The sequence below is a fragment of the Sporanaerobium hydrogeniformans genome, assembly GCF_002735925.1.
Lineage (GTDB): Bacteria > Bacillota > Clostridia > Lachnospirales > Cellulosilyticaceae > Sporanaerobium > Sporanaerobium hydrogeniformans.
Genome location: NZ_PEDL01000001.1, coordinates 346,030 through 461,372, shown reverse-complemented (window position 1 = coordinate 461,372; position 115,343 = coordinate 346,030). Strand labels below are relative to the sequence as shown.

The 115,343-nt window shown below is 35.4% G+C and carries 96 protein-coding genes and 1 pseudogene (2 of these 97 only partly in view); 13 read left to right on the top strand and 84 right to left on the bottom strand.

The window, feature by feature from the left end; all coding sequences use genetic code 11:
• The 6 genes from ung to CS063_RS02170 form a co-directional block, all read right to left on the bottom strand.
• A protein-coding gene (gene ung, locus CS063_RS02195; RefSeq protein WP_099448077.1) for a uracil-DNA glycosylase crosses the window boundary here: on the bottom strand, nt 1-584 show its 5' portion. Its footprint begins 91 nt before the window's first position; 584 of the gene's 675 nt are visible here — the first part of the coding sequence; its start codon is at nt 582-584; its stop codon lies off the left edge, out of view.
• Nucleotides 585-847: 263 nt separating this feature from the next.
• Nucleotides 848-1,777 (bottom strand): cysteine synthase A, encoded by a 930-nt coding sequence (gene cysK, locus CS063_RS02190; protein ID WP_099448076.1) that lies wholly within the window; start codon nt 1,775-1,777, stop codon nt 848-850.
• Between the two features lie 40 nt (nt 1,778-1,817).
• Nucleotides 1,818-2,273 carry an RrF2 family transcriptional regulator gene (locus CS063_RS02185; RefSeq protein ID WP_099448075.1) on the bottom strand — a complete coding sequence of 152 codons (456 nt, stop codon included), beginning with the start codon at nt 2,271-2,273 and terminating at the stop codon, nt 1,818-1,820.
• A 145-nt stretch (nt 2,274-2,418) separates the two neighbouring features.
• Entirely contained in the window at nt 2,419-3,264 is an 846-nt protein-coding gene (locus tag CS063_RS02180; RefSeq protein WP_099448074.1) for a YitT family protein, read from the bottom strand.
• Nucleotides 3,265-3,269: 5 nt separating this feature from the next.
• Nucleotides 3,270-3,527, bottom strand: a complete 258-nt coding sequence (locus CS063_RS02175; RefSeq protein ID WP_099448073.1) for a GIY-YIG nuclease family protein — start codon at nt 3,525-3,527, stop codon at nt 3,270-3,272.
• 102 nt (nt 3,528-3,629) lie between these two features.
• Complete coding sequence (locus tag CS063_RS02170; RefSeq protein WP_099448072.1) at nt 3,630-5,033, bottom strand: DUF4340 domain-containing protein; 1,404 nt, start codon at nt 5,031-5,033, stop codon at nt 3,630-3,632.
• A 179-nt stretch (nt 5,034-5,212) separates the two neighbouring features.
• Here CS063_RS02170 and CS063_RS02165 point away from each other — a divergent pair, with 179 nt between their 5' ends.
• Complete coding sequence (locus CS063_RS02165) at nt 5,213-6,343, top strand: AI-2E family transporter (RefSeq protein WP_099448071.1); 1,131 nt, start codon at nt 5,213-5,215, stop codon at nt 6,341-6,343.
• A 40-nt stretch (nt 6,344-6,383) separates the two neighbouring features.
• Here CS063_RS02165 and CS063_RS02160 read toward each other — a convergent pair whose 3' ends face one another.
• Nucleotides 6,384-8,126 (bottom strand): methyl-accepting chemotaxis protein, encoded by a 1,743-nt coding sequence (locus CS063_RS02160; protein ID WP_180270646.1) that lies wholly within the window; start codon nt 8,124-8,126, stop codon nt 6,384-6,386.
• 247 nt (nt 8,127-8,373) lie between these two features.
• Nucleotides 8,374-8,919, bottom strand: a complete 546-nt coding sequence (locus CS063_RS02155) for an NADH peroxidase (protein WP_099448069.1) — start codon at nt 8,917-8,919, stop codon at nt 8,374-8,376.
• A gap of 206 nt (nt 8,920-9,125) precedes the next feature.
• Here CS063_RS02155 and CS063_RS02150 point away from each other — a divergent pair, with 206 nt between their 5' ends.
• The gene (locus CS063_RS02150) at nt 9,126-10,145 is read left to right on the top strand and encodes an HD-GYP domain-containing protein (protein ID WP_099448068.1); all 1,020 of its coding nucleotides are present in this window, start codon (nt 9,126-9,128) and stop codon (nt 10,143-10,145) included.
• A gap of 71 nt (nt 10,146-10,216) precedes the next feature.
• On the opposite strand, the gene cobS is transcribed toward CS063_RS02150, so the two are convergent.
• From cobS to CS063_RS02135, 3 genes are all read right to left on the bottom strand, one after another.
• Nucleotides 10,217-10,993, bottom strand: a complete 777-nt coding sequence (gene cobS, locus CS063_RS02145) for an adenosylcobinamide-GDP ribazoletransferase (RefSeq protein WP_099448067.1) — start codon at nt 10,991-10,993, stop codon at nt 10,217-10,219.
• Nucleotides 10,994-11,057: 64 nt separating this feature from the next.
• Nucleotides 11,058-11,975: a LysR substrate-binding domain-containing protein gene (locus CS063_RS02140; protein WP_180270645.1), complete on the bottom strand. Its 918-nt coding sequence runs from the start codon at nt 11,973-11,975 to the stop codon at nt 11,058-11,060.
• A 209-nt stretch (nt 11,976-12,184) separates the two neighbouring features.
• Nucleotides 12,185-13,879, bottom strand: coding sequence for a glycoside hydrolase family 13 protein (locus CS063_RS02135; protein ID WP_099448065.1), 1,695 nt, complete (start codon nt 13,877-13,879; stop codon nt 12,185-12,187).
• Between the two features lie 173 nt (nt 13,880-14,052).
• On the opposite strand from CS063_RS02135, the gene CS063_RS02130 reads away from it, so the two are divergent.
• Nucleotides 14,053-14,979, top strand: coding sequence for an AraC family transcriptional regulator (locus CS063_RS02130; RefSeq protein ID WP_180270644.1), 927 nt, complete (start codon nt 14,053-14,055; stop codon nt 14,977-14,979).
• Between the two features lie 11 nt (nt 14,980-14,990).
• Here CS063_RS02130 and CS063_RS02125 read toward each other — a convergent pair whose 3' ends face one another.
• The 10 genes from CS063_RS02125 to CS063_RS02080 form a co-directional block, all read right to left on the bottom strand.
• Nucleotides 14,991-15,767, bottom strand: coding sequence for a carbon-nitrogen hydrolase family protein (locus tag CS063_RS02125; protein ID WP_099448063.1), 777 nt, complete (start codon nt 15,765-15,767; stop codon nt 14,991-14,993).
• A gap of 99 nt (nt 15,768-15,866) precedes the next feature.
• On the bottom strand, nt 15,867-16,517 hold the full coding sequence (locus CS063_RS02120; protein WP_099448062.1) for a deoxynucleoside kinase: 651 nt from the start codon (nt 16,515-16,517) through the stop codon (nt 15,867-15,869).
• A gap of 54 nt (nt 16,518-16,571) precedes the next feature.
• Nucleotides 16,572-17,549 (bottom strand): hypothetical protein, encoded by a 978-nt coding sequence (locus CS063_RS02115; RefSeq protein ID WP_099448061.1) that lies wholly within the window; start codon nt 17,547-17,549, stop codon nt 16,572-16,574.
• Between the two features lie 74 nt (nt 17,550-17,623).
• Entirely contained in the window at nt 17,624-18,151 is a 528-nt protein-coding gene (locus CS063_RS02110; RefSeq protein WP_099448060.1) for a GNAT family N-acetyltransferase, read from the bottom strand.
• 86 nt (nt 18,152-18,237) lie between these two features.
• Nucleotides 18,238-19,152 carry a DUF445 domain-containing protein gene (locus CS063_RS02105; RefSeq protein WP_180270643.1) on the bottom strand — a complete coding sequence of 305 codons (915 nt, stop codon included), beginning with the start codon at nt 19,150-19,152 and terminating at the stop codon, nt 18,238-18,240.
• 103 nt (nt 19,153-19,255) lie between these two features.
• On the bottom strand, nt 19,256-21,388 hold the full coding sequence (locus CS063_RS02100) for an N-acetylmuramoyl-L-alanine amidase family protein (RefSeq protein ID WP_099448058.1): 2,133 nt from the start codon (nt 21,386-21,388) through the stop codon (nt 19,256-19,258).
• 341 nt (nt 21,389-21,729) lie between these two features.
• Nucleotides 21,730-22,707 carry an aldo/keto reductase gene (locus CS063_RS02095; RefSeq protein WP_099448057.1) on the bottom strand — a complete coding sequence of 326 codons (978 nt, stop codon included), beginning with the start codon at nt 22,705-22,707 and terminating at the stop codon, nt 21,730-21,732.
• Nucleotides 22,708-22,770: 63 nt separating this feature from the next.
• Nucleotides 22,771-23,964 carry a bifunctional phosphopantothenoylcysteine decarboxylase/phosphopantothenate--cysteine ligase CoaBC gene (gene coaBC / locus CS063_RS02090; RefSeq protein ID WP_099448056.1) on the bottom strand — a complete coding sequence of 398 codons (1,194 nt, stop codon included), beginning with the start codon at nt 23,962-23,964 and terminating at the stop codon, nt 22,771-22,773.
• Nucleotides 23,965-23,995: 31 nt separating this feature from the next.
• On the bottom strand, nt 23,996-24,661 hold the full coding sequence (locus CS063_RS02085) for an ECF transporter S component (RefSeq protein ID WP_099448055.1): 666 nt from the start codon (nt 24,659-24,661) through the stop codon (nt 23,996-23,998).
• A gap of 256 nt (nt 24,662-24,917) precedes the next feature.
• A complete protein-coding gene (locus CS063_RS02080; protein WP_099448054.1) occupies nt 24,918-26,540 on the bottom strand; it encodes a family 10 glycosylhydrolase in 1,623 nt (540 codons plus the stop codon).
• 411 nt (nt 26,541-26,951) lie between these two features.
• On the opposite strand from CS063_RS02080, the gene CS063_RS02075 reads away from it, so the two are divergent.
• Complete coding sequence (locus tag CS063_RS02075; RefSeq protein WP_099448053.1) at nt 26,952-28,661, top strand: hypothetical protein; 1,710 nt, start codon at nt 26,952-26,954, stop codon at nt 28,659-28,661.
• A gap of 119 nt (nt 28,662-28,780) precedes the next feature.
• Here CS063_RS02075 and purD read toward each other — a convergent pair whose 3' ends face one another.
• From purD to CS063_RS17555, 11 genes are all read right to left on the bottom strand, one after another.
• Nucleotides 28,781-30,619 (bottom strand): phosphoribosylamine--glycine ligase, encoded by a 1,839-nt coding sequence (gene purD, locus CS063_RS02070; protein WP_099448052.1) that lies wholly within the window; start codon nt 30,617-30,619, stop codon nt 28,781-28,783.
• Entirely contained in the window at nt 30,607-31,635 is a 1,029-nt protein-coding gene (gene purM, locus CS063_RS02065; RefSeq protein ID WP_334293209.1) for a phosphoribosylformylglycinamidine cyclo-ligase, read from the bottom strand. The genes purD and purM overlap by 13 nt, the downstream gene beginning before the upstream one ends.
• A gap of 93 nt (nt 31,636-31,728) precedes the next feature.
• A complete protein-coding gene (gene purF, locus CS063_RS02060) occupies nt 31,729-33,120 on the bottom strand; it encodes an amidophosphoribosyltransferase (RefSeq protein ID WP_099448050.1) in 1,392 nt (463 codons plus the stop codon).
• Between the two features lie 12 nt (nt 33,121-33,132).
• The gene (gene purC, locus CS063_RS02055) at nt 33,133-33,837 is read right to left on the bottom strand and encodes a phosphoribosylaminoimidazolesuccinocarboxamide synthase (protein ID WP_099448049.1); all 705 of its coding nucleotides are present in this window, start codon (nt 33,835-33,837) and stop codon (nt 33,133-33,135) included.
• A gap of 33 nt (nt 33,838-33,870) precedes the next feature.
• Entirely contained in the window at nt 33,871-34,359 is a 489-nt protein-coding gene (purE, locus tag CS063_RS02050) for a 5-(carboxyamino)imidazole ribonucleotide mutase (RefSeq protein ID WP_099448048.1), read from the bottom strand.
• A 29-nt stretch (nt 34,360-34,388) separates the two neighbouring features.
• Nucleotides 34,389-38,111: a phosphoribosylformylglycinamidine synthase gene (locus CS063_RS02045; protein ID WP_099448047.1), complete on the bottom strand. Its 3,723-nt coding sequence runs from the start codon at nt 38,109-38,111 to the stop codon at nt 34,389-34,391.
• A gap of 316 nt (nt 38,112-38,427) precedes the next feature.
• Entirely contained in the window at nt 38,428-39,144 is a 717-nt protein-coding gene (sigF, locus tag CS063_RS02040) for an RNA polymerase sporulation sigma factor SigF (protein WP_099448046.1), read from the bottom strand.
• Nucleotides 39,145-39,175: 31 nt separating this feature from the next.
• On the bottom strand, nt 39,176-39,604 hold the full coding sequence (gene spoIIAB, locus CS063_RS02035) for an anti-sigma F factor (protein WP_099448045.1): 429 nt from the start codon (nt 39,602-39,604) through the stop codon (nt 39,176-39,178).
• 23 nt (nt 39,605-39,627) lie between these two features.
• A complete protein-coding gene (locus tag CS063_RS02030) occupies nt 39,628-39,966 on the bottom strand; it encodes an STAS domain-containing protein (RefSeq protein ID WP_308415404.1) in 339 nt (112 codons plus the stop codon).
• A gap of 121 nt (nt 39,967-40,087) precedes the next feature.
• A complete protein-coding gene (locus CS063_RS02025; protein WP_099448044.1) occupies nt 40,088-41,467 on the bottom strand; it encodes a tetratricopeptide repeat protein in 1,380 nt (459 codons plus the stop codon).
• A 77-nt stretch (nt 41,468-41,544) separates the two neighbouring features.
• Nucleotides 41,545-41,703 carry a hypothetical protein gene (locus CS063_RS17555; protein ID WP_180270642.1) on the bottom strand — a complete coding sequence of 53 codons (159 nt, stop codon included), beginning with the start codon at nt 41,701-41,703 and terminating at the stop codon, nt 41,545-41,547.
• 182 nt (nt 41,704-41,885) lie between these two features.
• Between CS063_RS17555 and CS063_RS02020 the strand changes: the two genes are divergently transcribed.
• A complete protein-coding gene (locus CS063_RS02020; RefSeq protein WP_099448199.1) occupies nt 41,886-42,251 on the top strand; it encodes an ArsR/SmtB family transcription factor in 366 nt (121 codons plus the stop codon).
• 75 nt (nt 42,252-42,326) lie between these two features.
• Nucleotides 42,327-43,523, top strand: a complete 1,197-nt coding sequence (locus CS063_RS02015; RefSeq protein WP_099448043.1) for an aminotransferase-like domain-containing protein — start codon at nt 42,327-42,329, stop codon at nt 43,521-43,523.
• A gap of 120 nt (nt 43,524-43,643) precedes the next feature.
• Here CS063_RS02015 and CS063_RS02010 read toward each other — a convergent pair whose 3' ends face one another.
• The 3 genes from CS063_RS02010 to fliB form a co-directional block, all read right to left on the bottom strand.
• Nucleotides 43,644-44,282, bottom strand: a complete 639-nt coding sequence (locus CS063_RS02010; protein WP_099448042.1) for an epoxyqueuosine reductase QueH — start codon at nt 44,280-44,282, stop codon at nt 43,644-43,646.
• A gap of 17 nt (nt 44,283-44,299) precedes the next feature.
• A complete protein-coding gene (locus tag CS063_RS02005) occupies nt 44,300-45,289 on the bottom strand; it encodes a tetratricopeptide repeat protein (RefSeq protein ID WP_099448041.1) in 990 nt (329 codons plus the stop codon).
• A gap of 121 nt (nt 45,290-45,410) precedes the next feature.
• Entirely contained in the window at nt 45,411-46,571 is a 1,161-nt protein-coding gene (fliB, locus tag CS063_RS02000; RefSeq protein ID WP_099448040.1) for a flagellin lysine-N-methylase, read from the bottom strand.
• A gap of 281 nt (nt 46,572-46,852) precedes the next feature.
• Between fliB and fba the strand changes: the two genes are divergently transcribed.
• Both fba and CS063_RS01990 read left to right on the top strand, forming a co-directional pair.
• Nucleotides 46,853-47,716 (top strand): class II fructose-1,6-bisphosphate aldolase, encoded by an 864-nt coding sequence (fba, locus tag CS063_RS01995; protein WP_099448039.1) that lies wholly within the window; start codon nt 46,853-46,855, stop codon nt 47,714-47,716.
• 167 nt (nt 47,717-47,883) lie between these two features.
• A complete protein-coding gene (locus CS063_RS01990; protein WP_099448038.1) occupies nt 47,884-48,048 on the top strand; it encodes an alpha/beta-type small acid-soluble spore protein in 165 nt (54 codons plus the stop codon).
• 68 nt (nt 48,049-48,116) lie between these two features.
• Here CS063_RS01990 and CS063_RS01985 read toward each other — a convergent pair whose 3' ends face one another.
• From CS063_RS01985 to CS063_RS01965, 5 genes are all read right to left on the bottom strand, one after another.
• Nucleotides 48,117-49,769: a peptide ABC transporter substrate-binding protein gene (locus CS063_RS01985; RefSeq protein WP_099448037.1), complete on the bottom strand. Its 1,653-nt coding sequence runs from the start codon at nt 49,767-49,769 to the stop codon at nt 48,117-48,119.
• Between the two features lie 75 nt (nt 49,770-49,844).
• Nucleotides 49,845-50,834 (bottom strand): ABC transporter ATP-binding protein, encoded by a 990-nt coding sequence (locus CS063_RS01980; protein WP_099448036.1) that lies wholly within the window; start codon nt 50,832-50,834, stop codon nt 49,845-49,847.
• Nucleotides 50,834-51,850 carry an ABC transporter ATP-binding protein gene (locus CS063_RS01975; protein WP_099448035.1) on the bottom strand — a complete coding sequence of 339 codons (1,017 nt, stop codon included), beginning with the start codon at nt 51,848-51,850 and terminating at the stop codon, nt 50,834-50,836. The genes CS063_RS01980 and CS063_RS01975 overlap by 1 nt, the downstream gene beginning before the upstream one ends.
• A gap of 19 nt (nt 51,851-51,869) precedes the next feature.
• Nucleotides 51,870-53,069 carry an ABC transporter permease gene (locus tag CS063_RS01970; protein WP_099448034.1) on the bottom strand — a complete coding sequence of 400 codons (1,200 nt, stop codon included), beginning with the start codon at nt 53,067-53,069 and terminating at the stop codon, nt 51,870-51,872.
• 11 nt (nt 53,070-53,080) lie between these two features.
• Nucleotides 53,081-54,001 (bottom strand): ABC transporter permease, encoded by a 921-nt coding sequence (locus CS063_RS01965; RefSeq protein ID WP_099448033.1) that lies wholly within the window; start codon nt 53,999-54,001, stop codon nt 53,081-53,083.
• A gap of 644 nt (nt 54,002-54,645) precedes the next feature.
• Here CS063_RS01965 and CS063_RS01960 point away from each other — a divergent pair.
• Nucleotides 54,646-55,185 (top strand): 50S ribosomal protein L25, encoded by a 540-nt coding sequence (locus CS063_RS01960; protein ID WP_099448032.1) that lies wholly within the window; start codon nt 54,646-54,648, stop codon nt 55,183-55,185.
• Nucleotides 55,186-55,276: 91 nt separating this feature from the next.
• Nucleotides 55,277-56,059: a hypothetical protein gene (locus tag CS063_RS01955; protein WP_099448031.1), complete on the top strand. Its 783-nt coding sequence runs from the start codon at nt 55,277-55,279 to the stop codon at nt 56,057-56,059.
• Between the two features lie 101 nt (nt 56,060-56,160).
• Here CS063_RS01955 and CS063_RS01950 read toward each other — a convergent pair whose 3' ends face one another.
• From CS063_RS01950 to CS063_RS01920, 7 genes are all read right to left on the bottom strand, one after another.
• On the bottom strand, nt 56,161-57,117 hold the full coding sequence (locus tag CS063_RS01950; RefSeq protein ID WP_099448030.1) for a D-2-hydroxyacid dehydrogenase: 957 nt from the start codon (nt 57,115-57,117) through the stop codon (nt 56,161-56,163).
• 39 nt (nt 57,118-57,156) lie between these two features.
• Nucleotides 57,157-58,344: an iron-containing alcohol dehydrogenase gene (locus tag CS063_RS01945; protein WP_099448198.1), complete on the bottom strand. Its 1,188-nt coding sequence runs from the start codon at nt 58,342-58,344 to the stop codon at nt 57,157-57,159.
• Nucleotides 58,345-58,619: 275 nt separating this feature from the next.
• Nucleotides 58,620-61,028: a glycosyl hydrolase family 95 catalytic domain-containing protein gene (locus CS063_RS01940; protein WP_099448029.1), complete on the bottom strand. Its 2,409-nt coding sequence runs from the start codon at nt 61,026-61,028 to the stop codon at nt 58,620-58,622.
• Entirely contained in the window at nt 61,015-62,841 is a 1,827-nt protein-coding gene (locus CS063_RS01935; RefSeq protein ID WP_099448028.1) for a sensor histidine kinase, read from the bottom strand. Before CS063_RS01935 ends, CS063_RS01940 begins: the two co-directional genes overlap by 14 nt.
• 30 nt (nt 62,842-62,871) lie before the next feature.
• Complete coding sequence (locus CS063_RS01930) at nt 62,872-63,693, bottom strand: carbohydrate ABC transporter permease (protein WP_099448027.1); 822 nt, start codon at nt 63,691-63,693, stop codon at nt 62,872-62,874.
• Nucleotides 63,693-64,571 (bottom strand): carbohydrate ABC transporter permease, encoded by an 879-nt coding sequence (locus tag CS063_RS01925; protein ID WP_099448026.1) that lies wholly within the window; start codon nt 64,569-64,571, stop codon nt 63,693-63,695. Before CS063_RS01925 ends, CS063_RS01930 begins: the two co-directional genes overlap by 1 nt.
• 26 nt (nt 64,572-64,597) lie before the next feature.
• The gene (locus tag CS063_RS01920; RefSeq protein WP_180270641.1) at nt 64,598-65,971 is read right to left on the bottom strand and encodes an ABC transporter substrate-binding protein; all 1,374 of its coding nucleotides are present in this window, start codon (nt 65,969-65,971) and stop codon (nt 64,598-64,600) included.
• A 205-nt stretch (nt 65,972-66,176) separates the two neighbouring features.
• On the opposite strand from CS063_RS01920, the gene CS063_RS01915 reads away from it, so the two are divergent.
• Nucleotides 66,177-67,700: a response regulator transcription factor gene (locus CS063_RS01915; RefSeq protein ID WP_099448024.1), complete on the top strand. Its 1,524-nt coding sequence runs from the start codon at nt 66,177-66,179 to the stop codon at nt 67,698-67,700.
• Nucleotides 67,701-67,831: 131 nt separating this feature from the next.
• Nucleotides 67,832-67,990: a DUF1540 domain-containing protein gene (locus CS063_RS01910; RefSeq protein WP_099448023.1), complete on the top strand. Its 159-nt coding sequence runs from the start codon at nt 67,832-67,834 to the stop codon at nt 67,988-67,990.
• Between the two features lie 60 nt (nt 67,991-68,050).
• Here CS063_RS01910 and CS063_RS01905 read toward each other — a convergent pair whose 3' ends face one another.
• The 35 genes and pseudogenes from CS063_RS01905 to CS063_RS01735 form a co-directional block, all read right to left on the bottom strand.
• Nucleotides 68,051-69,700 carry a M23 family metallopeptidase gene (locus CS063_RS01905; RefSeq protein ID WP_099448022.1) on the bottom strand — a complete coding sequence of 550 codons (1,650 nt, stop codon included), beginning with the start codon at nt 69,698-69,700 and terminating at the stop codon, nt 68,051-68,053.
• 264 nt (nt 69,701-69,964) lie between these two features.
• Nucleotides 69,965-70,885 carry a TerB family tellurite resistance protein gene (locus CS063_RS01900; protein ID WP_099448021.1) on the bottom strand — a complete coding sequence of 307 codons (921 nt, stop codon included), beginning with the start codon at nt 70,883-70,885 and terminating at the stop codon, nt 69,965-69,967.
• Between the two features lie 109 nt (nt 70,886-70,994).
• On the bottom strand, nt 70,995-71,246 hold the full coding sequence (locus tag CS063_RS01895) for a (2Fe-2S) ferredoxin domain-containing protein (protein ID WP_099448020.1): 252 nt from the start codon (nt 71,244-71,246) through the stop codon (nt 70,995-70,997).
• The gene (locus CS063_RS01890) at nt 71,243-72,940 is read right to left on the bottom strand and encodes a [FeFe] hydrogenase, group A (RefSeq protein WP_099448019.1); all 1,698 of its coding nucleotides are present in this window, start codon (nt 72,938-72,940) and stop codon (nt 71,243-71,245) included. Before CS063_RS01890 ends, CS063_RS01895 begins: the two co-directional genes overlap by 4 nt.
• A gap of 3 nt (nt 72,941-72,943) precedes the next feature.
• Complete coding sequence (gene nuoF / locus CS063_RS01885; protein ID WP_099448018.1) at nt 72,944-74,818, bottom strand: NADH-quinone oxidoreductase subunit NuoF; 1,875 nt, start codon at nt 74,816-74,818, stop codon at nt 72,944-72,946.
• The gene (locus CS063_RS01880) at nt 74,799-75,296 is read right to left on the bottom strand and encodes a complex I 24 kDa subunit family protein (RefSeq protein WP_099448017.1); all 498 of its coding nucleotides are present in this window, start codon (nt 75,294-75,296) and stop codon (nt 74,799-74,801) included. Before CS063_RS01880 ends, nuoF begins: the two co-directional genes overlap by 20 nt.
• Before the next feature lie 313 nt (nt 75,297-75,609).
• On the bottom strand, nt 75,610-75,861 hold the full coding sequence (locus tag CS063_RS01875) for a hypothetical protein (RefSeq protein ID WP_143452426.1): 252 nt from the start codon (nt 75,859-75,861) through the stop codon (nt 75,610-75,612).
• A gap of 78 nt (nt 75,862-75,939) precedes the next feature.
• The gene (locus CS063_RS01870) at nt 75,940-76,131 is read right to left on the bottom strand and encodes a hypothetical protein (protein ID WP_099448015.1); all 192 of its coding nucleotides are present in this window, start codon (nt 76,129-76,131) and stop codon (nt 75,940-75,942) included.
• A gap of 31 nt (nt 76,132-76,162) precedes the next feature.
• On the bottom strand, nt 76,163-76,801 hold the full coding sequence (locus tag CS063_RS01865; protein ID WP_099448014.1) for a nitroreductase family protein: 639 nt from the start codon (nt 76,799-76,801) through the stop codon (nt 76,163-76,165).
• 53 nt (nt 76,802-76,854) lie between these two features.
• A complete protein-coding gene (locus CS063_RS01860) occupies nt 76,855-77,445 on the bottom strand; it encodes an NUDIX hydrolase (RefSeq protein WP_099448013.1) in 591 nt (196 codons plus the stop codon).
• A 283-nt stretch (nt 77,446-77,728) separates the two neighbouring features.
• Nucleotides 77,729-78,472 carry a glycerophosphodiester phosphodiesterase gene (locus CS063_RS01855; protein ID WP_099448012.1) on the bottom strand — a complete coding sequence of 248 codons (744 nt, stop codon included), beginning with the start codon at nt 78,470-78,472 and terminating at the stop codon, nt 77,729-77,731.
• Nucleotides 78,473-78,617: 145 nt separating this feature from the next.
• The gene (nspC, locus tag CS063_RS01850) at nt 78,618-79,751 is read right to left on the bottom strand and encodes a carboxynorspermidine decarboxylase (protein ID WP_099448011.1); all 1,134 of its coding nucleotides are present in this window, start codon (nt 79,749-79,751) and stop codon (nt 78,618-78,620) included.
• Between the two features lie 10 nt (nt 79,752-79,761).
• Nucleotides 79,762-80,961: a saccharopine dehydrogenase family protein gene (locus CS063_RS01845; protein ID WP_099448010.1), complete on the bottom strand. Its 1,200-nt coding sequence runs from the start codon at nt 80,959-80,961 to the stop codon at nt 79,762-79,764.
• A gap of 15 nt (nt 80,962-80,976) precedes the next feature.
• Entirely contained in the window at nt 80,977-81,822 is an 846-nt protein-coding gene (speE, locus tag CS063_RS01840) for a polyamine aminopropyltransferase (RefSeq protein ID WP_099448009.1), read from the bottom strand.
• 18 nt (nt 81,823-81,840) lie between these two features.
• Nucleotides 81,841-83,315, bottom strand: a pseudogene (locus CS063_RS01835) (aminotransferase class I/II-fold pyridoxal phosphate-dependent enzyme).
• A gap of 516 nt (nt 83,316-83,831) precedes the next feature.
• Nucleotides 83,832-84,071 (bottom strand): YgjV family protein, encoded by a 240-nt coding sequence (locus tag CS063_RS01830; RefSeq protein ID WP_099448008.1) that lies wholly within the window; start codon nt 84,069-84,071, stop codon nt 83,832-83,834.
• Between the two features lie 120 nt (nt 84,072-84,191).
• Entirely contained in the window at nt 84,192-85,637 is a 1,446-nt protein-coding gene (locus tag CS063_RS01825) for a polysaccharide deacetylase family protein (RefSeq protein WP_308415410.1), read from the bottom strand.
• An 85-nt stretch (nt 85,638-85,722) separates the two neighbouring features.
• Nucleotides 85,723-86,721 (bottom strand): glycosyl hydrolase family 18 protein, encoded by a 999-nt coding sequence (locus tag CS063_RS01820; protein ID WP_099448006.1) that lies wholly within the window; start codon nt 86,719-86,721, stop codon nt 85,723-85,725.
• Between the two features lie 61 nt (nt 86,722-86,782).
• On the bottom strand, nt 86,783-87,745 hold the full coding sequence (locus CS063_RS01815; RefSeq protein ID WP_099448005.1) for a polysaccharide deacetylase family protein: 963 nt from the start codon (nt 87,743-87,745) through the stop codon (nt 86,783-86,785).
• A complete protein-coding gene (locus tag CS063_RS01810) occupies nt 87,717-89,549 on the bottom strand; it encodes a glycosyltransferase (protein WP_099448004.1) in 1,833 nt (610 codons plus the stop codon). The genes CS063_RS01815 and CS063_RS01810 overlap by 29 nt, the downstream gene beginning before the upstream one ends.
• A gap of 190 nt (nt 89,550-89,739) precedes the next feature.
• Nucleotides 89,740-90,738, bottom strand: coding sequence for a GIY-YIG nuclease family protein (locus CS063_RS01805; RefSeq protein WP_099448003.1), 999 nt, complete (start codon nt 90,736-90,738; stop codon nt 89,740-89,742).
• A gap of 80 nt (nt 90,739-90,818) precedes the next feature.
• Nucleotides 90,819-91,811: a diaminopimelate dehydrogenase gene (locus tag CS063_RS01800; RefSeq protein WP_099448002.1), complete on the bottom strand. Its 993-nt coding sequence runs from the start codon at nt 91,809-91,811 to the stop codon at nt 90,819-90,821.
• A gap of 175 nt (nt 91,812-91,986) precedes the next feature.
• Nucleotides 91,987-93,270: an MFS transporter gene (locus CS063_RS01795; protein ID WP_099448001.1), complete on the bottom strand. Its 1,284-nt coding sequence runs from the start codon at nt 93,268-93,270 to the stop codon at nt 91,987-91,989.
• Nucleotides 93,267-94,460: an alkaline phosphatase family protein gene (locus CS063_RS01790; protein ID WP_180270640.1), complete on the bottom strand. Its 1,194-nt coding sequence runs from the start codon at nt 94,458-94,460 to the stop codon at nt 93,267-93,269. Before CS063_RS01790 ends, CS063_RS01795 begins: the two co-directional genes overlap by 4 nt.
• A 102-nt stretch (nt 94,461-94,562) precedes the next feature.
• Nucleotides 94,563-95,426: a PHP domain-containing protein gene (locus CS063_RS01785; RefSeq protein WP_099447999.1), complete on the bottom strand. Its 864-nt coding sequence runs from the start codon at nt 95,424-95,426 to the stop codon at nt 94,563-94,565.
• A 103-nt stretch (nt 95,427-95,529) separates the two neighbouring features.
• The gene (locus tag CS063_RS01780) at nt 95,530-96,633 is read right to left on the bottom strand and encodes a hypothetical protein (protein ID WP_099447998.1); all 1,104 of its coding nucleotides are present in this window, start codon (nt 96,631-96,633) and stop codon (nt 95,530-95,532) included.
• A 122-nt stretch (nt 96,634-96,755) separates the two neighbouring features.
• Nucleotides 96,756-97,991 carry a cation:proton antiporter gene (locus tag CS063_RS01775; protein ID WP_099448197.1) on the bottom strand — a complete coding sequence of 412 codons (1,236 nt, stop codon included), beginning with the start codon at nt 97,989-97,991 and terminating at the stop codon, nt 96,756-96,758.
• A 97-nt stretch (nt 97,992-98,088) separates the two neighbouring features.
• Complete coding sequence (locus CS063_RS01770; RefSeq protein WP_099447997.1) at nt 98,089-102,303, bottom strand: acyl-CoA dehydratase activase-related protein; 4,215 nt, start codon at nt 102,301-102,303, stop codon at nt 98,089-98,091.
• 94 nt (nt 102,304-102,397) lie between these two features.
• Complete coding sequence (locus CS063_RS01765) at nt 102,398-103,741, bottom strand: MATE family efflux transporter (protein WP_099447996.1); 1,344 nt, start codon at nt 103,739-103,741, stop codon at nt 102,398-102,400.
• Between the two features lie 75 nt (nt 103,742-103,816).
• Nucleotides 103,817-104,482 (bottom strand): DUF6320 domain-containing protein, encoded by a 666-nt coding sequence (locus CS063_RS01760; protein ID WP_099447995.1) that lies wholly within the window; start codon nt 104,480-104,482, stop codon nt 103,817-103,819.
• A gap of 26 nt (nt 104,483-104,508) precedes the next feature.
• Complete coding sequence (locus tag CS063_RS01755; protein WP_099447994.1) at nt 104,509-105,774, bottom strand: hypothetical protein; 1,266 nt, start codon at nt 105,772-105,774, stop codon at nt 104,509-104,511.
• Nucleotides 105,761-106,702: an alpha/beta hydrolase gene (locus CS063_RS01750; protein ID WP_099447993.1), complete on the bottom strand. Its 942-nt coding sequence runs from the start codon at nt 106,700-106,702 to the stop codon at nt 105,761-105,763. Before CS063_RS01750 ends, CS063_RS01755 begins: the two co-directional genes overlap by 14 nt.
• A 298-nt stretch (nt 106,703-107,000) precedes the next feature.
• Entirely contained in the window at nt 107,001-108,179 is a 1,179-nt protein-coding gene (locus CS063_RS01745; protein ID WP_099447992.1) for a copper amine oxidase N-terminal domain-containing protein, read from the bottom strand.
• 138 nt (nt 108,180-108,317) lie between these two features.
• Nucleotides 108,318-110,249 (bottom strand): bile acid Fe-S flavoenzyme BaiCD, encoded by a 1,932-nt coding sequence (baiCD, locus tag CS063_RS01740; protein ID WP_099447991.1) that lies wholly within the window; start codon nt 110,247-110,249, stop codon nt 108,318-108,320.
• Between the two features lie 81 nt (nt 110,250-110,330).
• Complete coding sequence (locus CS063_RS01735; RefSeq protein ID WP_099447990.1) at nt 110,331-111,551, bottom strand: helix-turn-helix domain-containing protein; 1,221 nt, start codon at nt 111,549-111,551, stop codon at nt 110,331-110,333.
• A 624-nt stretch (nt 111,552-112,175) separates the two neighbouring features.
• Here CS063_RS01735 and CS063_RS01730 point away from each other — a divergent pair.
• Nucleotides 112,176-112,679 carry a hypothetical protein gene (locus tag CS063_RS01730; protein WP_099447989.1) on the top strand — a complete coding sequence of 168 codons (504 nt, stop codon included), beginning with the start codon at nt 112,176-112,178 and terminating at the stop codon, nt 112,677-112,679.
• A gap of 435 nt (nt 112,680-113,114) precedes the next feature.
• Here CS063_RS01730 and CS063_RS01725 read toward each other — a convergent pair whose 3' ends face one another.
• Nucleotides 113,115-113,651 carry a flavodoxin family protein gene (locus tag CS063_RS01725; RefSeq protein WP_099447988.1) on the bottom strand — a complete coding sequence of 179 codons (537 nt, stop codon included), beginning with the start codon at nt 113,649-113,651 and terminating at the stop codon, nt 113,115-113,117.
• A 282-nt stretch (nt 113,652-113,933) separates the two neighbouring features.
• A protein-coding gene (locus CS063_RS01720; protein ID WP_099447987.1) for a stalk domain-containing protein crosses the window boundary here: on the bottom strand, nt 113,934-115,343 show its 3' portion. It continues 240 nt past the right edge of the window; the window shows 1,410 of its 1,650 coding nt (coding positions 241-1,650); its start codon lies off the right edge, out of view — the gene reads right to left on this strand; the stop codon is at nt 113,934-113,936.

The following is a 115,343-nucleotide window of genomic DNA, read 5'->3' as shown; positions in this document are numbered from 1 at the left end:
CCATTGTGAGCAGATAAAGGACTTGGGTGTGCTGCGGTTAATACAACATGTCGTGGATGGGTAATTAAAGCTTTCTTAGCTTTAGCAGGCGCTCCCCATAAAAGGAAAATAACAGGTTCTTCTCGCTCATTAAGAAGACTTATCACACGGTCAGTAAAAACTTCCCATCCTTTTCCTTTATGCGATTGAGGTTTACCTGCTCGTACCGTGAGTACTGTATTAAGTAAGAGAATACCTTGTTCTGCCCATTTTTGCAAATACCCATTATTAGGAATTTTACATCCTAGGGTCTCATGAAGCTCTTTATAAATATTTTTAAGGGAGGGAGGAACCGCGACGCCTGGTTGAACAGAAAAGGCCATACCATGTGCCTGATTAGGTCCATGATAAGGATCTTGCCCTAAAATAACTACTTTTACTTTTTCATAACTTGTAGTTTTTAAAGCATTAAAGATAGCATGCATAGGTGGATAAATAGTTTGATTTTTGTATTCCTCTTTTAAAAATTCTCGCAAGGCTTGGTAGTAAGGTTTTTCAAACTCACCTTTTAATATTTCATCCCATGTATTACAAAATTGTACCATCTTTTCATTCCTTCCTTTGCTAGTAGACATTCACGTTTTAAGTCTTTTTACCTATTTTACCACACTTTAGCCCCTTCATTCCTTCATTTTAAAATTTATGCTAGAAATCCTACTTCCTAAAATATCCTATTTCTTGTAAACCACGTCAATATGCAAAAAAAGTACAGCTAAATACCCCTCTTTCATTTATTTGTCTTAAATATTTAAGACAAACTCAGCTAAAATCTAAGAGTATTTACTGTACTTGTTTTACTTTTCTCTATTTATTGAAAAAGTGGAGTAGACAAATATCTTTCACCTGTATCTGGTAGTAAAACAACTATTTTCTTTCCTTTGTTTTCAGGACGCTTTGCTAGCTCCGTTGCTGCAGCTAATGCAGCTCCTGAAGAAATTCCTACTAGAACACCTTCTGTTTTAGCTAAAAGACGTGTGGTTTCAAACGCTTCTTCATTTTTTATAGGTATGATTTCATCTAAAATTTGCGTATTGAGTACCTTAGGTACAAAGCCTGCACCAATACCTTGAATCTTATGGGGGCCTGGCTTTTCACCAGAAAGTACTGCTGAATCTTTTGGTTCTACTGCTACAATCTTTATATCCGGCTTTTTACTTTTAAGCACTTCTCCCACACCAGTAATGGTACCACCTGTTCCTACACCAGCAACAAAAAGGTCTACTTCACCTTCTGTATCCTCCCAAATTTCCAAAGCAGTGGTTTCGCGGTGTGCAAGAGGGTTTGCTGCATTTTCAAACTGTTGTGGAATATAGGTATTAGGGATTTCATTTGCTAATTCTTCTGCTTTAGCTATAGCTCCTTTCATTCCCTTTGCCCCTTCTGTTAGTACGAGCTGTGCCCCTAAAGCCTTTAGTACGTTACGCCTTTCACTACTCATTGTATCTGGCATGGTTAAAATAAGTTTATAGCCTTTTGCTGCTGCGATATAGGCTAAAGCAATACCTGTATTCCCACTGGTTGGTTCAATAATGGTGGTATCCTTATTAATAAGACCTTGTTCTTCAGCCTTTTGAATCATATAAAAACCAATACGGTCCTTTGCACTGCTTCCTGGATTGAAGCTCTCTAGCTTAACAATGAGTTCAGCCTCTAATCCTTGTTCTTTACTATAATTAGAGATTCTTAGTAAAGGAGTGTGCCCGATTAATTCTGTTATATTATTTACGATTCTTGTCATTTTATTTGCCTCCTTAATTTTAACTTTACATTTTAGTTATTTAAATATAATACATCAAACTCTCATTCATCGTCAGTAATTCATAGTCTTTCATCAAGTCTTCTAAAGTCATATGATCAATGACATTACAAACACTTTCTGTCACCTTATCCCACACATTTTGCTGGATACATTGTTGCATATTTCTTTGGATAGGTGTAGCTGCATCTAAAAAATTTTCTTCTTCTACAATAGCCATCTCCCCTTCAATAGCTCTTAGGATATCACCTATTGTAATAGCACAAGGAGCCTTAGCTAATATATACCCTCCTTGAGCACCTTTTACACTTTTGACAACCCCTGTCTTTTTAAGAAGGGAAAAAACCTGTTCTAAATAATGAATAGATAACTCTTGTCTTTTGGCGATATGCTGTAAAGCTACTTGCTCACCTCCCGAATGAATTGCTAAATCAACTAGTGCTCTTAAACCATATCTCGCTTTTGTAGAAATTTTCATAGCTCCCTCCATCACCTAGTAAGTTGATATGTTTTATGGTATATCTTTTTTGTAATAAAGTCAATATTTTTTTGAAAATAAAAAACCAGTAAACTAAAAAATATTTCTTCTACTGGTTTAAAAGCTATTTTTATAAATTTTTAGTTTAAAATCCTTCCCCTACTACTTCATGTAGATTCTGAACTGTTACAAATGCTAAAGGATCTACTGCAATAACGTATTTCCTTAAATCAATAAATTCCTTACGATCTATAACCGTTGTGATCACTGCCTTTTGTTCTTGACTATACGCCCCTTCAGCTCGATAAATAGTGGCACCTCGGTTTAAGGTGTGTAAAATATAGTGATTAATATCTTCTGAAGCTTTTTCCGTTGAAGGAATAATCATTACATACTTTTGAATGGTAAATCCCGAAATAATATAGTCAATTAAAGTGCTCGTTACAATAACACCTAATGCAGCATAAAGACCCTTTTCAAATCCAAAGATACCTACTGCACAAATAACTACTGCTAAATCTGCTATAATCAAAGCTGCTCCTATGTTTAGATGCGTATAAGTAGAGATTATCTTAGCAATGATATCTGTGCCTCCTGATGAGGCTCCTAAATTAAATACCAACGCCTGCCCTATAGCAATAAATAATGCTCCAAACAAAAGAACAATGAGTGTATCCCTACTTAAAGGCTGTATATTAGGTAAAAAAGTTTCTAAAAGCGTCATACATAGTGATACCTCTATACTACACATAATGCTTTTAAACCCAAAACTTTTTCCTAATACCAAGAAACCAATCGTGAACATCACTATGTCCAAAAACAGTAAGATAAGCCCTATAGGGACAGCTGGTAACAAAGCCTTAACAACAATGGCTAATCCACTTACACCACCTGCTGCTAAATCCGTAGGCAACCAAAAGAAATAAAGTCCTGTTGATATAAATAGTGCTCCTAACAAAATTCCCATATATTCTATACCCTGCTTTTTCATTGTCTTCACCCTTTACTTGTCTTTTGTACCCTAATCAGTTTTTCTTTTTGTAGTTTTGTCAATTGTTTAATGGCATATTCTCTTTTCAAAGCTTGTCCTTTACTTTCAAAATGCTCTTCATATACAAGCTCCACAGGCAAGCGCCCTTTTGTGTATTTTGCACCTTTTTGGGCATTGTGCATTGCTACTCGCTTTTCTATATTGGTTGTATAGCCTGTATAATATGTACCATCTTTACATTTTACTATATAAACTATGTACATCCCTAGTATCTTCCTTTTTAAAACATTTTATCATACTTCTTTATGAAATTTCTTTAATAGAAAATAAAAAGAGTAGATAGGCTCTACCCTTTTCGTAATGTACTACTCTTTTTTCATCCATTCACCCAGTGTGCCAAAAAGCTCCATCACAGGCTGTTTACTGGCTGCAAACTCTACAATTCCATCTACGCGTAGGATATAAAAATTAATATCATAAGGTACTAACTCTATGCACTTAGAAGTACCATCTTTATAATCAAACTGTACAGTAACTTCTGCCTTACGATTTTCTTTTTGCTCAATTTGAGGATTTTTTAGAAGCATTTCAATACGAATACTTTTCCCAATAAAGCTTAAAACCTTTTCTAATTCCTCCTGAGTCAGAGGATGCTCTTGTAATTTACCTGTATACTCACTTTTTTTCTCCTCTAGATTTTCAGAGGTTGTAGTTTGTGGACTTTCCTGCTCTCGTACTTCTAAAATAAAGCTTTCTTCAGGATTTTTTAATATAACCTTCTCAAGTCCCTCTAATTGTGGCATATAAACCTCTTTACGAATCATAACAATAGGCTTTAAATTCATAAAAGGACGCATTTTATCTTCTAACATCGTATATACATAAGGCTCTTCACTGTAGGTGAAATAAATGGATCCATCTTTTGTTTTTCCAAATTGGATAGACCAATCACTATTTAGCGTAATCTTTAAAGTAGGCTCTAATAAATCCTTTTCTCTATACTCTGCTATGGCTCCTACAAACCCATCCTTTTGAAGCCCTTCTAATTGGTTAAATAAACTCTCTATAAGTTCTGTGCTTACTGCGTGAGAATCTACAAAAAAATCTTTGATTTGCCATTCTTCATACCCTACTACACCTTTGATAGAACCTTTTTGGAGTACAATAGGCTTTTCGTCCTTTTCTTCAATTACCATTTCATTTATATCTTCTCTTTTAGGAAGCTGAAGCTTTTTATCCATTAAATCTGCTCTTTTTAAGTAAAGAGCTTCTATCTGCTCATAGTGAACTACGTAAAGGGCTTGATGGGTTTCATTCCAAACATAATTCCCTTCTCTGTTAGGTGTCTGACCACCTATAATAAGGGTTTGAGCTTCATTTTCTGTGTTATATAAGGTAAGCATAGGTGCATTTTCTCTAATCCCATACTTTTCTAAATCTTGTACATGATGGATGATTTGCTCACTTGTAGCAACTTGCAGCTGAGTAATTAAAGCTTGTACAGCTTCTTGGTTATAGTTTAATGTAGGATAGGTTTCCTCTACCCATTTACCTTCATCCTTCCCAAGAACAATGCTCTCTTCCTCTTTTATTTCAAGTCGCTCAATGGCACCTGATAAGGTGCAAATCGCACCAAAACTCTCTTCAATGATTTCTCCTTCTTCTAGCTTTGGTTGTTCCTCCTTATTCATAAGAGGTAGTGCCAATAGAAGTAGTGCTATAAGCACCATGCCACCCACTGCTGCTAATATCCCAGTTTTCTTCTGCATAGAAGACCTCCTCTATTTCAAAAATCTCTTCTCTATTTTATAGTACCTCTATTAGTATATAGTATTTTTAAAAAAAGTAAACACTGGAGTCTATTCCTCCTTGAACACATTGTCAACTCTTTCTACTTTGTGTATAATGTCTTTTAACAGTTTAAATTTTTAGTAAAGGTTGTGTTTCGATGAATCATTCCTCACCAAAATTCAAACAGCAATTGCTACTTGTTACTTATATCGTTTTATTAGCTTATGTTCTTCTTAACTTGCGAGACGTTTTAAACTTTGCCAGTTACCTATTGGGTATTATCAGTCCGCTTTTAGTAGGTATCGCTATTGCTTTTGTCCTTAACATTCCTATGACGTTTGTAGAGAACAAAGCTTTGTGTTTTTTAGATAAGACTAAAAAAGGTTTTCGTCTTAAAAGATCACTTGCGATTACAATCACTCTTATTTTGGTTTTTGCTCTTTTTATTGGATTTATCTTTTTTGTAGTCCCTCAATTGGTACAAAGTGTCTCTTCTTTAGCCAATACTATTCCTAGTTACTTAAAAGCCTTTGAAGGATTTATTAACCACTATGTCTCTTCCTCTGATCTCCTTGCTCAAATGACCAATGAGCTTTTGGTTGCTTGGAAAGACCTTTTAAAAATTGGCACTCAAATTCTTGGTTCGTCTCTCTCTGGCTTACTCAATGTTACTCTTGGGATCACAAGTAGTATAGTTGATTTTGCACTTGCAATTGTTCTAGCTGTTTATATGCTCTCCAGCAAGGAAAAACTTCTTTTTCATATTAAAAAATTTATTATTGCCTTTTTAGATACAAAATGGGCTAATCGTTTTTTAGAAGTAGGTCAACTAGCTAATATCACCTTCCACCATTTTATCGCAGGTCAATTCACTGAAGCACTTATTATTAGCGTGCTTTGCTTTATAGGGATGACACTTCTTTCTATGCCTTACGCTCTTCTTATCAGTGTCATCATAGGGGTAACAAGCCTGATCCCTATCTTTGGTGCCTTTATTGGCACATTGCCAGGAGCCTTTATTATTTTCATTATCGACCCTTGGGAAGCACTTTGGTTTATTGTGTTTATTATCGTTCTTCAACAATTTGAAGGTAATATCATCTACCCCAGGATAGTGGGAACCTCCATCGGCTTATCTGCTATTTGGGTTATGGTAGCCATGCTCGTAGGTGGTAGTCTCTTTGGTATTTTAGGGATGCTACTAGGTATTCCACTTTGTAGCATCTTTTATCAGCTTTTAAGTCGTAGTGTTAACGCACGGCTTATACGTAAACATTTCAATGCTTAATAAAATCCCCTTTCCTACTCAGTAAGAAAGGGGATTTTATTTAAATTTTAAACTGTTGAATAAGTTGATAAAGAGCTGCTGCATTGCCTGCTAAACTTTTACTTGTTCCATAAATCTCATGAATTCCAGCCGTTTGCTCTTCAATACAAGCAGAACTTTCTTCTGTTGCAGCTGCATTCTCCTCTGCTACTGCTGAAAGAGACTGAATATTATCTCCTACTTCTGCTTTTTTAATTACCATACGTTCTCCTGAAATATTTAAGTAGTCAACAACTTTTTTAAAGCGGTTAATTGCTTCTATAATTTCTAAGTATTTTTCTTCTGTCATCCTTGCCTGTACATCTTCTTCATCCAAAAAGCCTGTTACTTTCTCTGTTGCCTTTACTGCTAAAAGAGCATCTGATTGTAGTGTCTTAACTAAAGCATCAATCACTTGTGTAGACTCTGCACATTGCTCTGCTAAATGACGAATTTCTCCTGCTACTACTGCAAAACCTCGCCCATGTTCACCTGCTCTTGCTGCTTCGATAGAGGCATTTAAAGCTAATAAGTTAGTCTGCTCTGCAATAGAAGCTATCACATTACTTGCCTCACTAATTTGATCTGAGCTTTTATGCGTTTTGAGCATATTTTCATAAGCTACTTCCGTACTACTATGGCTTACTTTAATCTTATCTAAAAGTTTTTTAATAACCTGTAGACCTGTTTGCGTTAAACCATGTACCTCCTCTGAAACCTTGTTGAGTTCACCCATATTTTTTTGATTTTCTCCAATTAGTGTTTCTAACTCACTTAGCTCATTTAAACACTGAGAAGTGTTGTGTGCTTGACTAGTAGCTCCTTCAGCAATTTCCTGTATCGTTTTAGCCATCTCTTCACTGGCCGTAGCAGATTCAGAAGCTGTGGCTGTTAATTCTTCAGACGCCTGTGTGACTTGAGATGAAATAGAAGTAATATCTTGAATAATTTGTATCAAACTTTCCTGAATGGTCTGGATGGCCCGCGTAAGCATTCCTACCTCATCTCTACGTTTACAATAACTTGTAGGTAGCTTTTGACACAAATCATATTTTGCCAAAAATTGTGCATGTTCTACAACCTTTAAGATAGGTTTGCGAATAGAACGCTCTATAAGTAAGTTTACTAAAACACCCAACACTATAACGCACACTAAAAAACCACTTGTACTCTTTATACGTAAATTCCTTGACTCCTGCATTACTAAATCAGATTGCTTTTTAGAAACACCTACAAATAAAGCACCAATCGTCTGCCCACTGCTATCCTTTAATGGTCTATAGGCTGTTACATAAGGTACTCCTAAAATAGCTGCTTCTCCTATGTAGTTTTCATCCTTTTGAAGAACACTATATACAGAGCCTGTTTGATCAAGCTTTGTTCCCTCTATACGTTTCCCTGTATTTTCATCTTGAATACTTGTGAGAAAACGTGTATATTCCTCACCCTCCTTGATAAAGAGCGTGCCTACTATATCTAAATCCTGTGAAAGTTTATCAATCATTTCATACTGCCCAGCAATACTTTTTCCTGCCTCATCTACTAAAGCATTACCCTCCTTAGAAATTTGGCCAAAATAATGCGCAAGATAAACTTCTAGAGCCTCTATATCTGCTTTTAGTTTTGCCTCTAAAATCGTTTTTTGCAACATGCTACTTCCAAGTTCTGCCCCATAATAATTAATGCCACTTACTCCTAAGATAGGGAGTAAACTAGTTAGTATAAAAAGAAGTGTAAGTTTTGTTTTAAGTTTTAAGTTTCTCATAGTCTTCATCTGTCCCCTTTTTTAAAATTTACTCATTTTCTGTACCCTCTAGTACACGTAGCTTCTCCTCTTTTCCTCCTTCCATTTGTTCTTACTTTCTCTTTTCTTTATACTTTTCCTCTTTTCACTATATCACTAAAAAATGTAAATAAAAACTAAAAATAACCATTTTTCTTATTATTTATTTTTTTGATAAAAAAAGCCATAGACAATAAAATTGTCTATAGCTTTCTGTTATTTACATTGTTTATGCATTGAAATATCTCTTAAGAAGTCCTTCAAAAGCTTTTCCATGTCTTGCTTCATCTTTTGCCATTTCATGTACAGTGTCATGAATAGCATCTAAACCTAATTTTTTTGCAAGTGTTGCTAACTCTTTTTTACCAGCTGTTGCACCATTTTCAGCTGCTACTCTTAATTCTAAGTTTTTCTTTGTTGAATCTGTTACTACTTCACCCAGTAATTCCGCAAATTTAGCAGCATGCTCTGCTTCTTCATAAGCAGCTTTTTCCCAGTAAAGACCGATTTCTGGATAACCTTCTCTGTGAGCTACACGTGCCATTGCAAGGTACATACCTACTTCTGTACATTCACCTTCAAAGTTTGCTCTAAGACCTTTAATCACTTCTTCATCTACCCCTTTTGCAACACCTACTACATGCTCATCAGCCCATACTAAGCCTTCACCTTGCTCTTTAAATTTTTCTCCACCTACTTTACAAATTGGACATTGTTCTGGAGCAGCATCACCTTCGTGAATATAACCACATACTGTACATACATATTTTTTCATTGTTAAATCCTCCTTCAATTCATCTTATATAATTTTTATTATTTGTTAATAATAATTATTTGTTATGAGTTAATTATAGCATAAATAAATCTCCTGTCAATAACTTTTATACTTTTTAATTGAAAATGTTTTATCATTTATCCTTTTTATCCGATATATATTATAAGAAAGAGTCTTTTTACTCTTATTAAAAGGAGGGAACGTCTATGCAAAAAATAATCATTCCTCTATCCAAATGTATTCCTGGTATGATTACTGCGCAACCTATCGTAGATTTACAAACAGGCACAACCATTTTAGCTCAAAACGTGGAACTTACCGCTGAACATATTAAAGATTTATCTCATTTTATTCATAGTGACATTTGGGTTTACCTGGATTCTTTTTCGCAAGTTTGGAACTTATCACCCGAAACTATTGAAAAATACAAGACTTATAGCAACGCCTTAAATAAAGTCATTAAAAGTGCTAATCAAGATAACAGCATTGATTTTGAAACCTTTGAAAAGCTCTGTGAACATCTCTCTATTGATTTTAAGGATAACCATAACCTACTAGGCTGCACACATCTTATTAAAGCACTCAGCTATGATACATATACTCATTCTCTTAATGTAGCACTTCTTTGTATGCTCATTAGCAAATGGCTACGGGTAGATAAAACTACGCTTAATCATACCATTAAAGCGGCTCTTCTTCACGATATAGGCAGTATCAATCTGTCCTTCGATAGTATGAAAGTGCTTAAAGGCCTTACCCCAGAAGAACAGGCTGAATATGAAAAGCACCCTATTTACAGCTATAATATTGTTAGCAAAATGCAGGATATTGAACCTGTTATCGCTAAAGCTATTTTAGCTCATCATGAGCACTGTGACGGCTCAGGTTTTCCTATTCATATTAGAGAAGCCTATCTAAGTACAGTAACACGTATCTTAAGTATTGCAGATACTTACGAAATTCTTATGAAGCAACATCATATCTTTGATACCTTAAAAATACTTCTTGAAGATTATATTACTAAATTAGATCCAGATAAACTTCTTACCTTCTGTAACTATATTGCTACTTATTATATCGGTGTATTTGTTACACTAAGTAATGGTCAAATTGGTCAGGTTGTGTTTATCAACCCCAAATGTATTTATCGTCCTATTATAAAAATAAATGACAAGTTTATTAATCTTTATGAAGATGCTTCTTTAAACATCCTTTCTATTGAATAAGTCAGTTTATTTCTAACTAAACAGGTTCTGCTTCTTTGAGTGAAAATAAAGAAGCAGAACCTGTTTAGTTTTTACACCCATTGACTCACCTGAATACCTATATAAATAAAGACTAAATACATGAGTTCTCCCATTTCACAAATGGCTCCTAATATATCTCCTGTTAAGCCATCTATTTTACGATACACACTATAAATGGCTCCTTTCAATCCCAAAAACAAGAAAAACATTACGCCCACTTGAATACCATAAAATTTTAATGGCAATTTCCAAATACTTAAAATCCCCCCACATACCAACAAAGTATAGGTGGTAGCTCCTACTAACATAAAAAGACTTGCCTTACCTATAAATAAATTTCCCATCCCTTTTTCACGAGGTGATTGCGTTTTATAACAGGCATTTACTAATAACCATCTCCCCATAATTGGCATTATCCAAAGACGCCATAAAGCACCTTGAACAATTGCTTCATAAATAAATCCTAGTTTAAAAAGTAATACAAAAAAAATGGCTAAAAGGGCATTAGTACCTAAACGTGAATCTTTCATGATCTCAAGAATGCGGGCCTTGTCACGATAACTATAAAGTCCATCAAAAGTGTCACCTACTCCATCTAGATGTAATCCCCCCGTTAGAAGTACCATACTCAAAAGTATAATGAGACTGCTAATGAAAGCAGGAAAAATCCTAATACTCACAAAGGCTATACCTCCGTAGCAAAGCCCTAATACTCCACCCACTAAAGGAAAATACAAAATACCTTTATGAAATTCCTCATCTACTTCACCTTTAAAAGGTAACGGAAGTCTCGTTAAAAATTGCAAAATACATATAAACCGTCTCATATCTATCTCCCTTTCTTCTGTAGTTCCCTGTTATAGACTATGCTTTTCTTAAATCCAGTTTCTTTTATATATGTTCTTTTTCATTTTCCTCAGTTTTCATATTTTTACGTACCATCTTCATAAACTCTTTGGCTGCAGGTGAGAGATATTTATTTTTATTATGAATTAAGTTATAAGGATAATACCAGCTTCTTCCTTTTATCTGTACTTCTTTAATGACACCAATACTTAATTCTAATGCAATAGCTGCATGAGGGATCAGTGAAAGCCCTAAATTAGCAATAACTGCCTGTTTAATAGCTTCAATATTTCCTAACGTCATCTCAATCTTTTTTGCTGAAAGTCCAAATTCTTCGATAAAGGTCTTAGCTACTTTATTAAGTTGTGAATTGTTTTCATGAAGGATAAATTTAATATATTGCAGTTCCTCAAGAGAAATATAACGATTGCGTGCATATAGATTAAGTGGTGAAATAGCAATAATCAATTCATCCTCCATTAATTTTTCCACTTCTACCGTAGCTGGATAGGTTACTCCTCCCCCATTTACTGCAAAGTCTACTATTCCTTCTTCCACACGTCTTGCCATTTCATCGGTACTTGCAATTTGTAAATTAATATCAACATAAGGATACTTTTTTTTAAACTCACCAATAATATGCGGCAAAATATAAGCACCTGGCGTGTTGCTTCCCCCTACTGTAATGCTGCCCCCAATATAATCCTTTTTGTTCACTAAGACATTTTCTGCCTCTCCTAAAATAGCAAATACTTTTTGTGTATAGCCATAAAGAAGCTTACCATTTTCATTTAAAATAATTTTGTTTCCTGCTTTATCAAAAAGTTTAAGCTCTAATTCTTCCTCTAGCTTTTTAATCTGAATAGAGAGGGCAGGTTGACTAATATGTAAAACCTCTGAAGCACGTGTAAAACTTTCATGCATAGCAACTGTGTTAAAAATTTTTAAGTAATGTAAATCCATTTGCATACTCCTTCTATTCTTTCATTTCCTCCCACTTATAAATTTCATATATAGTGAGATTAACTTCTATATATTTGAATTATACAACATTCTAAAATATAATTAAATAGAATAAATCATTACTTATCTATAGCATCACTTCCCTTATTATCTATTTGATTCTATTTTAAAAGCTGAGTACAATCCCTAGTACTCAGGCTTTTGAAATGTTATGAAATTTTATAAACACGTGCTTCATAGGGCTTTAATGCTATTGTATTTAAATCTGGCATTTGTTCTACTGGATAATTAGCAATGATCAACTGAGGCGAAGAAACCACTTCTATCTCTTCAGGCTTTTGGAACAGCGCTTCCTCCCCTGAGAAGTTCAATAATACTAACCATGTTTCACTCTCTAAGGTTTTAGTATAGGCATAAATTTGCTCATGTTCTGGAAGGATTAAATGATACTGTCCATAGGCCATTATAAGGTGTTTTTTACGTAAAGCTAATAATTGCTTGTAGTAATTTAAAATAGAGTTTGAGTCTTTAGATGCTTCCTCTACATTAATCGTTGTATAATTGGGATTTACTTCAAGCCAAGGTACACCTGTTGTAAAACCTGCATTTAGGGAAGCGTTCCATTGCATCGGGGTACGTGCATTGTCTCTGCCATTCACATGAACACCTGAAAGAAGCTCTTCTTCTGTAAGACTTTTTGTGCGTTTTATTTCTTCCCACTTATTAAGAATTTCTAAATCCTTATAGTGGCTAAGGTCTTCAAAATAGACATTTGTCATCCCTATTTCTTCTCCTTGATAAATATAAGGTGTTCCTTCTAAGGTATGCAAATAGGTGGCTAGCATTTTGGCTGATTCCTTACGATAGACCGTATCATTTCCAAACTTAGATACCTGGCGAGGTTGATCATGATTATTCAGGTAAAGGCTATTCCAGCCCTTGCCATGAAGTGCCGTTTGCCACTTATCCATAATACGTTTAAGCTCTGTAAGCTTCCATGGGATAGGTGTCCATTTCCCCTCTCGTCCTTGACCAATATTCACATGCTCAAACTGGAAAACCATATTTAATTCCTTACGATTTTCTCCAGTAAAGAGGATACCCTCTTCTACTGTCACATCACAAGTTTCCCCCACTGTCATCACATCATATTTACTTAGTACCTCACGATTCATTTCTTTAATATAGTCATGAACTTTGGGCCCTGTTACAAAATAGTTTCCTCCCCATGCATAACCATCTGGCCCTTCCTCTTCTTTTGGAGCACTAGGAAGCCCCTCCACCTTTGAAATCAAATTAATAACGTCCATTCGGAATCCATCAATCCCTTTTTCAAACCACCAATGCATCATCCTATAAATTTCTTCTCTTAGCTTTTTATTTTCCCAATTTAAATCAGGCTGTTTTTTAGAAAAGAGATGTAAATAATAGTCACCCGTTGTTTCATCTAGTTGCCAACTACTCCCACTAAAAAATGAGCGCCAGTTATTAGGTTCTTTTCCTTCTTCACTAGGTCCCCTCCAAATATAATAATCACGATAGGGGGAAGCCTTGCTCTTTTTAGACTCTACAAACCAAGGATGTTCATCCGAAGAATGATTGACAACAAGATCCATAACCAGTTTGATTCCTACTTCATGAAGCTTTTCTAAAAGCTCTTCAAAATCACTCATTGTACCAAATTCCTTAAGGATCTCCTGATAGTGACTAATATCATATCCATTATCGTCATTGGGAGAAGCATAGATAGGATTAAGCCAAATAATATCAATGCCTAATTCTTTTAAATAAGGAACCTTCTCGATAATTCCTCTTAAATCACCTATACCATCACCGTTGGTGTCGTAAAAACTCCTAGGGTAGATTTGATACACAACGCCTTCTTTCCACCATTTTCTCTCCATGCCCTTCTCCTTTTCTTCTATTTGGTATATAATCTACTTTATTAATATCTTTAGCTCAGCTCTTTCTCATAAGAGAGAGTTGTATCTTATTAATTATATTGTATCTAAGTCTTTTTACTACTAAAATGTACAATTTCTATTTTATTGGTAAAATTTCTACCTTTGGAGGTTTTATGTCATTCTATACGCTTTCACCACAATCTTTTATACACGTACGCTATATGGGACATGTCACCTATAGCAATCCTTGGATTCACTTCACTCGCACAGCAGATGAATTTATTTTTTATTTTATCCAATCTGGCTCTCTTTATTTAAAAGAAGGTGATTTACAGTATACTTTAAAAGAAGGCGATAGCTTTTTATTAAATCCCTCTATAGAACATACTGGAACAAAAGCAAGTCCCTGTGATTACTACTTTGTTCATTTTCGTTCTACTGGACTTACATCTCTTTCTACCTCAGCTCTTAACATCCTCCCACTTCTTAAAAAGCAAAGAGAAGAAGCTATTAAAAGCAGTCTCTATTTATCTAGTATTTATGAAAGCTGGGAGGTTTCCCCCGTTTATTTTCCTAAGCAATGGCACCCAAGCACCTCAGATGCTTTCTTTTCTCTCCTGGAACAAAGTAATTTTATGTTCTATCAACAACATGAAAACTATCGTCATCGCGTATCCCTTCTTTTTCAGCAATTCCTTCTTGCCCTTGGAAAAGACTTTGCTGACCACTTGCTCCAGCAAGAGCAAATAAAAGCACATAAGGGATTAGCCAGAGCTCAGGAGCTAAAAGATTATTTAGATACTCATTATACCCAAAAACTAACAAGTAAAAGTCTTGCAAATCACTTTGATGCTAATTACAATTACTTAAATCGTTTATTTAAGTCTTTTACAGGAATGACCATTATGAATTATTTAAATAAACTACGTATTCATCATGCGAAAGCACTTATGGCTTCCTCTACTCATCTACACTTTGCAGATATTGGTTATTTAGTAGGCATTGATGATCCCTATTATTTCAGTAAACTTTTTAAGAAATATACAGGTCTTACCGCCACAGCCTATATTCTCTCTATTGCTCCTAAGGAATACAAATAATATTTCTTTTTTCATTTCATAGCAAGGGAAGTCGTCACTACAAGTTCAATGTTATTAGTATTTAACTCTATATCAAGAATAAATACAGTAGGTTCTAATGATTTAAAGGCATATTGTACCTGCCCTAATCGAATGACTAAACTTTCTCCATAGCTTATGTTTTTCTTACTGCCTTGTAAGTTGCCACCACATACAATAAATGGTAAGCGAGTTTCTGCTGAACGCAAACACCACTCCTTTGCCATACCTTCTACACCAGGACTTACTACCCCTAATATAAGCTGAGCTCCCATCTCACGAAGTAGTATGGGGAGCTTAGCAAGGTATACATCTTCTCCCACCATAAGTCCTAGTTGGTTTTCTGTCCATGTAAAGGTTGCTAACTCATTTCCTGAAAGAATACTAAGATTTTCTTCTTTTTGGGTTGTATACATTTTACGGTAAGTGCCTTCTAAGTGTCCTTGGGAATTAATACAAGCTACTGCATTATAGAGGTTTCCTGTAGGTTCCTCTCTTTCTAATATCCCTACAATAAAATACATATTGTATTTATATGCTACTTCACCTAAATCACATAAATAACGACTGGGATACACAGGTACCTTTTCTCTTTCTCTATAGCAATCAAAAAGTTGCCCATATTCTATCATTTCAGGTGTAAGGGCAATTTGTGCCTCGTGTCCTGCCGCTACAGCTAAGGCTCGACGTAGTTGCTGACGATTATAACTACTATTCCCTATCTTAGGCATCATATGTAAAAGGGCTAGGCGCACTACCTGTTTTTTCATCTCTATTCCCTCTTTTCCTTTTAAAAACCTTCTTGTTTCATTTTATGCACCCATACAAAAAGCCATGCACCTAAACAGGTACATGGCTTTTTTGAAAAGCTATTGCCGAATTTTTTCAAGTTTTTGTTCAACAAGTGCAATGACTTCTTTAGCATCTTCTTGTGAACTCACAATATCATAGCAATCCATATCAATAATCAAAACTTCACTGGCATGATAATGCTTCATGACCCACTCATCATAACCTAACCATAATCTTTTATAGTAATCGACTAGGCTATTATCTAACTCATAGCTACGTCCTCTTGCCATAATACGGTCTAAGACGGTTTCAAAAGAGCCCTTTAGATAAAGCATCATATCGGGTGCTTTTTTAGGCAACTCCTTTAGCTCCTCCATCATATTATCAAGAAGTTCACCATAAATGCGAAATTCTAAATCAGAAATACGACCTAACTCGTTATTAACCTTTGCAAAATACCAATCTTCGTAGATACTTCTATCTAAGATATTATTATCGTCATAAAGTGCTCGCTTAATACTTCTAAAGCGAGAGTTTAAAAAATGAAGTTGCAACAAAAACGGATAACGATATTTTTGGATTTCTTCATCAGTGGCAGTATAAAAAAGAGGTAATATTGGATTATTATCTACATTCTCATAAAAAACCTCTGTGTTAAAATGTTTTCCTAAAAGTGCTGCCATACTTGATTTACCTAATCCAATCATCCCTCCGACAACTAGCAACATCCTTCACCTATCCTTTCGCCCTATCCCCTTCGATTCAGTATGTATTTCATCTTCTTATTGGTTCCATTCTTCTACTATGCCAATATTGCCTGTTGTCTGATAGACTAAAGAACGTTTAAAAGCTTTTGCTGTTTTATCATAAACACATTCATAAAGCTTAATACCTGCTCCCTCTGTACGATTGATAAGAACTCCAAAGGTTTCTTTTGTATAATCCTCATAAGCCGTATATTTAAGGGTTCCTAACTGTATATAGCCTGGCCCAAATAATGGATAGAACTCTTCTCCTATTTGAGCTACTAAAAGCCAATTTTGTCCATCATCAAGCATATAATTACCTTGTTGGTCTTGCTGTGCCTCACTATAGAGTAAAAGCTTTTCCTCTACTTTACCGTCCTTATCCATGTCATACATTGCCTCATTGATAAGATTTAATCCTTTAAAAAGCCCTGAATCTTTTGTCGCCTCAATAAGTTCACCTTCTTTTTCCTTTGAGTCAACTGCTTTTAAATATTCTAAGCTAGGCTCTCCTTCTTTTAAATGGGAGCTTATTATATAATCTGAGGTTTTTTCATTATAGCTTACTCGAATAAGTAATCTAGGAATACCCTCCGGACGATTCGTTTCTATTAACAAACCATATCCTTCAGGTGTTGCTTTTACTACATAAACAGGTTCTTTCATTACTAATGACTCATTTTCATATTCTAAACCCAAGATTTCTACCTTAGAGTCCTTATATTTAGGAACAAGTAATAATGTTTCATCGTTTATTTCATCTTTATAATACTCTAACTGACTAACATTTTTTAAAGTTTCCGTATCGGGATTATTAACTATAACGCCTAACTCTAAGCTTTGGGTATCTATACGTCTAAAAGCTTCATTATCCGGTAGACGAATTTCCTCTACTAAGCTAGGGGAAGGTGTCTGTATGTCTACAGGATTATTAATAGTAGGTTGGTTTTTGGGTTCACACCCCACTAAACTCAACCCTAAAAGCAATGCTATAAACGCCTGTCTTTTTTTCATCCTAATGAACCTCCTTTTATTTCCTATATTTTCCTTTTATTTTAATACATTAAGCTTTTTTATGCAATTCTTAATTACTTTTCACAATAGGCTCCTGCTGATGTTATAAGTAAATGATTAAAATAGTCATATTCACCTTGTGAAAGACAATTTTGATAACTCATTATCTTAAGCATATGTTTTCCTAAATCCTTACGGTAAGGTAAATTAAGATGGTTATAAGGATTCATTTGAAAGCCTAAACGCTCATAAAAACGAAGACGTTTAATAGCTATTTCATCTTCTGGTGGCTCAATCTCTAATACAATATCTTGTTCTTTTTGACAAAAATCTCTGATAACTTGGGAACCGTATCCTCTTCCTCTACAAGCCTTCTCAAAAGCTAAGTGTTCTAAATACGTGCAGTCTTTCCACTTCCAGTAAAAGAGAATGCCTACTAATTGTTCACCATCTAGAACAACTAAAGGTTTAAAAGCTTCATCTGCCATAGCACTTTGGTGATCTTCTTTCCTTCTCCTTTCAATACGAGGAAAGCTTTCTTCATAAATTCGCCAAGCAGCCTCTCCATAATCTCCATTCATATGTTCATACTTTAATATCATTTTTATCCACCTTCTTTTTTGCTATAAAAGGAGCGTCTTAAGCCCCTTTTATTTAGATAGAGAAGCTAAGACGCCTTTGTTATTGACTATACAATATTCATGACAAGCCCCATGATAGCTCCCAATAGAGCACCTAACCAAACAATGGCCTTTAACTCCTTTTCCATCACCTCTAAAATAATACGTTCTAATTCTAAAGTATCAAAAGCATTGATACGTTCTTCCACAATCTCTTCAATATTTAATGTGTACAAAGCTTTGGAAAGATGCTTCTTTATAAGTTGACTATAAACAGTAATAACTCCTAATTCTAAACTTTGTTGATACTCTTGTAAATAAAGAGCTATCTCCTTTATAGGTTTATTAAGAAACTTACTGATTTCTTGATGCACCATACTTTGAATAACTGGCCTTCCTTCATCTTGTACTAACTTATTAATAACTGGCTCGATTTTATGTGCTACACCTTCTAGCATACTGTCACTAACAAACATAGAAAGAGGTCCTAATAAAGACTGGCCTAAACCATTTCTAAGCTCTTCTAAAAGCTTTTTGGTAGCTAAATTACCTAAGTTAAGTTCCACTACTCTTTCGTAAATACTCTTGCTTAACTTTTCTTCTAAACTTACCCCTACTTGTTCAAGATTCTCATCTCCTATAAGCTGCTCACCTAAATCACCTAAAAGTTTTTCACTCTCTATTCCTTTATTTATCCCTTCACTCACCTTCATTTTAAGTTGGACATATATTTCCTCTTTTAGTAAGTGTTGACTAAGCACTTCTTCATTGATAAGTTCTCTTGCTACAACACGTCCTATACTTTTAGCAATACGTCCTTTTTCTCTTGGGATAACACCTGGGGTAAAAGGTAGTCTTAACCCTCCTATATAAAGTGGTTTAAGAGGTCTAAACAACATTTTTATAGCAATCCCATTTGTAATATAACCAATGATACTCCCTACTAATGGTCCTACTAAAAAGTCCCAATTCACGCCATTCATCTCCATTCTCCGCACTTTTCTCTTTTTCTACTTTTAACTACTAAATCTTATTTATTATAGCATTTTTAAAAAAATCTTAAAAGGGTCTACCTCTACCCTCATCCTAAAGTTTATTAAACATTTCTACAATGGCTTCATAAACAGCCCCTGCATAATTCGTGATAAAAGAGGTCGTATTAATGCGGCTCGCGTCTTCACTATTAGATAAGAAGCCCCCTTCAATGAGTATAGCAGGCATATTGCTGGTACGTAATACATAAAGGTCTGGGCGCTCTTTAATCCCCCTATTGGTCATATTACAGGCTGCTACAATTTTATTTTGTACCAATTGGGCAAACTGCTTGCCGCGTGTATCATTGGCATTAGGATAATAAAGCACTTCTGTCCCTTTAATTTTAGCAGTTGCTGAATTATTGTGGATACTCACAAAAAGATGTGCTCCTATGTCATTGGCTAGCTCCGTACGGTATTGCAACGTAGGGTATTCATCTGTTTCACGAGTCATATAAACCTTGATAGTAGGGTCAGCCTCTAACAGCTTATAAACAGCCAAAGTCTGATTGAGGTTAACCGTCTTTTCTTGTAATCCATTGCCTGAAGCTCCATTATCTTTTCCACCATGTCCTGCGTCTAATACAACAATCTGATTATACTTTTCATTCGGCTTTAAAAGTTCAATTTCTAAGGTATTTTCTGTTTCATGAATAGTTGTTGTATAAACACTCGCTGTGGAGATAGTTAGTTTAGTCGTCCCATTGGTTTCAATTTGTATAGCGCTTACTTTACCATCTCCTATGTTCATTTTTCCATAGCCAATGTGGTCGCTATAATCTTGACCTAAATCTACAATGAGCTTTTTCTCACGATATAAGTCATTGACACGGGTTAAATTTGTAATAGCAGAATAGTTTTTATCAATAATGAGTTTTGGCCTTGTCCCACTTACATATCGGATGTTCTGATAAGTTGGCTTAGTAAGATAAACAGTTGTTCCTGTTTCATCACTTGTAAGCGTATAAAGTACTTCTTTATTCGTATAAAGTACCCCCTGGATAGCTGTATCATTTTGTAAAACAGTCATACGTGTGATATGTTCACCTGGCAAGTCACTCCAATGAATCCCTTGTTCTAACTGAACATTATCAACATTAAAAATAAGAGTATTCTCTGATTGCCCTTTAATCACTTGAAGCTGAGAAGGATAAATGCCTTTTAAGTAAATACTATCTCCTTTATTACTGTCATAACCTGCTGTAATTTGTTCAATCGTTTGAGGCTTTAATTTAATTTTTATGCCTTTGCGATCTTCAGTCAATGAGCTTTCCACTTGAGCTCCTGATTGAAGGTCTAAGACAACACGCGTAGTATCTGCCGTAAACTGACTAGTACGTATTGCGGCAATATAAGGATTACTGGCCGGTACAGTACTGCTACTTAGCTTATTGGTACTATTAACAATATCAACAATCACCTTACCTTGTAAAACTTGTACATTTGCATGTGAGAAAGGTGTTTCTCCATAAATATAAAATACTACATTATTGCCTTCCTTAGTGAGGGAAGTACTTGTTACATTGGCCTTGGCATAACTTCCTGCTACAATCGTACTTGTATGTAAGGGTTTCGTACCATAATAAGTATTAGGCACCTGTGGCAAAGGTGTAGGGGGCAAGGTAGGCGTTGGCTCTGGACTGGGTTCGGGTGTCGGAGTTGGCACCGGGTCTGGGCTGGGTTCAGGTGTTGGAATAGGTGCTGGCTCTACTACTGGTTCATCAATATAAACCGAACGGCTTGCTTGCACCCAGCTTACTTCAAAGCCCATTGCCTCACTAATGAAGCGTACAGGTACCATTAGCTTATCGTTAATAATTTTAGCTGGTACATCCATTTCTAAAGGCTGGTCATTAACTGTTGCAACTTTTTGGTTTACTTCTAGTGCAAGTACATCTTCTTCGTACATAATCCATACTTTTTGAGCCTTACCATCCCATTCTACTTGTGCACCCATAGGTTCAAATACTTCACGCACAGGTACAAGCACTCTCTCTTCTATTTGAACAGGTGGCATAAGTGTTGTTTTTACCTCATTTTTATTTACATAAAGCTTTATAGGATCTAATTGATAGGTATGGGTCTTCCCATCATAAACTAACTGTAATGGTTTTGCATAAGTGGTCAGTGCACTGCTTATCAATAAGCTTACACTAAGAGCCACTAAGTGCCACTTTTTCTTCATCTTTCTTCCTCCTTGGTGTATGTCTTTTCCGTCTTAAAAAGCACTGGTGTCTATTCTTCTCCTATGATACCTAATAAATGGAGTATTATTCCACAATGTAACAAAAATTTAATAAAAATTAATATCAGATTAACATATTTTGTCTTCTAATCTTTCCATTCTACCTATTAGACGCCTTTTTTCTTGTGATGTTCCCTTATTTCTCAAATAAGGTTCTATTTCTCTTTCTTTGAAGATTAGCAAACTAAAAAGGATGACTCTAACACCTACATGTTTTAGTCATCCCTTTTTATTAGGCTATTTCATTCTAGTAATTACCTTTATAGAGGCTTAGAAAATAGTTACTTAAACGAAGCCTGTGCACGCATCCAATCACACTCTTCTTGAGTTAGAAGGATGTCTGCTCCACCTATATTGTCTTCTAATTGTTCTACTTTACGTGCACCACATAAAACATTCATAGATTGCCCTTGCGCTGTAATCCAAGCAATAGCTAAATGTGTTGGTGTACAGTTGTACTTTTCACAAAGTCCTCTCCAAGAAGCCACCATATCTACTGCTTGGGATAAATACTCTGGCTCATACCATTTCTTACCAAAACGTGCACTTCCTTCTTCTGGTACATAATCCTTCTGAATTTTACCTGTTAAAATACCTTGTTCAAGTGGCGAATATGCTTGGAAAGTAATTCCATAACTCTCAGCACATGGTAGGATTTCTGCTTCAATGCGGCGGTCTAATATACTGTACTTTTCTTGAATTATATCAAGCTGCCCACATGCTGTATAGGCTTTGATATGCTCTGGGGAAACGTTGGAAGCACCAATAGCTAAAATCTTTCCTTCTTGTTTTAATTCATTTAAAGCCTCCATTGTTTCTTCGACAGGTGTAAAAAAAGGCTCAACAGATTGCCAATGTGTAAAGAAAATATCTATATAATCTGTTCCAAGACGTCTTAAGCTATCTTCTAACCCTTGCTTTACAGCACGCTTAGAAAGATTTTTGTAGGTGTTATAGCCATCACGTGAGAAATAAAAACTTCCTTCATTATCATTCCACCAAATACCACATTTGGTAGAAATGTGTACCTTGTGGCGTCTATCCTTAATAGCTTTCCCTACTATTTCTTCACTATGACCAAAACCATAAACAGGAGCTGTATCAATCAAGTTAATTCCCTTATCCATAGCTCCATGAATAGTACGAATGGATTCTTGATCATCATTTTGTCCCCACCAGGAACCGCCACCAATTGCCCAAGTACCTAAAGCTATTTGGGATGCTTCAATACCAGACCTTCCTATTTGCATGTATTTCATACTGTCTCCTCCTATATGTTTTTATCCGTTTCGTAACCACCTATATCCTTTTTAGGGTACCTATTATTTTAAAAAAGTAACCACTTTATCTAAGATATGCTGTGCTAAAGCCGTTTTACTCATTTTTTCTAAGTGTTCTACCTCTCCTAAGCGATCAATAATTGTAGCAATATTGGTATCTCCTCCAAAGCCAGCCCCTTCCGTAATTAGGCTATTTGCTACAATGAAATCAAGATTTTTATTTTTTATTTTTTGCTTTGCATATTCTTCTATATTTTGTGTCTCTGCTGCAAAACCAACTAATATACGTCCTCCTTTATTTTGTCCTAATGCTTTTAAGATATCTGGATTACGTACAAGCGTAAGGGTTAGATCATCTCCTGTTTTCTTGATCTTATGCGTATTTAAAGTTGCAGGACGATAATCTGCTACTGCTGCTGCTTTAATCACTATATCACTCGTTTCAAAAGCTTCCAAAACAGCTTCATACATCTCCTTTGCACTTTGAATAGCAATACGTTTTACACCTATTGGACACGCTAGTTGGGTAGGCCCTGAAATAAGGGTAACCTTTGCCCCTCTTCTTGCTGCTACTTCAGCAATAGCATAACCCATTTTACCAGAAGAATGATTGGTTAAATAACGCATAGGATCTAAAGCTTCTACTGTGGGGCCTGCTGTTACTAAAATATGCTTGCCTACCAAATCTTGCTTTTGTTTCTGATTCATGAAAGCTTCTACATAAGCCACAATCACCTCAGGAGCGGGTAATTTCCCTTTTCCTGTGTCACCGCAAGCGAGATACCCTGTTGCTGGTTCAATAAATAAGTAGCCTCTTTTTTGTAGAGCTGCTATATTGTCCTGTACAATAGGATTCTCAAACATATTTGTATTCATAGCTGGTGAAAAAACCACAGGAGCTTTTGTTGCCATAATAGTCGTTGACAGCATATCATCTGCTATGCCGTGAGCAACTTTCCCTATAATATTTGCAGTGGCTGGTACCACTAAAAACAAATCAGCTTTTTTAGCTAATGCAATATGTTCAACATCCCAGCTCTTAGGATTTTCAAAGGTGTCTACTACCACATAGTTCTGAGAAATGGACTGAAATGTAAGTGGTCTTACAAATTCGCAGGCATTTTTAGTCATAATAACAATGACATTAAACCCCTTCTTCCTTAATCCACTAACAACATCAAGAGCTTTGTAGGCAGCTATACCACCTGTTATACCTACTACTATTGTCTTTTTCATTTGTCTCTCCTTTATCTCTCTTCATTCCACTTTAATTTCTCTGTATAGCTGCAATCTCTAATTTAGTTACTGCAATAAGAGGCTTTGCTACCAAAAGTGTTAAAAGAGCAGCTACAATAGCCTCCACTACTCCGTTAGTACCAATAATTCCTATAATGACGCCTAATAAAGTCTCATAGGGAATAGAGCGTGCCATGGCATAACTTTGACCGAAAAACAGATAAATCCCTCCCATTACCAATAAGGTATTGGTTAAGGAACCTAGTAAACCTGCTAAAATAAAGCTCATCATTTTATTATTATCCCATTTATTGGTACACTTATAAGTCCATTTAAAAACATAATAGGCTACGATACCAATTAAAATTCGAGGTAACAAGGCAATCGCTATACTCCAAAAATTACCTTGAAATTCTCCTAAGCTGTAAAAAGGTGAAAAAACAAAGGATGTCACTGTGGGATTAAAAGTATTGTTCAGTAAAGAGGTCAAACCAAAGACTCCCCCTAGCAAAGCGCCTACTATCGGGCCAAATAAAATAGCTCCAATGATGACTGGAATGTGAATAGTTGTTGCTCGAATAACACCTACCGGTATGTACCCTAGTGGCGTCACCGACAAAACCAGTTCCACCGCTATTAAGAGGGCGATGTAAACCATTTTTTTTGTACGACCTACTTGCTCATTCAATTTATTCATTTTTTTCCTCCTCGCTATCGCTCCGTTTTGGATGCAATGCAAATTTTTATTCTTTAAAATTATAAACTATACTTTAAAATTTTGCACTACCTTTTTTAATAGAATGCTATTCCTTTTTATAGTGTTTCCTAGCCTTTATTACTTCATGCTTTTTATTTTAAATAATCTATCTTTCAAAAATAAAAAAAGAACCCTCATTACCCTATAAGGGCCTTTGAAGGTTCTTTACAACTGTAATCGTTTTACTTACTTCTTATTAATAATTAATATAACTGCTACTTACATACCCTACAACACCAGTGGCTAACTGGATCTTACACCACTCCTTACCTGCTTCTAAAAGAATTACTTGTGTTCCTTTTTGAAGTTTGGTTAAAGAAGCAAATTGTGTACTTGCTCCCTTTCGTACATTTAAATGATTGCCTGTAATAGTAGCTATCTTTTGAGACACAGACGTGTCTATGCTCTGCTGACTATTGGAAGCTTCTAGCTTAATATATGTACTACTTGCAAAACCTGTGCTCCCATCGGGAAGCTTAACTTCATACCACCCATTATTTGTTTTTAAAATTACTACCTTTGTTCCTTTTGGCACTTTAGCCATTAAAGCATAGTGTGTACCTGGCCCCTTACGAATGTTAAGAGAGTTTGCAGTAACCACTCCTGTTTTGACTGCTGTACTGGTAGAAATATTACCTGAAGAACTTTCTACGCCTAGATTATTTAAAGGTTTTAATGCATGGTATGTAGCTACTTTATCTTTTACACCTTTGCGATTACCTAATAAATCTCTCACACTAAAATAGAAGCTCCCTTTTACTTCGTTGTACTTTTCATTCACTTGAAGCTGTTTGTCTATCTCTGTTGCCACTTCATCTTTATAAACACCTTGTCCGATGTAAAGTTTTACTTGGGTTCCCTTTACTTCATTACTCCACCATTTCACTAGCGTTTCATAATCGGCCAGCTTATGGCCTGTCTCCCAATAAATTTGAGGTACAATATAATCAATCCAGCCTTCTTTTATCCAAGTGCGAGAATCTGCACAAACAGAATAATAGGATTCATTTCCTCCTGTATTAGAACCTGTACTATCTGATTTTTGATTCTTCCAAATACCAATAGGACTGATTCCAAAGAGGATTTTTTTTCCTGTTGTGTAATTGATTTCTTTAATAGCAGTACTTACTCGAGATACCATATCATTAATATGGGCACGCCTTTGATTGGCCTCTTGCCCGTCTCTGCCCTCTCCCTCCGGAAGTGGATAACCCGATGGATAAAAATAATCATCAAAATGAATGGCATCTACTGCATAGTTAAGAGCTAATTCACTAACGCTATCCACAACATGCTGCTTTACTTCTGGTAAGGCTGGATTGTAGTAAAGAGCATTTTTATAAGTAAGCGTCCAGTTGGGGTGAAGTCTTGCAGGATGACTACTACTTAAAGTATTCACATCCGTACCTGTTGTTGTCACACGATAAGGATTCATCCATGCATGAAATTCCATTCCTCTTTTATGTGTTTCTTCAATCATAAAGGCTAAAGGATCATAACCTGGATACTTACCCTGTTCTCCTGTTAAAACATCTGACCAAGGGTTGATTGCCGACTCGTAAAGAGCATCCGCTTTAGGCCGAACCTGTACTACTACCGTATTCATTCCTAGTGCCTTTAAGGCATCGAGTTTATCAGTATATTCTTTTTTTTGTGCCGCTATATTGTTTTGACTGGCTTTAGCTGGATAATCTAAATTATTGACTGTAGAAATCCAAACTGCTCGCCTATCCTGAGTGGTGCTTTGTGCCCAGGTTGGTATGACAAAGCTTCCTAAGCTAACACTGGCTGCCACTAGCCATCCAATAAATTTTTTCACTTATTCTCCTCCTTCTCGCTATCCTTATTTGTTACCTTAAAAAGACTTATCTTGTTTGATTATATAAACACTTTATCATTAATGTAAATATCTGTCATTGTTTTGTTATCTTATTGAAACCTTCCACACATATTTTATCTTACTTTCAAATATTAATTTTTTCCAACAAAAAGAGTTATAAAACGTGTTTAAATTTCTCGTTTTATAACTCTTTTTATAATAAGGACTAATAGGATCATTTAGTTTATATATGTAGTCACTGTAATTAAAGCACTACATCTTTTCATAATCTATTTTTCTATTTTAATTGTATCATAAATGCCATGTATTGTATGAAAATCTCCATTTTTTCTAGTCAAAAGATACGCTATAGTTAATGCAAATACTTATTTAAAGGAAAGGAGATCCTCTATGGCACCCATCCAATCTGCTGCTTTTCTTACTCAATTTAACATCGAAGCCATCAAAGATTTTACTTTATTTGAACAACAACTTCAGAACCTCTTAACCCTGATGCCCCTTCATCATGTCTACGTAGAAAGTCATCGTAGCGGTATCTTTATCTCTGAAAAAATACTTATTCAACTAAGAAAACTCTTTGAAAAATATAACCTACATGTATCGGGGGCTATTACTTTCACCTGTGGCAGCACAAGCGACACCTTATTTGATACTTTTTGCTATGCTCATCCTGATACCGAAAAAAAAATTAGACAGATTGTTCATTTTACTGCTTCTTTATTTGATGAAATTATCCTAGATGATTTCTTTTTTACCCATTGTAAATGCCCTGCTTGCATTAAAGAAAAAGGAAATCAAACTTGGGAAACCTATCGTCTCGAAAAAATGAAGTTTGTTGCAACACAATGGGTTCTAGGAGAGGCTAAAAAGACCAATCCTAAAGTGAAGGTTATTATTAAATATCCCAATTGGTACGAAGCTTATCAAACCAATGGCTATAATCTTGAAGTCGCCTCTGCTTTTGATGGTATTTACACCGGTACAGAAACCCGTGATCCCCACTATACTCAGCAAAATCTCCAACGTTATAACAGCTATTTTCTCATGGATTACCTTAACGGACTTGCTCCTCATCAAAATGCCGGAGCATGGTTTGATCTTTTAGATTGCACTTATAATCTGAATAGTGCTGTGGAGCAGGCTCGCCTTTCCTTATTTGGCAAAGCCAAGGAAATAACTCTTTATAATCTAGGGGATCTTTTAGATGGGGATCTCTCTATTTTTACACCTCTTTTAGGTCATACGTATAGGCAATTTAATCACTTTATAAATTATTTAGGAAATCCTATAGGTATTGCCACTTATAAACCTTTACACTCATATGGCGAAAATTATTTAGAAGGCTATTTAGGCATGTTAGGGCTTCCACTCAAAGCTTATGCTTCTTATCCTCTTAACGAACCTACTCTGTTTTTAACTGCACATGCTGCTCATGACCCCTTACTCCTTGATGCCATAATAAAAAGTCTTTATCAGGGTCATACTGTTATTCTCACCCGTAGTCTTGCCCATGCTTTGCAAGGTAAAGGGTTAGAAGAACTCATTACCTTAGACTTTCCAACAGAGAAAAGCTTTTTACAAGAATTCGGTTATGAATGGGAAGTTTGTGCTTTTAAACATTACACACAAAGTAGTAAGCCCATTTTATTTACTCAATTAAACTTTGCAACCAATGATGCTATGAATAGTATAAGTGGTTTTACAGAAGCCGGAAGTATCCCACTTCTTATCTCTTCTCACTACGCTAAAGGACAACTCTATATTCTTAACCTACCAGATACCTTTGGAGATCTCTATCAGCTTCCTGCTCCACTTATCAATAAACTTCGTCAGCTTTTTATGGCTCATCTGCCACTGCAAATAAATGGTCCAACACCTTTTAGTCTCTTCCTCTACGACAATGACTATTTAGCCATACACTCCTTTGCAGACTATACAACTTTCTACACCCTTCTCTTACCCAAGGGCTACAGTGAACTTCTGGATATGGAAAGTGGTAAAGTCATTTTGGGTACTCCTACTGGTCAAGGAACTTCTTTTGAGCTTTCCTTACTTTCTCATTGTTATAAAGTCTTAAAAGCTGTAAAAAGTAATTACTAAATAAAAAGCGTGGGTACCTACTCCCACGTTGACAGCTTTCTAAGCTTACTCGTCCTGCTTATTTAATGTTTTAATACTTAATAAAGGGGCGATATGGAATCGCCCCCTACATTAAATTTTTATTTCGCTATATCTGTACGGTATTGTATACCATCAAAGCTAATTTTCTTTACTTCTTCATAAATAGCCACTCTTGCCTCTTCTAGCGAATCTGCAAGCCTTGTAATGGCAAGTACACGACCGCCATCTGTTTGGATGGTATCTTCTACCTTTTTAGTTCCTGCATGAAATAAATAAGTAGATTCTTCTAAGTTTTCAAGCCCATGAATGACGTCACCTTTATGAGAGGTTTCTGGATAACCTTTGCTAGCAAGTACTAAAGTTACACTTTGTTTTTTATCCCACTTCATTTCTACTTGATCAAGTCTACCTGCAATACAGGCTTCCATAATCTCTATAAGATCTGTTTGAAGTCTTGGTAGTACACTTTGCGTTTCAGGATCCCCAAAGCGTACATTAAACTCAAGCACTTTAGGTTGTCCTGCTTCAATCATAAGTCCAATGAATAGAACGCCTTTAAAGTCTAGCTTTTCAGCTTGGAAGCCAGCAATAATAGGAGTTAGGATTTGCTCATCAATAGCTTTTTTAACACTCTCTGTGATGATTGGATTGGGTGAGAAACCACCCATCCCCCCTGTATTTAATCCTTTGTCATAATCTAAAGCACGTTTGTAATCACGCGCTGTTTCCATCGGTACAATGGTTTTGCCATCTACAAAGCAAAGAAGAGAAGCTTCGCTACCTGTTAGAAACTCTTCTAGTACGATGGTTTCGCCTGCACCTTCAAATTTTCCGCTAAAAATCTCCCGAATACCTGTTTCCGCCTCTTCATAGCTTTCACAGATAAGAACCCCTTTACCTGCTGCTAAACCATCTGCTTTTACGACAACAGGTAATTTAAAATTTTTCATCTCTGCAATACATTCTTCTACCTCATAACGTTCAAAGCTAGCATAGCGTGCAGTAGGAATATTATGACGCATAAGAAACTCTTTTGTAAAACGTTTACTCCCTTCAAATTGGGAACATTCTTTATTGGGCCCAAACACTTTAAGGCCTAATTGATTAAAGTGGTCTACCACACCCATAACAAGTGGTACCTCTGGTCCTACAATGGTTAGATCAATACCCTCTTTTTTGGCAAAAGCACCTAATTCTTCTATGTTCTCTACACCAATAGGTACGTTACTAAAATCTCCTGCCGTGCCACCATTACCCGGTGCAACAAAAAGGGTTGCTTCTGGATGAAAGCGCTTCACTGTATGAGCAATAGCTGATTCTCTTCCACCGTTTCCGATAACAAGTACTTTCATAGATGCCTCTCTTTCTTCTAAAAGCCCGATAGCTTCTACTAAAATTTTATGTTCAATTTGATTTAAAATACGTTTTTGAAGATTTTCTGGTGTATCATTTTCCTCTATCTTAAGCTTTTTTTGAAGTAAAATAGAGCCTGTATCAATACCACCATCTACAAAATGGACAGTTGCACCACTTTCTATTTCCTTTGCTGTAAGAACAGCTTCATGCACATGAATCCCATAAAAGCCTTTTCCACCAAACTTAGGTAGTAGCGAAGGGTGAATGTTGATAATACGCCCTTTATACGCATCGATTAACGTATTATTTAAAATCTTAAGATAGCCTGCTAAAACTACAAGATCTACCTTATGTTTCTGCAGAAGGGCTAGGACTTTTTCGTCATAGCCTTCTTCTTTCGGATTCACAAAGTAATCTGGAATATGATGCTTTCTAGCACGTTCTAAGCCATAAGCTTCTTGTTTATTGGAGATAACGCAAACAATCTTTGAATGAAGGGTGCCATTTTGAGTGGCATCTATGATGCTTTGCAAATTACTTCCACTGCCCGATACTAAAACACCACATCTTAGTCCTCGCATAAAATAACTCCTTTGGAACCTTCTACGATTTCACCAATAATGCCTGCTTTTTCATCTACTGCAGTTAAAGCTGCAAGTACAGCTTCACTGTCTTCTTTTGCCACAACCAGCATCATGCCGATTCCCATGTTAAAGGTATTATAGAGCTCCCCACTATCTAAGTTTGAAGTTTTTTCTAAAAAGTCATAAATAGGAGGTTTTTCAATGCTCTTAATGTTGATTTTGGCATCTACACCCTCTGGTAAGATACGTGGTACATTTTCAATAAAACCACCACCTGTAATATGAGCAATTCCTTTAATGTTTGCCACTTCTTTCGCTGTTTTAACTGCTTTTACATAAAGCTTGGTAGGTTTCAAAAGAGCTTCACCATAAGTTTCACCAAGCTCTGGCCTATATTCCTTTAGATCAACTCCTGCAGTTTCTACTAATTTACGAACAAGAGAGTAACCATTACTATGTACGCCCGTAGAAGGAAGTCCAATGATGACGTCTCCTATCTTAATCGTACTTCCATCAATCATTTTTGCTCTATCCACAATACCTACCGCAAAACCAGCTACATCGTATTCACCATCTGGATAAAAGCCTGGCATCTCTGCTGTTTCACCACCAACAAGGGCACAAAAACTTTCCTTGCAGCCATCTGCAATACCTTTTACAATACTTGCAATATGCTCTGGTGCAATACGTCCTGTTGCAATATAGTCTAAGAAGAAAAGGGGTTCTGCTCCCCCACAGATAATGTCATTGACACACATAGCAACCGCATCAATCCCTATGGTATCATGTTTATTTAAGTCAAAAGCCAATTTGAGTTTTGTTCCTACACCATCTGTTCCTGATACTAAAACAGGCTCTTCCATTCCTTTAAAGGCTGCTAAAGAAAAAGCACCTCCAAAGCTTCCGATATCCATAAGTACCCCTTTAGTAAAAGTGGATTTAACGTGCTCTTTCATCTGCGCAACTGCTTCATACCCACGATGTACATCTACACCAGCATCTTTATAGGTGATTTTATTCGACATAATTTCCTCCTCTTATTCATAAAGAATTGCCATAGAGCTTTCATACCCTACAGCAATCTTCTTATTTAAAATGAATGATTTTTAGCATGGTACATTACTAATGGGAACTTCCATTGGGTATTTACCATTAAAGCACGCCTTACAATATTGGCTTTTGTAACCACAAGCTTCTCTTAATTCTTCTTCTCCCAAATAAGTAAGCGAATCTGCTCCTAAGTATTCACAAATCTCACCTACTGTTTTTTGTGCACCAATCAAAAACTCACGATAAGGTGTATCAATACCAAAATGGCAAGAGTATTGTACAGGTGGTGAAGTAATGCAAACATGAATTTCCTTCGCTCCAGCCTTACGAATTTGTTCCACAATGCGTTTACAAGTTGTTCCCCTTACGATGGAATCATCAATCATAATGACACGTTTTCCCTCTAAGTTTTGTTTAAGAGGAGAAAGCTTAATCTTTACAGCATTTTCCCTCATTTCTTGGGTTGGTTGAATAAAAGTACGACCGATATAGCGGTTTTTAACCAAACCTTCACCATAGGGAATACCTGATTCTTTTGCATAACCTATGGCAGATGGAATCCCTGAATCCGGAACAGGCATCACCATATCCGCTTCAATACGATGTTGTTTTGCAAGAAGGCGCCCTGCATTCACTCTAAAGTCATACACACTGTCTCCATCTAGAATACTATCTGGGCGTGCAAAATAAATGAGTTCAAATACACAAAGATGTTTCTGACACATGCTTGTAGGTTCAATACTTCTTAATCCCTTTTCATCAATGACAACAATTTCACCTGGCTCTACATCTCTTATAAATACAGCATCTAATACATCTAGGGCGCAGCTTTCTGATGCAAGTATATAACCATCTTTCATTTTCCCGATGCATAGAGGCCGTAAACCATGAGGGTCTCTAATCCCCATTAAGCTATTACCTGTTGTCAGTACAAGAGCATAGGCTCCTTTTACAAGGCTCATCGTATTTTTAATCCCTATCTCAATACCTTTATTACTAGAACGTGCAATAAGATTTAAAATAGATTCTGTATCTGTTGTACTATGAAAAATAACCCCGCTATCCTCAAGGATTTCACGAATATTTTCTGCATTAACAAGGTTACCATTATGGGCAAGCCCAATGTCTCCCTTTTTGTATTTAGCAACAAGAGGCTGTGCATTGCGTATATCTTTATCACCTGCTGTTGAATAGCGTACATGTCCTATGGCAATATTTCCCTGTAATTCATTCAAAGATTTTTCATTAAAGACATCACTAACAAGTCCCATCCCTTTGATAGCCTCAACATCTCCCCCATTATTTACAGCAATACCAGCACTTTCCTGCCCTCTGTGTTGCAGGGCAAAGAGTCCATAATAGGCATGTCTAGCAGCATTTTTTTCTTGCCTATAAATGCCAATGACACCACATTCCTCATGTAATGAATCCTCTTGTAAAAATTTCATGTAACCTCTCCTCTATTTTGTTACTCTAGCAAGCATTTCTTGATAAACTTCTTCTACACCACCTAAATCTCTTCTGAAACGGTCTTTATCTAATTTTTTATTCGTTTGAGCATCCCAAAATCTGCAAGTATCAGGTGAAATTTCATCTGCTAAAATAATTTTACCATCCATGCGACCTAATTCAATTTTAAAGTCTATCAGCTTTACGCCAATTTTTAAGAAGTATTCTTTTAGTAAAGCATTAATTTTAAAGGTCATTTCACTCATTACCTTGAGTTCTTCTTCTGTTGCAAGACCCAGAGCTAAAATCTGATACTCATTAATCATGGGGTCGCCAAGTGCATCATCTTTTAAACAATATTCTAAAGTAGGACTTTGAAGCTCTGTTCCTTCTTCTACTCCAAAACGTTTAGAGAAAGAACCAGCAGCCACATTACGGACAATTACTTCAAGTGGTACAATTTCAACTGCTTTTACGACTGTTTCTCGCTCATTTAACTCTTCTACAAAGTGTGTTTCAATTCCATGTTCTGCAAGCATTTGACACATAATATTGCTCATGCGGTTGTTAACAACCCCTTTACCTACGATGGTCCCTTTTTTCTCTCCATTAAAAGCTGTTGCATCATCTTTATAACTTACAATATAATATCTTTCATCCTCTGTTTTAAATACTTTTTTTGCTTTTCCTTCGTAAAGTTGCTCTCTTTTTTCCATAACCTTTGACTCCTCCATCTGCTTTTATTCTCTTTAAATAAATTTTTCACGTACTGCTTTGTCTTTTTCTTCCACTTTCTTAGCCATCTCTACCTTGTACATTTTAAGCTTTTCTTTTAGTTCATTATTAGCTGTTGCTAAAATTTGTACCGCTAAAATCCCTGCATTTTCAGCACCATCAATCGCTACTGTAGCTACTGGAATACCTGGAGGCATTTGTACAATGGATAAAAGAGAATCTAATCCATCTAGCGTACTCGACTTAATAGGAAGCCCAATAACAGGTAATGTAGTATAAGCAGCTAAAACGCCTCCTAAATGAGCTGCTTTACCAGCTGCAGCAATAATAACGCCTATCCCATTTTGTTCAGCTTGCTTTGCAAACGCTTCTGCTACTTGTGGCGTCCTATGAGCAGAAATAACACGCACTTCTACTTCTACCCCAAAATCCTTAACTGTTTTCACGCCTCTTTCTACTACTGGCAAATCGGAATCACTACCCATAACAAATGCTACTTTCATAACTTGCCTCCTTTAAATTCTATTTATTTTTATTTAAAGTAATTGACACCTGATAAGAAAAGACCTTGCTCTTTATTACCTGGAATATTTTTGTGTACATAATTACCTACACGCTCACTGTGCCCCATTTTCCCAATAATACGACCATCTTTTGAAAGGATTCCTTCTATGTTAAGCATACTTCCATTCACGTTCACAGTACCCTCTTTGCTAGGGAAACCAGCTTCATTAACATATTGGCTAAAGATTTGTCCATTAGCTGCTAAATCCTCTAAAACATCTTGGGGGGCTACGAAACGTCCTTCACCATGTGAAAGGGGAATCTCATGTAAATCACCTAAGTTTACATTGTTAAGCCAGGGAGATTGAATACTCGTAATCTTTGTTTTAGCCATTAAAGATATATGCTTACCAATGGTATTGTAAGTCAGTGTTGGGCAATTGGCATCCATATCACGAATTTCACCATAGGGTAAAAGACCTAGCTTTACCAATACTTGAAAACCATTACAAATACCTAGTATCAAGCCATCTCTTTGATAGAGATGCTCATGAATAGCTACCTTAAGCTTTTCACTTCTAAAAACAGAAGCGATAAACTTACCACTACCATCTGGTTCATCTCCAGCTGAGAAACCACCTGGAAAAGCTATAATTTGAGCACTTTTAATGGCCTTTTCTAAGCGACTCATAGAGTCTTCGATAGCTGTAGGTGTTTGATTTACAAAAAGAACTTCTTCTACCTTAGCTCCTGCTTTTTCAAATGCTCTTCGTGTATCCATTTCACAATTTGTACCAGGAAATACAGGAATCATAACTTGCGGCTGAGCGACTTTATTTTTAGCAATATAAATCTGACGGTCTTTGTTAAAGGTTACATCTTTTGCATCTTCTTCACTATCTACCTTTTGAACAAATACCTTTCTAATAGGTGAGAGCATCGCTTCTATTGCCCATGAAATAGCATAGCTTACATCATTAATGGTTATTTCTTGTTTTTCGGTAGTTTTTCCAATAACTTGAAAAAGAGAAGAGGGAAGCTCTGTTGCTACTTCTTTACTTACTTCTAATAAAATATCACCATAGTTACTTGCAAAAGGTTTCATTTCTTTTAGGTCTACCTCTACACCTATTTCATTACCAATAGCCATTTGTGTAAGTGCTGCTACAATCCCTCCCTTGCCTATAGCATAGGCGCTTTGCACTTTTCCTTTTTGAACAAGCTCATAAATAGCACCATATCCCCTGTGCATCACTTTAAAATCTGGGATAAATGCCACATCTTTCGGAATGCTCAGGAGCACTAACTGATTGTTAGGTGCTTTCAAGCTACCACTTACACATTCTTTAGCATCTCCAACATTACAAGTAAAAGAAATAAGTGTAGGGGGTACACTGATATTCTCAAAAGTACCTGACATACTATCTTTTCCACCAATTGCTCCAATACCTAATTCTTTTTGTGCACGTAGTGCACCTAAAAGAGCTGCTACTGGTTTACCCCATTTGCTAGAATCTTCTCCTAAGCGTTCAAAATATTCTTGAAAAGACAAGTAGGTTTTCTTGTAATTCGCACCAAGTGCTACAAGTTTTGCAACACTTTCTACAACGGCATAAAGTGCACCGTGGAAAGGTGAACTTTCAGAAAGCTTTGGATCAAAACCATGTGTCATATAGGTTGCTGCTGTTGTTTCTCCTTCTAATACTGGAATTTTGGCTACCATACCCATTTCTTTTGTCAATTGGTTTTTACCACCATAAGGCATCAGCACAGAATTTGCTCCAATACTCCCATCAAATTGCATACCTAAACCCTTTTGAAGTCCTACGTTAAGATCTGTTAAGGTTTTAAAAATACTTTCCTTTGTGAATGGTTGTTCTGTGATCACAAGAGTAGGTGCTGTGATTTTAACTTCTCTTTTTTGGGTGACTCCTGCACTATCTAAGAAGTGACGATTAATACGTACAACTTCTTTACCTCTCCAAGTCATAATAAGATTTTTCTCTTCTGTTACTTCTGCCACACATACTGCATTTAAGTTTTCTTTTGCTGCTTCTTCTATCATCCATTCTAAATCTTGTTTTTCAATCGCAATTGCCATACGTTCTTGTGATTCTGAGATAGCAAGTTCTGTAGCATCTAATCCTTTATATTTAACAGGCACTTTATCAAGATCAATGCGAAGACCTTCTGCAATTTCACCAATCGCTACACATACACCACCTGCACCAAAGTCATTGCAGCGTTTGATACGTTTAGAGAATTCAGGATTTCTAAACAAACGTTGAAGTTTTCTTTCTTCTACTGGATTTCCTTTTTGAACCTCTGAACCACATTCTTTTAATGAGTCCTCTGTATGTTCTTTAGAAGAACCTGTTGCACCACCACATCCATCACGTCCTGTAGCTCCTCCAATTAAAAGAATCACATCACCTGGGAGAGGCTCTTCACGTTTCACACTGGTCTTTTTTACGGTACCTACCACTGCACCTACTTCTAGACGTTTTGCCTTATAACCTGGGTGGTAATATTCTTTCACCTCACCTGTTGCAAGCCCAATTTGATTGCCATAAGAGCTATAACCGTTAGCAGCAGTTTTTGTAATAACACGTTGTGGAAGCTTACCTGGCAAAGTATCTTCTATCGCTTCATTAGGATCTCCACTTCCAGTTACTCGCATCGCTTGATATACATAAGCTCTTCCTGAAAGTGGATCACGGATTGCCCCACCTAGGCAAGTAGCTGCACCACCAAAAGGTTCAATTTCAGTAGGATGGTTATGGGTTTCGTTCTTAAAGAGAATAAGGTATTCTTCTTTTTTATCTCCTACTGTAATTTCTTCTTCTATCGTACATGCATTAATTTCAGCTGACTCTACTAATTCTTTCATTTTTCCGTTCTTTTTAAGGTATTTCACAATAAGGGTAGCCATGTCCATAAGAGAAACTTTCTTACTCTTCTCCTTGTAAAGCTCTTCTCGCATTGCATAGTACTCTTCTAATGCTGCTTCAATAGGTACTGCAAGCTCACCTTCTTCAATTTCAATTTTAGTAAGCTCTGTCATAAAAGTGGTATGGCGGCAATGGTCTGACCAATAGGTATCTACTACTTTAAGTTCTGTATAGCTAGGGTCTCTGTTTTCTTTCACAAAATAGTCTTGGAAATAGATTAAATCATCACTATTCATGGCTAAGCCTTCCTTCTTCCTAAAGGCTTCCAGTTCTTCTCTATTAAGTTTTGTAAACCCCTCTAAAATCTTCACATCACTAGGTGTAGGATAACTCATATCAAGGGTTGTTTCTTTATCTAAACTGACCTCTTCTGCTTCAATAGGATTAATCACACTTTTTTTCACTTTTTGAAGTTCTTCGTCTGTTAAATCACCTTGTATAATATACACTTTAGCCGTCTTTACAAGAGGTTTTAAAGAACTATCAATCGTACGAATACACTGTACACAAGAATCTGCACGTTGGTCATATTGTCCTCTTAAAAAGCTAACCGCAAAAGCATGACCCTTTATCTCGTCAAGCTCTTCCTCTAATACAATATCTGATTGAGGTTCTGAAAAAATAGTATGTAAAGCTTTTTTATAAGCTTCCTTTGTAATATGTTCAATATCATATCTATTCAGTATACGTATCTCTTTAATAGTATCTATATGTAAAAACTCTTTTAATTCCTGTTTCATACGTCTTACTTCTACATCAAAACCTTTTCTCTTTTCTACATAGACTCTGAAAACACTCATTGTGGTTCCCCTTTCGTAAGTATCTACCTTATTCCTATCTTCTAAAGGTTATCATACATCCTAAGTGTAGTCAATATTTTTACCGAACATTATTATAATATGTTTTATAAAGGTTCGGTTTTAATTATTGTATTTGACCTTTTTCCCTTGAAATGGTATTTTAAATTATCTTATACGTTTTATTTTCAGATAAATAGGTGTATTAGCCGAACATTTTCATTTCTCTCCTTCCTCTTTATCGTTCACTTTTTACTCACAGCATTTATTTCTTTTTTCAAAAAGGCGCAATAAAAAAGTAGCTTATAAAAAGCTACTCTTATTGCATCAAGTTTCTCATCTTTTTTAAAATACGTTTTTCAATACGTGATACTTGAACCTGTGAGATATTTAAAAGCTCCGCGATTTCCGTCTGTGTACGGTCTTCAAAATAACGTAAAGTAATAATCTGTTTTTCAACTGGCAGAAGTGTTTCAATCAGCTCCATAAGTACAATCTTATCTACTAATCCCCCTTGTTCTTTAGGGTCTTGGTCAATTTTATCCTCTAAAGTAATAGCCTTGCCATCTCCTTGATAAATGACTGCATTTAAAGATTCTACTTCTGCACTGGACTCCATAGCTTCTACAACTTCTTCAACAGCTATATCTAAACCTGCTGCTATCTCACTAATGGTAGGCTCTCGGTCTAATTCTTTGACTAATTGTTCTTTAAGTATCCTTGCACGATACGCTGTTTCTTTTAAAGAACGACTCACTTTAATCATCCCATCATCTCTTAAAAAACGCTTGATTTCCCCAACAATCATAGGCACTGCATACGTCGAAAACTTTACATTAAAACTTAAATCAAATTTCTCTATACTCTTTAGAAGACCAATACTCCCTATTTGAAAAAGATCTTCCATCTCATAACCACGATTCCCAAACCTTCTTACCAAACTCCAAACGAGTCCCATGTTCTCTTGTACTAAAAGGTTTCTGGCCTCATTGTCACCCGTTTGCGCCCTTCTTATAAGCTCTAGGGTATGATCCATTTTATCCCACCTTTCTCTAAGACAGCATATGCTACTCTCCAAGAGATTTTTTCATTTTTACTGTTGTCCCCTTATGGCATTCTGAATAGACCTCTAGTTCATCCATCATTGACTGCATTACTGTAAATCCTAACCCCGCTCGTTCTTCTTCTAAAGAGGTGGTATAAAGAGGCGCCATTGCTTGATCAATATTGGCAATGCCTAAACCATAATCCACTACTTCTATACTGATTACTCGTCCTTCATAAGAACAGTGCACTTCAACCACACCGTTTTCCTTTCCTCTATAGCCATGTATAATACTATTAGTTACAGCCTCTGAAACAGCCATCTTAATATCATTAATCTCTTCTACTGTGGGATCAAGTTGTGCTACAAAGGCACTTACAACCACACGTGCAAAGGCTTCATTAATAGATTGACTGACAAATTGTACTTTCATGCTATTTTTCTCTTGCATTTTTGGTCCCCCTTATAGTTCCATTAGGCTAATGCTTCTAGTGCCTGTTCCTTACTGGCATAAATCTTCATTAAACGATTAACACCAGAAATCTCAATAAGCTGCGCTGTTTCTGGTCGAACGTTGATAAGTGCAATACTCCCCCCACAGATAGCTACATTACGGTATCTTCCCATCAACATACCTATACCTGCACTATCCATGAATTTTACCTTTTCAAGATCAAACACTAAATTTCTAGCTCTTTTCTTTTGATACTCATGATCCACCTGCTGTCTAATTTGTACACAAGTGTGGTGATCTACTTCTCCCTGTAAAATAACAACTAACGTACGATCTGCTACTAAGAAATCTATCTTCACCGCATACCCTTCCTTTTCTTTATAAAATATTTCTGAACATCTTTAGAATATTATAATTGGTATTAATTGTCAATAAATTTCCAGGTATTTACATTTATATTTTAAAAAAGAACTAAATGCCCTAAGAATTGAGGGCATTTAGTTGATTACTTGACCAACTGGATTCATTTGTTTGAGGATACTCTTTTACTACTTTTTCAAAATAATATTTAGCTTTTTCTATGTTAGCATTTTCTTTTTCTATACACCCTAAATAATAGAGTGTCTTACGTAAAACTGCTTCAGTAGGCTCATAAACAAGTGCTTTCTCCAAGCTCACCCTACTATTCACAAAATCTTTTATGCGATATTGACTATAGCCTTCTTCATAAAGTTTACTTGCAGCACGTTCATATACTTCTTGTTTTAGATTAGCATAAATAAGAGCATCCTCTTCTTCTAATAGAGAGGCTGCTATATTATAAAGTGTATCTGCTGCTTTAATCCAATCTTTTTCAAGATAGTACTGATTAGCTTCTGTTAACTTTGTTTTTTGAGCTATTTTAGAAGCATTTAACTCTGCACTTGCCTTCTCTTTCATTATCTTTTCATTATCAGCTTTAAGCTGCGCAATCATCTCTTCATTCATAAGTTTTTCTTCTTGTAAAAGTTTTTCTAATTTCTCTTCTGCTTCCTTTGCTTTAAATAAATCGCTTTTGTAATTTTGAATTTCATTAGGTAAAATAAGTGCTGTTTGCACACAAAACATACAAAGAGCTCCTACTATAAAATTTGCCACATACTTTGCTAGGGTAGGTCCTCTATTAATAATTTTAGCAGGTTGTACTTGCTTTTTAGACTGTCTAGGAACATACTCTATTTCATAGGGCATAATCTTTTCAATGTCTTCCTTGCTCACTTCTTTATAATAAGTAAGTGCCTTAGGGTTCGTAGGATCAATACGTAGTACTTCTTTTATCTGCTCATTAGCCTTGAAAAACTGTTTTCCCTTTATGTAACATAATGCTAATAAATTTCTAGCCTCTACTAAATTAGGATTAAGACTTACTGCTTTTTTTAGCCGAATAATAGCTACATCTTCATTTCCCTGTTGCAAATAAAGAAGTGCTTTATTATATAAATGTATAGAGTCCTTGGCTGTAACAAGTAACTTAGGTTGTTCTTGAATTTGCTTAATATAGTGTGTTGCAAAATTATCCTCTTTTAAAATAGCCTCACTTATAATCCATTCCTTTAAAGCTAAACTTATTTTACCTGATTCATAATAAATAAGACCTAATAAATTTCTCGCTGCACTATTATATTTATTGTAATAAACTGCCTTTTTTAAATAAATTTCTGCACTCGTTAAATGATGATTTTCTGCTTCTTGATAACCTTTATAAAAATAAGCTTTACTTATAGTATATATCTTTTGAACCCATCTTACATCACGTTTACAATTTAAACAGTAGGGACGTTCATAAATGAGTTCTCCACAATAGGGGCATCTACCTTCCATTTTATTGCTCCTTCTCTCTTTATTCTGTTACTGACTTATTACTTTTGCAGACTTTCATCCTTTTATGAGCCTTATCCTTATTGGTCTTCCCCAAATTTATGCTTTTCCTCTGCTTTATTAAATTCTTTTAAAACATCGATGAGGTCTTTCATATCTTCACGATCTATTTTATCTTCGATGTGTTCTACATCTAATATAGATTTATATCTCTCAAGTTCTTTTTTAAAATCAATCACGTTTTCTCCCCCTTAAAAATAATAAGTTTTTATCTATAAATAATTTGTAAAATATTCTATTTTTATAGTACAACTAACCCTTCTCTTACGCAATATCGAAAATAAAATTTATATGTATTTTATGCCATGGACTTGACACCTTTAACAAAAAAAAGTAGTCTATAAGTTATAAATGCTTGGGGGTGAAAAAGTTGGCTAATAAATTAGAGACTTGTTCTTGTACGATTATTCATGAAGACATCGTAGAAAAGGTTATAAAACAAATGTTAGATACAGAACTCTCTCTTCAATTATCTGCACTCTTTAAAATGTTTTCAGATTCTACACGCATTCGCTTATTAAGTGCACTTCTCATTTCTGAAATGTGTGTATGTGATCTTGCTGCTTCTTTAAATATGTCACACTCCGCTGTTTCCCACCAGCTCAGATTGCTTAAAATGTATAATCTTGTCAAGGCACGTAAAGAAGGTAAGGTGGTTTATTATTCGTTAGCAGATGACCATATTACGCACATCCTTAATATTGGCCTGGAACATGTACAAGAATAGCCCAATAAGGCTATTTTTAATAGAGTATTCTTTTACAACCTTTTACCCTATACTATCTAAAGGAGATTTATTGCAATGAGTAGCCTGTTTTCAAATCGTATTTTAAACACTAAAAAGTCTTTTATTCGTGAAATCTTAAAAGTAACAAGCAATAAGGAGATTATCTCTTTTGCTGGTGGTTTACCTAATCCTATCTCATTTCCAATTGAAGCCTTAGAAGCCTCTATTCATCGCATTATTCAAACACAAGGCACCAGTATTTTTCAATATGCGACAACGGAAGGGTATTTACCTTTAAGAGAATATATCGCTAAACGCTACACTAAACGTTTTGGTTTAGACATCAAACCTGAACACCTGTTAATTACTAGTGGTTCTCAACAAGCTCTCGATCTTTTAGGTAAAATCCTTATTAATGAAGGAGATGAAGTTCTTCTTGAAAAACCTTCTTACTTAGGTGCTATTCAATCCTTATGCATGAGTGAACCAACCTTTTTAGAAGTTAATCTGACCCCATCAGGTCCTGATTTAAAAGCACTTGAAGAAATTTTCACTCACCATGCGCCAAAGCTATTTTATACTGTACCCAATTTTCAAAATCCTACAGGTCTTACTTATTCTTTAGAAACACGCAAGGCTCTTGGTAAGTTGCTTCATGACAAAGACACTGTACTTATTGAAGATGACCCTTATGGTGAGCTCCGTTTTATGGGAGAAGACTTGCCTTACAGCGGTTTCTTTGGTGCTAAACGTTCTGTACTCTTAGGTAGCTTTTCTAAAATTGTTACACCAGGAATGCGCATTGGTTGGATATGTACACAAGATGAAGAAATTATGGATAAACTCATTACAGCTAAACAAGCTGCTGATTTACACACAAATTATTTCTCTCAAGTAGCTATACATGATTATTTAATACATAATGATTTAGATGCTCATATTCAAACAATTAAAGCACTTTATTTAAAGCAGCGTAATACTATGCTAGACAGTATCAAAGAATACTTCCCTGCAAATGTAGAGGTAACTGAAGCTGAGGGTGGCATGTTCCTTTGGGTCACTCTTCCTGCTTATATGTCTGCCTTAGAGCTTTTTGATTTAGCTTCTAAAGCCAATGTAGCCTTTGTGCCAGGGGAACCCTTTTATGCAAATGACATGCAGCCCAATACCTTGCGCATTAATTATACCAATTCAGATCCTGCGACTATTCGCGAAGGTATTAAACGGTTAGCTACAGCTATTTACACTTTAGAAACCAAACATACACTTTAAAAAGAGTCTTCTTTCTTCATTTGCCTACGTATAAAAAAAACACCTTGGGACAGTTCTAATGACTTCCTAAGGTGTCTTTTTTATACCTTTCGGTTTATTTATAGGTGTGCTCTCTATTTCTTAACTTTGTCTTTTTGAATACGAACATCCACAATAATCTTGGCGGTATAAACCATAAGTCTCACTTAAGAGAGTTGAGCGTTTATACCCTTCTTTCTTTTTAAAATCCGAAAGGAGATAAGATACACCCCACTTCTCACCCAGTGCCTCTCCTATTGCATTAAGTCTTATAGCATCTTTTAAAGGGCTGATGCTTAAAGTCGTTGTAAAGTAGTCAAAATTTCCTTCTTTGGCATACTGAGCTGTTTTAGCAAGGCGCATGCCATAGCACATTGTGCAACGTGCTCCACCTTCTTGTTCTTCACGAAGTGGCTGAGCTTTTTTTGTAAAAGCCTCTACTTCATAAGGCCCTTCTATAAATTGAACAGGATAACGAGTAGGCATTACCTCGATTAAGTGTCTTTGTTCTTTACTCCTCTTGGCATATTCCTCCTTTTCATCAATATTGGGGTTGTAGTAAAATACTGTAACATAAAAATGTTGCGAAAGATATTCTATGACATAAGTGCTACACGGTGCACAACAAGAATGTAAAAGTAGTGTGGGTACTTTAGATTCCTTTTCTAACTGTACTAAGGTAGCTTCTAATTTTTTTTGATAGTTCACCTTTTGTCTAGAAGTTTTTTCTTGCTTTTCCATTTAACTCTCCTTATGTTTTAAACACCTGCTGCAAAGGCAATAAGTGCTCTAAACATTTCATTATCGCACTCTTTTTGATACACTCTTGCAAAGTACTCTTTAGCTTTTTCCTCTTCTCCTAGATGATAAGCAATAATTCCACGCTCTGCAAGAGCATTATTATCTCTTGGATTTTGGCTAATATAGTCATCTAATGCTTGTGCCGCTGCTTTATAGTTGCCTGTTAGGCCTTGAAGTAAGCCTAAAATATAGGCAGCTTCTTCATTGTCTTCTTCTAAGGCCACCACTTGTTTATAGACTTGTAAAGCCTCTTTATACATCTTTAGGCTTAAAAGTATACTTCCTTTAAATTCATAAGTAGCTGCTACCTCTGGCGCTAAAGAAATAGCCTTATTAAAACAACGCATAGCCTTACCATAAAGATCCTTTGCTAAAAATTCATCCGCCTTTGAAAAATACATTTCTAATTCCCCAAACTGCAACACAGATTCTGCCGTTAAATCTTTAGGGTCTAATAGAAAATTCATTTTATCTCCTGCATAATTATGCGTATACATTGCTACATCTTTTATAACCTGCTCCTCTTTCTCAAAATAAGGACCTTCTACAAAGTCTTTTATAGCAAGTAAACGTAATTCTGGTGGAAGCAATAAACCATTTTCAGACTTGGCTTTTATAGTATACGTCATTACTGGACGGTCACTGTCTAAAGTTAGTTCTCTTTGCTTATGACGATAAACAGTCGCTTTCTTATACCATCCAATAATTTTATTTTCACCTTCACGATTTTTAGCTGTCCATATGACAAGTACATCTTCTACCAACTGATCAGTAGCAGTGACTCCTTCTATTTCCTCAATGGCTAATTCTTCAAGTCCTTCACCATAACCATAGTAATAACCATCTACATTCTGAAAGTTATAACCGCATAAGGGAGGTAAGCTTTCTTCATCCCCTTCTCCTACATAATATTTCATCCAAGGAATATTCACAAATAAAATCTTCATTTTCCGTCTCCTTTTTCATCTTTCATACTCTTCTTTTTATACCTTATCATAAAACAGCCAATAAATAAAACAAAGAAACAAAAATAACTAGTCCTCCTGTATTGTAAACTTATAAAGCATTTTATATCTCAAAAATCTGAACACTTATCTCACCATGATCAAAGGTTTTTGAAAAAGCTTGAAATAAATAAACAATGGCTTCATCACCTACTAAGCTTTGCTCTAGCAAAAGACCTATTAGGTGAAGCTTAAGAATCTCATAGTAGCACTTTAGCAGTTTAAAGCTTTCAATAGGTGTTACTTGATCAAAGGGGACACAACGCTCATACGTGTAGTTTACAAAATAATTTTCAAGTATATAGGCTTTCTCCTTCAAAAAAATTTCCTGGTATCTTTCCTTCCCTTGCTCATAACGTTTTCTTAAGTATTCTTTATTTATCTCATCGGGTAATTTATAGCCATCTAACACCTGTTCTAAACAAGCTTTATAACGCTTAGACTTTAATTTTCTATTCGCTAATTGTTTAAATGTTTTCAGACCTCCTTGAATCTCCTTAGGTAATTCTTCTAAAGATAAATTCACCTTCTTTAAAGGTTTATTTAAATTTTTTTGGGTTTCTTCAAATAATACTTCCAACTTTTCATAGTATCCTTTTTGGGTTAACCTAGTCATTTCTTTCATAAAACTTTCTAAGCGTATAAGACGTATTTCAAAACCTTCCTCTTTATTTCTTAAAATTTTCCAAATTACTTCACGTATTTTTTCTAGATGATTTGCTAAACAAGGTTTCTTGTCGCGCTCTATTGTGGCACTAATCACCTTTCTGGAAGTTACTTCCTTTAGCTCTTCCCATACAATAGATTGCTGTTGTAATAAAATTTTACGTGCTGCCTCTGGGCAAGAGCATACTAATGAATACTCTAAAACCTCATGTACTTTATTTATCGTACGTGGATACAACGTGCATGTATCACTCAATTTCTGCTCTCCAAGCTGAGTATAAATATCACACCAACCTTCACTATTTAAAAAAGCACAACGATTGTTTTTAAGTTTTATCTTTGCTGCATAACTGGCTGTGGCTCCATGCCTTCTAGGCACTAATTCTTTATACAAACGCCTCTTAAAAGCTTCATCTTTTACTTTTTGATAGCGTTTATAGGTTTCTCCATCAATAAAAATGGACCATCCGATGCAACAACTGTCCTCACACTTCCCTCCAATACAAGCAAAATTTTTCATATAATTAGGGATTCTTTTTCTTTCTTCTTGCGTATTCACTGGGTTTTACTTCTCCTCTGTCTCTTTTATTCCTATTTTAATATATCCTTCTCTCTGTTGTCTATTTTCCTTTCTATAACTCTTTATCTTTTTTTCTATTTATATTATTTGCTATCCTTTTTACTTTTTTATCTTTAAACATTTTACCTTATAATGTCTTCTTTTGCTTTATTATCAATTTGCTGTTTATTTTTTGTCAAGATAACGGTATAATGGGACATGAGAGGTGTAAAATACATCTCATACGTTATTTCTTAAAATATATTTATCGGAGGTACAATATGTTAGTTTCAGCTCAAGAAATGCTAAACAAAGCAAGAGATGGGAAGTATGCTGTTGGTCAATTTAATATTAACAACCTTGAATGGACAAAAGCTGTCTTATTAACTGCACAAGAAAACAATTCACCTGTTATTTTAGGTGTATCTGAAGGTGCTGGTAAATACATGTGTGGCTACAAAACTATCGTAGGTATGGTAAATGGAATGCTTGAAGAATTAAATATCACTGTTCCTGTTGCCCTTCATTTAGACCACGGTAGTTATGAAGGTGCTCTTAAATGTATTGAAGCAGGTTTCTCTTCTGTTATGTTTGATGGTTCTCATTATCCTATTGCCGAAAACATTGAAAAAACTACAGAACTTGTAAATTTAACAAACTCTAAAGGAATCTCTTTAGAAGCAGAAGTAGGTTCTATTGGCGGAGAAGAAGATGGTGTAGTAGGTACTGGTGAAGTAGCTGATGCTGCAGAATGTAAACAAATTGCTGATTTAGGCATAACAATGCTTGCAGCTGGTATCGGTAACATTCATGGTAAGTATCCAGAAAACTGGAAAGGTTTAGCTTTTGATGCCCTTGCTGCTATCAAAGCTGCAACAGGTGATGTACCACTTGTTTTACATGGTGGTACAGGTATTCCAGAGGAAATGATTAAAAAAGCGATTTCTCTTGGTGTAGCTAAAATTAATGTTAATACAGAATGCCAACTTTCTTTTGCTGAAGCAACACGTCAATATATCGAAGCAGGTAAAGATCAACAAGGTAAAGGCTTTGATCCTCGTAAATTATTGGCTCCTGGTTTTGAAGCCATTAAAGCAACTGTTAAAGAAAAAATGGAACTTTTTGGTTCTATCGGAAAAGCTTAAACAACTTTCTACTTTTTTTCAATACTTGTGGTTAAAAATACCAGAATAATAAACTTCAATTTGCACATATTAATACCATAGTAATCACAAAACATTCCACCTCTTAAAAGAGCATAGAATATTTTATGATTACTAAAAAAACTATAACCTTATAGGGGGCAATTATTATGTCAAACAAACAAGCTTTTGAATCAATGAAATACGAAGTAGCTAAAGAAGTTGGCGTACCTTTAAAACAAGGTTACAACGGAGATCTTACAGCTAGAGAAGCTGGTAAAATCGGTGGTACAATCGTACAAAAAGTTTTTGAAAGCTACAAAGGCGCAAAATAATTTGAAGTAAAGTGAAAAGTAGCTACCTCGGTATGAGGTAGCTACTTTTTTAGTTTTTTAGAGCTTTTTTATTCTACAATTTCTACATCACCAAACCAGAACTTTCCTACTGCATTAAGTTCCCAGCCTTGTACACGATCGTTTACCATTACATTGGCTACATAATAGTATATAGGGATAATTGGCATATCCTCCATCAGGATTTCATGTGCTTTATAGAAATGTTCCATTCTTTCTTGCCCTGTTGAAGTACGAGAAAGTTGCATTTCTTTATCGTATTCTGGATTGTTGTAACGTCCGATATTTTGACCATTGTTGGATTCAAAAATATCTAACATTGTTTGTGGATCAAGGTAATCTCCAATCCAGCCACGACGCGCAAGATGCGAAAAAGCATTATTGTTTGTTGTATCTTGGAATACTGCCCACTCTTGATTGGTTAACTTTACATTGATTCCTAAGTTTTGTTTCCACATTTCTTGAATAGCTTCTGCAATAGCCTTATGACCATCATTTGTATTATAAAGAATTTCTATTTCTGGGAAGCCTTCTCCTCCTGGATAACCTGCTTCAGCTAAAAGAGCTTTTGCTTTTTCTACATCAGCTGTTTCACTCATCCCAAAATCACCGGCTTTTTCGTTAAAATCATTGCCTTGTGCATCTTGAATACCTTCTGGCATAAACCCTGTAGATGGAATTTGTCCACCTTTTGATACTTGTTCTACAATTTGTGTACGATCAATAGCTAAAGCTAAGGCTTTACGTACATTTACATCTTGCATCAGTTCATTATTCATATTAATAGCATAGTAGTATGTCCCAATCTTAGGAAGAACATAAAATTCATCATCTTCAGCCATTAAACGTGGAATTTCACCTACTGGAATGAATTCGTTTATATCCAACTCACCAGCTGTATATTTGGTATGAGCTGTTGAAAAGTCTGTAATCATTTCACAAATTACTTTTTCAAGCTTTACATTTTCTGCGTTCCAATAGTTTTCATTTTTAACAAGTACTAATTTGTCACCCATTTTGTATTCACTTAATTTAAATGGTCCATTTGAAAGTGCTTTCTCAGGTGTTTTAGCCCAAGCCTCATCTCCCACTACTTCTTCTCTAACTGGCATAAAAGTTGGAAAAGCTGTTAAGTTTAAGAAGAAAGGTGCAGGTTGTTCAAGTGTTACTTGTAAAGTTTTTTCATCAAGAGCTTTTACCCCTAGCTCACTTACATCCACTTCTCCCTTTGCAATTTTGGCTGCATTTAAGATGTTTGCAGAAGTAAAGATATCAATATACTCTGAAGCTGTTGCAGGATTGGCACCACGTTTCCAAGCAAATTCAAAGTCTCCAGCTTTAATAGCTTCACCATCTGACCATTTTGCATCTCTTAATTTAAAAGTATAAACAAGACCATCTTCAGATACTTCATAGCTTTCTGCCATACCTGGAATGAGTTCACCTCCTACCTCACGCATAAGGCCCTCAAAGGTATTGTTAATAATATGACTTCCATCTGTCGCAGAGTTAAGTTGAGGGTCAAGTGTTTTTGGATCTGCCCCTAAATTCATACGTAATACTTGCTCTACTGAAGAAGTATTTCCAGGTTTTATTTGTCCTTCTTGGTTAGTAGAGGGTTCTTGTTTTTTACTACCACATCCTGCAAGTGTCATACTCATTGCAGTAAGTAGCATGATAAAACTAACAAGTTTCTTTTTCATGTCATTTCCTCCTGTTTTCATGATGTCTATATAAGCTAAGGAACTAGCAACTCGTTCCATTAGATTATAACAAGCTTATTGATTATAAAGATGGCAGGCTACTTGATGTCCATTTCCTAAATCAGTCACTGGTGGTTCTATTTCCGCACATACTTTCATGCAATACCCACAGCGTGTACGAAATCTACAGCCTGAAGGAGGGTTTAAAGGACTTGGCACATCACCTTCTAATAAAATACGGCTTTGTGTCTTAGCCTTAATAGGATCTGGAATAGGGATGGCCGAAAGAAGTGCTTTCGTATAAGGATGAGCTGGATTTGCATAAAGCTCATCACTTTCACCTATTTCCACCATTTTCCCCAGATACATTACTCCAATACGGTTTGAAATATGCTTAACCATTGATAAGTCATGTGCTATAAAAAGATAAGTAAGCCCCATTTCTTCTTGTAAGTCTTCAAGCATATTAACTACTTGTGCTTGAATAGATACATCCAGAGCAGAAATAGGTTCATCACATATAACAAATTCTGGCTGTACTGCAAGTGCTCTTGCAATACCTATACGTTGACGTTGACCTCCACTGAATTCATGAGGATAACGACTAGCATGATCTTTCATTAGGCCTACGCGCTCTAATAAACCATGAATTATTTCATTTTTTTCAGTACCTTTAGCAATATGGTGGGTATCAATCGCTTCACCAATAATATCTGCAATAGTCATACGGCTATTTAAAGAAGCATAAGGATCTTGAAATACCATTTGCATGCGTTTACGATAAGGCATCATTTCTTTTTCTTTAAAAGGCGCAATATCCACACCATCAAAAAGTATTTGACCTGCTGTTGGCTCATAAAGCTTCATCAAGGTCCTTCCTGTTGTAGATTTACCACAACCAGATTCTCCTACTAGACCAAGTGTTTCTCCTCTTTTAATAGAAAAGGATACATCATCTACTGCTTTAACATGGCTTTCATTTTGCCCCCATAGACCACTTTTTTTAGTAAAATATTTTTTTAGATTCATCACTTCAATAAGATTATCTTGCTTTTTAACTGTCATTAATTTTTGCCTCCTTTTTGAAAGGCTGGATGTGCAGGTGCTTCTGGATGAAGCATATGACATCTAGATTTTTGAGTGGGCGATAAGGTATATACCGCTGGTAGCTCCTCTAGACATTTATTCATAGCATAAGGACAACGTTTACAGAACGGACACCCTTTAGGTGGATGCAGGAGATCAGGTGGTGAACCAGGTATAGGTTCTAAACGCTCCTTCGTTACACTATCAGGATTGGGAACGGAGTTGAGTAGTCCCATCGTATACGGATTTTGTGGTGAATGAAAAAGTTCTTCTACCGTTCCTTCTTCCATTATCATCCCACCATACATAACAATTACACGTGTACAAAGCTGTGCAATAACTCCTAGATCATGTGTAATAAAGATAATGGATGTATTTAATCTTTCTCTAATATCTTTCATTAAATCAAGGATTTGTGCTTGAATAGTCACATCTAGGGCTGTTGTAGGTTCATCTGCGATAAGAAGCTCAGGGTCACAAGAAAGCGCCATAGCAATCATCGCACGTTGCCTCATTCCTCCTGAAAATTCATGAGGATAGTTATGAATACGTTCCTCGGGTGAAGGAATTCCTACTAAACGAAGCATCTCAATGGCTAATTTCTCTGCTTCCTTATGATTTATTTTCTTATGGGTACGAATCACTTCCATCATTTGATTTCCAATGGTATAAACAGGGTTAAGCGCACTCATAGGATCTTGAAAAATCATAGAGATTTCATTTCCTTGAATACGTCTCATTTCTTTTTCTGATTTTTTTACAAGGTCATCTCCTTTAAAAAGTACAGTACCTTCTTTAATTTTTCCTGGTTCTGATAAAAGATGCATAACAGAGGAGCAGGTTACTGACTTCCCACTTCCTGATTCCCCTACTACACCTAATACTTCCCCTTTATATAAATCAAAACTAACATCTCTTACAGATTGTACCTCTCCGAGATGGGTAAAAAAGGACGTTTTTAGGTTTCTTACTTCTAGCAATTTCTCTTGACTCATCTTCTTTACACCTCTCTTTCTATTTACGTAATCTTGGGTCTAGAGCATCTCTTAACCCATCACCTAAAAAGTTAAAAGCAAACATTGTTATAGCAATTGCCACAGCTGGCGCTACTAATTGATAAGGATACGAGCGAATCACGCCTAATGCATCGTTTGCAAGTGTTCCCCAAGATGCTTCTGGTGCAGATACACCTAATCCGATAAAACTTAAGAAGGCTTCTGTGAAAATGGCACTTGGGATACTCATTGTTAAGGAAACGATAATCGGTCCCATTGCATTTGGAATAAGATGCTTGAGAATAATTTTTGTCTTAGAAACACCTAATGCCCGAGCTGCTAGTACAAATTCTTGTTCTTTTAAACTTAAAACTTGCCCTCTTACAAGACGGGCCATACTTACCCAATAAATAAGACCAATAGTCATAATAATCGTATTTAATCCTGGACCAATCACAACCATAAGTAAAATAACAATTAATAAAGAAGGAATAGAGTTAATAATATCTACAATACGCATCATAATATTATCCAAGCGTCCACCTTCATAACCAGCAATTCCTCCATAAATAATACCAATAAGGAGATTTACAAGTGAAGCCACAAGGCCTACAGTCAGAGAAATACGTGCTCCATAAAGCACTCGAATCCATATATCTCTTCCCATTCCATCTGTTCCTAGTAGATAGCTTTTGTTAAATACTTTTTTACTATTACTTAAATCAACCGCTTTACCTTCTACTAAAATTTTATATTTAGCTGTTTCCTCAGCAGGATTATCGTTCTTCTTTTTCTTTTTAACGCCAGAATAATCAAGAACAACTTCTTTACCACCTATTTCATAGGTCACTTTACGACCTACTTTATCTTCTTTTAATTTATTGGCTACTCCAAGGATTTCACCATTTTCTGTCACTTCAATGAGTTTATACTCTTTGTGTACATAAACATAATGACCATCACCTATATCCACACGTTCAAAACGTGGAGGAATATTTGCAAGCTCTAACACTTGGTCAGAATAGCTTACCTTTGAAACCATAGGCCCCAATATAGCCACTAATACAATAAGTATAATCGCTACAAAGCCAATCATCGCTAAACTATTTTTACGGAGCCTACGCCATGCATCTTGCCAATAAGTTAAGCTTGGGCGAGGCACTTCTTTTTCTTCTTTGATTTCATGGCTAATTAATTCCCACTCTCTATTACTATTCATGCTTTTACCTCCTAATCTTGTAATTTAATGCGTGGATCAATAAGGGCATATGAAATATCTACAATAAATACCATTACCACATAGATGGCCGCATAAAATAAAGTCATCCCCATAATAACGGTATAATCACGATTACTTACACTCTCAACAAAATATTTACCCATCCCTGGAATAGCAAATATTTTTTCAACAACGAAAGAACCTGTTAAAATACTCGCTACCATTGGTCCCACATAAGTCACAACCGGAATCAGTGCATTTTTCAAAGCATGCTTACCAATTACACTGACTTTACTTAAACCATTTGCCCGAGCTGTACGTATATAATCTTGTCTTAGTACTTCTAACATGCTCGAACGCATCAGCCTTGTTACAAAAGCTACTGAGAATCCTGCAAGAGCAATAATAGGTCCGATATAGCCTTTCCAGCTTTCTAAGCCTCCTGCCGGAATAACTCCTAACTTTTCACCAAACACATACATAATGAATGCTCCTATTACAAAGCTAGGAATAGTTACGCCAATCGTTGCAATAATCATAACCACATAATCAATAGCTGTATTTTGTTTAAGCGCTGAAATAATTCCAATAGGAATACCAATGATTAAAACAAAGAAGACTGCTAATAATCCAACCTTAGCAGACACTGGAAAGCCTTGTCCAATCATGTCGTTTACACGTACCCCTGTTTTTTGAAAAGAAGGACCAAGGTCTCCTTGTGCCACATCTCCTAAATAATCTATATATTGCTTCCAAAGAGGTGCATTTAAATTATATTTCTCATTGAGAGCTTTTTCTACTTCTGGTGGCAACACACGTTCTCTTGTAAAAGGGCCTCCTGGTATGGAATGCATAAGAAAAAATGTAATGGTTGCAATAATAAATAAAGTAATTAGCATCGAACAAATTCGCTTTAAGGTATATTTAAACATGTACTCTCCTCCTTCTTAAGTAAGATAATTTTAAAGTTAATTTTACATTTATGTCTACCTATTGTACTTTACATAATATAATATTTTGCTTTATTTTGCAAGTATTACTTAGAGCTTATTTATTTTTCATTCAACTAGTTGAAAAACATGAGTATTTTAGCCTAGTTGGTGATTTTTTATCTTTGTTTTTTGATACCAATTGATTTTTTCTTGCAATGTTCATTTGTATTCAAACTTTTTATTGTTTACATAATATAACTAATATTTTAAATTTTATTCTATATAACATTCAAAACTATTTTGTCCCACATCCATTTTTTTTAAACAAAAATAATCTCTGAGCTTTAAATACCCAGAGATTATTTTAACCTTAAAGCAAGTGTTTTATTATGAGCTTTGTATACAATTTATCTTATTTTTTAGATACTTGCTTATTTTTTTATTCGTGCTATAATTATATTAAACAAATGAATAAATAAAGAACCGTCTTTTACAAGAAGGGCTTTTGGTATTGCGCTTTATAGCGCTATATGAAAAGCCCTTCTTTTTTTACAGCTGAAGGAGGTGCGCAAATCCGTACAATAATATCCCACAGCGACTCATAACATTAAAAAATATCATTTTATTTTCAAGGAGGAATCATAATGAGTACATTAACATTAAAAAGTAGAGATCCAAAGGTTAAGGCAAGAGGCTTAAGAAGAGCAGGTTTTATTCCCTGCTGCATCTATGGCCCTCAACTTCCTGAATCACTTTCTGCACAGCTTGAAGAGTCTATTGCAGAAAGATTATTAAGAGAAAAAGGAATAGGTAGTAAAATGGAAGTGGAGTTAAACGGACAAAAAATATGGGTACTACTTAAAGAAGTTACTCATAATACACTAAAAAATACTATTGAACATATTGATCTTCAAGCTTTAGACGCTAATACTAGGGTAAATAGTACTGCTAAAGTAATTCTTACAAATAGAGACAAGGTTTTAGGAATGACTGAACAAGTATTGTTTAAAATCCCTTATATAGCCTTGCCAGCAGATATTTTTGAAAGTGTCACTATAGATTTATCAGGCCTAAAGATAGGTAATCGTATAACCCTAAAAGATGTTGATATTCCCCAAAATGTTGAGTTACTTATAGATGCGGATAGTTTAATTTTAACTGTCTCTGACAACAAAAGAGCTTAGCAACAACTTAAGGCAATGCACTTATAGTCATTATCTTGTTGCCTCCTGCATAAATTCTTCATTTACTCTTTTAAGAAAGGTTGGTGCCAACATGCAGTTGGAAGGAAATACAATCACTCACAAAACATTTGGAAGAGGTATTGTAACAGGAATGTCGGATAACATTATTACTATTTCCTTTTCCCATGGTGAGAAGAAATTTTTGTATCCAGATGCATTCTCTGAATTTTTAGTCTTACACAATAATAGGATGCAAAAACGTATTAAAGATATGTTATTTCAACACGAACAGGAAACAGCACATTGTAAACAGATCGAGCAAGAAAAACAGGACCGATTAAACAGACTACGCACACTTAGACTTTCCCCTAATTCACAGGCGGCATTTGGTTTCTTAGAAAACTCCAAACAAGATGTGTTTTCTTCTTGGACGGTATTTACTGGGCACTATCTAAGTGGCTACTCAAAAGGAAAGCCTCGAATCCCTAATAAATTAAAGCCCAATTCAGTTTGTCTGTTAACAGAGTGCCCCAACGGTACATCAGAGGAAAAGAGAAAGATTATCGGGGCTTTTATGATGAGGGACGATTTTGATGGTGCTTTGTGTACAGATGGAAAAATACACAGTCATGAAAACTATAAAATTAAACTTCAAGAAGACCAATCACTCCTGTTTTGGAATTATTTTGATGAATCAGATTGTCCTAAGCGATGGGGTAAAACTGAATTTAAATATTTTTCAACCGAAATAATGCATAAAATTCTATATGACATGTTAACATTATTAGCTGATTCTGAACACCACGAAACAATCACTCATTTTTATAACTATTTTTGTAATGTCAATCGACTTACAAGTTTATTAGAAGAATAAATTATTAATTACCATAGATTGTTCATTAAATTATATTTTCCAAGGGGATGCCGCTCAATTAATTAATTAGATTAGTTGAGCGGCATCTCTATTTATAACATTTAAACAATACGATTTCTTTGCTCTCCTTTAAAATAGGCTTCTATATTCCATGCAATCTCTGTAATAAGCCTTCTCCTAGCTTCTACACTGGCCCAGGCAATATGAGGTGTAATAAGAAGCTTTTGTGAATCCTTTACTGTCAATAAAGGATTTTGCTTGTCAATAGGTTCTTCTTCTAAAACATCTAATCCTGCAGCAGCTAATCGTCCTTCATTAAGGGCCTTGGCTAAATCTACCTCATTAATAATACCCCCTCTTCCTAAGTTAAGCAAAAAAGCTTCAGCTTTCATTTTAGAAATTTCTTTATAGGTAATAAGTCCTTTTGTTTTCTCATTAAGAGGTGCATGGATCGAGAGAATATCACTTGTTTCTAAAAGTGTATCCAGCTCTACTCTTTTATAGGTAGTATCTTGATGCTTTCCTGAGCTAGAGTAATAGATCACTTCGGCTCCAAAAGAAGTAGCAATCTTAGCTACTTCTTTACCAATAGCCCCTAATCCTATAATCCCCCATGTCTTTCCAGATAATTCAGCAAAAGGCCACGCAATATAGGTAAATGAACTATTATCCGCATAACGTTTACTTTTTACATATTCATCATATGCTCTTAAATGCTCCATTAAATAGAAGAGCATAGCAAAGGTATGTTGTGCAACACTCTGTGTGGAATAACCTGCTACATTTACTACACCAATCCCTCTTTTTTTAGCGTATGCGATATCAATATTATTGTAACCCGTAGCTGTTAAAGCAATTAAAGAGAGTTTACTCGCTTCTTTTAAATTGCTTTCATTTAAAATAACTTTATTGGTAATAATAATCTCTACGTCTTTTATGCGCTCTGCAATTTCCTCTGGAGTAGTTAAGTCATAGCTTACTAATTCCCCATATTTTCTAAGAGGTGTAATATCAATATCTTTGCCTAAAGTAGCCGCATCTAAAATACAAAGCTTCATCTGTTCTCTCCCTTCTTCCTACTATTCCTTCATTTGCTATTAAAAATTCACATTTGCTGCTTTATAAATGGCATAAATAGCTTTTTCATCTAGCTTCATAAAACTTCCAATAGTACGTTTTCCTTGAAAAGAACATTTATGTGCAAGCTCTTTAAGTGTCTCTTCTCCTTGACACTCGCCTAAAAGCTCTTGAAGCTGAACCGGCATCTCCAATTCCTTGAAATAGCTTTCTGTTGCTGTAATCCCTGCTAAAGCTAAAACCTCTTCATCTTGCCCTGTCAATCCCCACACCTTGGTAGCATACTGAGCAAATCGCGCTGGTTTTTGTTTATAGACATAGCGTGCCCAAGACCCCCACATAGCTGATAAACTAGCTCCATGCGCTACATCAAACATACCACTTAGTTCATGTCCTAGTTGATGCGTTGCAAAGTCCATTTCAGCTCCTAAACCAGTTAAACTGTTATGTGATAAACTCCCTGCCCACATAATTTCAGAAAGTGGTTTATAAGCCTGAGGTGTCTTAACAGCCTCTCTTCCATTTTTAATGACGTTACGAAGTAAACCTTCTGCTATCTCATCTGTCAGTTCATTACCTTCACTTGGTGAAAAATAGCGCTCCATCGTGTGCATCATAATATCTACAATCCCACAACATAGCTGATAAGAAGGAACTGAATAAGTGAGTTCTGGATTCATAATCGCAAATTTAGGACGTGTTAAATCAGATGGACGCCCTCTTTTTATATTCCCTTCTTCGTTAGTAATCACACTGGAATTACTGGTTTCACTACCTGCTGCTGAAAGAGTTAAAATAACCCCTACCGGATAACATCCTACTGGATCCTTCTTCCTCAAGTAATAATCCCAAATATCCATCTCTGGATTAGCAAGACCAAGGGCAATTGCCTTAGAAGAATCAATAACACTTCCTCCACCTACTGCCAGTATAAAATCAACCTTTTCTTTTTGACAAAGAGCAATGCCCTCTCTTACAAGACTAAGACGTGGGTTAGGCTTTACCCCTCCAAGACTTACATACTCCACACCTGCTTCTTTAAGTGCCACCTCTACACGGCTCATAAGCCCTGATTCTATTGCACTCTTCCCTCCATAATGTAAGAGCACTTTTTTAGCACCCCAATTTTTTATCTCTTGACCTACCTGCTTCTCTGTTTCTTTCCCAAAAATAACTTTAGTAGGTGAATAAAACTCAAAATTATTCATCTTTATAATCATTCCTTTCAAAGTTTTTAATAGCATTAAATTCTCTATAGCCTATTTAATTACTTATTCTATTATTTCTACTTTCATTTCATCTTTTATCATAGTATAAGAAAAAGATAATGTCTATATAAAGCTCTTCCTAAGTACTTTTAATGTTTTAATCATTTCTTATAAAAGAATACCTTCATGCTATTTCGTACATGAAGGTATTCTTAACTTTTATCTATTTTTTTACTCCTTTAAACCTGTTTGCATAAAGCCTTATTCATCATCTTTTACTCAATACAAAATGTTACTGCTTCACCTTTCTCTAATTCAAATTCAATCCCATTACTTAGACTGATTGTTTGAGACTTATTCAAACTCATTTTAATCTCTTTTCCTTCTAAAAAACTAGGAAAATAAATTAAAATTTTTGTTCTCCTATTTGCCTTCACCACTCCGTTCAACCAAGGTTTTTTTTGATTCCACTCTACTGCTATTACTCCATCACAAAAATGGAAATCCTTAAAGGTGCCTTGTTCCCATTCATTAGGTAATGCTGGTAATACTTTTAATATCTTTTGATCTGCATACAATAACATCTCCTGAATAGCTGCCACTATACCTAAATTAGCATCTAATTGTACTGGTGCGATATCTTCAAATTCTCGCGACATGTCTAATGTCATCCCCATCTTTCGCCAGTCATTGTGAAGAGTAAAAAGGCTATTCGTTAAACAGGAACGCGTAAGATGATTAAGGCATAAAAGTGCCTCATTACCTCGTCCTAACCTTGCGTTTATGCAAGCCATAAAAGCTAAAGACCAACCTGATTGCCCTCCTAGTATCCTTAAGTCTACTGCTTTTTCAAAAGCCTTGCCTAGAAGGGTATCTCTCTCGTTTACCATTTCTCTACCTGGAAAAATGGGATAACAATGTGAAAGATGGCGATGGTAATAAAAGTCTTCTAATTCTTTTGTCATCCATTCTTTGATAGCTCCCTCTTCATTAACTTGATAATCGGGAAAATGTTTTAGCATCTCTTTACATCGAATAACTCTTTCTTGGTAATCTGGTAAGTTTTCACATAAATCAATGAAATGGTTTAAAAACTCTTTAATAATAGCAAAATCCATTGTTGCATTTTTAGCAGTAGGATTAGCATGACTCATATGCTTGAATGATTTTTTATTTAAATTACCTGGTGTATTTTCAGGGGATACCGAAGGATAAATTGTATAATCTCCCTTTTCATCTAGCACCATAAAGGCCTCATAGAAAGCTAAGGCTTCTAGCATAAAAGGTAAGATGTACTTATGAAGTGCTTCTTTATCTAAAGTATACCTATAGTATTCATAAAAATGAGCTGCAATCCAACCTGCTCCACTAATCCAATTAGTAATTACAGGGACAACCTGATTAGCAAGACCATAACCTGGTGTAGAACCTGCCGACATATAAATTCCTGGAAGCCCAAATATCTTTTTTGCATTTTCTCTAAAATCTTCCATTAAATTTATATAATAAGTTATAAGTGCTTTCATTGTTTCACTATATCCACCCACGAGAGCTTGCCAATACATCATTTGAATATTAATATTGGCCATATGATGACTCCATAAAAGTTCATACCGTCCTCCCCAGAGTCCATACAAATTAAAAGGCTGTGTATCCTTGCGAGTACCTGATATAAAAAGGTAACGCCCATAATGCCATAGTTTTTCTATTAGTAGTAACGAGCTTCCCTCACTATAGGCTTCTAAAAGTAATTCTTCATTACTTCTTTGCATAGGCTTGTTTTCACAAAGTGTAAGAGAAGCAGAATGAAACAATGCTTTATGTAACTTAGCATGCTTACTTAAAAGTACATTATACACTTTATCCAGTTGCTTTAAATGCTCAACAGCCTCACAGTATGCCCTTTCTCTTTTTGTGCAAGCAAATACCTTAAGAGCTATAGTTATTTCCCTTGCTTTTGTAATCACAAGTTTATCTTGCATAACTACAACTTCTCCATCACAACTTAAAATATTCCCTACAATACCATAATCCTTACCATCCTCATTTGTTGCTGCATAATACAGTACTTGGTCTTTAACCTCACACTCTAAACTATCTTTTATTTGTTCTAATTTTTTAGTGTAGTCATCATATCCAGTCTCGTGCATCTGTAACCATAAATCAGCTCCTAAAATAGGCTTACTTGCTTTAATCTGATAAATAATTACCTCATCTGCTCGAGACACAAAAGCTCGACGTTCATAATTAATCTTATCACCTATCCAACTTACTACAATCTCTCCGGTCTCCATATTTAATTCACGTCTATAGTTTTTAAAAATACCCTCTTGATGCATACGTATCTTAAAATCACCTACTGGACAAGGTTTATATAGCTCTGCAACATAGCCTTGATTATGTAATGCTGCAGAAGAGATAGCGTTTGCTTCTAGATATTTGCCTTGATCAATAAGTTCTCTTGTCTGTTTTAAGCTTCCACTTACATCGGGTAAAGCACTTCTCTTTCCCCAATGCCATAACTCACAATGGTTAATGAGCACTGTTTCCTCTTTTACCCCTCCATATACAGAAATACCTATCTCTCCATTGCCTGCTGGAAAAGCATCTTTCCAACTGTCTTTGTACCAAGTAGCAGGCATTTTTCCTATCAAACTATATTTATAGGGATCAGCTTTTTTCATACTCACATAATCCTCCTATCTTGATAATGGCACCACCCTCAGTACTATTTTGAATTTCAAAAATAGTACGTTCTTTATAAATCATCTTTAACCTAGCGTATACATTCATTAAAGCTTTATCTTTTGTTTCCAATTTAACACCATATTGATTATTGGTTAAAACAGCATCAATGTTTTCTTTTACTATCCTGATCTCTTCAAGAGCCGATAGCTTAAATCCTCCACCATTATCTTTTATAATAATATACCATGTACTTTCTTCCCTATAGCATTGTATCGATATAAAAAATGGTGGTCTTACTGTATAAAAGGCATGTGTAAAACAATTTTCAATAAGAGGTTGTAAAATAAGCTTAGGAATAACTACGTCACTAACTACTTCATAATCTTCCATGTGATACTGCAATTCCTCTAAGTAACGCCATTTCATAAAATCCAAATAGTTCTTGATAGTAATCATTTCTGCACCTATAGTACTTTCTGCCCCATCACTTGAAGCATATCGGAACAAATCACTTAACTGACTACACATGCTCTGTACCTTATCGCTATTGGCTTCTTGCCCTGCTGCGCTAATCGCCATTAGTGAGTTATACAAAAAATGAGGATTAATTTGTGCTTGTAAGGCACTTAACTTCGCCCGATACTCAGCCGAATGAGCTAATGCTAAAGAATTAGCAGAAGCTTGAAGAGCCTCAAGAACATCTTCAAATCGATTTTTAAGAAGTTCTATTTCATTATTTGTATAGGTATTATCTTCTAATTGAATATTCTCTATAGTAATCCCACTTAATGCTTCTCTTAAATCTCTAATTGGTAAGGTTAGCTTACGTGTAGTAATAAAAATAGCTAATATTCCTATAATAGTAAAAACAATACCTAGAAGAGTAATCAAGGTAATCATGTTCCTCACTGGTTCTACATAAATCTTATAAGGTTGTATTGTTAAAATACTCCAATTACAACTTTGCAACTTCCTTCTACAAATAACCTCTTTTTTTCCTTCATATCCTATTAACTTAATTGGCTCTTCATCTAAATCTTCCATAATCTGTGCATAGTACTTTACCTTTAACTGCTCTACTTCGTTATAAGGATAAACTAACGTTTGATAATCCTCATCAATAATTAAAACTTGCATTTCTTTATTATTTTCATTACTTTCTTCAAAAATTTTTTCTAGTTTATTATAGTCATTACTTACTTCAATAGTAGCAATGTTTTCTTTTGTATAATATGTAGCAGTTAAGGGTCTTACTAATGAAAAAACCAGTTTTGATGTATTGGCTCCACTCCATTTATCTAAATGTGGCGGTAATACATTATAATAGGCATTAGTCTTTACTATCTCCTCTTCATTTTGAGTATTTAATGTCTCATAAATATAATCATTATTTAAAATATCTACATTATAACTAATAAACATATTGGGTTTACGATAAATATTAATTCGACTTACTCCGTTTTGCGCAATATTAATAGAGCAACACTCTACTTGTACCTTTCTACGTTCTTCTAAATGTCGGGAAAAATAATTAAATTTCTTATCTGTAGAAGCAATCGCTTCCATAAATACACTTTGAATAGTTGCATTTCCTACAATTTGTGTAGAAATAACATTCATATCTTTAATAAGCTGCTCTACTTTTGTTGTATAGGCTTCTGTGGTTTCTATGGCTAATGCCTTACTATTTGCCATCATATTTTGATAAATATATATACTTACTCCTACAAAAATCATAAAAATTGAAAAAAGAAAAAGCATTGCTATAATAAAAAACAACCTCCCTTGAAAGTGTAATTTTTTTAGCATCTGCTCTTTCTCCTCTTCTTTATTTATGTTTTAACCTTTAACTGCTCCTGCTGTCATACCAGAAACTATGTATTTTTGTCCAAATAAGTAAATGATTAGTAAGGGTGTTATGGTAATAATAATATCTGCAAATATTAAATTCCAAGATTTTAAGTAACCACCATAAAAATTATAAACAGTCAATGGAAGGGCCCACTTATTTCCATTAGCAAAGAACATCGGAATCATTACATCGTTCCATGCCCCAATAAAAGATAAAATAAAAACAGTCATAGTTACTGGCTTTAACAATGGAAAAATAATAGAAAAAAATAAACGGAGTGAGCCACATCCATCAATAATAGCTGCCTCGTCTAATTCACGTGGTATAGATTTAATAAAACCTGTATAAAGGAAAACAGACATGGGTAACCCATAAGTAGTAAAGATTAAAATAATTCCTGCATATGTATTTAATAAATTTAAAGCATTTAAAACCAGATAGGTTGGAATAAAAGCTACAGGTACAATTAATCCCATGATAAAACTATAAAAAATAATATCATAAAGTTTTCCTTTTTTTCTTGCTAGTATAAAGGCACAACAAGAAGCAGCTAAAATGATAATCACCACAGAACCTGTTGCTTCTATTATACCATTCATAAAGGCCCTAGCAATCCCTCCTTCTCGAATTACTTGAAAGTAATTCCCCAAATGAATTACACCCTTTTCCGGTAATCCAATACCCATCATATTTGCATTGGCTGAATCTTTTATTGAATTAATAAATACCATCCATATAGGTAGAATATAGATGAGGCTGAATAGAAACATAATAAATTTAGGCAATAAATTCATCATTCTTTTTATCATTAAAATTCAACCTCCTTTTTTCTCATCACTACTAAAATTATACCTGCTACTACCATAACCATTAGCATAAATACAAGTCCCACTGCTGCTGAATAGCCGTAATGCCCATTTGAAAAACTTTTAAACAAAAAGGTTCCCATAACTTGTGTTGCATTATTCGGTCCACCATTAGTCGTTCCATAAACTTGAGCAAATACTTTAAGACCAGAAATAATACTATAAATAAACGTAATAGTAAAAGATTGCATCATGAGTGGAATAGTAATAAAGCGCAACTCTTGCCACCTGCTAGCTCCATCTATTTTAGCCGCTTCATAATAATCTTGTGAAATAGACTGTATTCCTGCAACAAATACTACCATACTAAAGCCAGACCATTGCCATATTTCCATTGCTGCTATAGATGTCATCGCATATTTAGTATCTACTAACCATCCCTTAGCTAATACCTCTAATCCTACCGCATTTAAGAACTGATTGAGAATTCCTGTTGTAGGATTGTAAATAGAAACAAATATAATACTAACTACAATTCCACTAATTGTTACAGGTAGAAACATAACCGTTCTCAAATAAGTATTATACTTAGAAGCTTTTGTAACCATTAAAGCCATTCCAAAACCTATTAAATTTTTAAAAATCACAGTGATAATTGCAAAATAAAAAGTATTATTTACTGCATTCCAAAAAATTTTTTCATTAAAAAGCCTTACAAAGTTATCTATTCCATTAAAGTTAAAATCATCAAAAAAGTAGACATTCCAGTCAGTGAAGGCTAATATTAAACCACTTATATTAGGAATAATAAAAAATATGGTATAGATGAGGACGGCTGGTAACATTAACCATTTTGTATAAATTTCTGTACTTTTTTTCATATCCGCTCTCCTATTTCAAACTTATTTTAAAAACCTTCTACACGCTTTGCAGCAGCATCCTCTGAGTATTTATTATACCACTCAGTAAGAGCTCCCTTTGCTGTTTGTCCTGCAAACATAGATTGCACTCTCAAATCAAAATCTCCAAAAAACGGATTAAGTTTAGGTTTTCCATTATAAAGTGCATTACACCAGTCACCGTAAGAAGGTAAAGTTGTTGCCAACCCTTGCACTTCACTATTCCATGGACTCATATCAAGGTCAAATCCTAAATTCACATAAGGTGAAGCACCTGGTGAAAGCTCATAGTATGTAGATAGAACAGGCTCTGTAATGCAAATATCAACAAATTTCTTAGCAAGTTCTAAGTTTTTGCTGTTTTTGGATACTGCAATACATCTACTAGAACGATTTGCCATAACAAATGCATCCTCTGCATTATCCCACATTGGTGTAACAGTAAGACCTACATTATCAATTAGCTCAGGATATTCTGTTTTAATTTCACCATATGCTCCATCCGTTACAGCATAAAAAGCAGCTTCCCCATTGGCAATAGCTTTTTTGCCCATATCATGTGTAGCAGATAAATGATCTTCATTGATATATCCTAACTCTTTTAAAGAAAGTACATTACTCCAGATTTTTTCAATTTCAGGTACATCTTGTGGCTTAATCTGATTCGTAATAAGTTGATCTACCAGATCCCCTTTCATCAAAGTCGTCGTAAATGATGATAAAAGTAAAATTTGCGCTGTCCAGTTTTCTTGAGCCGAAACATACACAGGAGTTACACCTATAGCTTTAATCTTTTCACAAGCTGCTATAAATTCTTCATAATTAGCAATAGGGACTTGTATACCTGCCTTTTTTAATACTTCCTTATTATAGGCTAAACCAAAATTGCTTTCAGCACCAAATGGGGCAAAAACAGTTTTTCCATCTGCTGGGCTAATTGTAAATTGTTTGGTCGCATCCGAAATTTTTTCTACCCAACTACCATTTAGCTCTGCAAATTCTGTATAAGGTAAATCAGATAAGGAGTAAGAACAAAAAATAATATCATCTAGATTGCCTGTAGCTCCCTTAGTATTTAAAACATTTAAAAATTGATCTGCTGGAAAAATGCTGTATTCAAGGTTGACATCTAATAGCTCTGCCGCTTTATCTAATGCTGTTTTAGTTGCTACTCCTCCTCCATCATCTGAACCAATCATAACTGTTAAGGTTTCCTTATTCGCTTTTTCTTTTGCTTTTTCCTCTGTCTTATTTGTTTCCTGAGTAGTTGTTAAGGAAGTACTATCATTTTTGCCCATATCTACTGAACAAGCTGTCATTGATAAAGTTATAGCACCTAACAAGATACTACTTGTAATATTCTTGCATAATTTCTTTAACATAATCATCTCTCCTTTTTTGTTGGTAAGATTAGTGTACCAAGTTTGTCTGCTCATAAAAATGGAGTATCTTTTTATTAGGATGGATTATATTTTTATAATAGACTGTATTATTTTTAAATAGAATCTATATAATTGTTAATTTTTCTTACTCATACTATAATAAAGTTAACAATACTATAACTCACTATAATGTCGGAGGGTAATAATGTTTCGTGTATTAGTCATAGATGATGAACCTTATTTAAGAAAAAATATCATTACAAGCATCCAAAAAGCCAATCCTCAATTTCAAGTTATTGCTGAAGCTGGTGATGGGCTACAAGCTTTAGAACTTATTAAAGATTTACAACCTGACGTTATTTTTCTAGATATTCGCATGCCTTTAATGGATGGAATAACATTACTTGAAGAACTCCAGTCACTTTCCAGTATTCCTATTTGTGTTATCCTAAGTGGCTACTCTGAGTTTGAATATGCTAAAAAGGCTTTACGTTATCAAGTACTTGACTATATCTTAAAACCTATCCATCAAGAAAAACTAGAAATACTTTTAAAAGAAATTCAAGAACGCTTACTCTCTTCTCAGTTAACTAAACAATATAATTATCTGCTACATGTTTTTCGCGGAGTTTCTTTAACTATTAAAACTGAGGAGATTCATTCTATTTTTTCTTCTTTTACTTATTTTTATAGTGTTTATCTCAGTGCAGGGTCTTATGTTTGTAGTAAAAATAATCAATTTAATCCTATTGATGATTTTTGGTCCAACTACCATTTAGACCAACTCTTTACTCGTTATATCCAATCTCCTCATCAAGCTTGGTTTATTACAGGTGAGAATCCTAATGAACACTTTATTATTCTTGGTATAGATACAGAAGTGCCCCATTATCTAAATGCCCTAACTAATGAACTTCTAGACCTATCTCACCAACTCCCCTATCCGCTTACTGTTATTAAAGGTAAAACCTCATCTAGCCTCAGTGAATTAAAAAATGACTTAATCGACCTTAAATATGCATCTATCCTTCTAACTCGATATGGTACAACCTCCTTCTCTTCTTGTACTGAACAATTAACTTTAACATTAGAAGATATAGGCTACTCTCATTCTCAACATAAAATACTATGTGCTTTAAATAAGACACATCCTACGATAGATTTCTTAAGAGAAGTTAACCAATTATTTGATCAATGCAAACAAAAAAAATGTCCCCAAGTTTTGCTTCAAACATTAGCTAAACAACTTTTACTCATTGTGACAAACAATAAACATAGTATCAGTAATGAGGAGCGAGTAGATGAGCTAATTACTAATACTTATTGTTATGAAGACTTTAAATCTCATTTTGGTGAACTTATTCTTGAACTCTCAGCTTCTCCCTTACAAGAGAATTTAATAGATACTATTGCAGATATAAAAACCTATATAGATAATCATTTTACAGAACAATTATCATTAGATAGCATTAGCAAAAAATTTCATGTGAGTTCTTCTTATTTTAGTGTCCTGTTTAAGAAAAATTATGCTATATCTCCTAATGAGTATATTATTAACAAGCGTATTGAAAAAGCTAAAAATCTCCTTTTAATTTTTCCACCACTAAGCATAAAAAACATCTCTAATATGGTAGGCTATACTGATCCTTATTATTTCAGTCGTCTCTTTAAAATGACTTCTGGTATGACACCCTCCAATTATCGCGCACAAATATTTTCTAAAGAATAGCCTTCTGTTTTTAAATCTCACCATACAAATCCTCTATTTCTAAATTCCAAATTTTTCACTCATCATTTTTATTAAAAGGGTTATACTAACTCAGTAAGCTTTTAATTTTCAATTTAGAAAGGAGATTTCTTATGAAAAAGAATCCAAGTATCAAATGCAGCGTACAACAATGTCAATACCATGCTTGTAGTGAAAACTATTGTACACTTGATTCCATTCAAGTAGGTACTCATGAACTTAATCCTACAAAAGTAGAATGTACGGATTGTAAATCTTTTGAGCTTAAATAGTCCAATATAAAAAAGACGAGTAAAAAAGAAGATCTTGCTTCTCCTTTACTCGTCTTTTTCTTAGTAAATATAACCATACGGATTAATGGGATTTCCATTTTTACGAATTTCAAAATGAAGATGGTTGCCTGTGGACATCCCTGTATTACCTACTCCTGCAATATTTTCACCTTTACTTACTTGATCACCTGTACGTACGTAGAGACTGCTGTTGTGCGCATAATAAGTTTTATAACCATTGCCATGATCAATGATAATCATTTTTCCATAGCCACCTGAATTATAAGAAGCATAAATTACTTTTCCTGCTGCTGCCGCATAAATAGGCGTTCCTGCTGGTGCTGCTATATCTATTCCTTTATGATACTCAGAACCACGATAGCCATAGCTTGAGCTAATTCTACCCTTGCCATTTAAAGGATGCATAAATAAGCCTGCAGGTGCCTTTACTGACTCACTTGCTCCATTTTTGGGTCTTGCTTTCGTTCCATAAAGAATGACTTTCGTTACAGGCTCCTCTAACACCTTTTCAGCTAACGTTTCACGACTTATTTCTTTTCCATTCACACTTTTATAAAGAACAGTCATTTCTTTTTTCCCATCAGCACCTTCTACTTTTACCTTTGTCTGATCCTTATAGAGGTCATCAGATGGTTCATATTCAATTTCCATAGGAATCATTTCTTTGTAAGTTACTGTTTCTGTCATAGCTAAAGAAACAACTGGATCAGGTACTTCTAGTTTGATAATTTCCCCTATTTGCATACAAGTTTCATCTTCTATCTGAGGATTAATTTCTAAAATATGTTCCATGGTGGTACCATTTGCCATAGCAATATCCCAAATATTATCGCCTTCTTTTAATTCGTATTCCACAATTTCATCTGTATTAGATAATAGGACATTACGTGCTTCTTCTTCTGTTTGAATGTCACTTGCTTCTACATAAATATTCATTACTTCAATAGCTTCATTAAAATCAAAAGCATCTAATTGACGTTGAACATAAGACTTTTCTTGCTCTTCTACATGTGCTTCTGGATTTTCTTCAATGTTACCTACATGGATTTCTTCAACAACTTGTGGTGCTTTAGATGCACCTTCTATCTCTATGAGTTCTTGTTTTTCCCCTCCCATAGGTTCTACCGGAGTTTCCATACTTCTGATATTTGCTACTTGTACTTCTTCATTTATCTGAGTTGTTAAAGTCGCTTTTTTAGTTGCTGGCAACTGTCTTGTAGCAATATCCTCCAAAATACGCATGGCTACTTCTTTACTTTCTACAATAACCTTCTGTTTACCGTCTACTTGAATGGCATAGGCCTGTATTTGATAACTAATCGCTTTATTAATAGCTTCAGCTGCCCCTTCTACTGTAGAAATAGCTTTGCTCTTTTTATTCACTTGCTCAATAGCAAGCGTTTCATTAAGTGTAATATCTACCCCTTCTTCATCTTTGATGGTAGCTACTACATTTTCTACTACACTTTTAGCTATTTCTTTTTCTTTTACGATAGCCACTACTTCACCATTTACAGAAATAGCATAGGCATTACTACGCATTCCTAGTGCACCAAAGGAAATCCCACAAATAGTAAGGGCAACAGCAATTTTTGCTCCTTTTTTATGGGATATAGCTTCTTTATTATTCCAATGCTTATGTACATAAGTTTTCACTTTGTCTTTCAGTGCTTTAAACTGAGTAATCATTTTGTCAACACCTTCTTTAGTTAATTCCAGTTATTCTTACTAACTGACTATTTTCTCTATTTATGTTTTTTTGATTAAGATTTATTACGTATTTATTACAATCCGTTAAATTATACCAAATGCTTTCCCATTTGTAAAGTCATAGATTCTCCTCTCAAACACTAAGAAAGCTCCCACTTAAGGAAGCTTCTACGTTAAAGTAGCTTCCCTAAATGAGAGCTTTCTTAGTGCTACTCATCTGCTTACTTTTCTTTTTTAGAACTTTTAGTTTGCTTTTACATTTTTTAGATACTCATAGGCTTCATTGATTTGACGAATCTTTTCATTTGCAAACTTCACATAATCTCCTGGCATACTTTCAGCTGCTAGTTTATCAGGATGATATTCTTTTACCAGCTTACGATAAGCTTTCTTAACCTCTGCCATAGGAGCTTCTTCACTCACTCCTAATACTTCAGAATATTTTTTAAGGAGATTCTCCTTATTTTGTCCAAAATCATAGCCTTGATGACTCCCTTGATTATACCCCCTATTTCCTTGGTAATATGAATAGGATTCCTGATAAGTAAATGAGTTTTTAATACTCTTATACTCGTATTCAGAAACACCCAATTCAAGGATAATTTTACGGATTTGTATATCTTCCTTAGATGACACTTCACCATCCTGCATAGCAATGGCCACTAAAAGATAGGCGATAGAAATCATCACATCACGACGATTATAAAAATCTCTTATGATCTGCGTAAAGATCTGATACTCTTCTGGATGGCTCTTCCCATAGTCAAAGGAACTTGCATAGGCATTAAGCTCCGTTCCTGTGATACCAAACTGACGTGAAATAAACTTCTTAAGAAGATCAATCTCTTGTCTTGTAATAGCTCCATCAGATTTAGCTACAATAGCCGCTAAAGCCATAATAGATGCAATAACGGGATTTTTCCCTCTAAAAGCTTCTTCTTGTTTTAAATGCGATGGGATGCTTGGATAGTGTTTTGGCAAAAGGAAGAGAATCAAAACCGTCCAAGGAAATATAAGAACGGCCATTCCCCAAAGCCAAGGATTCCTATGTTTATAGACAGCCACCATTACTGCTAAAACTGTCAAAACTAATCTAAAAACTAAAGTTACAAGTCCAACACTTAGTCCAATAATGGCTTGTAATAGTGCGAATATAAGATTCATCTTAGTACCTCTCACTTCATTTGTTCGGATGTTTTCTTTTGCATTTTATGCGTCCATTTTATCACATTCCTTATGTATCTACAATGAAGATAAAGAGTTATTTTTTATTTTACCCATCAAGCCGAGACATCACTTCTTTTTCAAAAAACTTTCTAGCAGTTGCACCAGATACACTATATACCTCACTATTATCTATCTTAACAGCTACTGCTTCTGCACATTTACCTAGACAAAATACAGCTTGCAACTTAACCTTTTCAAAAAGCTCATATTCCTCAATCATTTGTTGAAATACATTAATCACATTGTAGGACCCTTTAATGTGACAGGCACTTCCAATACACACCTTTAATTGAATCATGACTTCTGCCCCTTTCCCTTATATTCCACATGGAGAAGTTCATGTACCTTACCTTTAAGCAATCCTTGGTATAAGGAGAGTATAACTGGATTTTCTTCTGCACGTTTGATACTACTCATACGATCGGTTTCATAAAGTCCCTGCCCCCTCTTAGCTTTTTGCTCACGGTCTGCAAAGGGTTGACCTGCTCCACCAATACATCCTCCAGGACAAGCCATTACCTCTATAAGGTCATAATGCTTTTCACCACTTTTTATTTGTTGGATTAAAACCTCGGCATTAGCAAGCCCACTTACTACTGCAATATGCAAAGTTTGTTCCCCAAATGGTATACTCGTTTCTTTAACACCTTCCATACCACGTACCCCCTTAAAAGCTAAAGTACGTAACATATTAATGGATTTATCATCTGCCACACGACGAATAACCGCTTCTGTTACACCTCCCGTTACTCCAAAGATAACACCTGCTCCACTTGGTGCTCCAAAAGGCATATCGACAGCCTCAGGTTCCATCTCATCAAATACAAGTCCCGACTCTCTGACCATTTGTATGAGTTCTTGCGTAGTTAAAACATAATCCACATAAGGAGTACCCTCTACTTTAAATTCATCACGAGCTGCTTCTGCCTTTTTGGCTGTACATGGCATAATAGCTACAACAACAACACGTTTATTGGAATGTTTATAGTGTTCCTTTAATACAGCACCAAACATCTCCATAGGGGATCGACAAGTTGATATGTTTTGTAGAAGATCTGGATGTTTATTCTCAGCGTATTTAATCCAAGCTGGACAACAAGAAGTAAAGAGTGGTAATCTCTCATTTTTTTCTAAACGCTTTAAAAATTCATTGGTTTCTTCAAGAACAGTTAAGTCTGCTCCTGTAGAAGTATCAAAAATCTCATTAAAGCCCATACGTCTTAAAACAGCTACTATTTTCCCCATTACATTCTTACCATTTTTTTGCCCAAGAGCTTCATCAATAGCTACACGTACTGCTGGTGCAATTTGTACCACCACCTTGGCTTGTGGATCACCTAGCTCCTTCCAAATACTTGCCGTGTCATTTTTCACTACAATAGCACCTGTGGGACAGACTGCTGCACATTGCCCACAGCCTACACAATTAGATTTTGCCATACATTGGTGGAAGGCTGTACCAATGCGCATTTCTGAACCACGATGGACAAAATCAATGGCTCCTACATTTTGTACTTCATCACACATACGTACACAATCTCCACACAGGATACATTTTGTTTCATCTCTTACAATACAACAGGAAGAAGTATCCATTGGAAGGTCTTTTTTAGTATTTTCAAAGCGTACCTCTTTAATACCAAAACGCATTGCCAATTCTTGCAGTTTACATGTACCACTTTTTTCACAGGTCGTACAATCTCTACAATGATTTGCTAAAATAAGTTCCAAAATCATCTTACGATATTTACGTAATCTTGGGGTATTTGTATAGACCTCCATACCTGCCTTAGGAATGGTTGAGCAAGAGGCTTCAATCCCTCCCCATTTGTTTTCTACCACACACAATCTACAAGCACCGTAAACAGAGAGCTCTGAGTAATAGCAAAAAGTAGGTAAATCAATACCTGCTTTACGAATAAGCTCCAATACATTTTTTTCCCCCTGAATCTCAACTGGGATATCATCAATCATCATAAACTCTGCTCTCATGGTTTAATCCTCCTTTATGGCTTTAAAGGCACATGCACTGATACATGAACCACATTTTATACACTTATTAGGGTCAATAACAAAAGGCTCTTTCACTTTGCCATGAATAGCATCCACCGGACAAAGACGTGAACATTTCGAACATCCCTTACAAAGTGCAGGGTCTATGGTAATTTGTTTAAGTTTTTGACAGTTTTTAGCTGGGCAACGTTTTTCTAAAATATGTGCCTCATACTCCTCTTTAAAATTCTTAATTGTACTCACAACAGGAAATGCAGCTGTTTTACCTAAACCACAAAGAGCTGTAGAAGAAATGGTATCAGCAAGCTCTAAAAGCTTCTCTATATCTTCTGGTTCTCCTTTTCCTTCTACCATACGTTCAAGAATTTCAAGCATACGCTTAGTGCCTTCACGACAAGGCACACATTTACCACATGATTCGTTCTGAGTAAAGTTCATAAAGAAACGAGCAACTTCTACCATGCATGTATTTTCATCCATGACTACAAGACCACCTGAACCAATCATTGCCCCTGCTTTTTTTAGTGCATCAAAGTCTAAAGGTAAATCTAAATCTTTGGTAGTTAAGCACCCCCCCGATGGTCCACCGATTTGAACAGCCTTAAAACCAGCTCCTCCACGCATACCTCCACCAATATCAAAAATAACTTCCCTTAAACTTGTTCCCATAGGTACTTCAATAAGGCCTGTATTTTCTATATTACCTGTTAAAGCAAATGCCTTTGTACCTGGACTGTTTTCTGGACCAATATTTTTATACCACTGGGCCCCATTTAAAATAACAAGTGGTACATTGGCAAAGGTTTCTACATTATTAAGTACAGTAGGCTTCTCAAAAAGACCTTGTTCTACAGTACGAGGAGGTTTTACACGAGGCATTCCTCTTTTCCCTTCGATAGAAGCTGTTAAAGCACTTCCTTCACCACAAACAAAGGCTCCTGCTCCACGGTTAATATGAATATCAAAGTCAAAGCCTGTTCCTAATATATTTTTACCTAAAAGACCATAGGCGTGAGCCTGTGCAATTGCTTTACAAAGTCTCTCAATGGCAAGTGGGTATTCTGCTCGTACATAGATATAGCCTTCTTGTGCACCACATGCCCTCGCGGCAATCATCATCCCCTCTAGCATACGGTGAGGATCTCCTTCCATTATGCTTCGATCCATAAAAGCACCTGGGTCTCCTTCATCTCCATTACATACGATGTATTTAACAGGCTCCTTTTGGCGTCTTACCTGCGACCATTTACGACCAGCTGGAAAGCCTCCTCCTCCACGTCCTCTTAAGTTGGAAAGCTCTATTTCTTTGATAATTGCTTCTTCTTCCATATCAAAAAGAGCTTTTTCTAAAGCTTTATACCCTCCTACGCTTAAATATTCCTCTAACGAGGTAGCATCAATATGCCCACAATGTTCAAGCACAAGACGGGTTTGTTTCTTATAGAAAGGGATTTCTTCTTGTGTTTGATAGACTTTGCCATCTTTATGGTAGGCTAAGCGTTCAATGCACTCACCTTTTAAAATAGTCTTATCAATAATTTCCTGACAATCTTCTGGTTTTACTTTAATGTATAAAAACCCCCAAGGTTCAATACGTACCAAAGGCCCCATTTCACAAAAACCATGACAGCCGCTTTGTTTAAGTCCCACAGATTTATCATGTGGTTCTTTTTCTAAAGTGACAAAGCAGTTAACCCCTTGTGCTTCCATTCGCCTTAAAAATTCCTGGTGAATTTCTTTTGCACCTCCTGCAATACAACCTGTTCCTGAACAAATGAGTATTTTAACCTTTTGCATTTGGGTAGCTTTTTGATAAATTTCTCTTAAATTCACTAAATCACTTCTCATTTTCAGCATGTTTGACTTCCTCCCTTAACTCATTTAAAAGTGCAATTGTCTTATCAGGTGTCATGGCACCATACACTTTATCATTAACGGTTACAACAGGTGCCAGTCCGCAGGCTCCTAAGCAAGAAACCGTTTCTACCGTAAATAACAAATCATCTGTTGTTATTTTTTCTTTACTTAGTTTGAGTTCTTTATATAATGTCTCTAAAATGGGAATAGACTTTCGCACATGGCAGGCTGTTCCATCACAAATTTTTATGATATATCTCCCTTTAGCTTCTAATGAGAAATTCTCATAAAAGGTTGCTACTCCATAGATTTTAGCTGTACTCATATCTAGTTTTTCAGCTAAATAAGAAAAAACCTCCTTGGGTATGTACCTATACTTTTCTTGAATATCCTGCAAAATACTAATGATGCTGCTTTTGTTTCTTCCATTTTTATCTAGGATTTCTTCTAATACATGGGTTTCCACTACTTGCTCCATAATATCCTCCTTATTTGCTTTAACTTCATTTTATATGCTTTTTGTAAAAAATTTAACGTTAATTAATTAACAAACACTATACTCATTATGCAATTCAAAGTTTTTAAAGTCAATATGTTTTAAATTATTTGTCATATATACCTTTAAAATTAGCAGTTTAACACAAAAAAAGACCACATAACTCGTCATTTAATACAATTAAAAAACAAGCATTCTATCAACGAATACTTATTTCTTGTATTAATGATTTGTTTTGTGGTCGTTTCTTACCCTTTATTTTCTTCTATTTTGTTAATAAAAAAACACCTTAAATTTATATGCCAAAAGTTCCTATACAGCCATCAACTAAACGTACAATGACAACAGAAGCTTGAATATCCTTTTCAATTGAGTCTACTGCTCCACACTCTCTTAGTTTCTCAAGCACCTCATCATCACTAAACATGATTTCTTCCATTTCACCTTCTAATACAAAAAAATCTTCTGGCTCAAAGTCTTTTAGAGACAGACTTAACTCTTCTTCTACCTGTCGTAATAGCTCTGTAAATTGTTCAAATAAACTCATCTTACTAATCCTTTCACTAACCATTATATATTGCCTTTTATGACTATAGCACACCCCTTACCTTATAGCAATATGAATTTATGACTTTTTCATTGCTGCTTCCGTCATTTGGGAAGCTGAGCTATCTTTTACTGTTATGACTTCATTTCCTTCTAATTTTAATACCTTAAAAGTTAATTCACAATCCAAGCAAACAGCCTTATAACTTGATATTTTACTTGAAATCCGAACTAACCTTTCACCACAACTTGAACAATAATTTAGTGTCATCTCATTCACTCCTCTTACTTGTTGATCCTTTTTAATCTATAAATGTTACAACTTTCTCTAACGGTTTTCGTGGTGGTTGTGGAGGTGTTTGATCTACCGGCACGCCACATGCAATCATGGCCATTAAACCGTAGTTTTCTTTGCTAAATCCAACACATTCCTCGATTTCTCTTTTAGAATGAGTGGGGCCTGTCATGTAGCATGTCCCATAACCCATATTAGCTGCAGCCAATAGGAAATTTTCCACTGCAGCCCCTATGCCTTGTGCACCTGATTGAGGAGCTAAAAGCTCTTCAATTATAGACGCATCTACTTGACTTTCTCTTAATATTTCTTCTTCTACCATCTCATAGGGTTTAGCATAAACTAAAATAACAGTAGGCGCCCCCGTAAAACAGGTATAATACTTTAAGAAACGCATATATTGACGTTGCTCTTCTTCCGTTCTTGCTAAGTGTGCCAGTCGTGTATGATTACGTTCTACAATCTCTCCTAGTTTATGAATCATTTCTTTATTTTCAATGACTACAAAATGCCAGTTTTGCTGATGCTTAGGCGAAGGAGCAAAGGTAGCCGCTTTTAAACAAGCTTCAATTACCTCTCGTGGTACAGCTTCCTTCTTAAATTGACGTATACTTTTGCGTTTATAAATAAATTCCAATTGTTCCATTTTTGTCCCTCTGTTTTTCTTTGTTATTTTTAGTTTACTCTAACTGCTTTTTACTACTTTTCTTGCTCTAATGAAAAGGGTTCTTTATAATCCCTTGCCCTTTTAATAAGTTTTTCATAAATAGGTAAAATCTGTGGTTCCTTACAGTAAACAGATAACTCACTTACCCCAAGCCATCTTACACCACTATTTTCTGCCTCATTCATTTGTAAAAGCTGATTTTCCTCTGCAATGAGAATATAAGCTACTGATAAATGCAAATGTGTACTCACATAACTTCCTTTTTTCATATGTCCCCAAACAGGTAATATATCCAGTGAAGCAATCTCCTTTACAAGTGGCCTAACTATCTTAATGCCTGTTTCCTCTCTTGCTTCCCTAAGTGCTACTGCCAACAAGTCAGCTTCACCATCTGCATGTCCACCTGTCCAAGCCCATGATTTATAAATATTATGATGTGCCATCAGCACCTTATCTAACGCAGGATTCATAATAAAACCCGAGCTTGTTAAATGTGCCCATTCATTCTCTCTTTTTAAAATCGTATTAGGAAACTGTTTTATATAATCAAGTATGAGACGTTGGTCATTTTTCTCTTGCTCATTTTTTGCGATATAATTTTTTATTTCTTGCTTAAAATCCATTGAAATCCCCTCTTAGTAAACAGGATACTTTCTTTCATCTTATTCTTATCCTAAAAAATCTTTTTTATCTAAAACTTTTATCCTTCTTCTCTATAAGTATAGCTCGCTTTTGGTGTTTTGCAAACCTCTTCTATGAAGGATTCGTATAAGGAAGGTAAAATAAATGATGCAGCTAAAAAATGTTTCCTTTTTAGGGAAAATCCTACTCTTCCCTAGAAAGAAAACATTTTATAAATAGCTTCTTATAGTAAGTACCTACTTTTCGTTATAGCTCTTTATAGAGCTAAAGAACTTCTAGTTCAAGAGGCCTATCTGTAATAATCCGATTTACACCCATTTGATTTAACCACTGAGCTTCCTCCTTGCGGTTTACCGTCCATACATAGACCTTCTTTCCTTTTGCATGTAGCTGATTGATGAGTTCTTGTGTTACTACTTTATAATGGATACTTAAGAACTCAAAATCTTGTTCAGCCTTTGCTATTTCATAAGAAGCTGTTAAAAGTCCTAACCTTAGGGTAGGCTCTTTTTCTCTAAGCCTTACAAGTAGTTCTCGATCAAAGCAGCAGAGCTCCACTTCGTTTATTGCCCTTTGGTTTTTCAATTCCTTTATGACAGCATTTACAAGTTCTTCTTGAAGAGCATAGCTCTTAAGTTCAATCAAAAGTGAGATTTTTCCTTTAGTAAGCCTTAAAGCCTCCCTTAAAGTAGGGATTTTTTCATCACGCGCTAGAACCTCCTCATAAGTTAAACTATAAATAGGTGCCTCTTCCCTTTCCTTCCCCTTTAAATTTTCATCATGACAAAGAATAACTTGCCCATCCTTTGTAAGTTGTACATCCACTTCAATCGCGCAAATAGGTTGCTCCATGGCATGTCTTAAAGCTTCTAATGTATTTTCTCTTCCTGCAGTACATCCTCCTCGGTGGGCAATCAGCTTTGCTTCATCTGCTGCCCAAGCTCTTCCTATTAATAAACAAAAACTCATGAAACTTATAGCTAAAACAGTGTACTTCTTCCTCTTCATGCTCTTCCCCTTCTGCCTGACTGTATCACTTGTCTTTCTAGCAAGCACTCATAAGTTTTAGCATTTTATTTCTAGAGGTCTCCTATACCTTTTAAGGCAAAGAAAAATCGTTAATTTTTACCACCTTTTCTTCTTTACTCCCTATTTATAAGCGCGATTTAAAATCTTCATATGCAAATTCTTTAATAAGACGAAAACCTGTCTCTTCACTATATAATAAAATAGAAGGTAAATTAACCCCATTGAAGGTATTGTTTTTTACCATTGTGTAATGGGCCATATCACAAAAAACAAGTTTATCTCCTGGTTGAAGTGGTTTTTTAAAGGAATAATCACCAATTACATCCCCTGCTAAACAGGTAGCTCCACCTAGGCGGTACGTATAAGGATATTCGCCTTCTTTACCACTCCCAATTATAAAAGGTCTATAGGGCATCTCTAATACATCAGGCATATGACATGCTGCTGAAGCATCTAAAATGCCTAGGAGCTTGTCATTCTCAAACGTATCTAAAACAGTGGCAACTAAATACCCTGTATTAAGAGCTACTGCTTCCCCAGGCTCTAAATAAATTTCTAAATCATATTTTTTCTTTATATGCTGAATCACCTTTATTAAAGCCTCTACCTCATAATCCTCTCGTGTAATATGATGTCCTCCCCCCATATTAAGCCACTTCATATCATAAAGGTATTTCCCAAACTTTTCCTCTACTCTCTCCAACGTATGGATAAGTGCATCTGCATTTTGCTCACATAAGGTATGGAAGTGCAGGCCTTCTAAGCCTTCTAAAGCCTCCCTTGAAAGTTGAGAGGACTTTTCCCCAAAGCGTGAGCCTGGAAAACAAGGGTTATAGAGATCTGTTGTGATTTCTGAGTACTCTGGGTTAATGCGAAGACCACATCCTATTTTTTTAACATTATTAGCTACTTTTTCTTTATAACGTCCCCATTGTTGGAGCGAATTAAAAACAATATGATCGCAATAGGTCATGATTTCTTCAAATTCTTCTTCTTTATAGGCCGGTGCATAAATATGCACCTCCTTCCCCATCTCCTCATAACCTAAACGTGCTTCAAAAAGTGAGCTTGATGTAACACCTGACAAATACTTAGCAATTAATGGAAAGGTACTGTACATAGAAAAAGCTTTTTGAGCCAGTAGGATATGACAGCCTGCTTTTTGTTCTACATACTGCAGACGTTCTAAATTTTTTCGTAAGAGGTCTTCATCCACTACATAACTTGGTGTCGGTATCTTTTCAAAGGGTATACCCATCTTCTCCTCCTTAATCTACAAGTGTAGGGTTAAAATTTTCTTGCCATGGAAGTCCCCATTTGTTAAGAGCCTCCATAAATGGATCGGGATCAAACTCCTCAACATTAAAGACACCTGGCTTCTTCCATTTGCCTGTCATTACTAGCATAGCGCCAATCATAGCAGGTACTCCTGTCGTGTAAGAAATAGCTTGTGAACCCACTTCTTTGTAGCACGCTTCGTGATCACATACATTATACACATAATAAGTTTTAGGCTGACCATCTTTTACACCTTGTATAATACAACCAATATTGGTTTTTCCTTTGGTACGTGGACCAAGAGAGGCTGGGTCTGGCAGTACTGCCTTTAAAAATTGTAAAGGTACAATTTGTTTACCTTCATATTCAATAGGTTCAATAGAAGTCATTCCCACATTTTCAAGGACACGTAAATGAGTGAGGTATTTTTCAGAAAAGGTCATAAAGAAACGAATACGTTTAATACCTTTTATATTTAAGGCTAACGATTCTAATTCTTCATGATGAAGAAGATACATCTCTTTTTCACCAATCTCTGGGAAATCATATACTTTTTTAATTTCAAGAGGCTCTGTTTCTATCCACTGTCCATTTTCGATGTAACTTCCTTTAGCTGTAATCTCTCGAATATTTATTTCTGGATTAAAGTTTGTTGCAAAAGGATACCCATGATCTCCTGCATTCGCATCCAAAATATCGATATAATGAATTTCATCAAAATAATGCTTCATAGCATAAGCTGAGAAAACACCTGTTACTCCTGGATCAAAACCACTTCCTAAAAGAGCTGTAATACCTGCTTTCTCAAATTTTTCACGGTAGTCCCATTGCCACTTGTATTCAAATTTAGCAGTATCCAGTGGTTCATAATTTGCTGTATCCACATAGTCTACTCCTGTAGCTAAACAGGCATCCATAATGGTTAAATCTTGATAAGGCAGGGCCACATTGATGACAATATCTGGCTTAAAACTTTTAATAAGTGCAATGAGCATTTCTGTATTATCTGCATCCACCTGTGCCGTTTGAACTTTTGTTTTCCCCCCCTCTAACTGAGCTTTGAGGGCGTCACATTTAGATTGTGTACGACTTGCAATACAAATTTCCTCAAACACTTCATGATTTTGACAACACTTATGTGCCACTACGCCGGCTACACCACCCGCTCCAATAATTAATGCTTTTCCCATCTTAATCATCCTTTCTTATTTATCAAATAATTTTTTTATCATATTAGGAAGAGCAAAGCTCCCCTTGTGTATAGCAGTATTGTAATACTGTGTATCTAATTCCAACGCTTCCCATTGATCTTTCTTTAAATCTCTAACAGGATCATATTTTTTAGAAGCAAATCCAAATAACCAATATCCAGAAGAATAGGTAGGAATGCATGCTCCATAAAATTTTGTAATAGGGAAGAAGGCACTTACTCGTTCATAAGTCTTTTGAAGAGAACCTTTGTTACGCTCATAATAAGGACTTTCATGTTGATTAATGAGTATGCCATCCTCTTTAAGAGCTTTATGGCAATTACCATAGAATTCCTTGGTAAAAAGTCCTTCTCCTGGACCAAAAGGATCTGTCGAATCTACTAATATAAGATCATAGGCCTGTTCTTTGTCCCGTACAAAACGTAGCCCATCCTCATAATAAAGATGAACTCTAGCATCATCAAGCTTACTGGCTGTCTGGGGTAAATAGTGTCTACATACTTCCACTACCCGTTTATCAATTTCTACTACATCAATGTGGGTAATACTTTTATAGCGCGTTAATTCTCTTACAGCACCACCATCTCCCCCTCCAATAACCAGCACTTTCTGAATAGCTGGATGGGTAGCCATTGGTACATGAACCATCATATCGTGATAAATACATTCATCCTTTTCAGCAACCATCATTTGGCTATCAAGTGTTAAAAAGGTACCAAATTCATAAGACTCCATAACATCGATACGTTGAAATCTGCTTTGCTCTGAATAAATATGACGGTCTACCTTGATGGAAAGCCTTACATTAGGACTATGTTCCTGTGTATACCAAAGTTCCATTTCCTTCCTCCTTCGTTTTTATTCTTCTTCACCTGAGCCTTCATACTCAGTAACGATATTTATACGAGCTACCTCTCGATCCTCTGTGCCTGTTAAAAAACAGCCTTTCTCTTTTGCATAGTTAATATAATCTAAAATCTCTTGAGTGATATATTCTCCTGGTGCTAATATGGGGATTCCTGGAGGGTAGCACATCACAAATTCGCTACAAATTTTCCCTCTGCTATTTTCTAAAGGAACTGAATGCTTCGATGTATAAAAAGCTTCTTGGGGTGTCATAGCTACTAAAGGATTAATGTATTCATGGTCTAACATACCGGCTTTGTCTTTACTATAAAGCCTTTTAATCTCAGAAAGAGAAGAAATAAGTCGTTCAATAGCAAAATCCTTATCCCCTACAGATACGATTGCTAAAATATTTCCAATGTCACCAAATTCAATTTGAATCGTATAATCATCTCGTAAAATATCATAAACTTCAATACCAGCAAGGCCAATGGCTCTTGTATGTACCGAAAGCTTTGTCACATCAAAATCAAAAACTGTATCTCCATTAACAAGCTCTTTTCCAAAGGCATAATAACCACCTAGCTTATTTATTTCCTCTCGAGCATATCTAGTCAGTTCAATCACTCTATCAAAAATTTCCTTCCCATTAAGAGCCAGGTTTTTCCTCGAAATATCCAGTGATGACATTAAAAGATAGGAACCACTTGTGGTTTGAGTAAGGTTAATAATCTGTCTTACATAGCCCTCCTTCACCTGATTATTGATAAGTAAAAAAGAACTTTGAGTTAAGGATCCCCCTGTTTTATGCATACTCACAGCCGCCATATCTGCTCCTACACTCATGGCTGACTGTGGAAGCTCCTCATGAAAATAAAAATGTGTTCCATGGGCTTCATCCACTAATACAAGCATATGATGTGCATGCGCCAACTCTGTAATCTTTTTTAAAGGGGAACATATTCCATAGTAAGTTGGATTATTTACTAATACTGCCTTTGCATCAGGATTTTCTAAAATAGCTTGTTTCACACTTTCATAGGACATTCCTAACGGAATTCCCAATTCCTTATTTACACCTGGATTTACATAAACAGGAATAGCTCCACTAATAATAAGGGCATTAATGGCACTCCTATGCACATTACGAGGCATAATAATTTTCTCACCCTTTTTGCATGCACTCATAACCATGGCTTGCACTGCAGAAGTGGTCCCGTTTACCATAAAAAAGGCATGCTTACTACCAAAGGCATCTGCCGCTAAAACTTCCGCTTCTTTGATTACTGAAACAGGATGGCATAGATTGTCTAATGGTTTCATAGAATTCACATCTATACCCATGCAACTTCACCTAAAAAGCTTGTAAGCTCTCGATTTCCTTGTCCCCTTTTGTGACCTGGCACATCAAAAGGAACGATTCGACTCGCTTTGTAACCTTGTAAGGCTTCATAAATAGGCATTCTTTCTTGCGCATACTTATACATAGGCTTATTTCCTTTACAAATCAAATTTTATCCATCCAAATAGTATAGGTAATAGTAAAGTATTTGTTTAGTATTAATAGCCATTTTCTAGAACAATTTAAACCTTGCACTTACTGGCTCATGAGTTAGACCTACCTCTTGGATTTCGTTCAATATTGTACAATAACCAAAAATAAATAGCAATACTTTTCTTATTTTATCTAATTTATTTGTTTATTAATACTAAACTTTTTAACTCCATTTTTTAATATTTTTAATATGTATACATTTTATAGCTTATGATCACCTTTCTTCTTATTGCTATTTTCAAGGCTTATAGGATTTCTTTACAAACGACTTTATTTTTTATTGTTATAGAAAAATTTTTTTAGGAATTTAATGTAAACTTTAAATTCTCTTCTAAAATCTTTATTGAAATAAAAAAACATTTACAAAAGTGCTCTATTTTTAGCTTACTTTTATAAATGCTTTTTATTTGTTCTTTATTCATTGGTTTCTGAATGCCTTTTAGGTGATTTACCTATTTTTTTCTGAAAAGACATCTAATTTATAAAGCTGATAAAGATTAATTAATACAATAATGGTATTGGCAACAGCTACAGGATAGGCTTTAACTAAAAAAGCATAAATAATAAAAAAAACACATCCAATTGAATTAATAACTCTCAGTTTTATAACAGATGTCATCAAAAGTGAGATGGCAATAAATAAAGAAGCCGCATAACCTATCCATTCTACCCATGCTACACCAAACATCTTCACTCCTCCTATCTGTCATTTAGCTATTTACTGGTAGTATAAGACATTTACCACTTTTTTATTTATAGACTCATCTTTATTTGCCTTTAAACCCTTTGATAGGTTACCTTAAGCTTTTTAAGAAGATAAATTTAAAAGTTCTCCTACAGTAACTATTTCATACCCTTCTTTGAGAAGTCCTTCTAAAAGAGCTGGCAAAGCTTCAGGTGTATGAATATCATCTAATATATGCAAGAGTAAGATAGCACCATTATAGCTCTCTTTTAGCATATAATCAGTAATGTATTGTGCACTATTATTAGAATCCCAATCTCTTGCACTAGGTCCGTATTGAACAATAGTAGGATATCCTGCTTCATAAATAGCCTGGGCAATTTCTTCATTCAGGATCCCTCGAGGAGGCCTTAAATAACGTTTTGCTTCTTTATTAATCGCCCAGCTAATCACTTCATGGGCTTTTTTCACTTCCTCCTTGATTTCATCCTTTGTAAGTGTATCTAAATTTTGATGACTGTAAGTATGGTTAGCAATCTCATGCCCTCTTTGTGAAATGGCATACGCAAGACTCGGATTATTTTCTACCCCCTTTGCACGCAGAAAAAAGGTAGCCTTTACCCCATAAGCATCTAACGTATCTAAAATACGATCCACCGTATCATCTGTTGCCCAATCATCAAATGTAAGAGCTACTCTTTTTTTATCACTTAGTCCTTTTTCAAAAATGCCATTGGATACCTCTTGCTTTTGTTGTGACCAGTCTTCTAATAATACAAAACGATTTTCTTGCCTTTCCTCATAAATCTTAACAAGGTCTTCTAATGATACCCAGCTAAATTGTTTCTCCTTTAGCTTTTCGTCTATTAAGGCAACAATTTCGTCAAGTCGTGTTGTTTTTTCGGCATTTAAAACAATAATACTTCCACGTTTTTTGTACGCATCTACATAATTAGCTATTTGTGCAGGTGTTTTTCCTTTCCAGTCTTGAGGGTTAATGGTATAGTCTATAAGATAAGGATAACCACATTGACTTGCTGCTAGTTGCACCTCTTCATCCATCCCACGATAACCTACACGTAAGACATTGGGAACTACCCCAGTATGCTTTACAATCATCTCGTGGGATTTTTTTATTTCTATTATTTTTTGAGTGTAATCTACTGTTCTTAAATCTAACCCACTTACAGTCCCATTCCCTAATTGATGCCCTCTTCTCACGACTTCCTTTGCTTGTTCTGCTTGATCATTTATTTTGCTTCCTACTACAAAAAAGGTAGCCTTAATTGCCCTTTCATCAAGAACTTGTAAGAGTTTTTGCATTTCTTCTTCTCCCCCTAAACCTTGAAAAGTAAGTGCCATAACTTTTTGCTCTGTAATAGCATAAGAAATAATTTCTGCCTTATCTCCTTGCCAATCAGGGATGTAGTTTTCTTTACTTTCTTCTATTCGATTAGTGATACCATCATTTGTAAGAGGGTATTTCTGCCTCTTTTCTACTTTTTGACAACCGATTACCGAGCTCAGCAAGAGTCCTACTAAAAGCAGTATTCTTTTTTTGCCTTTCATTCTTATCACTATGCTCTCCTCTATTTATATCCTCTTTAAATTCTTAATCTATCCTTTAAATTACATTCATACATTATGCTTCTTTCTATAAACCACTCATTTCACTTAGTAAATTACCTCCTAACCGCCAAATGACAAAGCGAGAAATACCTTCCTTATACGCTTGTCTAACCCAACTTTCAAGTGTTATTTTATCCGCATACCAGACTTCATGTGCATGTCCCTTTTCATCTTTATAACGAAACCATATGGCTCCACTTGCTCCATCCCTTGTTGCTTTTACCCTCTTTTTTATACGTAAGGCTTCTGCTTCACTATAAGTTAATGCTTGCGGCTTTTCCCCCTCTACCCAGTCAAACCCGCCTAATGAAAAAGCTAATTGTCTATTTGAAACATTGGCTTTCATTTTATTACACAAAGCTTTAATGAGTTCTTTATCTGCTTTAGGACCCGGCCCACTGTGGTAACCATAAAGATTATAAGCCATCATCACGTAATCATATGCCAAAGGTAGGTCTACCTTTTCAATAGGACTTTTGGGCTCTAATACAATACGTAATTTTTTATTTTTGCTTTCAAGAATCTGACCTAATTCTTTAATAAACACACTATAATTTTCCCATGCTTCTTCATCTAATCTCTCATAGTCAAGTTCTAAACCTACAAATGGACCTTTTTGTACCGCACTTACTAGTTCCTCAATATGGTCCTTACGCTTTTTAGGATCCTTTAAAAGAGCCTTTATGAAGTTGCCATCTTTTTGTTGGATGTCTTTTCCACTATCATAAAATACATCATTCACAATAGTTAAATACATAGGCTTCTTTAATGCCTTCAGTTCTTCTTTCATCTTCTCTACTGCTTCAGGAAAATAGAGACTTCCATCTTCCTTAAAATAACCACCAAAAAGAGCACTACTTACAAAAATATCCTTTGCTTTTTTATACTCTTCCATACCTCGCTCACTATCCCAATCTACAATCCAAGCGGCAAACTCTATTTTTTCCCATTTCATCCACCCATAGCATCCCACTAAAAATAGACAAATAATGCCTACTCCTACCATAAACATCCTTTTTTTCATACTTTCTATCCTTCTCTATTTTTAGATTAATCCTTTACTTTTCTTTTTAACACCTTCTACCTTATTCCTGATAGGTAACCTTTTTATCTTCTTGTAATTGCAAAAGCAATTCTTCAGCCGACCATTTCTCATCTACTATGCAATAATTCAAATCATAGGGTGATGCTTGTTTTGTATTATAGCTAGTGCCTTCTCGATTAAAATGAATAGAGAAATACTCTTTTATCTTTTGATCATTAACCTTTTCTACCGCCTCGTTCATACCAGCATATAAGCTATTTGAATGCATAATTTGATAGGCTCTTGGCTGATAACCTAGAATTTCTGTATAAACAGCATTTAATTGATCATAATCCCAACTTAAGCGCTCTGTCATTTCTTGGGTTGTCTCTACAGCTAAGCCATAACCATCTCTTAAATAATCCATTAAATAATGATTATATGTTTGCTCAGACTCTTTCACATTGATATAAGCAAAACGATAGCCACTACTTCCTATCTCCCAATAGCTATTTTTATCTAATCGCTTTAAATCCTTTTCTTTTAAAAAAAGACGATCCTTTGATAAAAATTGACTTGCATACGTCATCATTACTGCCTTAAAATTATACTTTTCTAAAAGAGGTTGTGCAAAAACTACAGTATCCTTCCGTCCATCTTCAAACAGGATACACACCGCTTGTTCTGGTAAAGGTTTTCCTTTTTCATAATAATCTATTATTTCTTGTATGCCGATGGACGTATACCCTGCTTCTTTTAGTGCCTTTAAATGCGTTTCTAACTGCTCTCTAGTAATTAATCCTTCTTTTTCTCTTCGTGTGACTCCATTATAAGCCAATACTGAAAACCCTTTTTGCTGCTTCCAGTACGTTTGATCAGGTTCTTTATATGTCTTAGGAAAAAGCAAATACAGACTTATACCTATTACTATCCCTAACAAAAGGAGCCACTCTACTACACTGCGTAGAGCCTTTTTTATATTTTTTCTCCTTACTTCACGCTCCATTTGTACTTTGATACTCATTATTTCCCCTCCTTTTTATCTTTTTAGCTTCTTTCTTAGCTTCAGCTAATACATCTTCCTTGGTCTGTCTTGTACCCCATGTTGATTTCCAGAAGGTCAAACAGGCAATAGGCATTTGCCATACTAAAATTCCTTCATAGAAAAGGCAAAACCATAGTCCATAAATCCATATTTTGCTTTTTCTAAACCAAAGATATATAAAGCTCATCAAAAAACTCATTAGTAAAATCCCTATTAAGAAAACCCAAGGGAAAATCCCATAAGTCAGCGGAACATATACCACATTATATAAAATAACAAAAGGAGCTAAAAGGGGGACTATAAATCCTGCATAAAAGGAAAGAGCTTGGAAAGGTTCTTTTTTCCACATAAAACTTCCAGCTCTTAAAGATTCTCTTAACCAAGAACGTTTCCATCTCATCTGTTGTTTAAGAAATACCTTGAACTCAGAGGGTACAATTGTAGTACAAATGGCTGTATCTTGATACACAGTACGATGATTTTTAAGAATATAGTTGGTCATACTTCGATCATCTCCAAAAGTAGCTGGCTGTCCAAAAAAGGTTTGACTAAGCCAATCTTCTTTATAGTATTCCACTAATTCTTTACGATAACATGAAATAGGACCTGATAGACATGTCACTGCATCAAAAATTGATTCTGCCGCTTTAATCATTCGAAAGGCTACATAGTAACGTACTGCCTGCATCTTAGTAATACTATTCGTCCATGCATTTTCCACATCTGTTCGTCCTGTTACACCACCTACTTTAGGGTCTCTAAAAGGCTGTACCAAATGACGAATAGCTTGGGGTTTTAGAAAACTGTCCGAATCCACAAAGGTCACTAACTCATGCGTAGCAGCTTCCATCCCTTTAACAAGTGCTACACGTTTTCCACTATTTTCTTTAAGAGGAATAAACTTAATACGTCCTTCTAGCTCATATTGCCCACATTTTTCCTTGAGAAGAGCAATGGTTTTTTCGATAGCCTCTACAGAGCCATCTGTTGAACAATCATCTACTACAATGACTTCAAGCTTAGAAGTAGGATAATCTTGATTAAGACAGCTAATAATTGTTTTTTGAATCCATCTCTGTTCATTGAAGCAAGGAATGATTACTGAAACACCGGGTGTATAGTTCTTATTAATAGGTACAGGACGATAAAATCCACCAAACAAATAACGTGTCAAAAGATAGGTGGCCGTTAAAATACTATACCCATAAAATAAAGGCGCATACTTAAAATAAATAATGCTTTCTACTCGCATCAACGCAATTAAAAAAACGATAAAGGCTAAAAAGAAGCTAGAAAATGTTAAATCAGCAAACCATCTTCTATATTTAAAATGTTTATCTAAATCTTTTCTAAATTTAAAGCCAACTAAAAATGTATTCGTTTCTTCAAGAGACTCTGCTTTTCTCTTAACAGCTGCATAAATACGCACTTTTTGGTCATATCCTTCTAGGATACTGCCTGTCGGAATTTTAAAATGCAACTTATATTCTTTCTCTGTAAGCAAAAGTTCTTGATCAGCTGACGAAATACTTATTAATGCTCCACTTACTGAAATATCAACTAAAGTTCCCTTTATCTTTTTATGAGTCTTTGGTAAATCAATACTTACCGGACACTCCACCTTGTAGCGTACTCCTTTTTCATAGGAGGTCTCTCCTCGTCGGTCAGTTTTTTGACGTATATGAGAAGGATCAGGTACATGTGTCAAAATGCGCCTTTCATCTTTCGCTTTAGGATAAACTTCTTCTTTCTTTATTAATTTTTCTCTTAATTTATTTAACATAAATCCCCTCCTTATCCCTGTATGCTTTAAATAGTTTGTCTTTTTTAAGGAAGTTTTTAAAAAGGTTGACATAACTTAAATTTAAATTCAAAAAAATAGGAGCACCTATTCGTTACTCCTTTTCTCCTTTTATTATAGAATTGATAGAGAAAGCTTGTCAATTCTTATTGCACGTTTTCCTGTCTTCTCCTTATAATTCCTTTTCTTTCCAAGAAATATAAGTGCACTTATCTGTATTTCTTAAATAGCTGTAAATAATATAGACTTCATCTATCTCTTGTTTGGTAAATTGTTTACGTGGCTTCGTTGTATTTTGCTGTAGCTTTTCCCTTAGAAAAGAGGTTACCTCTTTTCTAAATACATGTTCCGTAAAAAGGATAGTTGTTCCCAATAGGCCATAGACCTTTATACCTCCAAGTGGTTTAGGTACAAAGAGCAAGCCTTTTTGTCTACTTAGCCCATAAGCAATAGCTTCCTTTTTAAAGTTCAAAGCCTTAAGACTTCCTATTATATTGCGATATTGGGCTGCTTCTTCAAATTCTAATTGATTTGCTGCTTTTTCCATCTTCATCTTATAAAAGTTAAGGACCTTCTGATGTTTTCCTCTTAGAAAATCAAACATATCTTGTAAATGAGATGCTAAAACTTGTCTGGCCACTTCCTGCTCACAAAAACCTAAACATCTTCCTCTTAAAAAGGATAGACAACCTTCCTTTTCTACTACCTCTTTGCAAGTTGGCCATCCATAATACAGATTAATAGCCTCTATTGCTTCTTCTAAACTCTGCTTACGGTCATAAGGTCCAAAGTAGATTCCTTCTTTACCTTTTTCATAAGCTAGTCTTGCCCGTGGCAAAGCTTCTTCTTTATTCACAACAATATAACAATATTTTTTATCTTCTTTTAGTAAACGATTATAAATAGGTTTTAATTCTTTAATAAGAGTACACTCTCTTAAAAGAGCATCTAGTTCCGTATCTACTACTTCATACTCTATACTTTTTATATGACGAACAAGCTTTTTAACCTTAGAAGACTGTCCTTTATCTGAACCAAAATAGGAACTCACTCGCCTTCTAAGCTGCTTTGACTTTCCTACATAAATGACTGTGCCCTCACTATCTTTCATCAAGTAAACACCGGGTAAATCAGGTAATGTCTTTGCTTTCTCCTTCAATGTCTGCTTCATGCTCTCTCCTTACTTTAAAAAAGAATGTTAAAAACTATTTAAAATAAGTTACTCTAAATAGTTTTAACATCCTTTATATTTTATAATAAAGTTTTCATAAGCTCTGCTGAACTAAGTGGAGATAAATAGGCAAGAGGTACATCAAATACTGTTTTTGCACCTACTTGACCTTCTCGATTCATACGCACTGCTGCACGCGCATAGGCTACTAGCACTTGAGCTGTAAACTCTGGATTGCTGTCTAATTTAAGTGAGAACTCAATGATTTGCTGATGTTCTTCTTGCATGCCTGTTACACCACTTCTAAATACAAAACCTCCATGAGGCATCTTATCATGCTTTGCTTTAAGTTCTTCTTCTGTAATAAAGTGTACAATTGTATCATAATCCGAAAAATAGTTAGGCATATTCTTAATTGTACTTTCAATTTCTGCTTGATCTGCACCTTCTTCGGCCACTACAAAACACTCTCTTAAGTGTTTTTGACGTGTTGTAAGTTTAGGATTCTCTCCTTTTCGAACAGCTTCGATTGCTTCTTCCATCGGAATAGTATATTGAATGCCATTTTTAACACCTGCTACGCGACGAATCGCATCCGAATGACCTTGGCTTACTCCCTTACCCCAGAAAGTATAATCTTCTCCTTTTGGCAAGAAAGCTCCTGACATCATACGTACCATTGAAAATAAACCAGGATCCCAACCTACAGAAATAATGCTTGTTTTACCTGCATCAGCGGCTGCTGCTTGCATATTACTAAAGTATTCTGGAATACGTGCGTGAGTATCAAAGCTATCAATGGTATTAAATAATTTTGCAAGTTCGGGCCCTTGTACAGGTAAATCCGTTGCAGAACCACCACATAAAATCAATACATCAATTGCTTCTTGATAAGCTTCTAGCTCGTTTATAGGAACAACCTTAGCCACTTTAGTTTGAATGTTTACTGTCTCTGGCTTTCTTCTTGTAAAAACGGCTACTAATTCCATATCTGGATTCTGACCTAAGGCTACTTCTACGCCACGACCTACATTGCCATAACCCACAATCCCTACTTTTATTTTATGATTCATGATAGATTGCCTCCTGTATCTTTTGTAAATTTACTCTCCTCTACTAGCCACTTCCAATTAGTAGTTTTTTTGAGTACTACTAAATTATTTATGTTTTTTTCTATTTTGTCAATAGCTTCGAATGACATTTTTCTCCTTTTTCTCAGTTATTTTCTTCTGCCTAGTACGCATTTCCTTATACTTTTACTGATGTATCCTCTAAATACCTTCTTCCTACCAAAAGAATCATCAGTGATATAACAAATAGCAAGGTAATAGAAAGAATAGATAAAGAGCTTCTTCCAGTTACACCTTTTATACCGGCATAAAGAGCCGGTCCAATAACTGCTGCAAATTTACCAAATACATCAAAGAAACCAAAATACTCTCCAGACTTCTCAGGTGGGATCAGCTTACCAAAATAAGAGCGAGATATGGCTTGAATACCTCCTTGAACGGTCCCTACCACCGCTGCCATAAACCAAAAAAGTCCTTCTGCTTCACCTATGCTTAAAAAACCTTCCTCTAATCCAAAGCCCATCCAAAAACCTAATACACAAATAAAGAGATAGACCATAACTGCACCTTTAATCAGCTTTAAAGCCCCCCACCTTCCACTTAATTTTCCGAACAAAATGGCGCAAGGAAATGCTACTAATTGGGTAACTAAAAGTGCCAGTATCATTTTCACACTATCTAATCCTAAAGTGGCTCCATAACTAGTTGCCATATTAATCACCGTATTGACTCCATCAATATAGAAAAAATAGGCTAACAAAAAAACAAAAAGTCTTTTGTTTTCAAAAATATTTTTAAGCGTCTGTCCTATAGCTTTAAAAATTTCTCTTAATTGTAAGGCATTATGCCCATCTATAGCATGCTCTTGCTTAACATTTTTAAGGAAGGGAATCGAAAAAAGCCCCCACCAACAAACAGTTAAAACAACTGATAAACGTATAGCCATAGGCATGGTAATTCCTATTTTTTCACCTGCTGAAATGAGCAAAATACTCATTAAAAAAGGTATCGTACTTCCCCCTATGTATCCTAGTCCATAACCTAAACTTGAAACATGATCCATCCTTTTAGCATCTGTAACATCAGTTAAAAAGCTATCATAAACCAGACAAGAGCCCGAAAAACCAATGTGGGATACAGTATAACCTAAAAGCATAAGCCTCCAGCTCCCCGTAAAAGCTGTTACCAGTGTAAAAATAAGTCCTACTCCTAAAAAACTATTAAAAAGCTTTTTCTTATATCCTTTATAATCAGCAATAGCACCTATAACAGGAGCTAATAGTGCCATTGTAAAGGTAGCAATAGCCGTCCCAATGCCCCACCAAAAATCTCCTGATTCTCCTTGCGCTTGGCAAACACTGCTAAAATAAATAGGAAATATAGCAGCCATCATAATCGTCGCATAAACGGAGTTTGCAAAGTCATACATCACCCAACTTTTTTCCTGTTTTGTCAACCTCATAAAACCCTCTCCTTATAAATATTTTCTTTTATCTTTCCTTTTATGTCGGGCATGTCAAGTTCACATTCTTTAGCAATTAGGGCTGTTAAGTCGAGTAAACTTCCTCCCTTTAGCACCTTCCCTTGCTCAAACCTTTTTCCTCTCACCCCATAAAACACCTTGTAATGCGGGTAATCTAGGGGGTAACCGTGATTGCCTTTTTCCTGTATCTCGCGGCGTTCATAAAAATAACCTACTTTTGCACAAAAGCCAAAAGGTAAATCTCCCCTTCCACATAGTTGCATTTCTTCTGTCGTTAGAAAACGGTTAAAACCTTGTGTTCCCCTAAGATGTTCTTTCATCTGTACAACAGTGGCTTCTGAACAATTGTAAGCATGGAAAAAAGCTGATCCACCACAGCATTCAATATAAGCTTCCTCCTCTGATATACCCCTTTCTCTTAAATAAATATTAGGCTGAATGCATTGATGAACATTTAATTGCCCATGATCTGAAAAGAATATAACTGTTGTTTCCTCATCAATTACTGCTAGAAGCTTTCCTAAGTTTGCATCTAAGGCTTCGTAAGCCTCTTTTAACTTTTTACTGTCTTTGCCATACTGATGACAGAGAGAATCATATGCAGTTAAATGAAGTAGCATTAAATCTGGCTGTTTTTCCTTAATAATATCGCACATGACTAAGGTAGAAAACTGATCTAGCTGAGGCTGCTGAATCCCCTTTAAAACTTTTTTATGTCTTAAAAATTCTTTTAGCTGTAAAAATTTTGAGCCTGCTCTTAAACTGACAATCATTTGGCTTTCACGAGGCTTTGCCATAATTTCTGGTACATTATAAGCAATTTCCTTAGCGCCTCCAGTAACTGGCCACATAACAGCCGCTGTTTTTAATTGTTTTTCATTAGCTGCCTGCCAAAGGGTCTTAGCCTTTATAAACTGACTAAAACATAGCCAATCTGGGTGATTATTACCTGGTTGCACCTTGGTATTTGAAAACACACCATGCTCATAGGGATATGTCCCAGTTGCAACAGAGGTATGAATAGGATAGGTGTTAGAAAGAAAAAGAGAATCCACTTCTCTTACTAAAGTACTTTCTCTATATAATGTTTTAAAATGCCTATATTCTTTTAATATATCAAACGTCTCGTCAGATACTGCATCTAGACTAATCACTAATACTTTACTCACAAGGTACAACTCCTTTCTTTTACCTATTATACCATGGTTTATAAGAGTTAACCTTACTAAAAAAACTCACTCTTCTATTGCCTTAAGAGTGAGTTTTTTATACTATTTTATTTGATTGTGAAGAAAAGGAGCCATTTTTTCATAGACACTATAAGGAATGGTAAAACCTTCGTCTGTTATGCCCACATCTATTCCTGGTCTGTTTTTACCATGAAAATCTGTCCCTCCTGAAGCTAAGAATCCTTGCTTTTCTATTAATTCTTGTGCAAACTGATTTTCTGACTCCGTAAAAGAAGGATAATAGCGTTCAATAGCCATAAGTCCTTTACGCTTTAAAATAGAAAGATGTTTTACTATTTCATTTTTAGGATAGTCTTTAAAACCGATATTTTTAGGATAATGAGCAAGTACACTTACACCCCCTGCTTTTTGAATGAGTTCTAGTGCTTCATCTACTCCAATAAGCTCTCTAGCTCCATAAGGAATAGGGTCTAGATATTTATTCCATCCTTCTACTGCCGTCTGGATCTTACCTTCCCTATAAAGATAACGGATAATATCCACACGATCCAAGTACTGTGTATAAGCAGCTTCTTCTAATGCACGTCTTGGAATAACAACACCCTCTTTTTCAAGAATTTGTAAAATATCTTGAAGTCGCTTTTCTTTTCGTTCCTTTAAGCCAATATAGGCTTTTTTGAAACAAGGTTCCTCTATGTCAATGCCCAAACCAAGTATATGAAGTAATCGCCCTTCACCATATGGACAAGTTAGTTCAATCCCAGGTATAAAGCAAATGCCCTGGGCTTTTGCTTCCTGGCCTGCCTCTTCTAAAGCATCCAACGTATCATGATCTGTAATAGCTACAACCTCTACATTATTTAATACTGCTTGCTTTATGATCTCTTTAGGTTCACTTGTGCCGTCAGACATTTTAGTATGCGTATGTAAATCAATTCTTGTCATCTTCTTCTCTCCTTCAAATCCTTCTGCTTTCCTTCGTTTTGATTATAGCACGCTGATTGGATACGTCAAATAGCCCATATCTGGCAAAAGGCACCCTTTCCCCTTACATCAATACCTTAAGTGCATCAAAAAAAAGTTTTCCCCATTCATGACAAATAAGCTCTCGATTCACTTCATAAACAGGACGATAATGCTCTTCCTTAAAAATTTCATTATGTGCTTCTTTCTTTAAGCACCGCATTTCCATACCTAAGGAAGCATAGCTCCCCCAACGTCCAAATTTATTAGCAAAATAGGGGTCTATCACAGAAGTAAAAAATAGTATTTTCTTTTGTTTATTCGTTATAAGCTCCATGATCTCGAGTGGATACATTAAGCAAGAAAGAGGGCATAGGTCATAAATAGGTATTTGATGGTCTAAGGCATATTTATGTGCCACACATTTATAACTTTCCCCTTCTTTTATTAGCAACGTGCAATGACCATTATACGCTCTAATTTGCCCCTCATTTCTAATAAACCCTCCTCTCTCCTTAATTGCCTGATAGCTTACTTCATCTGCATATCTTACTTCTTCCTCTATAAAAGGTAAATGCATTTTAAAGTTTTTAAGATTTCGACCTCCAAAGTCACAAGGACTTCCACAACAACACCCATATTGATGAATTTTGGTACAGTCAAAACAGTTTAAATAAATAGGCTTTTTAAGCGCTTGTATGTCTACTAAATACACTCTATCCCCATGGTCAATAACCCCTAGGTTTTTTTGCAACAAATAGTCTCTAAAAATACCTACATCATATGTAAAATATTCTTTTAAATCATAATAACCCACTTCTAGCACCGATTGGAGAAGCTTCTCTAGCCGTTCTTCTCCTTTCGCCTCCTGTGGATAGTGGGTTATAACAAAAGGATTACCTTCCCAATAAGACACCTCTGTATCTAGAAAAATTTCTGCTTTTTTAAAAAAAGCTTCCATTTGACGTTGTATTTTTTTTAAAAATTTTGTGCTATAAAGAGCTTCTTCTGTACTTACTTTAAGCTTTATACCTTTCTTGTCTAAAACAAGCCCTTCTACCTTTCCCCTCTCCTCTTTACACCATCCCTTAACCAATTCCTCCAAGGTACCTTGTAGCTTAAAATCCTCCATCCTTTGACTATCCTTTACCTGCCAGATGAATATGTAATGATATAAGTTTGTTTTCATTTTCTTTCCCTTCTATGTCTACGGTAAATACCCTTTTAATCTATTATAAACCACCCCCCTTTTCTTTCAAGCCATAATAAGAAAAGGATTATATACTTCGTATAATCCTCTCAATTCCTTCTTTAAGTAGAAGGTGTTTCAAGTACTTTTAGTTTTTTAGCCATCCACTTTGTAGTACTGGCTTGAAGCAAAAGAGTAATAAGCAAAGTCATAAATACAACTGAAGAGATAATTTCATAGCCTGTTATACGCATTGAAACCACTAATCCAGACAAAGCAGCTGGTATAACACCTGTTTCTCTTACCCACATCATAAAAAAGATTTCACGTTTCTTCCATTGAGCCTTTTTATCTGGTAACGCACATATTAAAACAACTAAAGGTCTTGCAATAAACATGAGCACGAGAACAATGATAAATGATTTTAAACCATATTTAAGAAGTGCCTGCATATCCACATGTGTTCCTAGAACTAAAAAAATTGCCATTCGAGATAAAGTCGAAATATTTTCCCTAAAGTGAACAGCAGATACAAAGTTTTCTTCTGGGGCCCACAGTCCAAACTGCTTCTTATTCCCAGATATAAGGCCAGCTATAAATACCGCCATGTAACCACTTCCATGTAGCCTTTCTGCTAGCTCATAAGCAAATATTACTGTAAGTACTGAAATAATAGGACCAAATTCTCTAAAAATACCGTACTGCTTATCAGAAGAAAGAGCTTCACCAGTAAGGCTTACCACTGCTCCTACTACGATCCCTACACCTGCCATCATTATGAGTTGTATCAAACTTTTGGTAGGTGTAAATGAGCCTGTTAAAATGGTAGCTAGAAGGGAGGTTACTAAAATAGCTCCTGTGGCATCATTAAACGCAGATTCGCTAATAATAGTTTGCTTTAGCTTATTGCGAATCGCCACTTGATTAAAAATAGGAATAAGACTGGCTGGGTCTGTTGAGGCAATAATAGCTCCCATTAGAAGGCAGATACTAAATGGTAATTTAAAAACGAAAACCATGCCTATAGCAACTACCACCATAGAAATAAATACACCTAAGGTAGCTAATAAGCCTACCGTTATCTTAATCTGATTAAGCACTCTTAATTTGATTTCTCTGCCCCCTTCATACAATACAAAAGCTGAACCAAAGCTTAAAATAATTTCATTAACGACTGGAAAAGATTCTACATCAATAATATTAAAGAAAAGTGGACCTGCCAATATACCTAGTAGTAAATATATAACCACATCAGGTACCTTGAGCTTCTCACTAAACCATCCACCTATAATACCTACAACACCCATTGCACCTAAAACCAAAAGGAGTTCATTGGCACTAATAGCCGAACTACTCATTGCTTCCACAACACCACCACCTTACTCCATTTATTTCTAAGCTTAGTTTTACCTATTCAGGTGATTGTATGCATTGAGACATTGAGGTTCTTTAGGATTAAATTTTATTAAAGGCACTAGCAAGCATAAGTTTGATACGATTCATTTGATTCACTTCACTGGAGTCAGGGTCATATTCAATGGTCACTACATTTACTCCCTGATGAAGTTTTTTAATTTTCTTTAATACACCTCGTGTATTGGCATGTGCTGGCAAACATCCAAAAGGCTGCATGCAGATAATGTTTTTGACATCCCATTTAACTAACTCCATAATCTCACCCGAAAGCTTCCAGCCTTCACCTGATTGGTGACCTAAGTCTATAATTTGGCTCGCATGACGAGCTAATTCACTTATTTTTTCAGAGGCATAGAAAAGCTTACTTTTCTTAAGAGCTTCTGTATAGATTTTTTGATAGCTTTCAATAAAACGAATGGTTATTTTCCCTTTTAAATTTTCTCCAAAGCTTCCATTTAACTTTTTATAACGATACTGCTGATTGATCCCTGGTGCTAATAAAAGAGACAATAAGTCGTTGGCAACTACCTCTACCCCTTCTTTTTCAAGAACTTCTACTATATGATTATTGGCAATAGGATTAAGCTTCACAAGGGACTCTCCCACAATCCCTACCTTTGGCTTTGAAATATTTTTACGTGGCAGTTTTTCAAAGTCTTCAATAATATGGTGAATGATTTGTCTAAAAGTTTCTTTATTCATTTTAGCAAAAGAAGCTTTACACTTTACTAACCACTCTTCATATAGCTTATTCGCACTTCCTGTTATTTTTTCATAAGGCCGTACACGATAGAGTACTTTTGTCAATAAATCCCCATAAATCATACCTATCACAGCATTTTTCATTATTTCTATGGTAAGACCTTCTAATGTGTTTTCCTTTTTTATTCCTGCTAAACTGAGTGATAAAACTTGTACCTCTTCCATACCTGCATCTTGTAGGCTTTTTTGAAGAAGATTTAAATAATTAGTAAAACGGCATTGACCTTCTGTTTGAGCAAGCAGAACAGAGGTTGTATTTAAATCATATTTACCAGATTTTAAGGCCTCCATAATCTGACCAATAACTACCATAGCAGGGTAACACATATCATTATTAAGATATTGAAGTCCTTCTTTTAAAGGCTGTTCATTATTACGCAGTACTTCCACTTGATAACCATAGTGGTGCAGCATACCTGCTAATACTTCAAAATGAGTAGGCGAAAATTCTGGCACAATAATCGTGCCTTTTTTACTTTCCCTTTTTACACTGACCTTTTGCACCTTTTCCTGTTTCTTTTTTACCATTTGCCTCTGTTCTCTTTCTTCGATAGAGGCCTTTAAAGACCTTAAACGAATACGTGCCGCTCCTAAATGACTCCCCTCATCAATCTTGATAACTGTACTAAGTTTTCCTTTACTTTCTAATATTTCTTGAACCTGCTCTACTGTAATCGCATCAATACCGCAGCCAAAAGAGGTTAACTGTACCAATTCAATGAGTGGTTCCTCTACCACCTGATTAGCCGCTGCATAAAGACGTGAATGGTAAGCCCATTGGTTCACTACACGAAGAGCTATTTCTTTATTCCCCAAATGGGCAATGGCATCCTCTGTTAGCACGGCAAAACCTAAGCTGTTAATCAATTTGGGAATACCATGATTTATTTCAGGATCAATATGATAAGGTCTACCCCCTAATAAAACCCCACGTATCCCTTTCTCATTTAAAAACCTTAGTGTCTCTTCACCTTTTTGACGCATCGCCTCTTTAAAGCTTTCTTGCTCTTTTGTGGCTGCCTCTATACCTTCATGAATTTCCGCCTTACTTATATGAAAAACCTTAAACTCTTCATATAATCTTTTTTTCAGTTTCTTTTTATCTGTCATAGGTAAAAAAGGATGGATCAGCTGAACCTTCTCCTCTTCTAAATGCTCCATGTTATTAGCAATTACCTCTGGATAAGAGGTAACAACAGGACAGTTAAAGCAATTATCTGCCTGCTCAAACTCCTTCGCTTCATGTACAATACAAGGATAAAAAATCTGCTTGACACCACGCTCTATCAAATCTTCTATATGTCCATGAACCATCTTGGCAGGGTAACAAGCTGTTTCTGATACAATGGACTCTACTCCCTTCTCGTAAACTTTCTTAGAAGAAGGAGAGGACAGTTCAACACGAAATCCTAAATAGGTAAATAGCGTAAACCAGAAGGGATAATTCTCATACATATTAAGTACCCTTGGTATTCCAATCACTCCTCTTTTAGCTTGCTTGGGTGATAAAGGTATATACTTAAAAACTCTTTTATATTTATACTCATATAAATCAGGTAGTTCACTTTCTTTTGAGTCATTTCCTAAAGGTGCTTCACAGCGATTGCCCGATATAAAACGTTTATTATTAGGAAAACTATTGAGTGTTAATAAACAGTTATTTGAGCATCTCCCACATCTTGCTGTTTTTGAATTCGCCTTAATCGTTTCCAGTTCCTTTAGCTCTACTAAAGTTGTACTTTGTCCCTCTTTAAAACGTTCTTTTGCTAAAAGAGCTGCACCAAAGGCGCCCATCAGTCCAGAAATATTGGGACGAATAACTTCTTTTCCTATGAGCTTTTCAAAGCTTCGTAAAACACCTTCATTATAAAAAGTTCCACCTTCTACTACTATATGTTTTCCTAATGCTTCTGGATTTTTTAGTTTAATGACCTTATATAAACTATTTTTAACTACAGAGTAAGCAAGACCTGCTGAAATATCCTCTACACTAAAACCTTCCTTTTGTGCTTGTTTTACCTTTGAATTCATAAAGACCGTACATTTGGAGCCTAAATCTACTGGATGCTTAGCAAAGAGTGACTTCTTAGCAAAGCTTTGAATATCTAATCCCAATGAATTGGCAAAGGCTTGAAGAAAAGAACCACATCCAGCAGAACAGGCTTCATTTAAGGTAATGCTTTGAATAGCACCTTCTTTAATATGTAGGCATTTCATATCCTGTCCCCCGATATCTAGTATAAAATCAACCTCTGGACAGAAAAATTTTGCCCCCTTATAATGTGCTACTGTCTCAATCTCACCTAGATCTATACTAAAAGCTTCTTTTAATAAAGCTTCCCCATAACCGGTTACGCAGGAATAAGCTATTTGGGCACGTGAGGGTAGTTGTGTATAAATTTCTTTTAAAATTACCCTTGTTGCCTCAATAGGGTTCCCTTTATTACTTGCATAGTACGAATAAAGGATTTCTCCTGCTTCATTAATAAGTGTAGCTTTAGTAGTAGTAGAACCTGCATCTATTCCTAAAAAGCAACGTCCACTTGCCTCTTCCAGTTTACCTTCCTTTACCTGACTCTTCCCATGTCGTGCTTTAAAAGCTAAATAATCTGCTTCCTTTTCAAATAAAGGAGGTAAGGTCTGATACTTTTTGTCTTGGTTTTGACCTTCCCTTCTTAACTCTTTTAATAAAGCTTCATAGGTTTTAACTCCTTTTTCTTCACAAGCCAGAGCTGCTCCCCAAGCAACATAAAGCTCAGAATGCTCTGGAAAAATAACTGCCTCATCACTTAACTCCAAGACTTCTATAAAACGCTTTCGTAACTCCGAAAGGAAAGTAAGGGGCCCTCCTAAAAAAGCAACCTTCCCTCGAATGGGCCTACCACAGGCTAAAACGCTAATGGTTTGTACCACCACCGCATGAAAAATAGACATAGCAATATCTGCTTGTTTTGCTCCTTCATTCATAAGGGGTTGGATATCTGTTTTAGCAAATACACCACACCTAGCGGCTATGGGATAAATATGTCCATAAGCTTTAGCAAGGGTATTAAGACCACTGGCATCTGTATGGAGCAAGGTCGCCATTTGGTCAATAAAAGCACCCGTCCCTCCTGCGCAGGTTCCATTCATCCTTTGCTCTAGGCCACCTTGCAAATAGGTAATCTTGGCATCTTCTCCTCCAAGCTCTATAACAACATCTGTTTCTGGATGCTTCATTTGAATAGCCTTAGTACTTGCTATAACCTCTTGAATAAATGGAATCTTTAGTTCTTCTGCTAAACTCATTCCTCCCGAGCCTGCAATGCACAAACTTAAAGCATGCCCACCTATAATCTCCTTTGCTTGCTCTAAACAACTTGTAAAAGCTGTTCTAATTTCTGCAAGATGACGTTTGTATGTTTTATAAATAAGGTTTCCCTCTTGATCAATGACCACCATCTTTATAGTTGTTGATCCAATATCTACTCCAATTTTTAATAATGCACTCATGCTACTCTCCTATAACTTCAAGTTCTAATGTCTATCAACATATTATTATACCTAAAAGCAGACCTTAACATATGAATTTTTTATGTAAAAAGGATTACACCTCTCGTATAATCCTCTTTGACTTATTTATATAGTTTATTAATACACCAATACCTACTGCATCAGCCAATATCCAGCCAATAGGAATAGCCCACCAAATCATCTCAATTCCCCCTATAGGAGCTAGTGCATAAGCTAAAATTACCCTTGTGCCTAGTGAAATAATGGTAAGGACAAGAGACATACCTGCCCTCCCCACTCCACGATAAAACCCATAGAGTAAAAAGAGGATGCCTATTCCCATATAACATGCTCCCTCAATTTGCAAATACCGTACACCGATGGAAATGATTTCCTGTTGGTATTCTTCAAAGAAAATAAGCATCAGCTCTTTGGCCCCTATAACAACACCTACTGAAACTAATCCACTAAACAAAACAGTTAAGAGGCTTGCAAAACGGATCCCTTTTTTAATACGTTCTTCTTTCCCCGCTCCCTTATTTTGAGCAATAAAAGTAGAAAAAGCATTTCCAAAATCTTGAACAGGCATATAGGCAAAGGCGTCAATTTTAACAACTGCAGCAAAAGCAGCTGTTACAGCTACGCCATAACTATTTACTAGACCTTGAATCATCAGTATCCCAAAATTCATAATAGACTGCTGTAAAGATGTCAATAAGGAATAGCTTCCTAATTGTTTCATAAGTTCTTTATCCCATACACAATCCTCTTTTTTAAGCCTTACCTCTGGTACTTTACACCATGCATACCCCATCATCCCTAGTGCACTAACTAATTGAGCAATGAAAGTCGCCCAAGCTGCTCCTGCAATCTTCCAATTGAAAAATTTCACAAATAGTACATCTAAAATGATATTAAGAGCTGCTGCTAAAGCAATAAATAATACTGGCACTCGTGAGTTTCCCATGCTTCTTACGATGCTGGCAAAAAAATTATAAATAAAAACAGCTGTGAGGCCCATAAAAATAATGTGTAAATACTCCCTAGTCAGCTCAAATAATACAGGGTCTACCCGCATTAACTTTATAATGATATCTCCCCAAACTAAAAGAAGCACATTTAACACAAGTGTCAAAATACCAATACTACTACCCGAAAGAAAAATACTCCTTCTTAGTAGCACTTTATCCTTTTTACCAAAATACATCGCAAACGCTGTACTACTGCCCATGCATAAACCAATAATAATAGAATATAAAAAAGTCAAAAGTGCAAAGGAAGTTCCTACAGCTGCTAAAGCCTCTGAAGAAACATACCTCCCAACTATCCATGTATCTACAACGTTATAAAGCTGCTGCAAAATATTACCACCTATTAATGGCATGGCAAAAAGCAGCAACGCTTTCTTCTCACTCCCAATCGTTAAATCCTGTTTCATCTCTTTGTGTTCTCTTTCTTAAATAGTTATTTATCTCTCCATCGTATTAAATACAATAGCGTAAAAAGCTTATTCTCATACATGTAATCTTCTTTTTAATTCACTATACATACTCGGTCCTTCAAAACTAATTAAAGCAATCACTGAAATAATGCTCACCATAATACATATTAAAGAAGGAATAGCTGTTGTCACACTCTGAAGTAGTAAAAATAGAATAGGAATAATACCAAATACTGCATCAAGCAAAAGGTAAATCATATAGTCCCCTACTTGAAGGTGTAGTATCTTGGAAATCAAATACATAATAATCATGGCTAAAGTAAAAATAATAGGAAGTACAAAGGTAATGGCCCATCCATGATTTCCGCTTATATAATCAATAACAATGGCAAATGCAATAATAACTAAGCTTTGATTCCACAAATATTTAAGAATATTTTTATGTTTGGCAATAGCTATAAAAAGACTCACACGCACCCCTATTAAAGTAAGCACCACAATAAGTGACCACCAAATTTCCACTGGATATAACACATTGAAAAATACGGACATAATACCTACACATAGCATCATAAAATTAATGACTTTAATTACCATATGCGTTTCCTTCTGCCGCTGATCATTCAAAGGAAAAACAGCTTCCTCTCCCTCATTTGAACCTATCAGTTCATTTTGGCACAATGGACAGTTATTTCCTTTTCCTTTTAATTGCACCCCACATTTTTCACACGTCTTCATCCTCTACCTCCTTATCTTGACATTCCTTATTCCGTAATTATATTGGTTGAAATCTCAACTTTTATCCCCCTACTCGTTAATGTACGAAAGAAATGCTTTTGCACCTCACTATTCACAAAAGGAGAAGTAAAGCTTATAGAAAGCTTGTCACCATAGGAGCATAAACAAACTTGAACCTTTGTCGTACTTGTATACACATCAAAAACATCAATATACGGCTCTAGCTCCTTCGGCATCGTAATCTTACCAATATTAGAAAAACTAGTAGTCACCTCATTATTTGTTAAATGATGGGCAAACCATAGGGTAGGTTTCTTAAGTATTAAAGGAATGGCGCGTGTAAAGTAATTATGTTCTAGCGCTACTAAACGATTTAAACGAAGCTGAAATTTCTCTGTGGTTAATTCCTTTTCAAAAAACTCTTTTAAATAACTAATAACCTCTTCAAACTCCGGTTCCTTTTCTTTAAAATAATAAGGCACATGTACAACACTAAAAAAATTTCTCGCTGAGCTGGATTTAAAGTAAGGGCGTAAATTAACAGGCACCGACACAACAACTGGATGCTTTCTATCCTTTCTCGCCATTTCTTTATAAATAGACATAATTAAAATAGCCCCTAGATAAACAGTTAAAGTGGTTTCATACTGATGTGCTTCCTGCAAAATAGCTTTTACAGAAGCCACACCATTTATAACCTTTAGGACATCTCCTTCAAGCCTCTCCCCTTTAATTCTATATGCCTTTCCTAAAGAAGGATTTTTTGCACTTTTACCTGGAGAAAAATATTTTTTAAAGCCATCCATCTCCTTCTCTGCATGAGAGGCATCATAATCTAAGCTCAACTTTGCCTCTTTTAATTCTTCATGCTGCATTAATAAATAATGAAAAACTAGCGTCCGCAAAAATTGAAGAGCACCTACACCATCTGTTAAAGCATGGTAAATCTCTAAATTAATACGCTTTTTATAATAGCTTACTTCAAACAATAAGCTTTTAGAATTCTCATTGTATAAAGTACTGCAAGGTGATTTACACTCCTCTTTTACAGTAGGCTTTATAGAACTTGTCTCAAAATAATACCAAAATAACCCTTTCCTAATAATGGATGCATATAATGGAAAAGCCTCCATCGTTTTATCTAAGGCATTTTGCAAAATCTCTGGAACAATTTCTTCTTTTAAGGTACAGGCAAAACGAAATACCTTTGTATCATGTTTGTTACTGGTAGGCGGAAAAATCTTTGCTGCATTATCTAGCCGTCTCCAAGTTGGTGTTTTAGTTCGACTCATCTTCTCTCCCCTTATTCAAGAAATGATTTATACTAGTATAGCATGCTTTTACCTCTTCAAACATAGGAGGTAAGGATAAAAAACCATGGATTGCATTAGGTATTTCAACTATTTCCACCTTATTACCCGCTTGTTTTAAACGCTCTCCATAAGCCTTCCCTTCATCTCTTAATAAGTCAAATTCAGCTGTAATAATTAAAGTATCTGGTTGATTTTCTAAATCAGTTGCCAATAAAGGGGCTACATAAGGATTTTCTAAATCTTTTTCATGTTTTACATAAGCCTTTAAATAATTCATCATACGTTCTTGCGTCAGCAAATAATCTTTTCCATTTTCCCTAACTGAAGCATAAGGTGAAGCATCACTATGGTCATTATAAGTAGCTGGATAGATAAGAATTTGCCTTGCAATTTGGAATTCCCCTCTTTCTCTAGCTAGTAAGGAAACAGCAGCTGCTAAATTGGCGCCTGCACTATCTCCTATTAAGGTGATTTCTTCGATAGGATGATTAAAAAGAAGGAGATGACTTGCCACCTCCTTTACTACAGCATAACAGTCTTCAAGTCCTGCTGGGAAAGGATGCTCTGGTGCTAAACGATAATCTACAGACAAAACAATATGTTTGAGGTTATTGGCTAGTCTACTGCAAATCTTACTATAACTTTCAATATTGCCTACTACAAAACCACCTCCATGGAAGAAAATAAGGAGTGGATAGACGCCTTCTTTGTTTGGAAAAAAAAGACGAACAGGTATGGAATGATGATCTGTTATGATTTCATGATCCCACATTTTAAAAAAAGGTTTAAAGACGTAATGATGCGTCATATTTATCATCTTACGTTCTAATTTATAGGTTTCCTTAAAATCTCCCTTTGGATAAATAATTTTTCTAAGAGTGGTTAACATTTTTTTATTAATAGGCATTTTACACTCCTTAATACTTCATTTTACATAGGCGTTAGATAGCGTCTTTCTTTATTCTATATTACTTGTAGTATATGTACTCCTTATGAGTTTATTATCTATTCTCCTAATCATTTTTACTTACTATTATTTATCCTACTATACACGCCCTCTTTATGTCAAACTACCTCCCAGTACCCTTTTTTTAAAAGTTTTTCTCTTTATCTCCATAACAAAAACCTCAAACTTAGATTGCTTTCTAAATTTGAGGCTTTAACTTGACTCTTACTTTCAAAAATAAGTTGTTTTTAAGAAATGCTTAGTCATTGAATATAATATGGAAGCCCCACCCAGCTGCCTTTTTTTCAAAACGTACCTTTGTTAAGCCAAATCTCATATTTTGGTCAAGTGGAGGGTATTGCTTCTGGTTAAGATATTTATCAATATAAGCAATAATGGCATGTCCATCTTCAATGCTATTAGACATGTACTTAATAGCTTCAATAGATAAATTGTTTTGAACTATTTGGCCTTTACTTGGCTTTTTATTGAAATCTGTAACCCAGCCACGAATGGTTACAATTCTACCGTCCGTTTTAAGAGAGTGACCAATTGCAACATACGTATCACTATGCCCTCTTGGTGTATCAATATGCGTATCTTTATCACCAATTGTTAATTGACCATCGCCTGCAAACCCATAGCCACATTTTCCTACTAAGCTGTTAAGATACTCTAAATCCCCATGAATAGGTGTTCCCGGTACTCTCGTTGTTACATTGGCTACATTGGATCCTAGTTTTTCCCATGCTACAAAATGTTGCGCCTTTAAAGCATAATCATCTTTCGCTTCAGTATTTAAAGGGGAATGAGCATAAATAGGTACACTTAATGGCATGTAATTACTACTGCTATTTTGGGTTGCCAGTACTTGATCTGTTAATGCTGGAAGTGTATCTAATGGAGTAAATAAATACTTCTGGCTAGCGCCACTCTCATCAAATGTATAGACCCATCCTAAAGCTTGCTCAAGAAATTTAAAGGATACATAAGCTCTACTATCTATCAATACTGGTGCATGCTCTATAGCAATGATATGGTTCCCCACCTCTATCTCTTTCTGATTGATATAAGCTTTCACTTCTCCATTGTTAAATTTAATTTGTTGCGTTTTAGGATTCCAAGCTACTTGATACCCAAAACCATCTCTTATATAGGATACTGGTACAAGTATTTCTCCTTGCATCTCATTAGCAAAAAAAGTACTGTCTACTTTATCTCTATAAAGCTGTGGACCCTCTTTAGGGATGGGAACAAGCTTTCCACTAATATAAAACTCAATAGGCTTAGCTTCTCTTTCTTTAGCTTTCTCAAATAATTCTGGATAGAGCTGTTCAAGGGTAAACTCATAGTAAGGAAACTCCTCCTGACCATATGACGGTATATAAACACCTATACTAAGTATGATAGATAAGCTTATTGTAACTATTTTTCTCATGCTATTCTCCTTGATTCTATTTTAAAATTTTCAAAAAGCCTTGAACCTAGCATTCCAAGTTCGAGGGTTTTATTCATACCTTCATTGTTCCAATGTGTAATGCTTGAAATAACTTAGACTTCATACTAACTCCCCTTTCTATAACTGGCGTGCAACATTAAAGCCTTCTTCAATGGCATCCATAGCCCTTCTTGCACTCTTTGCATCCCCTATGATATGATACGGTATCTTCTTCTCTTCACAGAGAGCTACAAGACTAGCATGCTCATTTGGCTTAGCCCCTACGGCTACGACAATACTATCACAGCAAACCACTTGCTTTTCACCTTCTATTTCTATACAAATACCTTGTTCTTGTACAGCAACACATGTAGCCTTTGTTAGGATTTCAACATTTAAACTTTGCATTTTCTGCATCACGGCTATTTTTCTAAGGTTCCCTAAATCTGCACCTACTTGCTCTTTCATTTCTATAATCTTCACGAGATGTCCTTTTGTTGCTAAAGCATCTGCTACTTCTAAGCCTACTAACCCACCACCAATAACACATACACTGCCTTCTGGGGTGCACTTTCCATCTAGTACGTCATGCGCTTTATACACTGGCTTATTTTCTATACCTGGTAAGTTGATCATTATAGGACTTGCACCTATTGCAATAATCATTTCATCAGGTTTCTCCTTTTCTAGGATAGCTGCATTGACCTGCATCTGATAATGAACATCTATACCTTTTCTTTCTATTTGCTTACCTAAAGCACGAGCTGCTTCCTTCATTTCTGCTTTTCCTGGTGCTTGTCCCGCTGTAACAAATTGCCCCCCTAAATGGTCACTTACCTCATAAACAACTGGTATATGCCCTCTTTCTTTAAGTAGCATGGCAGCTTCCATCCCTGCCATTCCCCCTCCAACGATAAGTACTTTCTTACTGTGGGTTGCTGGTTCTAATTTATATTCCTTCTCATGTCCAAGCATAGGATTTCTTAAACAGGTTATAAACGGACGATTTCTAACGTCACAGAACCCATCATAACACCCTTGATTACAGCCTACACAATGAATAATCTCTTCCGTTCTTCCTTCTTGTGCTTTATTACAAAACTCGGGATCAGCAAGTTGCGCTCTCCCCATAACAACCATATCTACTTTATCTTGTGCTAGGATTTCATCTGCTAACTGTGCTGTATTAATTCTTCCAACAGCTACAGTAAGCATCCCTGTTTCTTTTCGAATACGGCTTGCATTATCTACATTAAAGCCATTTGTTATATCGATGGGTGGAACTTCATAGATAGACGCTGGCGTAATGATATTTCCTCTTGATATATCTAATACATCTACTCCTGCTTCTTTGGCAAGCTTACAAAATGCAATGGTTTCTTCTATGGTAAGTCCATTTTGCAAATAGTCATCATGCACACCTATTCTCATAAATAATGGCATACCCTCTGGTATGTTCTCACGAATAGCACGAATACATGCTAATGGGAAACGTGCTCTGTTTTCAAAACTTCCGCCATATGCATCGGTACGACGATTAAAGCCCCCACTTAAGAATGAATGTGGTAAATAATTGTGTGCACAATGGAATTCAATACAATCATAGCCGGCTTCTGCACTTCTTCTAGCTGCTGCGCCATAGCACTGAATAATCTCTTCGATTTCCTCTACTGTCATGGCAGGCACCGTAAATGTGCCAAAAGGCATATCACTTGGAACAAAAATCTTTGCTTTTGAATCCATCATAACAGCAATAGACCCTTGCCAAAGTTGGATTCCAGCCCTGCCTCCTGCATGGTGAATAGCATCTGTTAATTGGCGATGTCCCCTTATATAAATATCCTCGCTTATTGAAACAAAATGGGCAGGTGCACTGGGTGTATGAACGGATGACACTTCTACAATATTTAACCCACACCCTCCTCTAGCCCTTGCCTCATGATAAGCGACTAGGCGCTCAGTTATCTCACTTTTTTCATTTGCCATACGTGTCCCCATTGCTGGCATAATCACACGATTTTTCAATTCCATGTCTCTTATTTTAATAGGCGTAAATAAAGATTTGAACATAATGACTACCTCCTCTGACTTATTGATAAAATTATATCAACTTTATGAGTAAGAATATCATCAAAATTTCAATTTTTATTATCATTTAGGTTCTAACCTATTTTCTTCGTGCTTCATGGCACTTCTATACTCTGTTGGTGTCTGATGCATATAGAATTTAAAATTCCTTTGAAAAGTGGACAATGAATCAAACCCACACATCAATGAAATCTCTAATATATTCAGTTTATACGTCCTTAAAAAAGCACTTGCATAACACACTCTAATTTCATTTAAAACACTATTGAAATTACTCCCAAATACCTCTTCAAAAATTTGTTTCCCCGTATATTCCTTAATACAAAATTCTTTACAAATACCTTCTAAGGATAAATCTTTCATAAAATGAATATGCATGTATTGTAAAAATTGCATGGCATAGCCTGAACCCATAACGACCCAGTCCTTACTCCTTATGTACTTTTCCTGATACTCTCTCGGTGTTACTAAACAATATTTTACAAAGGATCTATAAAAGGCATTGACTGAAGAAAATCCTAGCAAATCACTAATGTATTCCATAGACAACTGTGGAAAGTGAAGTAGCGCACAGGCATTAATAATCTTTCCAAATTGTTGAAGCTGAAAAAACGTGTACCCACAGGTCTCTTTTATACTGCGATTTAAAGCCTTGGGTGATAAGCTCGTAGCTTTCGCCGCTTCTTCTAATGATAAATTTTTTCCTGTAGTTAATATGGTGACTTTAATAACTTTCCATACTTCACTTTCCTCTTTCTTATCTATACCTATATGCTCATAAGCATATCTACAAAAATAAGTATGTAACTCAAGAGTTTTATACTGAACCATATTCATACTACCAAATCTTTGATTTTCTCTTTCTTGCAGTATTTCTTGTACAAGCTCTTTTATTTTTTCTTTCTGTTTTCTCTGTAAGCTTACCATAGGTCTTGTATCATACATCAACTTGGCATTCACATACTTAGGATGTTTTTCCCAACTCATATACATGAATAAGCCAATATAAAACTTTACTGAAATAACTTCTAACGCTTTTTGTACGGATCGAATATGATGAAAATGGTGTGGATACATGCAAAAGAAACTTCCCTCCTTGGCATCATAGTCTCTTCCATTGATACTTACTATGGCTTCTCCTGATACTACATAAAACATCTCTACTTGCTCATGCCTTTTTATCTGTGTCTCTGTGTCTATGATAGTACGTTCTACGCTAATTTCTTTTTCTTTGTGATTATCATAATAATCAATGCCTGTAAACCAATCATTTTGTCTTTTCATTTAACCCCTCATTTTTTCAAATCATTTATATGTTCATTATCTGGTGCTATGTCTTATAGACCAGATACTTTGGATATCTATCTATTTACTCTACAAGTCTATGATACATTATAAATTTTATTTTTAATATAGTTAATAGGAATATAGACTCTTACTTTACAGGGTCTTCGTTACATTAGCTACCACTCTATGTACAGATAAAAATCTTTCAATTTATGTTAAAGCAATAATTAATTACCAGCCTTTTACTTATTACAATTTTATTACGATATGTTACAATATAGTTGTCCTAGGAAAACAAATAAAGTTAAAGGAGGATAATTCATATGTGTTTAAATAACTTCGATTGTTCTAATTTATATGATTTAATTTGTAAATTTTTAGGTTACTCTTGTAACTAGTTTTATGTGTAGCGACTAGCATTGTGCTAGTCGCTATTTTATTTTAACAACCAAATAGATTATTTTCCTTTTGATTTATTCTAGCTTAATTGCTAACTTTTCATGATAATCCTATTACCTCCCTTTCATCAAATACATTTTGCAGTCTCTTAAATTCGCGTATACAATCTGATAAATTGGTTATTTTAAATAGAGACTACTTGTAAATTAAAAGAGGTGGCTTATGAAAAAATATTTTAAAACACTGTCTTATCTACTTTTAATATCCCTTTTGTTTCTTAACCCAGTCTACTTAAACGCATCCATTCCTACAACTATAACCAGTACTAGTAATGCGGAATTTAAGAAGCTCATAACTCAATTTATTTCTGACTTAAATACTATCCAAAACAGAATATTTAGAGCCTCACAGCTGACTATTGAACAACCTCTTAAAAGCTCATTACTTAAGTCAGAACTTAATTCAATTAACTCAGATATTACCAAGCTCAGAAAACAAGTTGTTGATTATGATTCTACTATTCCTAACAATGATTTAAGAAGCTCTATTTTACTACTTCTTCGATCAGCTATTAACGATACACAGAATTCCTTATACCAATTAGATTCACTATCAAGTGCATCCAATAGCCTTGATAAAATACTTTTATTGGAAGACTATTTTCAATTCAAAAAAAGTGGTGAACAAACATTAAATGAAGTAGAAAAACGCCTTTCTAGATATTAAATAGGTTCCCCAAATATCTATAAAAGTCATTATAGCAAAGATACATTTTTGTATCACCTAACATGATATAGAAAACTATTTACTATGTAATAAGCAATTAAACTAACCTCTATTATTTATATAGGGGTTTTTTATTTTGAATCTATGCCAATAGCTCCTTACCCTTAAAGCAAAAAAATAAAATTTAATAATTTAAATATTAATATAAGATTAACCCAACAAATTTTCCTATTACCTTTACTATAAAACGTTCTATCCTATTTGCTTTTACTTGATGATAGTACATGCACCCTTTGTCAAGCCATCCTTGCGATTTCCAATAATGATAGTCATACGAATCTGCTTCTTTCCCTTTTCTTATCCAAAACTGCTTTTGTACATAAAAAGCAATCAGGGAAAATGTCCGTCTTCTAATCTTTTCTTTGCTTTGACAGATTAGTTGTACACGCTTCTTAATCTGTTTTTCAAATTTTCCCTTGCAATCTCAGCTTCCATGCGTATACCCATGGAGTAATTATCCCATTGGATAACCTCTGCTCCCCATGCTAAAAAAGCATGCTTCAGAGTCCTTATGGCATGATTAGATGCTTTTGCTCCCGATGTTGTAAATAGATAAACCCTCTTTCCGTTTAAAAAGGGTCTGTGGCAACGGTAAGCCATTCTATCAATCCAATTCTTCATCAGCCCAGAAATATCCTCAACATAAACAGGAGAACCAATTAATATCAGATCAGCTTTTTTCATTTTATTCTCTATGTCCTTAACCTCATCTTTACATGGACAAAACTCTTCAGAATTTACCATACACCCCCTACAACCATGACATAACTCAATAACCTTTTCTCTTAAGGAAACTGTTATTATATCCTGTGAAATACCAACATGTTCCTGCAATAATCTTTCAAATAAATCCAAAATTAATTGTGTATTCCCTTTTTTTCTGGGACTCCCGTTTATCATCAATATTTTCATATCTTGAATACTCCCTTCTCATATAAGTAACAGTATTAGTTTATACAATCCATTCTTTTATCTCTTTCTTTTAACAACTCTAAAGCTAACAACAAAAACTAAAACTCATAAAATGTTACATTCTTATAGCTCAACTACTTCTATTTCATTAGTACATAGTATAGCATTTTATAGTTGTTATATTTTGTAGTTTTGTGCAATAAAAATAGAATGCACCTCTAAGCGCCATATAGGCTTTAGAAGTGCATTTTTGTTTTTCTCTAGTACATGAACACTCAAATCTTATTCATTTATAAAGTGAGCTATCTTTGTTGTGCTGTCCCAGTTTGTTTTGACGCCTAATGTTCTAGCGATTTCTCCAATTGGTACATATATGCGACCCTCTTTATTAACAGCTTTTGCACCCATCTTTGTCTTTTCACCATTAACCAGCATATATTCACTGCCTACTGTTAACTGAATGATTTTTCCATCTGTAAACAGCGTAACGGTCCCATTCGCATAAACAATATCTGCCTCTCCAATGCCAAAGGCTTCTAATACATAACGTACTGGTAGCATGGTGTAGCCTGGTGCTTGAATATAGCTTACAGCATCCATAATGACTTCTTGGTTGTTGGATTGATATTTATTTTCACCTATTCTAAAGGAAGCTGTTCCCTTTGCAAGTGCTTTATACTGCTTTTCGAAAATGACTTTGAGCGTATGATTCGTGTTAATGCCTTTAAAGGTATAAGTATTTTCATTCTCAATCTTTACTTCGCTATCATCTACTAAAAGTTTAGAGAGCTTATAGCCTGCATCTGGTTTTATTGTAAAAGTCTTGTCTGCATCTTTACTCAGCTTTATTGTACCAGCTGGAGTAATGGTTCCACCCTTCGTTTCTAAAACTGTAATACTATAGGTGATAGCAGTGCTGCTACCTCCTCCGGAACTACTTCCTGAGCTGCCTCCTGAGTTTCCCGGGCTGGGTGCTTGTGCTGTTGTAAAGGCCTTTTCATCGCTATAGTATAAAATATTATTTGCCTTTGCAAAAGCACGTACTGTATAGTTGGTGTTTGGTGCTAAACCTGTTAGAGGAGTTGTTATAGTAGTTCCATCTTTAGCAACTTGTGTATAGGTCCCCCCTGTTTTCTTCCACTCAAAACCTTGCATTTCAATGGCTTCTGACCCTGGTGTAATGAGAGAGCTTAGGGAAGCATTTGTACTGCCAATATTGATAACAGCTGGCGTTGTTAAAGTAGGCGCAACAAACGGAATCTCTTCCCAAACCGCATATAATGTTATATCGGATGTCCCTATTATACAATCTGATTGTGATTCTGTTGCAGAGGGATCTATTGACCATCCTAAAAAGCGATAGTTAGGACGACTTAGCATACTTCCATCAAGTAGAGCAGCTTCGTCTCCTTGCAAATACTGATTATTATCAATTGGGGGTGTTCCTTCTCCACCATTTGCATCATAGATTACAGTATAAACATCTGCAAAATTGGGAATTAACTGAACGTATGTTGAAGCACCACCACCGGAAGCATACACATATTTTATATTCCAATTTAAAAACTTCTTTCCAGTAGGCACTGTTACATTCACATCTTCTGGTTCTAAAACTATATGTTCATCTGCTGCCGTCAAACCTACAAACCTACCTGGTGCATCTTCTAACATGAAATCTGCATCTAATGCATC

Coding starts and splice junctions, on each gene's coding strand:
- cysK (WP_099448076.1), bottom strand. CDS start 1,777: ATGACAAGAATCGTAAATAATATAACAGAATTAATCGGGCACACTCCT.
- CS063_RS02185 (WP_099448075.1), bottom strand. CDS start 2,273: ATGAAAATTTCTACAAAAGCGAGATATGGTTTAAGAGCACTAGTTGAT.
- CS063_RS02180 (WP_099448074.1), bottom strand. CDS start 3,264: ATGAAAAAGCAGGGTATAGAATATATGGGAATTTTGTTAGGAGCACTA.
- CS063_RS02175 (WP_099448073.1), bottom strand. CDS start 3,527: ATGTACATAGTTTATATAGTAAAATGTAAAGATGGTACATATTATACA.
- CS063_RS02170 (WP_099448072.1), bottom strand. CDS start 5,033: ATGCAGAAGAAAACTGGGATATTAGCAGCAGTGGGTGGCATGGTGCTT.
- CS063_RS02165 (WP_099448071.1), top strand. CDS start 5,213: ATGAATCATTCCTCACCAAAATTCAAACAGCAATTGCTACTTGTTACT.
- CS063_RS02160 (WP_180270646.1), bottom strand. CDS start 8,126: ATGAGAAACTTAAAACTTAAAACAAAACTTACACTTCTTTTTATACTA.
- CS063_RS02155 (WP_099448069.1), bottom strand. CDS start 8,919: ATGAAAAAATATGTATGTACAGTATGTGGTTATATTCACGAAGGTGAT.
- CS063_RS02150 (WP_099448068.1), top strand. CDS start 9,126: ATGCAAAAAATAATCATTCCTCTATCCAAATGTATTCCTGGTATGATT.
- cobS (WP_099448067.1), bottom strand. CDS start 10,993: ATGAGACGGTTTATATGTATTTTGCAATTTTTAACGAGACTTCCGTTA.
- CS063_RS02140 (WP_180270645.1), bottom strand. CDS start 11,975: ATGGATTTACATTACTTAAAAATTTTTAACACAGTTGCTATGCATGAA.
- CS063_RS02135 (WP_099448065.1), bottom strand. CDS start 13,879: ATGGAGAGAAAATGGTGGAAAGAAGGCGTTGTGTATCAAATCTACCCT.
- CS063_RS02130 (WP_180270644.1), top strand. CDS start 14,053: ATGTCATTCTATACGCTTTCACCACAATCTTTTATACACGTACGCTAT.
- CS063_RS02125 (WP_099448063.1), bottom strand. CDS start 15,767: ATGAAAAAACAGGTAGTGCGCCTAGCCCTTTTACATATGATGCCTAAG.
- CS063_RS02120 (WP_099448062.1), bottom strand. CDS start 16,517: ATGTTGCTAGTTGTCGGAGGGATGATTGGATTAGGTAAATCAAGTATG.
- CS063_RS02115 (WP_099448061.1), bottom strand. CDS start 17,549: ATGAAAAAAAGACAGGCGTTTATAGCATTGCTTTTAGGGTTGAGTTTA.
- CS063_RS02110 (WP_099448060.1), bottom strand. CDS start 18,151: ATGATATTAAAGTATGAACATATGAATGGAGATTATGGAGAGGCTGCT.
- CS063_RS02105 (WP_180270643.1), bottom strand. CDS start 19,152: ATGAATGGCGTGAATTGGGACTTTTTAGTAGGACCATTAGTAGGGAGT.
- CS063_RS02100 (WP_099448058.1), bottom strand. CDS start 21,388: ATGAAGAAAAAGTGGCACTTAGTGGCTCTTAGTGTAAGCTTATTGATA.
- CS063_RS02095 (WP_099448057.1), bottom strand. CDS start 22,707: ATGAAATACATGCAAATAGGAAGGTCTGGTATTGAAGCATCCCAAATA.
- coaBC (WP_099448056.1), bottom strand. CDS start 23,964: ATGAAAAAGACAATAGTAGTAGGTATAACAGGTGGTATAGCTGCCTAC.
- CS063_RS02085 (WP_099448055.1), bottom strand. CDS start 24,661: ATGAATAAATTGAATGAGCAAGTAGGTCGTACAAAAAAAATGGTTTAC.
- CS063_RS02075 (WP_099448053.1), top strand. CDS start 26,952: ATGGCACCCATCCAATCTGCTGCTTTTCTTACTCAATTTAACATCGAA.
- purD (WP_099448052.1), bottom strand. CDS start 30,619: ATGCGAGGACTAAGATGTGGTGTTTTAGTATCGGGCAGTGGAAGTAAT.
- purF (WP_099448050.1), bottom strand. CDS start 33,120: ATGAAATTTTTACAAGAGGATTCATTACATGAGGAATGTGGTGTCATT.
- purC (WP_099448049.1), bottom strand. CDS start 33,837: ATGGAAAAAAGAGAGCAACTTTACGAAGGAAAAGCAAAAAAAGTATTT.
- purE (WP_099448048.1), bottom strand. CDS start 34,359: ATGAAAGTAGCATTTGTTATGGGTAGTGATTCCGATTTGCCAGTAGTA.
- CS063_RS02045 (WP_099448047.1), bottom strand. CDS start 38,111: ATGAGTGTTTTCAGAGTCTATGTAGAAAAGAGAAAAGGTTTTGATGTA.
- sigF (WP_099448046.1), bottom strand. CDS start 39,144: ATGGATCATACCCTAGAGCTTATAAGAAGGGCGCAAACGGGTGACAAT.
- spoIIAB (WP_099448045.1), bottom strand. CDS start 39,604: ATGCAAGAGAAAAATAGCATGAAAGTACAATTTGTCAGTCAATCTATT.
- CS063_RS02025 (WP_099448044.1), bottom strand. CDS start 41,467: ATGGAAGGTAGATGCCCCTATTGTGGAGAACTCATTTATGAACGTCCC.
- CS063_RS02015 (WP_099448043.1), top strand. CDS start 42,327: ATGAGTAGCCTGTTTTCAAATCGTATTTTAAACACTAAAAAGTCTTTT.
- CS063_RS02010 (WP_099448042.1), bottom strand. CDS start 44,282: ATGGAAAAGCAAGAAAAAACTTCTAGACAAAAGGTGAACTATCAAAAA.
- CS063_RS02005 (WP_099448041.1), bottom strand. CDS start 45,289: ATGAAGATTTTATTTGTGAATATTCCTTGGATGAAATATTATGTAGGA.
- fba (WP_099448039.1), top strand. CDS start 46,853: ATGTTAGTTTCAGCTCAAGAAATGCTAAACAAAGCAAGAGATGGGAAG.
- CS063_RS01990 (WP_099448038.1), top strand. CDS start 47,884: ATGTCAAACAAACAAGCTTTTGAATCAATGAAATACGAAGTAGCTAAA.
- CS063_RS01985 (WP_099448037.1), bottom strand. CDS start 49,769: ATGAAAAAGAAACTTGTTAGTTTTATCATGCTACTTACTGCAATGAGT.
- CS063_RS01980 (WP_099448036.1), bottom strand. CDS start 50,834: ATGACAGTTAAAAAGCAAGATAATCTTATTGAAGTGATGAATCTAAAA.
- CS063_RS01975 (WP_099448035.1), bottom strand. CDS start 51,850: ATGAGTCAAGAGAAATTGCTAGAAGTAAGAAACCTAAAAACGTCCTTT.
- CS063_RS01970 (WP_099448034.1), bottom strand. CDS start 53,069: ATGAATAGTAATAGAGAGTGGGAATTAATTAGCCATGAAATCAAAGAA.
- CS063_RS01965 (WP_099448033.1), bottom strand. CDS start 54,001: ATGTTTAAATATACCTTAAAGCGAATTTGTTCGATGCTAATTACTTTA.
- CS063_RS01960 (WP_099448032.1), top strand. CDS start 54,646: ATGAGTACATTAACATTAAAAAGTAGAGATCCAAAGGTTAAGGCAAGA.
- CS063_RS01955 (WP_099448031.1), top strand. CDS start 55,277: ATGCAGTTGGAAGGAAATACAATCACTCACAAAACATTTGGAAGAGGT.
- CS063_RS01950 (WP_099448030.1), bottom strand. CDS start 57,117: ATGAAGCTTTGTATTTTAGATGCGGCTACTTTAGGCAAAGATATTGAT.
- CS063_RS01945 (WP_099448198.1), bottom strand. CDS start 58,344: ATGAATAATTTTGAGTTTTATTCACCTACTAAAGTTATTTTTGGGAAA.
- CS063_RS01940 (WP_099448029.1), bottom strand. CDS start 61,028: ATGAAAAAAGCTGATCCCTATAAATATAGTTTGATAGGAAAAATGCCT.
- CS063_RS01935 (WP_099448028.1), bottom strand. CDS start 62,841: ATGCTAAAAAAATTACACTTTCAAGGGAGGTTGTTTTTTATTATAGCA.
- CS063_RS01930 (WP_099448027.1), bottom strand. CDS start 63,693: ATGATAAAAAGAATGATGAATTTATTGCCTAAATTTATTATGTTTCTA.
- CS063_RS01925 (WP_099448026.1), bottom strand. CDS start 64,571: ATGAAAAAAAGTACAGAAATTTATACAAAATGGTTAATGTTACCAGCC.
- CS063_RS01920 (WP_180270641.1), bottom strand. CDS start 65,971: ATGTTAAAGAAATTATGCAAGAATATTACAAGTAGTATCTTGTTAGGT.
- CS063_RS01915 (WP_099448024.1), top strand. CDS start 66,177: ATGTTTCGTGTATTAGTCATAGATGATGAACCTTATTTAAGAAAAAAT.
- CS063_RS01910 (WP_099448023.1), top strand. CDS start 67,832: ATGAAAAAGAATCCAAGTATCAAATGCAGCGTACAACAATGTCAATAC.
- CS063_RS01905 (WP_099448022.1), bottom strand. CDS start 69,700: ATGATTACTCAGTTTAAAGCACTGAAAGACAAAGTGAAAACTTATGTA.
- CS063_RS01900 (WP_099448021.1), bottom strand. CDS start 70,885: ATGAATCTTATATTCGCACTATTACAAGCCATTATTGGACTAAGTGTT.
- CS063_RS01895 (WP_099448020.1), bottom strand. CDS start 71,246: ATGATTCAATTAAAGGTGTGTATTGGAAGTGCCTGTCACATTAAAGGG.
- CS063_RS01890 (WP_099448019.1), bottom strand. CDS start 72,940: ATGAGAGCAGAGTTTATGATGATTGATGATATCCCAGTTGAGATTCAG.
- nuoF (WP_099448018.1), bottom strand. CDS start 74,818: ATGCTGAAAATGAGAAGTGATTTAGTGAATTTAAGAGAAATTTATCAA.
- CS063_RS01880 (WP_099448017.1), bottom strand. CDS start 75,296: ATGGAGCAAGTAGTGGAAACCCATGTATTAGAAGAAATCCTAGATAAA.
- CS063_RS01875 (WP_143452426.1), bottom strand. CDS start 75,861: ATGAGTTTATTTGAACAATTTACAGAGCTATTACGACAGGTAGAAGAA.
- CS063_RS01870 (WP_099448015.1), bottom strand. CDS start 76,131: ATGACACTAAATTATTGTTCAAGTTGTGGTGAAAGGTTAGTTCGGATT.
- CS063_RS01865 (WP_099448014.1), bottom strand. CDS start 76,801: ATGGAACAATTGGAATTTATTTATAAACGCAAAAGTATACGTCAATTT.
- CS063_RS01860 (WP_099448013.1), bottom strand. CDS start 77,445: ATGGATTTTAAGCAAGAAATAAAAAATTATATCGCAAAAAATGAGCAA.
- CS063_RS01855 (WP_099448012.1), bottom strand. CDS start 78,472: ATGAAGAGGAAGAAGTACACTGTTTTAGCTATAAGTTTCATGAGTTTT.
- nspC (WP_099448011.1), bottom strand. CDS start 79,751: ATGGGTATACCCTTTGAAAAGATACCGACACCAAGTTATGTAGTGGAT.
- CS063_RS01845 (WP_099448010.1), bottom strand. CDS start 80,961: ATGGGAAAAGCATTAATTATTGGAGCGGGTGGTGTAGCCGGCGTAGTG.
- speE (WP_099448009.1), bottom strand. CDS start 81,822: ATGGAACTTTGGTATACACAGGAACATAGTCCTAATGTAAGGCTTTCC.
- CS063_RS01830 (WP_099448008.1), bottom strand. CDS start 84,071: ATGTTTGGTGTAGCATGGGTAGAATGGATAGGTTATGCGGCTTCTTTA.
- CS063_RS01825 (WP_308415410.1), bottom strand. CDS start 85,637: ATGAAAGGCAAAAAAAGAATACTGCTTTTAGTAGGACTCTTGCTGAGC.
- CS063_RS01820 (WP_099448006.1), bottom strand. CDS start 86,721: ATGAAAAAAAGGATGTTTATGGTAGGAGTAGGCATTATTTGTCTATTT.
- CS063_RS01815 (WP_099448005.1), bottom strand. CDS start 87,745: ATGAGTATCAAAGTACAAATGGAGCGTGAAGTAAGGAGAAAAAATATA.
- CS063_RS01810 (WP_099448004.1), bottom strand. CDS start 89,549: ATGTTAAATAAATTAAGAGAAAAATTAATAAAGAAAGAAGAAGTTTAT.
- CS063_RS01805 (WP_099448003.1), bottom strand. CDS start 90,738: ATGAAGCAGACATTGAAGGAGAAAGCAAAGACATTACCTGATTTACCC.
- CS063_RS01800 (WP_099448002.1), bottom strand. CDS start 91,811: ATGAATCATAAAATAAAAGTAGGGATTGTGGGTTATGGCAATGTAGGT.
- CS063_RS01795 (WP_099448001.1), bottom strand. CDS start 93,270: ATGAGGTTGACAAAACAGGAAAAAAGTTGGGTGATGTATGACTTTGCA.
- CS063_RS01785 (WP_099447999.1), bottom strand. CDS start 95,426: ATGACAAGAATTGATTTACATACGCATACTAAAATGTCTGACGGCACA.
- CS063_RS01780 (WP_099447998.1), bottom strand. CDS start 96,633: ATGAAAACAAACTTATATCATTACATATTCATCTGGCAGGTAAAGGAT.
- CS063_RS01775 (WP_099448197.1), bottom strand. CDS start 97,991: ATGAGTAGTTCGGCTATTAGTGCCAATGAACTCCTTTTGGTTTTAGGT.
- CS063_RS01770 (WP_099447997.1), bottom strand. CDS start 102,303: ATGAGTGCATTATTAAAAATTGGAGTAGATATTGGATCAACAACTATA.
- CS063_RS01765 (WP_099447996.1), bottom strand. CDS start 103,741: ATGAAACAGGATTTAACGATTGGGAGTGAGAAGAAAGCGTTGCTGCTT.
- CS063_RS01760 (WP_099447995.1), bottom strand. CDS start 104,482: ATGAAGACGTGTGAAAAATGTGGGGTGCAATTAAAAGGAAAAGGAAAT.
- CS063_RS01755 (WP_099447994.1), bottom strand. CDS start 105,774: ATGAGTCGAACTAAAACACCAACTTGGAGACGGCTAGATAATGCAGCA.
- CS063_RS01750 (WP_099447993.1), bottom strand. CDS start 106,702: ATGCCTATTAATAAAAAAATGTTAACCACTCTTAGAAAAATTATTTAT.
- CS063_RS01745 (WP_099447992.1), bottom strand. CDS start 108,179: ATGAGAAAAATAGTTACAATAAGCTTATCTATCATACTTAGTATAGGT.
- baiCD (WP_099447991.1), bottom strand. CDS start 110,249: ATGTTCAAATCTTTATTTACGCCTATTAAAATAAGAGACATGGAATTG.
- CS063_RS01735 (WP_099447990.1), bottom strand. CDS start 111,551: ATGAAAAGACAAAATGATTGGTTTACAGGCATTGATTATTATGATAAT.
- CS063_RS01730 (WP_099447989.1), top strand. CDS start 112,176: ATGAAAAAATATTTTAAAACACTGTCTTATCTACTTTTAATATCCCTT.
- CS063_RS01725 (WP_099447988.1), bottom strand. CDS start 113,651: ATGAAAATATTGATGATAAACGGGAGTCCCAGAAAAAAAGGGAATACA.